The sequence below is a fragment of the Burkholderia plantarii genome (genome assembly GCF_001411805.1).
Classification (GTDB): Bacteria; Pseudomonadota; Gammaproteobacteria; order Burkholderiales; family Burkholderiaceae; genus Burkholderia; species Burkholderia plantarii.
Map to the genome: position 1 here is coordinate 3,601,140 of NZ_CP007213.1, position 115,343 is coordinate 3,716,482.

Here is a 115,343-nt window from a genome sequence, read left to right on the forward strand (position 1 = left end):
GCGGCATTCGCCGCTGCTTCGTCGAGCGCCGCCTGCGCGTGGCCGACTCGCTCGGCGCGCTTGGCACGCTCGGGGCGCGCCGAAAAAGCCGACAGCGGCACGATCCGGACCGCGCGCTGCCAGCGGCGCGCCTCGTTCAGATCGCGGCCGCCGCCGGTGCGCACGCGCACGCCGATCCAGGCCTCGTGCGACGGCAGGTCGACGCGCTTGACGCCGTCCGGCAGCGAGCCGTGAAAATCGGGGCCGACGAACGCAATCGTTTGCTCGCGAACCAGGCCATTGCGCGGATTCGCGTCGGCCCCGGTGGACCAGACGACATTGGTCCACATGTCCAGCACCCGCGCGTCGAGATAGCGGCCGTGCGTGTCCGGCAGCGTGACGAGCACCGGCTCGGCGGCCACGTCGAGCCAGCCGCCCGCGTCGAGCGTGTCGACGCCCGGCAGCGGCGGGTTCATCGCGCCGGCTGGCGGCAGCGCGGCGCCGCCGCTCAGCGTGTTGACGGGAACCGGCGCCACGCCGTCGCCGCTCGCGGCGGCTTCGCGCGCGACGTCCATCATCACGAGCGGATAGGCATACAGATAGGAATCGGCCACCTCGCTGCGCATCCAGCCCGTCTTGCGGGCAACGACGTCCGGCTGCTGCGGCGAGGCGCAACCGGCGAGCACGGTGACGAAAGCAACCGCCATCGCGGCGCACGGCCGGACGGCGGACAACGGGCGAAGAAGTGTCATTGCGATTGGCGCGCGGGGCAGCGTCGGCTGCGCTTGTTGATTGGCGGCCGGCGCTCGCGGTCTCGATCCTCGTAGCGGGTGCGCCGTCCGTTCGCATCCGGAACCCCGGAGCGCGAGAATCGTACCGCGACGGCCATGGCAAAAACAATGTCCGCGCGCGAAGAAGCTGTTGCCTGACGGCGATTTAATTCGGAATGCGCAATAGTCGCCGAGAGCGAGGGGGGATTATCGTGCTTCGGTATCGTATAGTGAGTGCTCACTCTCGCGGATATCCTCAAGAATGAATGCAGCTGGCGCGGCGGCTTGACGGTGGCGTGACATCACCACGACATTGGCGCGACATCGGGATGACGATGACGTGACGATTTCGGGGCGACGGCCGTCGCGCCACGACCGCGATCACCCCGGAGGCGTGCCGGGATGACCGTTAGTTGCCGGCTTGGTGCGGCGGTCGTGCCGGAACGAACGCTTCCGGGAAATGGCGGACAATGGACGTTTAATCGCCTCGACTTCCCCGATTGCCATCCATGAGCTTTCTCGATCCCGCCGGCATCACGAGCTGGCACGCGCACGTCTATTTCGATGCCGCCAGCCGCGACGCTGCCTGGGCGCTGCGCGAGGCCATCGAAACGCATCTCGGCACCCTGGTGCGGATCGGCCGCTTCCATGAGCGGCCGGTCGGCCCGCACCCGATGTGGTCGTATCAGCTCGAATTCGACCACGGACAACTCGCGGCGGTGGTCGGCTGGCTGGCGCTGAATCACGGCGCGCTCGACGTGTTCGTGCATCCGAATGCCGGCGACGCGCTGCGCGACCACCGCGATTCGGCGCTCTGGATCGGACAATCGCACGCGCTGAATCTCGATACGCTGCGCTGAGCGCGGCAGCGGGTAGCGCTTGACGCACCGGGGCCGGAAGCGACCGACAGGCCGGTCCGGTAAAAAAGCCGCTTGACCTTGCCATCGTTGGAAGGTTGATACTGGCTGCATCGTCGGCTTCGGCCACGCCTGACCGGTTTTCACGATGACTGATCTGTCCACTCCCGCGCCCTCCAAGACAACCGAACTGAGCATCGAAGGCATGACCTGCGGCGGCTGCGCGCGCCGCGTCGAACGCACGCTCGCGGCGATACCCGGCGTCGTGACGGCGCAGGTCGATCTCGGCGCCAAGACGGCAAGCGTCGCCAGCCTGCCGGACGTCGATGCCGCGACGCTCGCCGATGCGGTCACGGCCGCCGGTTATCCGGCGCGCGTCAGGCCTCGGCAGAATTCGGCCGGCTTGCAGGCCGCTGCTTTGCCTGATCTGCCGGTGGCACCCGGCGCCGGACCGGCGACGCATGTCGTGGTACTGCGCGTCAGCGGGATGACGTGCGGCGGCTGCGCGCGACGCGTCGAGAAGGCGCTGGCTGGGGTGGATGGCGTCGAACACGCGAGCATCGATCTCGGTGCCGCGACGGCCACGGTCGAAGCCGATCGTGAGGTCGGCGCGCCAGCGTTGATCGACGCTGTCGTTGCTGCGGGCTATCGCGCCGAGCATGTGGACGCCGTGAAACCCGCCGGGGCGACGCAGGCACCCGAGGCCGTTGCGACGGCTGTGCCGGTTGCCGTGACGTTCGTGCCGATGCCGAAGCCGCGCGCAAAGAAGGTCATGGACGCGACACCGACGGCTCCCGCCGCGCCGGCTGGAAGCGATGAGCTGGCGTCGCCGACGACGGCGATCGAACTCGACATCGGCGGCATGACCTGCGCGTCGTGCTCGACCCGCGTCGAAAAGGCGCTCGCGCAAGTCCCCGGTGTTTCAAGCGCCTCCGTCAATCTCGCCACCGAACGTGCGAGCGTGAGCGGCGATGCTTCCGTATCGGCCGCACAACTCGTCGACGCAGTTGAGAAAGCTGGCTATCGTGCAACGCCGATCGACGCTGCCGCCGCAATCGAAATCGAGCCGACGCTTTCATCCGCGGAGCCGATCGAACTCGATATCGGCGGCATGACCTGCGCGTCGTGCTCGACCCGCGTCGAAAAGGCGCTCGCGCAAGTCCCCGGTGTTTCAAGCGCCTCCGTCAATCTCGCCACCGAACGTGCGAGCGTGAGCGGCGATGCTTCCGTATCGGCCGCACGGCTCGTCGCCGCGGTCGAGAAGGCTGGCTATCGCGCCACCGCCGCTGCTTCGCCAGCCACAGCCTCGCCAACCACCACGCACCGCCCCCGCCCGAGCGCCGAATCACGCAAAGCCGCCGAAGCGCGCCGCGACCTGACGCTGCTGATCGGCTCGGCGATCCTGACCGTGCCACTCGTCGTGCCGATGTTCGCGGCGCCGTTCGGCGTCTCGCTGATGCTGCCGGCCTGGCTCGAACTCGCGCTCGCGGCAGTCGTGCAGTTCGGTTTCGGCGCGCGCTTCTATCGCGCCGCGTGGCACGCGCTGCGCGCGCGCGCCGGCAACATGGACCTGCTCGTCGCGCTCGGCACCTCGGCCGCGTTCGGCCTGAGCCTCTGGCAGCTGCTGCGCGCGCCGGGCCACACCGAGCATCTGTACTTCGAGGCCGCGGCCGTGATCGTCACGCTGGTGCGCTTCGGCAAATGGCTCGAAGCGCGCGCCAAACGCCAGACCACCGATGCGATCCGCGCGCTGAACGCGCTGCGCCCCGACCGCGCGCGCATCGTCGAGCATGGCGTCGAACGCGACGTGCCGCTCGCGCAGGTGCGCGTCGGCGCGATCGTGGCGGTGCGCCCTGGCGAGCGCTTCCCGGTGGACGGCACGATCGTCGCCGGCGAGTCGCACGTCGACGAATCGCTGATCACGGGCGAAAGCCTGCCCGTCGCGAAAGCGCCCGGCGACCGCGTGACGGCCGGCGCGATCAACGCGGAAGGCGCGCTGACGGTCGAGACGACCGCGATCGGCGCCGAGACCACGCTCGCGCGCATCATCCGGCTGGTCGAATCGGCGCAGGCCGGGAAGGCGCCGATCCAGCGCCTCGTCGACCGCGTCAGCGCGGTGTTCGTGCCGGCCATCCTCGCGATCGCGCTGGTCACGCTGGCGGGCTGGCTGCTGGCCGGTGCAGGTGTCGAGACGGCGATCCTCAACGCGGTGGCGGTGCTCGTCATCGCCTGCCCCTGCGCGCTCGGCCTCGCCACGCCGGCCGCGATCATGGCCGGCACCGGCGTGGCCGCGCGGCACGGCGTGCTGATCCAGGACGCGCTCGCGCTCGAACTCGCGCAGCGCACCGCCGTGGTCGCCTTCGACAAGACCGGCACGCTGACCGAAGGCAAACCGGCCGTGACGGCGTTCGACGCGCTCGGCCTCGCGCGTGGCGAGGCGCTCGCGATCGCTGCCGCCGTGCAGCGGCAAAGCGACCATCCGCTCGCACGCGCGCTCGTGGCCGCGTTCGAACACGAAGCGCCGGCCGGCGCGGTCGCGCTGCCGGTCGCCGAGGCGCGCGCGGTGGCGGGGCGCGGCGTCGAGGCCCGCGTCGGCGCGGCGGGCCACGCCACGCGTTATGCGATCGGCAGCGCCCGCTGGCTGGCGGAGCTTGCCATCGAGATGCCCGCCGGCGCCAAGGCCCGCGCGGCCGAGCACGAAGCAGCCGGCAACACGGTGTCGTGGCTGATGCGGCTCGACGCGCCGCGGGCCGCGCTCGCGCTGATCGCGTTCGGCGACACGGTGAAGCCCGGCGCGCGCGAAGCGATCGGGCAGCTGCACGCGCTCGGCATCCGCACCGCGCTCGTGACCGGCGACAACCGCGGCAGCGCGGCGGCGGTCGCCCGCACGCTCGGCATCGACGAAGTCCACGCGCAGGTGCTGCCCGACGACAAGGCGCGCGTGATCGGCGACCTGAAGGCCGCCAGCCGCGGCGTGGTCGCGATGGTCGGCGACGGCATCAACGACGCGCCGGCGCTGGCCGCCGCCGACATCGGCATGGCCATGGCGACCGGCACCGACGTGGCGATGCAGTCGGCCGGCATCACGCTGATGCGCGGCGACCCGGCGCTCGTCGCGGCCGCGATCGACATCTCGCGCCTCACCTACCGGAAGATCCGGCAGAACCTGTTCTGGGCGTTCGTCTACAACCTGGTCGGCGTGCCGCTCGCGGCGTTCGGGCTGCTCAATCCGATGATCGCCGGCGCGGCCATGGCGTTCTCGAGCGTCAGCGTCGTCACCAACGCACTGCTGCTGAAAACGTGGAAGGGCGGCACGCGATGATCGCGTCGCGCCGAGAGACCGGGCGCCATTCAGCACAAAGCCCGCGCATCGAAATCGGTGCGCGGGCTTTGTTTTTTCATCGGGACCATACGGCGTCGGCGATCGCGCCAACAGCGTCGACGGACCACGAAACGAAACGGAATACAGGAAGGAAGACCAACCAGGCAGATACCGCGCGCTCGGGCCGAAGCTCGACAGTGGACGCAGTGCGCGGAAATCGGGCGCGAAACCAACCCGGAGTGGCCGCTATCGCGCGCGGCACGGCGCGCTCGGCCTGAAACGACGCCCGGCCGCGCCGACGCGATGAAGACGCGGTGGCAATAGCCGGGGGAGATGGCGAAAACAGCGATAAAACGACGACGAAGGCGGCGGCTGCTGGGCGGCCGGCAGCCGATCAGCGACGGATCAGGCCGACATGCGAGATGTGCGCCTTGCGCTGACGCTCGGCTTCCGCATGGCGGGCGGCGTAGGAGTAGTCGCGATCGAGCGGCAGATGCGGCGAAACGAACAGATCGTCGATCTTTTGAAGCAGCGCGAAAATGAGGGTCATTTGCAGCTCCCGACAGGTGTGTTGATCAGGGTTATCCCTAAAACAAATATTAGGGGTTTTCCCTAGCCAACGCTAGTGCAGCGCAACATCCTGTGTCGCCGATGCGACGCGACAAGTCGACGCACAAGATGCTGTCCCGAATTTGCTCAGCGTCTGCGACGTTCGCGCCGGATCGTTGCAGGGGCGGGCTGCCGTGGTGCGGCAATCGCAACCCGGTTGGTCAGGCGCTGGACCTGCGCACCTAGTTCGTCATTGCGTTGCTGCACCGCAGCAAGATCGGCTTGCTGCGTCTCCTGCAGCGACACCAGGCGGTCAACATGTTGTCGCAGCGCGGCTGCATCGCCGCGCGCGTTCGACAGCGCCAGCGCCTGGACGACGAGCGCGGCGATGCCGGCCAGCACGACCACCGCGAGGGCGAGCAGCAGCCGGTTCACGCGGCGCATCTCGCTATTGGCGGCGCGGCGCAGGTCGACCGTTTCGATCTGCAGCGCGCGAATCCGGTCTGCCAGCGGACGCAGTTGCGCATCGGGATCGATGGCGAGCGGGGTCGGCGCGGACGGCGGATTATCGTCGCCGGTGGCATCGAGCGCGATGGCCTCTGCCGGCGCCGACATGGTCGGGGAGATCGGCTCGACCGGCGCGACAGCCGGCGAGCGGACTTCGTCGGCGGGCGCGGCCGCCTTGCGCCGCTTGGCCGGCGCGCCGGCCGGCTCCGCGTTGCGCCCGGCATTGCGCCGGCCGCCGCCGGTGCGCGCCGATCGTGCCAGGGCCGGGGCCGCCGCGTCGCGCTTCGCGGTCGCGAGGCCGGCGACGGTTTCCTGCACCGCCGCCGCCACTTCGATCACGTCGATCGACGGCATGGCCTGCGGCGCGCCGACGGCGGACGCCGACCCCGGCATCGCGTCGCCGGACGGGAGGCTCTCAACGAGCGCAGCAGCGTCGACGGGCACACCGGCAGCGGCATCGTCGGTATGCCGCGGCGCCTCATCGGCCACCGTGACCGATACCTCGGACGAAATGGCCGCTGTTCCTCCGGTCGCTGCCGGCACGTCTGTCAAACCACGCGCCGCATCGGCAGCGGCATCGGCATCGGCATCGGCATCGGCATCGGCAGCACGATCCGGCTCCGCCGCATCCTGCTCGCCGCCCGTTGCGACTACCGGCTCCGCCGCCGGTGTAATCGACACCGCTGGCCCGTCCGCCGCCGGGACCACCGCCTGCGCGTCCGCGTGCCCGCCATGACGCGCTTCCCCGGCAGGCTCGTCAGGCCAATCAAAACCGGCAAAGCTTCCCTGCCGCGTGTCGCGCGCCGCCTGCGGCTCCACGTTCGCGCCGGCCGCCGTGGCCGGCGCCGCCGCGCGCGCTGCCGCCGCACCCGCCGGCAGGCCGCCGAACAGATCGAGCGTGTGCTCGTCGCGCGGCTCGACGCCCGGGTCGGCCTCGTCGTGCGCCGCGCCCTCGCCGTCGGCCCGCGCGATGCTGCGGTCCGGCTGCCCGGCGTTGGCGGCGGCGCCGCGCCGGCGGGACGACGGCCGGCTGGAGCGGGGGGAACGGGTACGGGGAGACACGCGGGATTCGATCATGGAGCAATGACTGCCGCATCGCATCACGGGGGCTCGGCGCGCGGCGCGCGATGCCCTCGCCCTGGCAACGGACAGGGATGGTCCTCGGGGACGAAAAGGCGGCATTGTCTCATGCCGGGCGGCGCGGCCCGGTCGAACCGGGCCAACCGCACGCGCCGCCGGGCGGCGTCCGGGCCGCCATCGAGCAGGCAGGCCGATCTCGATCAAGCCCGGCCACCCGCGTGCCCGGGCCTCATTCGACGCCCGTCACGCCCTCCTGCTCCTTGAACATCTGCACCCCCGGCAGTTGCCGCAGCCGCGTGCAGATCCGCTCGTATTCGACCGATGACACCCGCGCCAGCGAGATCGTCACGTCGTCGCACTCGGGCTGCTCCTCGCTCTGCTGGACGACGAACTGCTTGACGCGCGCGGCGTCGGTGCCGAGCGCGGCGTGCAGCGAGCTGAACGTCATCGAGCCGCGATCGACCAGCAGCAGCATGTGCCGGCGCCGACGCACGGTGATGTAGCGCCGCTCCAGCGGCTTGATGCCGGCGAGGATCACCAGCACGATCACGGTGGCCGCGACCGCCGCCACGTAGAGCCCGCCGCCGACGGCAAGCCCGACCGCCGCGACCGACCACAGGCTCGCGGCCGTGGTCAGCCCGCGCACGATCTCGCCGCGCATCAGGATCGAGCCGGCGCCGAGAAAGCCGATGCCGGACACCACCTGCGCGGCGATCCGCGACGGATCCAGCACGACCTGCGGCTTGCCGAGCACGTCGGCGAAACCGAACGCGGAAACGATCATGATCAGCGCCGAGCCGACGCAGACGAGCATGTGCGTGCGCAGGCCGGCCGCCCATGACAGGCGCTCCCGTTCGAAGCCGATCACGCTGCCGAGGACGGCCGCGAGCAGCAGCCGCAAGATGAGTTCGACGTTGTTGAGCATGCGCGCTCTCCTTCCTGTTATTGTGTCGGCGCGTTGGCGCCGCCGGGCCGGACAGCCGCATCCGGTCGGCGGCACGCTGCCGCACTTTGATCGATCAACGAGTTTTGATGATGTCCGCTACCCGTCCCGCTTTCGTCCAGGCTGCCGAACTGCGTCGGCATTTCGCGGAAATCGTGCTGCCGCTGTGGCGCGGCCCCGGTTTCGACACGGCAATCGGGCTGCCGTTCGAAGCGGTGAGCGCCGATACCCATGCGCCGCTGCCCGTCACGCGCTATCGGGCCATGGCCTGCGCGCGGCAACTGTTCGTGTTTGCCGAGGCCGGCGATCTCGCGCATGCGCACGCGCTGTACGACGCATTGTGCCGCCATTTCCGCGATCCGCGGCACGGCGGCTGGTTCTACAGTGTCGACGCGCAAGGCGCGCCGCTCGATCGCACCAAGGACCTGTACACGCACGCGTTCGTCGTGTTCGCCTGCGCGGCGTACTTCGCCGCGTCCGGCAACGGCGACGCGCGCGGCGTGGCCGAGCACACCGCCACGCTGATCGAGGACCGCTTCGCGCCGGCCGCCGGCGACGCCTGCCTCGACGCGGCGCGCGCCGAGGATTTCGCGCGCCTCGACGGCGGCCCGCTGCAGAATCCGCTGATGCACCTGACCGAAGCGTGGCTCGCGGCCGGCGAGGCGTTCGGCGACGCCGCGTTCGACGCCGCGCTGCTGCGCACGGCGCGCGCCGTCGAGCAGCGCTTCGTCGAGCCGGCCACCGGCTGCGTCGTCGAGCTGCCGCTGGGCACGCCCGGCAACCGCATCGAGCCGGGCCACCAGTTCGAGTGGTTCTACCTCGTCAGCGCGGCGGGCCAGCGGCTCGCGGCGACCGGCCTCGCCGACGCGCTCGAACGCGCCTACCGGTTCGCCGAGCGGCACGGCATTGATCCGGCCACGGGCGGCGTGCGTGCGGCCATCGACGGGTCCGGCGCCTGCCTCGACGCGACGCAGCGGATCTGGGCGCAGACCGAGTATCTGCGTGCGCTCGCCACGCGCGGCGAACGCGCCGGCTCGCCCGCCCTCGCCACGCAGGTCGAGCGCTTCGCGACGCGCTTCCTGCACCCGCGCGGCTGGTTCGAATGCAAGACCGCGGCCGGCGAGGTCGCCCGCGCGGACATGCCGTCCACCACGCCGTATCACCTCGCGACCGCCTACGCGGCGCTGCCCGCCGGCGCGTGATCTCGCATCGCGCGGAGCGCGTTCGGCGGTGACGCCGCACGGCCCGCGCAAATCGCATGCCACCCGTGGAGCGGCCCGCGCACGTCTCGCCCGCGGCGCAACGCAAGCCCGCCCCGGGTTGCCCGTTCACGCCGACGCGATCGCCCGCCTTTACGCCAAAGAGCCGATTGGCAAGCTGCGACGCAACCGGCAGAGAAGCCCGTGGGCGCTCGCGCCCAAGGCCCATGCCAGATCGCGCGACGACGCCCGTGACGCCTCCGCCCACGCGGCTTCGTCACGCACTTTCCTCGAATCTCCTTGCGTATCGGTCGGTCGCTTCCTAGAGTGGAGCGCAGGCGGCCGGCCCCCGTCGGCCGCGCGGGGCGGCGCCCCATTCAACGAAGGAACGTCGATGACGGATATCGTGGATCACGCGCGCGGCGCGCTGCTCGCCCAGCCGTTCAGCACCTTGCTCGGCACCGAACTGATGACGATGGGCGGCGACGAAGTCGCGCTGTGCCTGCCGATTCGCGACGAACTGAGGCAGCAGCACGGCTTCGTGCATGGCGGCGTGATCAGCTATCTGGCCGACAACGCGCTGACCTTCGCGGGCGCGCTCGCGCTCGGCCCGCGCGTCGTCACCGGCGAATACAAGATCAACTACCTGCGCCCGGCGATGAACGGCCGCCTGATCGCGCGCGCGAAGCTGCTGTACGGCGGCAAGAACCAGGCGACCTGCCAGTGTCACGTGTTCGTGGCGGTCGGCAAGGACGAACGCCTCGTCGCGGTCGCGCAGGGCACCATCAACCGGCTCGGCGAGGCGCGCGCCGACGAAGTGCAGGAATCGGCGGCCTGAACGGCGCCGGCGCGCGTGGTCATCGCCGGGTCACGTGCGGGTCACCGGACCTTCACCGCCCCGACACGCGAGCCGCCCGGCGGCGGCATCCCGTCGTGCCGCCATCACCACGCCGGCACACCACCTCCGCGCCGCGCCTCATTCGTCGCTCCTGGCCACCGTGCCGTCGAGCCAGGTGAAGCGCGGCGCCACCTTCACGCGCATCGCCCCGTTCGGCGTCAGCGAATGCACGCCGCGCGCGCGGTTGTGCGGATGCCGCGCGGCGGCCTCGAAGTCGAGCACGGGCGCGACGCACGCGTCGCTATCCGCGAAGCGCTCGCACCAGGCCGCCGCCGGCTCGCTCGCGAAATGCGCGGCGAAGCGCGCCTTCAGCGCGGGCCAGGTCTCGCGCGCGTACTGTGCCTCCGGATCGACGCCGTCCAGCCCGAAGCCGGCCACGAAGCTGCGGTAGAACGCCGGCTCCAGCGCGGCCACGCTGACCCACGCGCCGTCCGCGCAGCGATAGACGGCATAGAACGGCGCGTCGTGGAACAAGCTCGCGCCGCCCGGCCCGTCGAGCTGCCCGCGTTCGCGCGCCCACAGCGCGAGCGCGCCGAGCATCGCGACCACGTCGACGATCGCGCCGTCCACCACGCGCCCGCGCCCGCTCGCGCGCGCGGCCAGCAGCGCGCTGACGATGCCGAACGCGAGGCCGAGCGCGCCGCCTGCGTCGCCGACCACGGTGGGCGGAATGACCGGCATCTCGCCCGGTTTCACGGCCAGCGCGAGCAGCCCCGTCAGCGCGACGTAGTTGAGATCGTGGCCGGCACGCTCGGCCAGCGGCCCGTGCTGGCCCCAGCCCGTCATGCGCGCGTAGACCAGCGACGGCCGCCGCGCCGCGCAGGCGTCCGGCCCGAGGCCGAGCCGCTCCATCACGCCGGGCCGATAGCCTTCGACCAGCACGTCGGCGCGCGCGACCCGCTCGAGCATCGCCTCGCGGGCGCCGGCCGCCTTCAGGTCGCACTCGATCACGGTCTTGCCCTCGCGCAGCAGGTCGTCGTCCCGCGCATGCAGGCCGGGCGGCCCGCCCGCGCGGCCGCCGGGACGCGCCACCAGCGTCACGCGCGCGCCCAGCGCCGCCAGCATCCAGCCGGCCAGCGGCGCGGGGCCGAGCCCTTCGAGTTCGAGCACTTCGACACCCGCCAGCGGCGTCGCCACGTTCATCCCGGCCTCCGGTCGGCGTGCCGCATCGCGGCCACGCCCGCTGTCACGTTCATGCCCGCGCGCGCGGGCCTCACGACCTCAAAACCTCAGAGCGCGTCGCCCGGCACGCGCACCTTGCCTTCCATCAGCACGCGCGCGCTGCGGCTCATGATCGCCTTCTTGACGGTCCACTCGCCGCTCGCGTTGCTGGCCTGCGCGCCGACCCGCAGCGTGCCGGACGGATGGCCGAAGCGCACCGCCTCGCGCTCGCCGCCGCCGGCCGCGAGGTTGACGAGCGTGCCGGGAATCGCGGCGGCGGTGCCGATCGCCACGGCGGCGGTGCCCATCATCGCGTGGTGCAGCTTGCCCATCGACATCGCGCGCACCAGCAGGTCCACGTCCTTCGCCGCCACGGTCTTGCCGCTCGACGCGACGTAGTCGGCCGGGCGCGCCACGAACGCGATCTTCGGCGTGTGCTGGCGCGTGGCGATCTCGTCGAGCGTCTGGATCAGGCCCATGCGCAGCGCGCCGTAGCCGCGGATCGCCTCGAAGCGCGCGAGCGCGGCGGGGTCGCCGTTGATCGCGTCCTGCAGCTCGGTGCCGGTGTAGCCGATCGCCTCGGCCTCGACGAAGATGGTCGGGATGCCGGCGTTGATCATGGTCGCCTTCAGCGTGCCGATGCCGGGCACCTCCAGATCATCGACGAGATTGCCGGTGGGGAACATCGCGCCGCCCGCGCCATCCTCGTCGGCGGCCGGGTCCATGAATTCGAGCTGGACCTCGGCGGCCGGGAACGTCACGCCGTCGAGTTCGAAGTCCCCCGTCTCCTGCACCTCGCCGCCCGTGATCGGCACGTGCGCGACGATGGTCTTGCCGATGTTGGCCTGCCAGATCCGCACGGTGGCGATGCCGTCGGCGGGCACGCGCGACGCGTCGACAAGGCCCGCCGCGATCGAGAACGGGCCGACCGCTGCCGACAGGTTCCCGCAGTTGCCGGTCCAGTCGATGAATGCCTTGTCGATCGAGACCTGGCCGAACAGGTAGTCGATGTCGTGATCGGGCCGCGTGCTCCTCGAAAGGATCACGGTCTTGCTGGTGCTCGAGGTCGCGCCGCCCATCCCGTCGATCTGCTTGCCATACGGGTCGGGGCTGCCGATCACGCGCAGCAGCAGCCGGTCGCGCGCCGCGCCCGGCACGCGCGCGGCCTCCGGCAGGTCGTCGAGCCGGAAGAACACGCCCTTGCTGGTGCCGCCGCGCATGTAGACGGCGGGAATCCGGATCTGGGGAACGTGGGCCATGGTTGGTGTTCCTGAAATGGCGAGGGCGGCCGCGCCGCCCGGGAGCGTCGCGCCGGTCACGGCGCCACGCGCTGATTGATGGGTTTCGCACGCCTCGCGCCGGCGGCTGGCCGGCGCGAGGCACGCATCATGCCGCCTGCGACGATTCGAGGAAATCCTGCGCGAAGCGTTGCAGCACGCCGCCCGCCTCGTAGATCGACACTTCCTCGGCGGTATCGAGCCGGCAGGTCACCGGCACCTCGACGCGCGTGCCGTTGCGGCGCGAGATCACCAGCGTGAGGTCGGCGCGCGGGCGACGCTCGCCGATCACGTCGAAGGTCTCGGTGCCGTCGATGCCGAGCGTGAGCCGGTTCGCGTCGGGCTTGAACTCGAGCGGCAGCACGCCCATCCCGATCAGGTTGGTGCGGTGGATCCGCTCGAAGCCCTCGGCCACGATCGCCTCCACGCCGGCGAGCCGCACGCCCTTGGCCGCCCAGTCGCGCGACGAGCCCTGGCCGTAGTCGGCGCCGGCGATCACGATCAGCGGCTGCTTGCGCGCCATGTACGTCTCGATCGCTTCCCACATGCGCACCACCTTGCCTTCTGGCTCGATGCGCGCGAGCGAGCCCTTCTTCACGGCGCCGTCCACCACCGCCATCTCGTTGACGAGCGTGGGGTTCGCGAAGGTCGCGCGCTGCGCGGTCAGGTGATCGCCGCGGTGCGTCGCGTAGGAGTTGAAGTCCTCCTCGGGCAGGCCCATCTTCGCGAGGTATTCGCCGGCCGCGCTGTCGCGCAGGATCGCGTTGGACGGCGAGAGGTGATCGGTGGTGATGTTGTCGCCGAGCACCGCCAGCGCGCGCATTCCCGCGAGCGTGCGCGCGCCGGCCAGCGCCCCTTCCCAGTACGGCGGGCGGCGGATGTAGGTGCTCTGCGCGCGCCAGTCGTAGAGCGGCGGCACGCTCGCCGCGCTCCCCTCGCTGCGCGCGAACATCGGCTCGTAGACGCGCCGGTACTGCTCGGGCTTCACGCTGGCGGCGACGATCGCGTCGATCTCGGCGTCGTCGGGCCAGATGTCGGCGAGCGTGACGGGCTGGCCGTCGGCGTCGGTGCCGAGCACGTCGTGCTCGATGTCGAAGCGGATCGTGCCGGCGATCGCGTAGGCCACCACCAGCGGCGGCGAGGCGAGGAACGCCTGCTTCGCGTAGGGGTGGATGCGGCCGTCGAAGTTGCGGTTGCCCGACAGCACGGCGGTGGCGTACAGGTCGCGGTCGATGATCTCCTGCTGGATGTCGGGGTCGAGCGCGCCCGACATGCCGTTGCAGGTGGTGCAGGCGAACGCCACCACGCCGAAGCCGAGCGCTTCCAGCTCGCCGAGCAGGCCGGCTTCCTTCAGGTACAGCTCGACCGTCTTCGAGCCCGGCGCGAGCGAACTCTTGACCCACGGCTTGCGCGTCAGGCCGCGCGCGTTCGCGTTGCGCGCGAGCAGGCCGGCGGCGATCACGTTGCGCGGGTTGCTGGTGTTGGTGCAGCTGGTGATCGCGGCGATGATCACGGCGCCGTCGGGCATCTGTCCGGCGATGTCCTCGTGCGGCGCGGCGATGCCGCGCGCGGCCAGCTCGCTGGTGGGCAGCCGCTTGTGCGGATTCGACGGGCCGGCCATGTTGCGCACCACGGTCGACAGATCGAACGCGAGCGTGCGCTCGTATTGCGCGCCGGCGAGGCTGTCGGCCCACAGGCCGGCCGTCTTCGCGTAGGTCTCGACCAGCGCGACCTGCTCGTCGCTGCGGCCGGTCAGGCGCAGGTAGTCGAGCGTGCGGCCGTCGATGAAGAACATCGCGGCGGTCGCGCCGTATTCCGGCGCCATGTTCGAGATCGTCGCGCGGTCGCCGAGCGTGAGGCTCGCCGCGCCCGGGCCGCGAAACTCCAGGTAGGCGCCCACCACCTTCTGCTTGCGCAGGAACTCGGTCAGCGCGAGCACGATGTCGGTGGCGGTGATGCCGGGCTGGCGCTCGCCGCTCAGCTCCACGCCGACGATGTCGGGCAGCCGCATCCACGAGGCGCGGCCCAGCATCACGTTCTCGGCCTCCAGGCCGCCCACGCCGATCGCGATCACGCCGAGCGCGTCCACGTGCGGCGTGTGGCTGTCGGTGCCCACGCAGGTGTCGGGATAGGCCACGCCCGCGTGCGTGCCGATCACGGGCGACATCTTCTCGAGATTGATCTGATGCATGATGCCGTTGCCGGGCGGGATCACGTCGACGTTCTCGAAGGCCGTCTTGGTCCATTCGATGAAGTGGAAGCGGTCCTCGTTGCGGCGGTCCTCGATCGCGCGGTTCTTCGCGAACGCGTCGGGATCGAAGCCGCCGCACTCCACGGCGAGCGAGTGATCGACGATCAGCTGCACCGGCACCACCGGGTTGACCTTGGCCGGATCGCCGCCGCCCTGGGCGATCGCGTCGCGCAGGCCGGCCAGGTCGACCAGCGCGGTCTGCCCGAGGATGTCGTGGCAGACCACGCGCGCCGGATACCACGGGAAATCGAGGTCGCGGCGGCGCTCGATCAGCTGGCGCAGCGCGGCGTCGAGCTGCGCCGGCTCGCAGCGGCGCACCAGGTTCTCGGCAAGCACGCGCGAGGTGTAGGGCAGCGCGTCGTAGGCGCCGGGCGCGAGCGCCTCCACGGCGGCACGCGCGTCGAAGTAGTCGAGCCCGGTGCCGGGCAGCGGTTTGCGATTGGCGGTATTCATGTTCGGGGGCATGCGGGGAAATTCAACGGCGGGCGCGGCCCGTCCGGCGGCGGCATTGCCGCGAGGCGGGCCGGCGGCGTCGGGTCGGTCCCGCCGCCGGCCGCGCCGGTTCGATCAGCGCTTCTCGATCGGCACGAACGCGAGATCTTCCGGTCCGGTGTAGTTCGCGCTCGGGCGGATGATCTTGTTGTCGATGCGCTGCTCGATGATGTGCGCGCTCCAGCCGGAAGTGCGCGCGATCACGAACAGCGGCGTGAACATCGCGGTCGGCACGCCCATCATCCGGTACGACACGGCGCTGAACCAGTCGAGGTTCGGGAACATCTTCTTCGCGTCCCACATCACCGCTTCCAGCCGCTCGGCGATCTCGAACAGTTGCGTATCGCCGGCCTCCTTCGAGAGCTTGCGCGCGACTTCCTTGATCACCTTGTTGCGCGGGTCGGAGATCGTGTAGACGGGATGGCCGAAGCCGATCACGACTTCCCTGTTCTCGACGCGGCGGCGGATGTCGGCCTCGGCTTCGTCGGCGTTGCGGTAGCGGCTCTGGATCTCGAACGCCACCTCGTTCGCGCCGCCGTGCTTCGGCCCGCGCAGCGCGCCGATCGCGCCGGTGATCGCCGAGTGGATGTCGGCGCCGGTGCCCGCGATCACGCGGCCGGTGAACGTCGAGGCGTTGAACTCGTGCTCGGCGTAGAGGATCAGCGAGGTATGCATCGCATCGACCCACGACTTCGACGGCGCCTTGCCGTGCAGCAGGTGCAGGAAGTGGCCGCCGATCGAATCGTCGTCGGTCTCCACCTCGATGCGGCGGCCGTTGTGCGACCAGTGATACCAGTACAGCAGCATCGAGCCGAGCGAGGCCATCAGGCGGTCGGCGATGTCGCGCGCGCCGGCCACGTTGTGGTCGTCCTTCTCGGGCAGCACGGTGCCGAGCACCGACACGCCGGTGCGCATCACGTCCATCGGATGCGCCGAGGCCGGGATCGCCTCGAGCGCCATCCTCACGGCGGCGGGCAGCCCGCGCAGCGCGCGCAGCTTGGTCTTGTAGGCGCTCAGTTCGGCCTGGGTGGGCAGCTTCTCGTGGACGAGCAGATAGGCGATCTCCTCGAATTCGCAGGTTTCGGCGAAATCGAGGATGTCGTAACCGCGGTAGTGCAGGTCGTTGCCGGTGCGGCCGACCGTACACAGCGCGGTGTTGCCGGCCGCGACGCCCGACAGCGCAACCGATTTCTTCGGCTTGAAGCCACCGGCCGCGGCCGGTGCCGCGTCTTTCGTCTCGCTCATCGTGATGTTCTCCTGGTCGTTCTTCGGGTTCGGCCGTCTTCGGGTCCGTTTCCGGTCGGCGCCGGCCGTGATTCGGGATTCTGAACCGATCCGCCGCTCAGCGCTTGCCGTGGCTGAACAGTTCGTCGAGCTTGTCCTCGTAAGCGTGATAGCCGAGGAACTCGTAAAGTTCCGCGCGCGTCTGCATGGTCGGCACGGCGGCCTTCTGCGTGCCGTCGCGGCGCACGGTTTCGTAGAAGTTCAGCGCCGCCTTGTTCATCGCACGATACGCGCCGCAGCAGTAGAGCGCGATGTCGACGTGTACGCTCTTCAGCTCGTCGGTGGTGAACATCGGCGTCGAGCCGAACTCGGTCAGGTTCGCGAGGATCGGCACCTTCACCGCCTCCTTCACGCGCCGGTAGTCGTCGAGCGTCTTCATCGCCTCGGGAAAGATCATGTCGGCGCCGGCCTCGACGTAGGCCACCGCGCGCTCGATCGCGGCGTCGAGCCCCTCGGCGGCCGCCACGTCGGTGCGCGCCATGATCACGAACTGGTCGTCGGTGCGCGCGTCCACGGCGGCCTTGATGCGGTCGACCATCTCCTCGGCCGGCACGCATTCCTTGCCCGGGCGGTGCCCGCAACGCTTCTGGCCGACCTGGTCCTCCAGGTGGACGGCGGCCACGCCGGCCTTGATGAACGAGCGGATGGTGCGCGCGATGTTGAACGCGCCGCCCCAGCCGGTATCGATGTCCACCAGCAGCGGCAGGCTGGTGGCGTTGGTGATGCGGTTCGCGTCGATCAGTACGTCTTCCATGGTGCTGATGCCCAGATCGGGCATGCCGAGCGAATTCGCGGCCACCCCGCCGCCCGACAGATAGACGGCCTTGAAGCCGGTGGCCTCGGCCATCTTGGCCGCGTAGGCGGTGATCGCGCCGACCACCTGCAGCGGCGCCTCGGCCGCGACCGCGGCACGGAACTTCGCGCCGGCGCTGGAAAGTTGGGAATGGCCCATCGAGAACTTGCCTCCTGACGAATGTCGTTGTCGTCACGGTAATCGCAAGGATCGGGCCAGCCGCGGCGCCCGTCGCCAAGTCGCTGATTCGCAATCGAAACGCGATTCGGCGCGAGCGGCGCCGGTTTCATTATGGAAATACTCGATTCCATATTTGAAATATCATTGCGATAATGCACGCCAATCCGATCGCGCTCCCCGCCCGCAACCTTCCATGACGCCGCCTCCCGCCCCGCCCCTTCGCCCGCGCATCTGGGCGGTCGGCATCAGCCGGCTGCGCGCGCTGTTCCGCGATCTCGCCGACGAATACGACGAGCGCGCCGACCTGCGCATCGTCACGCGCGGCTACGACGAGGCGATCGCCGCGCTCGCCAGCTCCGGCGCCGAGCGGCCCGACGCGATCGTGGCGGCCGGCTCGAACGGCATGTACCTGAAGACCCACGTCGAGGTGCCGGTGGTGCTGGTCAGCCCGACCGGCTACGACCTGCTGCACGCGCTGGCGCGCGCGCGGCGCGATGCGGCCTCGCCGGTCGCGCTCGTCAACTACGGCGACACGCCCGCCGAGCTGCGCCGCTTCGCGGCCGCGTTCGGGCTCGACATCGTGTTCGCGTCGTATCAGTCGCGCCAGGAGGCCGAGGCGCGCGTCTACGAGCTGCGCGATCGCGGCATCGACACGGTGGTCGGCCCCGGGCTCGTCACCGATCTGGCCGCGAGCGCCGGCATGAGCGCCGTGTTCCTCTACTCGCACGCCTCGGTGCGCGCGGCCGTGGACACCGCGCTCGAAGTCGCGCACGCCACGCACGCCGAGACGCTGCGCCGCCAGCGCCTCGACAACCTGCTCCAGCATCTGCGCGACGGCGTGGTGGCGCTCGACGCGCTGGGCCGCGTGGAGGCGATCAACGCGCGGCTCGCGCTCGCGCTCGGCGTCGATCCGCAGGCCGCCGTCGGCCGCGCGCTCGACGAGCTGACGCCCGAACTCGCGGCGCTGCGCGCGGCCGAAGGCGACACGCTCGCGACCGTGCGCGGGGTGCGCTACGTCGTGCATCGCGGGCCGCTCGCGGCGAGCGGCACGGCCACCGGCAGCGTGCTGACGTTCCAGGAATCGCGCGCGGTCGAACGGCTCGACCGCACGCTGCGTTCGCAGCCGCACGCGCAGCGCTTCTCGGCGCGCTACCGGCTCGACGACGTGCTCGGCGAGTCCGCGCCGATGCAGCGCGTGCGCGAGCTGGCGCGCCGCTACGCGAAGTCGGACGCGACCGTGCTGGTACTCGGCGAGAGCGGCACCGGCAAGGAGATGATCGCGCAGAGCCTGCACGCGCTGAGCGCGCGCAGCCCGTTCCCGTTCGTGGCGATGAACTGCGGCGCCTTCCCGGAGGCGCTGCTGGAAAGCGAGCTGTTCGGCTATGACGACGGCGCGTTCACCGGTGCGCGGCGCGGCGGCAAGGCGGGGCTGTTCGAGGCCGCGCATCGCGGCACGCTGTTCCTCGACGAGATCGGCGAGATGCCGCTGTCGCTGCAAAGCCGCCTCCTGCGCGTGCTGCAGGAGCGCGAGGTGGTGCGGCTCGGCTCGACCGAACCGATCCGCATCGACGTGCGGATCGTGGCGGCCACCCACCGCTCGCTGCTCGCCGCCGTGGAGGCGGGCAGCTTTCGCGCCGATCTCTACTATCGCCTGAACATCCTCAACATCGCGCTGCCGCCGCTGCGCGAGCGGCCCGCCGACATCGCCGCGCTGGCGGCCGAACTGCTCGCGCAGGCCGCGCGCCGCGAGCCGCGGCTGGCCGCCCGGCTGCGCGGCGCCGACGACGCGGCGCGCGCCGTCGCGCCGCTGGCCGCCGCGCTCGCGCGGCACCGCTGGCCCGGCAACGTGCGCGAGCTGCAGAACGTGATCGAGCGGCTGGCCGTGGAGCTGGCCGACGGCGAGCCCGATCTCGCGCCGACGCCCGACACGCTGCGCGCGATCGCGCCCGAGGTGTTCGCCGCGCACGGCGGCGAGGCAGCGACCGGCGCGACCGGCACGCCGGCGTCCGGCGGCGAGGCCGCGCGCGACCCGCCCCGAACCGACGCGGCCGCGCCGCCATCCGGCCAGGACCGGGAGGCCGCCGCCCCGACGCTCGGCGAGCGCCGCCGGCGCGTGGAGGCCGACGCGATCCGCGCCGTGCTCGACGCCTGCGGCGGTGACCGCGAACGCGCCTGCGCCGTGCTCGGCATCAGCAAGACGACGCTGTGGCGCAAGCTCGCCGCCGTCGAGGGCGGGCAACGCCGCGGCCGGGGCTGAGGCCCGCACGCGACGCAGTCGCGGCCACCGCGCCGCCCGCCCCCGCCCCCCTCCGCCATTTCATTGGCCCGACGAAAGCGCGAAATCCGCGCGCACGCATGCGTGCGCGCCTCGTCTTATCGCAGAAAACCATTCCGTCCTATTTTCTCATTCACCTCCCGGCCCGCTTCTCATTCGTCCATCATCGCGTCGGGCCCGGGTTCGCGGCCGAAAACCGCGAGCGTCGGGAGGTATCCGCCCCCATTCTGTTGTCGCCAATCGACATGAGAACTATTTTCGAGATGACAATGATTCGCATTTAATTTATAGTCCGGCCATCTTAAAAAAACGCCTTCCCGCTTCGTCCAGCGCACCGGATCGATCGACGGGACGGCCGGCCCGCCCGGATTCCGAACGACGCCCTGGGACGGAGTTTTCTTCAATCCGTTAGTGCGTCCTATGCGAATCAACGTCTTGCCTGCCACGCCTCGTTCACCGATTTCCCTCGGTTGCCTCGCCCTCGTCGCCCTGTGCGCCCTGCCTGCCGCCGCGCTGGCGCAAACCACCCCGTCCGCGACGCAACCCACGGCGGCCAGCGGCGCCACCGCGCTGCCGGCCATCGCCGTGCAGGGCAAGGCCGAGGAACTGCCCGGCGACCTCTCGCCCGCCTACGCCGGCGGCCAGGTCGCGCGCGGCGCCAACTACGGCATGCTCGGCAAGCAGCGCAACATCGACGTGCCGTTCAGCATGACGACCTACACCTCGAAGCTGATCGAGGACCAGCAGGCACGCACGCTCGCCGACGTGCTCGACAACGATCCGGGCGTGCGCACCGCCTACGGCTACGGCAACTTCTCGCAGGTGTTCGTGATCCGCGGCTTCGAGCTGAACGGCGACGACGTCTCGCTGAACGGCCTGTACGGCGTGACGCCGCGCCAGCTGGTGGCCACCGACGCGGTCGATCGCGTGGACGTGCTGAAGGGCGCCAACGCGTTCCTGAGCGGCGCCTCGCCGACCGGCTCCGCGGTGGGCGGCGGCATCAACCTGCAGTTGAAGCGCGCCGAGGACAAGCCGCTCACGCGCGTGACGGTGGACGGCGGCACCGGCGGCGAGATCGCCGAGCACATCGACGTGGGCCGCCGCTTCGGCAGCGAGGGGCAGTTCGGGATTCGCGCCAACCAGGCCACCAGCACCGGCGACACCGACGTGGACGGCGAATACCACCGCAGCAGCACGCAGGCGCTGGCGCTCGACTGGCGCGGCGACAAGCTGCGCCTGTACGCCGACTTCCTGCACCAGCGCCAGCGCGTCGACGACGGCCGCCCGGTAGTCTACGTGACCGGCAGCTCGGTCCCGGCGCCGCCGTCGGCCAGCTACAACTACTCGCAGAACTGGGCCTATTCGGATCTCGAGGACACGGTCGGCATGCTGCGCGCCGAATACGACTTCGCGCCGGGCTGGACCGCCTACGCGGCCGGCGGCGCACGCCACACCGACGAGTGGGGCGAATACTATTCGCCGACCTACGGCGCGGGCGGCGCCACCACCGGCTCGCGCCTGGGCGTGCCGCACAAGGAAGACGCGGAATCGGCCGAAGCCGGCGTGCGCGGCCGCTTCGCGACCGGCCCGGTCACTCACATGGTGTCGGTCGGCGCCGCCTACACGCGCCTGAACTCGCAGTCGGCCTACACGTTCTCGAGCTCGTTCCCGACCTCGCTCTACAACACCGTGCAGGTGCCGTATCCGGCCACGATCGGCTCGGGCGGCAATCTCCGCGATCCCGGCACGGTGGCGATGACCTGGACGCGCAGCGTCGCCGTGTCCGACACGCTCGGCTTCCTGAACGACCGCGTGCTGTTCACGATCGGCGCGCGCCGCCAGTCGATCGCGGTCACCAACTACGCCTACACCGGCGGCCCGACCACCGTCTACGACCAGTCGATCACGACGCCGGTGTTCGGCCTCGTCGTCAAGCCGACCGCGAATCTCGCGTTCTACGCGAACCGCACCGAGGCGCTGACGCAGGGCGACAGCGCGCCGACCACCGCGATCAACTTCGGCCAGGCGCTCGCGCCGTATCGCTCGAAGCAGTATGAAGTCGGCGCCAAGTACGACACCGACCGGTTCGGCGCCGCGTTCGCGCTGTTCCAGATCGAAAAGCCGATGGCCTACACCGATCCGAACACGCTGGTGTTCGCCGCCGACGGCACGCAGCGCCATCGCGGCATCGAGGCGTCGATCAACGGCGAACCGCTCAAGGGCCTGCGCCTGATCGCCGGCGCCAGCTACATCGACGCGACGCTGCAGGACACCTCGGGCGGCACCAACGACGGCAACCGCCCGATCGGCGTGCCGAAGTTCACGTTCACCGCGAACGCCGAGTACGACCTGCCGTTCCTGACCGGCGCCACGCTGACGGCGCGCTGGATCCACACCAGCCCGGAATACCTCAACGTGGCCAACACGCTGTCGATCCCGTCGTGGAACCGCTTCGACCTCGGCGCGCGCTACCAGACCGAGCTGTTCAAGAAGCAGACCACCTTCCGCGTGATGGTGCGCAACGTCGCCAACAAGTCGTACTGGGCGTCGGCGGTGGGCGGTTACCTGACGCAGGGCGCGCCGCGCTCGATCTGGCTGTCGATGACGACCGACTTCTGAGTCCCGTTCCGGTTGCGGCGCGCGCCGGCCATCGTTCGCGGGTTCTTCCCCTCGGCTCGCGACGGGCCGGCGCGGCGCGCCGCTTCCCGGGCCGGTGGGCCTTGACTGCCGTATTCATGCCGCCGCACTCCGGCGGCATTTTTCATGGACGCGCGGCCGGCATCGGCCGCTCACGCCTCGTTCCCAACCCCGTTCACGCATCGTCGCGCGACGCATTCGCCGACGCCGGCTCGGCCAGCGCGTGGCGGATCGCGTCGATCGGCACGAAATCGAGCCCCGAGTCGGCCGCGAGGATCTGCTCGGGCGGCACCGGCCGGCCCACCGCGTAGCCCTGCACGTAGTCCACGCCGATCGCGCGCAGCGCCTCGAAGGTCCGGGTGTCCTCGACCCACTCGGCGATGGTGCGCATGCCGAGGTTCTTGGCCAGATCGACGATCGATTCGACGATCGCGATGTCGGCCGGATGCTCGCACATGGTCCGCACGAACTCGCCGTCGATCTTCAGCGCGTCGGCCGACAACGCCTTCAGGTACTTGAACGACGTGTGGCCCGCGCCGAAATCGTCGAGCGCGATGCGGATCCCCATGTCGTGCGCGCGCGCCACGAAGTGCTGGCTCGTCTTCAGGTCGTGCAGCGCGACCGTCTCGGTGATCTCCAGGCACAGCAGGTGCGCGATCGAGGCGTGCGCCTCCAGGCGCCGGAACATCTCGGCCACGATGCGCTCGTCGTTCAGCGACGCGCCGCTCAGGTTCACGCAGATGAAGCGCGTCTTGGCGAGCCTCGCCTGATTGCGCTCGACCCAGTCGAGCACCGACGACAGCACCCACAGATCGATCGCGCCGATGGTGCCGAGCCGCTCGACCGCGTCGATGAAGTCGGCCGCGCTGAGGATCGTGCCGTCCTCGCGCTTCAGGCGCAGCAGCACCTCGAAATCGAGCGCCTCGCCCGCGTGCGTGACCGACACGATCGGCTGCATCGCGAGCACCAGCCCCTCGGGGATCGCATCCTCGCTGAGCGTGCCGATCAGCGCGATGTCGCGCATGCGGCGTTCGAAGTCGCGCGAATCGCTGCGGTAGACGATCATCCGGCCGGTGCCGTCGCGCTTCGATTCGCGGCAGGCCAGGTCGGCGTGCGCGATCATGTCGTGGACCGACATCGTCGGCAGGCACTCCACCACGCCGATCGAGGCGCGCACGCGCACGGTGCGGTTGCCGATCTGATAGGGCTGCGCGCTGATCGTCTCGGCGAGCTGCGCGCAGAGCGCGGCGGCCTCGTCCACGTCGATCTCGGCGAACACGCAGACGAACTCGTCGCCGCCGATCCGGCCGATCACGCCGCGCCGCGCGAGGCAGCCCGTCATGCGCGCGACCAGCTGGCAGAGCACCTCGTCGCCGGCCGCGTGGCCGAACATGTCGTTGATCACCTTGAACGGCTCGAGATCGACGTAGGCGACCGACCAGCGCGCGCGCGTGCCGGCCAGCGCCTCCAGCCGGCGCTCGATGCCGCGCCGGTTCAGCGCGCCCGTCAGCGAATCGTGGTCGGCCAGGAAATGCAGCCGCTCCAGCGCCTCGGCGCGCTCGGTCACCTCCTCGATCGAGCCTTCGTAGGCATCCTCGGAAAAGATCGCGCGCACCGAATAGCGGCGCTGCGCGGTGCCGACCGCGGCCGAGCCGTTGATCTCGATCGCGCCCGCGCCGTCCTGCCGCGCGAGTTCGCAGAGGCGCCCCCAGGCGCCGGCGTCGAAGAACTCGGTCCAGTAGCGCATGCGATAGGCGTCGTGCTCCAGCGACAGCATCGACAGCAGCGCCGGGTTGGCGCGCGTGAAGCGGCCGCCCGGATCGAGCGTGAACAGGCCGATCGGCGTGAGCGCGTAGGTGTTGCGCAGATCGGATTCGGACTTGCGGCGGCGCCGGCGGTCGGCGCGCAGCTGCTCGGCGATCGCGAACGCCGCGAGCATGCTCGAGGCGAGCGAGGTGGCCACCGGGTTCAGCCCGCCGAACAGCAGCCGCGTGCCGAGCGCGGCCGAGAACACTTCCGAGAGGATCGCGAACAGCACGACGCTCAGCGACGCGGCGTACCAGATCATGGTGCGCGTGCGCGCGCGCCACAGCATCTGCCCGAGCAACAGCAGCAGCACCAGCATGCCCGCGCCCGCCAGCGTCCAGAGCAGCGGGATGAACCAGCGGTACGGCAGCACGAACGCGAGCGGCAGCAGCACGCCGCCGCCGATCTGCACCGCCTTGAGCAGCCACTGCAGCGGCAGCTGCGCCAGCTCGCGCCGGAACAGCCGCACGAACAGCGAGACCGTGACCATGTAGTAGACCGCGAACGTCACCTGCCGGATCAGGTCGATCCAGGCCGGCGAGAGCAGGTGGTCGAGCCAGACGTCGTCGAAGCCGAGCGCGTTCGCGGCGAGCCGCTGGTTGCCCACCAGCCAGACCGCGAACACGATGTAGGTCCATTCGCGATTGATCAGCGCGATCACGAAGATGAAGACCGCCAGCGTGAGCAAGCCGCCGCTGATCAGCGAGGCGTTGCGCTCGAACTGCAGGCGCGTCTCCACCAGCGCGGCGCGCGACAGCCGGCTCGCCGTCACATAGGCCGGGCCGCCGTACAGGCCGCGGCACAGCACCGGCGCCGGTTCATCTGGTGCGCCGGGGGCGGCAAGCGCGTCGAGCCGCAGCGCGAAGCCGGTGCCGGCCGCGCGCAGCGCGCCGTGCGTCGCGATCCGTTCGGCGTTGCCGAGCGGCGCCAGCGTGCGGGCGTTCCAGCACGACAGCGAGCGGGCGTGCCGCGAGGGGAACGCCAGGTAGTCGTGCGGATCATGCGGGTCGTGCAAAGCGGGAGTGGTGCCGCTGGCGGATGCGGCCATCGAGGCCATCGGTTGGGCGCCGGGATCGAGCAGCATCCAGACCGGCTGCTCGGACAGGCGCGTGCCGAAGCGCGTCGTGACGGGCGCGTCGCGCGCGGCAGCCAGCGCGTCGGCCGGCGAGGCCTCGCCGCCGCGGTCGAGCCAGGCGCGAAAGCCGAGCGGCGTCGCATCGATGATGCCGTCGCTCGATGGCGAGATCGTCAGGAACAGCACGGTCGATATCACCAGCAGCGCGGGCACCAGATGGATCGAGAAAACGTCGAACCAGCGGTCGAAGCGACGTCCGCCAGCCAGCTGTCTGAACCCTGATGCCCATCCTGACAGCCGCATGTCTGTCATCTCCTGTCGCGCGCCGAAACCTTCCCGATTCTAATGGCCTTGCTCCTGATTCGCTGTTATTAATTCTCATCAGGAAGTAATGCAATTTGATCAACGCCTTTGGGTCGATGACCGGAAGCCCGCGACGGGCGCGGGGTGACGTCGATGTCCGGGTGCTGCGTCTCGAACATGCAGCCGTAGAGCGGATGCTGGACTTCGGCCCAGCGGCGCTGGGCCGAGGCCACGCGCTTGGCCATCAGGCGGTGCGCCTGGCCGTCGAGATGCGTCATCGGAAAGGTTTCGTGCGCGCCGTGGACGTCGTCGAACAGCATCGCCTCGAAATCGCGGTCGAGCGGCGCGCGCGTGGCGATCACGACCCAGTCGATCGCGGCCGCCCGGCAATAGGTCAGGAGCGCCTTGCAGAGCGCCACCTTGACCGCGCGGCCCATCAGGCCGTCGCGCACCGCGAGCTGGGTCGCCTCGGCGAGCCGGCAGCCCGCCATCTCCGGCGGCAGCGCCACTGACGCCTCGAGCGGCAGCGGCCCGTGCGCATTGCTCTGGATGCGCATCGTGCCGACCGGCTCGTGATCGAGCCGCGACTGCGCCAGCAGGACCACCGCGTCGCGGCCACGGTCGCCGGCCTCGGCACGGATCGTGAAAGGCAGCCGCTCGCTGCGCGACGGCAGTTCGGCGGGCGGGGTGAGCGGATTCGCGAGCAGCGATTCGTCTACGAGAAACGACGGATTGGCGCGATCCATGATGAACTCCGTGGCATGACTTGCGAGTAAAAAGGAACGTCGCGTGAAATATCCTCGATCAGGTCGATCGCGGCTGCCACCCGAATCCCACGGCCATGGTGAATCGGAATGCCACGAAAACCCCCAATAATCGGGATAAGGGATTTTTTAATGAGGAGCTCGATTCTTCACACTACAATGTGCCATACATCAAAGTAGGGATCGTTCGGCGCCGCAACGGCCTCATGCCGGCCTCCCGCGCCATGCATGGCGGGGGCTCGCGGCGCGGTCCGCAGACGATTCTACGCGGTTTCGCATGGTTTTCGCATGACCACGCCGCGCGCAAAAATCGATTTCCACTTGTTTCCAATATCCGGACAAAATCCCGCTCTTTTAGTGCTTTGTTGTCGATAAAACTGATATTTCCTACAGGATGCCTGTGTCATGCCGGGGAAATATGGCAATGTCGGCGAACGCGCCGGCGAAGTGCTGGAACCGGGATGACCGCGGCGCGGCGGCCGGTGCCGGGCGGGTCGTGCCATTGTTTCCTGGTCTCGTTATCCCGTCGTTCGGGGGAGTGAGGGAAATCGGGCGCACGCGGTCGGCGCGCGCCGCTGTCTGGCGGCGTCCCGGCCGCGATGACGGCCGGGCGAAGCGGTCACGCGCGGCGTGCGCCGCCGCGTGACGACGCCTCAGCCTGCCGCGCGCGTTCGCTGCCGCTGCTCGCCGAGGCCGGCGATGCCGAGTCGCACGGTCTGCCCCGGCCTGAGGTAGACGGGCGACGGCTTCACGCCCATGCCGACGCCGGGCGGCGTGCCGGTGCAGATCACGTCGCCGGGCTGCAGGCTCATGCAGCGCGACAGATAAGCGATCACCTTCGCCACGCTGAAGATCATCGTTCGCGTGTTGCCGTTCTGGTAGCGATGGCCGTCGACCTCGAGCCACGGATCGGGCTGCAGCGGATCCGCGATCTCGTCGCGGGCCGAACGTGTCGAACCCCTTGCCCTTGTCCCACTGGCCGCCGCGCTCGATCTGCCATTCGCGCTCGGACACGTCGTTGATGACGCAATAGCCGGCCACGTAGTCGAGCGCGCTCGCCTCGTCCACGTGCTTGCACTCGCGGCCGATCACGACGCCGAGTTCGACCTCCCAGTCGGCTTTCACCGAATCCCGCGGGATCTCGATGCCGTCGTCCGGCCCGCAGACGGCGCTGGTCCACTTCGCGAACACCACCGGCTCGGCCGGCACCGGCAGGCCCGATTCCGCCGCGTGATCGGCATAGTTGAGGCCGATGCAGACGAACTTGCCGATCCCGCCCACGCAGGCGCCGATCCTAGGCTCGCCCGGCACCAGCGGCAGCGAATCCGGATCGAGGCCGCGCATCGAGCAGGCCGGGCTTTTCCTGGCCCAGCGGGCCATAACGCAACAGTTTCATGACGAACTTCCCTCCGGTTGAATCGCATCGCGAAACCGGCGGCGCCCGATTGTGCCTGCGCCGGCCCGGGCGCCGCGGCACACGGCCCGGCTGCATCGAATGTTGCCAAACGACAACAATCGATTTCGCACTGGACATCGCGCGGGAGCCGGTCGCGAGCGCGTTTGCGATGGCGCACCATTTTTTTGGACGAGCGCAAGCTCAGATCGGCTCGCTATTTGATAAAAATGATGCTTGCGTCCCACTCCTTTACGATTATTTTCTTGAAATAAGCCAATCGACCGCTGCGCCAGTCGGTGCCAACCGACGTTGCCGCGGGGTTTCGCTTATCGATGAACGCATCGGGCCGATGCGCAACTTCCAGAGCCACAACCGGGTGCCGCATGCCGTGCGGGCGCCCGGCCATGCCAATACACTACGATGCAGAATCAATACGTCCCCTCCGCGCCATCCGAGGCCGCGCTGAACGACACCGAGGACGCCGGGCGCTATCGTGCGCCGGCGCTCGACAAAGGACTCGATATCCTCGAACTGCTCGCCGAGCAGAAAGAAGGTCTGACTCGCACCGAAATCACCAAACGGCTCGGCCGCAATGCCAGCGAGATCTACCGGATGCTCGAACGTCTGGTGGCGCGCCAGTATGTAACGCGGTCGTCCGGCGGCGACCGCTACACGCTGAGCCTCAAGCTGTTCGCGCTCGCGCACCGGCATCCGCCGACGAGCCGGCTGATCGCCGAGGCGCTGCCGCCGATGCAGCGCTTCGCCGAGGACGCCGGGCAGTCGTGCCACCTGTCCGTCTACGACCGCGGCGACCTGCTCGTGATCGCCCAGGTCGACGATCCCGGCGCGTGGGGCATTTCGGTGCGACTCGGCTCGCGCGTCGGCCTCGCCGACTCCGCGTCCGGACACCTGGTGCTGGCGTTCCAGACGCCCGGCCAGCGCAGGCTGATGCTCGACGAACACGCGAAACTCGACAGCGCCGCGAGCTTCGACAACGACATGTTCGAGGCGGCCGTCTCCGACGTGCGGCAGCAAGGCGGGATCCGCCGGGAATCGCGGCGTGCCGTTGGTATCACCGACATCGCCTTTCCCGTGCTGGGGCCGTCGGGACACGCGATCGCGGCGCTCACCTGCCCCTACGTGCAACGCATCGATGCGCACGACGCGCCCTCGCCGTGCGCCGTGGCGGCGCTGCTGCGGCGCACGGCCGAGGGGCTGTCGATGGGGGGATTGCGGGCGGCCTAGCCGGGCGGCTGTGGGCGCTGCGACGTTGCCTGACCGCAAGCCGGATGGATGGCGAACGACGGCGAGCGACGGTGATGCGGCCTGCTCGCGGGCCGGCTGCACGCATGCGCGGGCAGGCTCTCCGTTAGTAGCGTCGCTGGCCGTGGCTGCGTCAACGCGCAGAGCGGTACCGGCGCATGTGATCGGCATGTCCTGATCACACGTGCTGGATCGCATCCGCGCGCGACGCTAAAATGGCGGCCCTTTCGCAAACCGGCGCCGCCGTCCGGACGGTGCCCGCACGATGACCCTCATGGCCAAACTTCTGACCGATCTCGAATTCCAGCGTTTCTCCGAACTTCAGCAGAAGCAGGCAAGCTTCACGATCACGCCCGAGGAGGCGGACGAACTGCGCGACATCGTCGCCCGCGCGCAGAAGAAACGCGACGACCGCGCCGCCGCGATGCAGGCGATCGAAGCCTACATCTCGCAGTTCGACATTTCGCCGGACGAGCTGTTTTCCCCCGAGCAGATCGGCGACGCCGCGCGCACCTACGGCCTGATCTCGGCCAGCAAGAAGGAGCGCGTGCTGCCGCCGTCGATCACCTTCAACGGCAAGCCGTACCAGTGGACCAAGACGCTGCCCGACGACGTGCGCGCCGCCCTGTTCGAGGCGTTCACGACCGGCGAATCGGTCAAGCGCTTCATCGCGATGCCGAAGGACACCGCGCGTTGCGCACTGACGATCGCGCGGCTCGAACGCGAGACGGGCGCCGTCTATGCCGAGGCGCTGCTCGAGGAACTCGCGCTGTCGCGCGCGCAGATCGACGACGCGTCGAACAAGCTGGCTGTTTGAGCTGGCTGAACGGGCGGCTCGAGCCAGCCGCCTGAGCGGATTGCTCGAGCGGGCAGCCCGGGTGGCTTGCCTCGGCGCGGGTTGCCCAAGCCGCCGGAGCGTCGGGCGGTAGTTTGAGCAATCGTCCGACTGCGCCGGCCCGCTGCCCGCGCAGTCAGGAATCGCACCGGGCGGTCCCCACGACGTCGTCGCCCGGCATTACGGCCATTGACGCTATCCGCCCGAGCCGCTCATCCGCACCGGCTCACCTCGAACACTCGCCGCGCGCCATAGCCCGCATGGGCAGCATCGATACGGCTCCCCCCTGCCGTATCGCCTCGGAGCCCCGCGCATACCTCCCGCGCGGCTCCCGTAATCCCTCACCATCGATCCCGTATCGGCTCACCTTCGCGTCAATCGCCGCCGTGCGACCGCCGGCATCCGGAGCAAGGCACGCGGTATCCCCGCGGCTCAACGCGCCATCCACGCTCACGCTTGCAGCTTCAAACGGAAACCGACGACACCGGGCTCATCGGTCGACGCAACTTCAAACCCCGACGCGCGCGCGAGGCCGATCATGGCGCCGTTCTCGCGCAGCGCCTCGCCAACCAGCCACTGCGTGCCGCGCGAGCGCGCGTAGTCGATGATGCGCGCCATCAGCAGCCGCCCGAGGCCCTTGCCTTTTTGGTCCGCGCGAATCGCGATCGCGAACTCGGCCGTCTCGTTGTCGGGATCGGCCACGGCCCGCACGACACCGAGCGTCTGCCGGTTGCCTTCGTGATCGTCGACGGTCGCGATCAAGGCCATCTCGCGGTCGTAGTCGATCTGCGTCATCCGCGCGACCTGTGAATGATCGAAGCCGCGGATCGCGCCGAAGAAGCGCATGCGCAGATCATCGGGCGTCATCGCACCGAGCAGCGCCGTATGCGCGGCCTCGTCCTCGGGCCGGATCGGTCGCACCGTCATCGTGGTGTCGTGCCAGTCGACGCGCTGTTCGAGGCGCCGCGGGTACGGCATGATCGCGAGCCGGCTGCGGCCCGCCGCGAAGCGCAGGCGCGCATCGCGAAACACGACGCGGCGCGGCAACACGCGCAACACCAGCGACAGCGAAACAAGCTCCCGCACCTCGCATACCGCCTGCGACAGCGCCGTCAGCACGTCGAGCAGCGGCTCGGGCGCCGCGCGTCGCGCGTAGGGCGAACGCCTCACGACCGCGCGCGCGAGCACGGTGTTGAACGGCGGCAGCCCGTACACGACGAGCGGCGCCGAGATGCCGTCCGCCGCCGGCACCGCGTAGCGGAACACCGGGCCGAAGTTCGGATCGTCGAACATCTCGACCGTCATCTCCACGATCACGCCGCCGCCCGGGTCGACGGGCTCGGCACTGTCCGGCTCCCCGGGCGTGAACGGCTGCAATCCGAAATGCGCGAGCCAGTCCGCCGCGCGCGCTCCATCGAAGCCGGTCGGCCCGCGCGCGGCGGCCTCGCGCGCCTCCTCCTGCGCGCGCGCCACCGCGGCGGGCGGCTCGGGCGGCATGCCTTCCGGCGTCTGCATCAGCAGCTCGCGGCCGTGCCGATACTCGACGAGCCGCCCGTAGGCACGCGCGAGCCGCTGCGGCGTGGTATGCACGGGAATGCCCTGCGCATGCAGCGCATCGCGCGTGGCCGCGTCGACGCCGCCGAAGAAGCAGGCCACGACACCATGCGATGAAGTGCGCTTCGCCTCGATCAGTTCGCGCGCCACCGCCTCGACCGGTGCGTTGTGGGACGTTGCGTGGACAACGAACAGCGTACCGGTGCCGCCCAGCTTGCCGAGCGCGCGCACGACGGCGCCGAAACCTTCGGGCCGCACGTCGTCGCCGAGCAGCAGCGGATTGCCGGCCTCGATGCCGGGCGGCAGCGGCAGCACGGTGGCCAGCGCGGCGGTGGCTGCCGGCGGCCACGGCGCGAGCGTCATGTCGCCGACAGCGGCGAGCGCATCGACGGCGAGCCTCGCGACGCCCGCATCGCTGGTGACGACGGTGACCGCGTCGCTCGCCGTGATGCGCCCGACGCCGAGCGTTTCGATCTCGTCGAGCAGATCGTCGAGCGTGTCGACGCGCACCATGCCGGCCTGCTGGAACGCCGCCGTATACAACGCGTCGCCGGCATCGGCGCGGCCGGTGTGCAGCGCCAGCACCGGCTTGTTGCGCGCCGCCGCGCGCGCGGCCGACATGAACTTGCGCGCCGATCTGATGCTGTCGAGTTCGAGCAGGATCGCGCGCGTGGAGGGATCGCTCGCGAGGTAGTCGAGCACGTCGCCCGCATCGACGTCGGCCTCGTCGCCGAGCGCGACCGCATGCGAGAAACCGAGCCCGCGCGCCTGCGCCCAGCCGAGCGCGGCATTCGTCAGCGCGTTCGACTGCGAGACCCAGGCGACGCCGCCCGCGCTCACGCGACAGGCCGGCGCGCCGAAATGCGCGTTCAGGCGCGGCGTCACGACACCGAGGCTGCCCGGCCCGACGATGCGCAGCAGATACGGCTTCGCCGCTTCGAGCGCGCGCTCGACCGAGGCGCGCTCGCCGGCCGTGCGCGCCTCGCCGACGAGGATCGCGCAGCGCGCGCCCAATTCGCCGAGCTGGCGAATGATGCCGGGCCAGGTGGCGGGCGGCGTGCAGACGACCGCCACCGACGGCGGCTGCGGCAGCCGCGCCACGCGCGCGAACACCGGGTGTCCGTTCAGTTCGTCGTACTTGGGATTGACGGGCCAGGCGGGTCCGGTAAATCCGCCGTCCAGCACGCGTGCCCAGACGATCGCGCCAAGGCTGCCCGCGCGCCGGGACGCGCCGACCACGGCCACGGATTTCGGCTGAAACAACGCATCGAGATTACGGACGGTCACGGGGGGCTCCTTGGGCATGGCGCGTGGAACGCGACAATGAGCCGTAGGATAGGTGAACACCCAAAGCCTGCCTATAGGCCAAACGGCCGGGTGTTCAGCTACGTCAATTCGCGCGACGATGAAGGCGTGCTGCACGGTGCCGACCGCACGGCCTACGGTATTGATGGATGCCGCCGGTCCGCATCGCTGGCCTGCCGCACGCTCCGTCGCGTGCAAAGGTGAGCAGTTTCGGGAGTCGGGGTGAGGGATGACGGAGCAAAGGTGAGTTGATTCGGGAGGTGCGCAATGCACGTGCCACCGCCTCACCAAAACCGGTCGAAAACAATTCGGCGCGGCGTATCAGCCGGCGAATCGAAAGCGGCGCCTCTCTCCACTGAATCACGACGATATCGCGCGGACGTCCATGATATGTCGTTCATTCGCCCCGTATTTACCGCGAATTCAAGACGCTTCCGCAGTTTGACGCAATCGGGAAACAAATTAAGTCAATTGTTTCACAAGGAGAGAAACCGGCCGGGACACGGGAAAAACAAAACGGTGCGAACGACTCGGAGTCGATCGCACCGTTTCAGAAGTCGCCAAAGGTGAGTCTTTTCGGGATCAGTCCTTGATCAGGAAGCGGTTCCGGTTCTTGCCGAGCCAGGCCGGCGCGCGGCCTCGGCCGCTCCAGGTTTCGCCGGTCTTCGGATTCAGATATTTCGGGGGTAGCGGCTTCTTGGGCTTCGCGGCGGCGGCGGTGCTCCGGAAACCAAGCTCTTCGGGCGTGATGTCGTATTCCGCAATTTTTGCCTTGATATCGGCGATTGCGTCCGAGATGGCCTTTTCTCGCTCCTTGTCGATTTTTTGCTGCAGCTTTTCGAGCTGGACGGTCAGTTGCCTGTAGGTCGCCATATCGAATCCGACTCCGTGATTGGTTATTTGGACAGTATAGAAATCAATTTACACAGGGTTCGTGTTTTTTCGCATTGCGCGCCGGGCCGTCAACGCCGTCGCTCCTCAATGGGCAGCACCGACACGGCATGCGAAGAGCAGGGTGCGGGTGCCGTTCTCGACCGACTGGCGAATCGTGTCGAAATTGCCGTCGCAAATACCGCGGGCATTTTGCAGACAGGTATCCCACGGGCCGGCTTCGGGACATTGGACTTGCGCGGTCGAGCGGCCGTCGGGAGTAAACAGCGGGGCACCGCCGCCGCATCCCGCGAGACTCGCGAGCAAAGCGATCGACAATGCCAGTTGCACGGCGGGCTTGCGTGGCGAGGGCAGCTTCGCCAATCGATGTTTCATGGGCGGTTTCCAGTCAATCAGCTTTTGGGACGACGCGAGTATGCCATGCCGCAACGGTCGAAAGTCAATTCAAAGTGGCACGAACGCAATCATTCGCGCGATATGTCGCCAGTCGCAAAGATCGTTGCCGCGTTGCGATATGGATTGCGGCCCGCGCGAGCATTTTCGAGATTACAACGCAGCAAACGAATGTCATGCGAATCAATGACGAAGCTGCAAGCCAGCCATGCTTTCTTTCTTAACGATTTCACGCCGCGCCGGCTCACGCGTCGCGTGCGCGAGCGCACCGCAACTTCGCATCGGCGAACCTGTCGTCGGCCGTCGGGCGGCCCGCACCGCAACGGTGTCGGCCGGATTCGGCAGTTCACCGAACGGTTCGCCGCGCGCCGCGTTCCGGCGCCGGCGCCAGCAACGCGAGCACGGCGCACAAGCCAATATCGTTACCGGCATTCATCGGAATTTTTATTAATCGACAGACCGATCGGCATCGGGCCGATTTTCATTTCGGCACTCGCGCATTCCGATTCTCGATTGACGCCGCATTCGTCATGTCACGAGTCCGAGCGCCGCGATCTTTTTGTAAAACGTGGCGCGGCCGATGCCGATCCGCGCGGCGGCTTCCGTGACGCGCCCGTTGCAGGCCACGAGCGCGTCTCTCAAAAAGCCGCGCTCCCACTCGGCGAATGCGTCCGCATATGAAACCGTTGCATTAGCAACAAATTTGCCGCCCGCATCCGCCACCCTATCCGGCGCCGTGTGCGGACGCGGCGCGGCCGCATTCGCCAGCGCGGCGACCGTGCCGGCCACCACGCCCGCCGCAGTGCTCCCGTCGGCCGCCGCGGCAGCGGTGGACACGGCGGCAGGCGCAGCGGACAGCGCAACGAACGGCGCGAGCGCCGCCGCGTCGATCAAGGCGCTGTCCGACAGCATCAGCGCGCGCTCGAGCGTGTTGCGCAGCTCGCGCACGTTGCCCGGCCAGCGGTGCATGGCGAGCAACTGCAAGGCGTCCGGCGTCAGCGTGCATTGCGCCGCGCGGCCATGCTGCGCGGCCAGTTCCTCGAGCGTGGCATAGACCAGCGCCTCGAGGTCGGAACTGCGATCGCGCAGCGGCGGCAGGTTCAGCACCAGCACGTTCAGACGGTAGTAGAGATCGGCGCGGAAGCGCCCGGACGCGACCAGCGCCGGCAGGTCGGCCGAGGTCGCCGCGATGATCCGCACGTCCGCGCGCACGATGCGGTTCGAGCCCACCGGCTCGAATTCCTTGTCCTGCAGCACGCGCAGCAGCTTGCCCTGCAACGGCAGCGGCATGTCGCCGATCTCGTCGAGCAGCAGCGTGCCGCCGTCGGCCAGCTCGAACTTGCCGACGCGTCCCTTGCGATCCGCGCCGGTGTAGGCGCCGGGCGCCGCGCCGAAGAATTCGGTTTCGAGCAGCGCATCGGGGATCGCGGCCACGTTGACCGTCACGAGCGGCTTCGAGGCGCGCGCGGAAGCCGCGTGGATCGCATGCGCGAGCAGTTCCTTGCCGGTACCGGTTTCACCGAGCAGCAGCACCGGCGCGTCCACCAGCGCCGCGCGCCGCGCCTGCCGTTTCGTTTCGAGGCTGGCCGCGCTGGTGCCGACGAAACTCGCGAACGTGTATTTGGGCCGGCGCGCCTGCGCGAGCGAGCGCTGCGCGGCCAGCAGTTCCTGCTGAACCTGCAGGTAGCGCGCGAACAGCGGCGTGAGCGTCTTCAGTTCGTCGAACAGCGCGAAACCGATCGCGCCCACCGTCTCGCCGTGCTCGTCGACGAGCGGCAGGCGCGTGACGACGAGCGGCTCGCGCCCGGTCTCCATGATGTCGAGCAGGATCGGCCGCCCGCTGGCCACCACGTCGCGCATCAGGCTGTGCGGAATCACGGCTTCGCAGTCGAGTCCGATCGCCCGCTGCGGATCGGCGAACCCGAAACGCGCCGCATAGCGCCGGTTGATCCAGACCACGCGCGCGTCGCGGTCGACGATCAGCGTGCCGGCGCTCGAATGCTCGAAGGTGCGGAACAGCGACTCGGCCGCGCGGGCCAGGACGTCGCCGTAACCGGCCGGCAGGTTCGCCCAGTCGTTCATCATGATGTCGTTGTCTCCGGGTATCGTCGGGTTATTGGAACCGTCTCCCGATCGGGACGGATTATCTCATTCGCTGGACTTGCGCCGGAATGGCGTTATCGCGCGCCCGGCAAAGGATTCCGGCCGGCAACGCTACCCGGGCCTCGTTGTCGGGCACCGTCGAATGGCGTCGAACACCGTTTATCGTCTCAAAACCGGGACGCGCCCGGTAGAATCGATCGCGCCGGTACCCGCGGTGCGCACGGCGGCGGCCTCGCCGTCAGGCGGCTAGTACACTGGCACGGAACCTGCAACATCCGGGCGCGCCACGGCGCGGGCCGCTCGCATGACGCGGCGCCGGCCGTCGCGACAGAAATCAAACAATCAGGAGACTCACTTGTCATTCATCATCGTCCTCGCCGCGCTGGCGTTTCTGATGTTCGCCGCCTATCGCGGCTACAGCGTGATCCTGTTCGCGCCGGTCGCCGCGCTCGGCGCGGTGCTGCTGACCGATCCCGCCGCCGTGGCCCCCGTCTTCTCCGGCATCTTCATGGACAAGATGGTCGGCTTCGTCAAACTGTATTTCCCGGTGTTCCTGCTCGGCGCCGTGTTCGGCAAGGTGATCGAGCTGTCCGGCTTCTCGGAGGCGATCGTCGCCGCCGCGATCCGCTACATCGGCCGCTCGCGCGCGAACGCGGTGATCGTCGCGGTCTGCGCGCTGCTCACCTATGGCGGCGTGTCGCTGTTCGTGGTCGTGTTCGCGGTCTATCCGTTCGCGGCCGAACTCTATCGCCAGAGCAACATCCCGAAGCGGCTGATGCCGGGTGCGATCGCGCTCGGCGCGTTCTCGTTCACCATGGACTCGCTGCCGGGCACGCCGCAGATCCAGAACATCATCCCGACCACGTTCTTCAAGACGACGGCCTGGGCCGCGCCGGCGCTCGGCACGATCGGCTCGGTGTTCATCATCGTGGTGGGCCTGACCTACCTCGAATGGCGCCGCCGCGCGGCGATGGCGACCGGCGAAGGCTACGGCACCTCGCTCGTCAACGAACCGGAGCGCGTCGAGACGCAGACGCTGCCGAATCCGGTACTCGCGGTCGCGCCGCTGCTACTGGTGGGCGTGGCGAACTTCGTGATGACGAAATGGATTCCGCAGTGGTACGGCGGCGCCACCTACACGGTGCCGCCCGAGGTGCTGCCCGGCCTGCACGCGCCCGTCACCACGCCGATCAAGACGGTGGTGGCGATCTGGTCGGTGGAGGCCGCGCTGCTGCTCGGCATCCTGCTGGTGGTGATCACCGCGTTCCCGCGCGTGAGCGCGCGCTTCGCGAGCGGCACCAAGACCGCCGTCGGCGGCGCGCTGCTGGCGGCGATGAACACCGCGTCCGAGTACGGCTTCGGCGGCGTGATCGCGGCGCTGCCGGGCTTCCTGGTGGTGAGCGACGCGCTCAAGAGCATCCCGAACCCGCTCGTCAATGCCGCCGTGTCGGTCAGCGCGCTGGCCGGCATCACCGGCTCGGCCTCGGGCGGCATGAGCATCGCGCTGGCCGCGATGTCGGACGTGTTCATCAAGGGCGCCGAAGCCGCGCACATTCCGATGGAAGTGCTGCATCGCGTGGTCGCGATGGCCAGCGGCGGCATGGACACGCTGCCCCACAACGGCGCGGTGATCACGCTGCTCGCGGTCACGGGCCTCACGCACCGCCAGTCGTATCGTGACGTGTTCGCGGTCACGCTGATCAAGACGCTCGCGGTGTTCTTCGTGATCGCCGTTTATTACGTTACCGGACTGGTTTGAAACGCAACCGGGCGCGCCCGGTGCGCCGGCAGCCGCCCGCCGCTGCCAGCCGTCATGCCCGTTTCCGGCGGCGGACGCGGGCGGCCGGCGGCGGCGGCCGCGCGTGCTCGATCCGCCTCGATTTTCCGGGCCGCGCGGCGCCCCGCCGGCGCCGCCCCATTGCCCGATATGTCATACCAGCCGGGCGTCCCGCGCTGCCACGGAACTCGAAATTCTCGTTGCGATTGGCCGGTTCGCGTTACACTGCAACAGAGCAGTTCGCAGCACGACATCTTCCATTGACACGACACGAGGACTTGTTCGATGCGCACTACCGGTGCTTCCGGGGCGATGACCCTGCTGACCGAATTGGATACGGCCGACGGCCGCGAGCTACGCTCGCTGCGGCTCGAAGCCACCGATGACGGTAAAAGCGTGCTGCTGATCGAGGTCGACGAGCGCAAGCCCGGCATCCATCGCGAGGTGCGTTACGAGATCACGCCGGCGGAACTGATCGCCGCGATCCGCTCGCACGGCGCCGAGTTGCCCGGCGAATCGCACGGCGCGGCCACGTTCGCACGCACGCCGTCCTGAGTTGTCTCGCCCAACGGTGAGCGTTCGCCTCCCGCATCGCTCACCGCCCACGTTCCCGCTCCCCCCCTGCCGTTCAGCCGACCTTCCATTGACTTGAAAATGGTCGATAATCGGCCCATCTGATTCGCTCCCGCCGTTTTCGCCGCCGTTTTTGCGTATCGCCCATCGACCATGCTGCATGACCTCATCGCCCGCTACGGACCGTTGATCGTGTTCACCAACGTGCTGGCCGCCGCGCTCGGCTTGCCCGTGCCGGCAATGCCGACGCTCGTCCTGTTCGGCGCGATGGCCACCCTGCATCCCGACATGATCGGCATGCAGCTGGTGCCGGTGCTGCTGCTGTCGGTGGTGGCGGCGCTGATCGGCGACTCGGCCTGGTACGTGGCGGGGCGCCGTTTCGGCGGCAAGACGCTGAAAACGATCTGCCGGCTGTCGCTATCGCGCGACAGTTGCGTGAAAAAAACCGAGCAGTTCTTCGGTCGCTGGGGCGTGCGCGTGCTCGCGATCGCGCGCTTCGTGCCGGGGCTGTCGCTGGTGTCGGTGCCGATGGCCGGCGCGCTCGGCACGCGCTATCGCACCTTCATCGGCTACGACGCGCTCGGCGCGCTGCTGTGGGCCGCCGTCGGGCTGCTGATCGGGCTCGTGTTCGCCGAGCAGATCGACTGGCTGTTCGCGGGTGCGAGTCAGCTCGGCCACGTCGCGCTGGTCGCCATCGTGCTGCTGCTCATGCTTTACGCGAGCGTGCGCTGGATGCGCCGCCGCGCGCTGCTGCGCCAGCTGGCGCACGCGCGCATCGGCGTCGACGAACTCGACCAGTTGCTGCACGCCGACGCGGCGCGGCTGCCCGTCGTGATCGACGTGCGGACCGTCGAGCATCGGCGGCTCGATCCGTTCTCGATTCCCGGCGCGGTGTTCGCCGACGAGCGGCACGTGCGCGAGCTGGCCGCCCGCTATCCGCTGTCGCAGAAGTTCGTGATCTATTGCTCCTGTCCGAACGAGGTGTCGGCGGCGCTGATGGCGCGACGGCTGTCGGACGCCGGCTTCACCGACGCGCTCGCGCTGCGCGGCGGCCTCGACGCGTGGCGCGATACCGGCCGGCAGCTGACCGGCGTCGTGCTGGTCGAGCCGGTCCCGGCCGCGCCGGCGCCGAAGACGGCCTGAACATCAGAGCCCGGAGGCGACGGCCCGGGCATTCCGCTGCGGGCGTCACGGCCGCAATCTTCACAGCCGGTCCGGCACCGCGCCGCGTTCGGCCATTGGCGAACCACCGCGCATCGCTCCCGCCCTCACTCAGAACACCGTCACCGGCAGATTGACCACCAGCCGGTATTCCTGGTTCGTGCTGTCCGAGTAGTGCGCCGAGCCCACGTGCCACATCGCGATGAAGGTGATCTTGGTGTCCTTGAAACGCCCGTTCTGGATCGTGTACGAAGGGATGAAGCCGAACTCGTGGTGGCGCCCCTGCACCGGCAGGCCGTCCTTCCAGTAGATGCCCGCGTGCGTCGGGTCCTGCGCCGCGCCCACCGAGCCGTCGGCGCCCCACCCCGTCAGCGCCCAGACCATCGCCTTGAAGCCGGGCAGGCCGCCGTCCTTGCCGTAGAACGTGTAGCGCAGCTGCAGCGATTTTTCGTGCGGCGCGTTGTAGTCGACGTCCATCGAATCGACGAGGAAGATGCCGTTCGTTTCGGCGAGGTAATCGAAGAACTGGTTGCCGAGCACCTGCTGGTAGCCGAGCAGCAGTTCATGCGGCCCGTGCTGGGCGGCGAGCGACAGGCTGTAGGCGTTGTTGTCGATGCCGCCCTGCCGCGCGTCGCCGCTGTCGTGCGTCGAGTACACGTTGCCGAAGCCGCTCCACTTGATGCCGGCGGGCGCGCCGAAGCTCTGCCGCACCGACGCGTAATACTGGTTCCAGACGTTTTCGGCCTGGTTCGCGTAGAGCGCCACCGTGCCGCCCGGCAGGTAGTCCCAGGTGCCGCCGACGTAGGTCAGCCGGTCGATGCGCGTGCCGCCGTATTGCGAGGTCAGACCGATCAGCGTCGTGCGTCCGCGCGCGTCGGTCTTCGTGAAGCTGCCGCCCTCGAGCATCACGTTGCGGAACTCGTTGCTGACGATCGTCGCGCCGAGGAACGTCGGCGGCAGCGAGCGGTTGTCGTGCGGTTCCATGAACGGGTTGTCGACGATCTGCAGGCCGTACTTGATCACCGTGTTCGAGATCCGCGCCTTCACGTCGTAGAGGCCGGGATAAGCCCACGCGAGCTGGTTCGAGCCGCCGCCGTTGGCGACATGCACCATGTTGCCGCCGCCCGCGCCGCCGTCGAGCTTCAGCGCCGCGTACACCGACGCGTCCACGCCGAAGCCGATCAGCCCGGTCGTGTAGCCCGATTCGAAGTTGGCCATCAGCGCCTGGATCCACGAGTGGCGATGCGGGCCGCCCTTGGCGTCGAGCGCGTCCGCGTAGTTGCGGAACATCAATTCGAAGTGACTGTCGCGAATGAAGCCTCGCGACTTCGCCTGGCTCGACAGGTCCTGGTTCGGCGTGGGCGAGGGCGCCTGATTCGCCTCCGCGTCGATCACGGCGTTCGGGGTGGCGGCCGGCTGCGAGGCAGCGGCGGGAGCGTGGGGGGCGCCCGGCGGCTCGTCGGCGAGGGCCGGCGCGGCGGCCATGCCGGCCAGCATCGGCAGGCTATACGCGAAGCGCAGCGCAAGCGATGCGCGCGACAGGTTTCTGGTCTGGATCATCGACACGTTCTCTCTCTCTGATTGGCGTGCGCCATGCGGCGTGCGCGTCACGCGCCCCACCGCCGCGACGCGGCCACGGCCGCGCGCGAGCGATCCCCGCGTGGCCTCGGAGCACACGCGCGGGACAGGATGAAAACGGAAGGGGGAAGCGCGGCGCAGCTCACGGGATGGCTGCGTTGTTGTCGTTATGGCTGGGGGATCGGAGGCGGTCCGTTGGCGCTACCGTTCATGTTAGTTATCCTGAATTGTCTCCGTATGAACCACCCGTTGCATGCAACCGCGGGCAGCCCGATTTTCTAGAACAGGCGCGGCGTGCCGACCCAGACCACCACCGATTCACGCCTGGCGGTGTTGACCCAGCTATGCGGCGTGGTCGACAAATAATGCGCGCTGTCACCGGCCTGCACGACGAACGTCTTGCCTTCCAGCGTCAGCGATACTTCCCCTTCGATCACGTACACGAATTCCTCTCCCGCATGCGTGGTCACTTCCGAACGCTTCTGTCCCGGCGGCATGCGCACGAGGATCGCCTCGAGCTGCCGCCCGGCCGACACGTTGGTCAGCCGCGCGAACAGATTCGCCGAATCGGCGAAACTGAAGAATCGCAACTGCTCGCCCCGGCACACCGACCGCTCCTCGCTCGGCGTCTCGACGAAATACTGCACGTTCACGCCGAGTGCGTGGGCGATGCCGGCCAGCGAGGTGATCGACGGCGATGCCAGCCCGCGTTCGACTTGCGACAGGAACGGCTTGGAAATGCCCGCGGCACTCGCGGTTTCATCAAGCGTTCGCTTGAGCCGCTGCCTCAGCGCACGAATCTTGCCGCCCAGCTCAACCGCCGCGTTGCGGGGCTGCGTATTTTCAGTGGAAGCAACCATAACAGGCCGGGATCTTGTCGTCAAAAAAAGTTTGATGGAAAGTAACGAAGTTTGATTGATATGCCGTAATCTTCGTCTTCGTGGCCGGTAACTGCAACGCCGCCCGCGCTCCGGCGCACCGGCGAACCGCTTGTGGCAACACGTAATCTTGCCAGACTCGACACGGAAATTTGTGCTCGATTCGTGGCGCGTTACAACGCCCCCCATGGCAGCGGGTTCCGGCCACCGGTTGCGGGATTACCCGAAGCAACGGACGGGCGTCGCGACGCAATTCACGCGGCGGCCCGGCGGCGCGCGACGAACTCGCGCCCGGTCCGTCGTCATGCCCGGCGCGCGCGGCCCACCGGCTGCTGCCTGCTCCCCTCGTTCACGCGTCCCTATCCGGTCGCCCTTGCTGGTCGTATGACATGAAAGCTGCCGTTCCCCTGCCGCGCGCGCCGCGTGATCGCGCCGCCGCGGCCCACTCCGCAGACCGCGCCGCGTGCGCGCCGCGCCGCCGCCGCCGTCATCACGCAAGCACCGCCCCGCCTCCCGCTCCCCGCCTTTGCGCACGCTGACGCGCCATCCGCGACGGCGCACGATTCCAGACCGGCCGCCTCCGTCCCTCGCGCCGCGGCCCCTCACCCAACAATCGAGGAAAACAATGTCAGACTCAACTCCGGTATCCCAGACCCGCTCGTTCGCGACGGTGTCCCTGATCGAAATGTGGGAGCGCTTCGGCTACTACGGCATGGTCGCGCTGATGGTGCTGTTCATGGTCGAGAAGCTCGGCTTCGACGACAGCTACGCGAACCTGACCTGGGGCGCGTTCGTCGCGCTGATCTACGCATCGCCGGCGATCGGCGGCTGGATCGGCGACCACGTGCTCGGCACGCGGCGCACCATGATCGTCGGCGCGGTGGTGCTGGCCGCGGGCTATCTGATGCTAGCGCTGCCGAACGACAACCTGCAGTTCCTCTACGCCTCGCTCGGCGTGATGGTGGTGGGCAACGGCCTGTTCAAGGCCAACGCCGCGAACCTCGTGCGCCGCATCTACGAAGGCGACGACGCGCGCCTCGACAGCGCGTTCACGATCTACTACATGGCGGTCAACGTCGGCTCGACCGTGTCGATGCTGGTCACGCCGTGGATCAAGGACCGCTGGGGCTGGCACCCGGCGTTCGCGGTCTGCTGCGCGGGCATGGCGCTCGGCATCCTCAACTACCTGTTGATGCACCGCACGCTCGCCCGGGTCGGCTCGCGCCCCGACAATGCGCCGGTGCGCTGGGGCCGCGCCGCGGGCGTGCTGGCGGGCGGCATCGCGCTCGGCGTCGCCACCATGTTCCTGCTCGGCCACAAGGCGCTCGCGGTGGCGGCGGTCTGGACGGCCGGCGTGATCGCGCTCGCGATCTTCGTCTACATGATCGCGAAGGTGGACCGCGCCGAGCGCTCCGGGCTGATCGCGGCGCTGGTGCTGATCGCGCAGGTGATCCTGTTCTTCATCTTCTACCAGCAGATGTCGACCTCGCTCACGCTGTTCGCGTTCCGCAACGTCGATCCGGGCTTCACGCTGTTCGGCACCACGCTGTTCACCTGGAGCGCGGGCCAGTTCCAGGCGCTCAACCCGATCTGGATCATGCTGCTGAGCCCGCTGCTGGTGCTGGTCTACAACGGCCTCGCGAACCGCGGCATCAACGTGCCGGTGGCGGTCAAGTACGCGCTCGGCTTCGCCGTGGTGGCGGCCGGCTTCTTCGTGTTCGCCGTGAGCGGGCGCTTCGCGGTGGACGGGCGCGTCTCGTCGTGGTTCATGGTGGGCGGCTACGGCCTCTACTCGCTCGGCGAACTGCTGGTGAGCGGCCTCGGCCTCGCGATGATCGCGCGCTACGTGCCGGCGCGCATGAGCGGCTTCATGATGGGCGCCTACTTCGTCGCGACCGGGATTTCGCAATATCTGGGCAGCGTGGTGGCGAACCTCGCGCAGATGCCGTCGCACGACCTGCCCGCCACCGCCTCGCTGCCGCTTTACGTCCATCTGTTCACGATGCTCGGCTGGGTGGCCGTGGCCGGCACCATCGTGTCCTGCCTGCTGCTGCCGCTGATGAGCCGGCTCTCGCGCGCGCACCACGAGAGCGTGAACGCCGTGCGCGGCGACGCCAACGGCCTGCAGGCCAGCGCCGCGGCTCAGTGAAATCCCTCGGCGCGCGGCTCGCGCGCCACATTCGGCCGGCGAAGCGCGCCCGCGCGTCCTACACTGAAGGCAACCCGAGGTCGGGTCATGCCGGAGAGCGAGATGAACAAGAGGACGATGCGGCTGGTGCGCCAGCTGGCCGACATCCGCCGTGCGCAGCATTGCACCGCGCTGCGCGCGGCACGCCAGGCGGCCGAGGCCGATGCCGAACTCGCGCGCGCCGCCGACGAGCCGGATGCGGCCGACGACAGCCGCGACGAACACGACGACACGCCCGCCACCGGCTCCCGTATCCGCTCACCTTCGTAGCCCCCGCGCACGGGGGCGGGCTGCGCGACTTGCGCGGCCGTTGCGAAGTTCGGTAACGGCTGCGCGCGCCGCAAAGCAAACGGCGCGCCTCGCGCGCGCCGTTCATTCTCCGGCATGCCGCCGCGCCGCTAGGCCGGCGCGCGCCGCAGCCTCGCCCACCAGCCGCCCGAACTGGCCAGCATCAGCAGGCCGCCGACCGCGATCGCGTCGGCCGCGAGCCCGATCTCGATCGGCGAGAAGTGCGGGCTCATCGAGGCGCGATGCAGCAGCGAATCGAGCGTCAGCGAGATCGCCGTGCCCACCACGTAGCAGACCAGCCCGCGCTGCCCGACAGCCACCACCGGCTGCACCGCGCGCGCGATCCGGCCGACCCAGCCGTAGCGCATCAGGTCCGCCATCAGCCAGGCGATCGCGACGAAGCTGACGATGCGCGGCCATGCGAGGTCGCGCTTGAGCACGCCCTCGGGCAGCGGCAGCCCCGAGAACAGCTTGTAGTAAGCGCAGATCGCCACGATGCCGAGCGCGATGCCGGTCAGCACGGCGCCGTGCGGGCGCGACGCGACGCTGCGATAGATCGGCTGGCAGCGCGCCAGCGCGCCGAGCACGAACATCAGCTGCCACGCGAACGGATTGAAGCTCCACTTGAACGAGGGCGTGTCGAGCAGCTGCGCGCCGAGCCAGCCCGAGGCGAGCCAGGACGCGATGCCCGCCGCGAACAGCCACGCCGGATGCCGGCGCGCGAGCGGCACGATGGCCGGCGTCGCGAGCGCGAACAGCACGTACATCGGCAGCACCGAGGCGAGATAGGGCTGGCGCTGGAACGTCAGCACCTCGACCAGGCCCGTGAGCGGCGTGGCCAGCATCACGCTGACGTCGTCGAGCGCCATGTTCGGCGAATCGATGCCGTAGTGATCGAGCACGGCCGAGACCACCAGCATCAGCGTGGTGGTGGCGAGGAACGCGCGATAGATCTGCACCGCGCGGCGCATGAAGCGGCGCCGCGCGGCGTCGGCGCCATGCCGCTCGGACATCGCGACGAACGCGCTCGCCGCCGCGAAGCCGCCGAGGAACACGAACACCTCGGCCGCGTCGCAAAGCGCGAACGCATGCAGCGTGATCTTCGAGACGATGCTGCCGCCGATGTGATCGACCACGATCATCAGCAGCACGATCCCGCGAAAGAAGTCGATTTCGATCAGACGGCCGGAACGCGGCGGCGCCGATGCGCGCGCGTTCGTTACCGCCATGATGACGCTCCGTGATGGCGCCGCGACGGGTGTCGCGCTTCACGCCGGGCGCCACGCGCGAACGGCGCGACGAGCGAAAGGCAGGCGCGTGGGGAAGCGACGGGGGATACCGGAAACGCGAGCCGCGCGGCGATACACGTATGCCTGTATCGCGCGCGCCGAAGCGCTGAAGCGAGGACTGGACCGTTCATCTGGAAGCCGCATACGGAAGTTCGACGGTCCGGAAAGTCTAATCGCCGCTAAGGACATACCCTAAGTAACAAAGTGCAACCAATTCTTCCGATCGATGACTGACGGCCTTGTCAGGCAATGGTCAGCGCGATGTCGGCGGAGCGACCACGCATCGTCATGATGGATCGGATGCCGAAATGATTCGCGCGGCGTGCATGGAACTTGCGGGATTCATTTCAGAGCGTCCGGAATGCGCCGTGCCCACATTGCGGGACGCGGCGGAGGCGGCGATATTCAGGCGCGCACGCGGCGCATCAGCAGGTAGCTGTGCCATGCCGTCAGCGCGACGGCGATCCAGATCGGGCCGTAGGTGCCGAGCTGCTGCATGCTCAGCGATTCGCCGAGCAGCAGCACGGCGGCCGCCACGATCAGCACCGGCTCGACGTAGCCGAGGATGCCGAACAGCGCCATTGGCAGCATCCGGCTCGCCTTCAGGTAGCAGCCGAGCGCGAGCGTGCTGAGCACGCCGAGCCCCGGCAGCCACAGTGCCCAGAGCACCGGGTGGCCGGCCACCGGCGTGCCGATCGCGGCGAGCGTGACGAGCGCCACCGGCAGCAGCGCGACCATCTCGACCGCGAACAGCGTGAGCGGTTCGACGTCGATGCGACGGCGCAGCATGAAGTACGGCGGATAACCGAGCGCGACCACCAGCGTCGGCCACGCGAACGCGCGCGTGACCCACACCTCGTGCGCCACGCCGGCCGCCGCGCAGGCGATCGCGCACCACTGCAGCAGCGACAGCGACTCGCGATAGATGAAGCGGCCGACCAGCACCATCGTCAGCGGCAGCAGGAAATAGCCGAGCGACACCTCGAGCATGCGGCCGTGCAGCGGTGCCCACAGGAACAGCCACAGCTGCACGCCGAGCATGGCCGTGCCGGCGCCGACCGCGAGCGCGAGGCGGCGCGTGCCGCACACGCGCCGCACGAAGCCGACCAGCTCGCCGAAGCGGCCGCGCATCGCCACCAGCAGCAGCGCGCCCGGCAACGTCCAGACGATGCGCCACGCGAAGATGTCGAGGCCGGTGAGCGGCGCGAGCAGCTTCACGTAGACCGACAGCAGCGCGAACAGCATGGACGCGGCAACCGACAGCGTGACGCCGCGCTGCGCATCCGGGTGATCGTGAATCATCTCCCGCGTCGCCTCAATGTTGCTGGAAGCGCTCGAAGCGCTTGTTGGTCTGCCGCTCCTCGAATTCGACTTCGCTCACGCGCGCCGCCGGCGGCCCATGCCGCAGCCAGGCCAGCATGCGGTCGATCTGCGGCCCCGGGCCCTGGATCATCGCCTCGACGGAACCGTCCTCGAGATTGGCCACCCAGCCGCGCAGCTTCAGCGCATGCGCCTCGCGCACGGTCGCGTGCCGGAAGCCCACACCCTGCACGACGCCGCGCACGCGCACGTAGATCGTTTCGATCCGCTCGTCGAGATCCTTGCCGCTCATGTCCGTCCCCATCCGGTTGCCTCAGAGCCCCGCATTGTAGTCGGCCCGCCTGCCCCGCGCCGCGCGGCGCAACGCGCGCGGGAGGCGCGAGCGACGCCGGCTGCACGTACAATCGCGCATCACGCACAACCGCCGCGCGCCCGAGCTGCGCACGCGGCTCCGAGGAATGGCATGACAGACACACAACGCGATCTCGTACTTGTCACCGGCGCGTCCGGCTTCGTCGGCTCCGCCGTGGCACGCATCGCGCAGGCGCGGGGCCATGCGGTGCGCGTGTTGGTGCGCGCCACGAGCCCGCGCACCAACGTCGCCGGCCTCGACGCGGAAGTCGTCACCGGCGACATGCGCGACGAGGCGTCGATGCGCCAGGCGCTGCGCGGGGTGCGCTACCTGCTGCACGTGGCCGCCGACTACCGGCTCTGGGCACCCGATCCACGCGAAATCGAGCGCGCCAACCTGGAAGGCGCCGTCGCCACGATGCGCGCGGCGCTCGCCGAGGGCGTCGAGCGCATCGTCTATACCAGCAGCGTCGCCACGCTGAAGGTGACCAGCTCCGGCGACTCGACCGACGAAACCTCGCCGCTCGCCGCCGGGCAGGCGATCGGCGTCTACAAGCGCAGCAAGGTGCTGGCCGAGCGTGCCGTCGAGCGCATGATCGCCGAGGACGGCCTGCCCGCCGTGATCGTCAACCCGTCCACGCCGATCGGCCCGCGCGACGTGAAGCCGACGCCGACCGGGCGGATCATCGTCGAGGCCGCCACCGGCAAGATTCCCGCGTTCGTCGACACGGGCCTGAACCTGGTCCACGTCGACGACGTCGCGCACGGCCATTTCCTCGCGCTCGAGAAAGGCCGCATCGGCGAGCGCTACATCCTCGGCGGCGAGAACCTGCCGCTGCAGCAGATGCTGGCCGACATCGCGGCGATGACGGGCCGCAAGCCGCCGACCATCGCGCTGCCGCGCTGGCCGCTCTATCCGCTCGCGGTCGCGGCCGAGGCGGTGGCGAAATTCACGAAGCGCGAGCCGTTCGTGACCGTCGACGGGCTGAAGATGTCGAAGAACAAGATGTACTTCACGTCGGCGAAGGCCGAGCGCGAACTCGGCTACCGCGCGCGGCCTTACCGCGACGGCCTGCGCGACGCGCTCGACTGGTTCCGCGAGGCGGGTTATCTGACGCGCTGAACGGGCGGCGGGTGGCCGGCCCAGCCATGCCCGCGCGCGTACACGCCGGGTCGATGTGAGCGCCCGCTTCGGGTGTTTGCGGGCTTGCGGGCTTGCGGGCTTGCGGGCTTGCGGGCTTGCGGGCTTGCGGGCTTGCGGGCTTGCGGGCGACGACGCTACGCGGGGGCCGCGAATTTCGATACCGCCGCGTTCGCGCGTCATCCAGTTGTCGTACCGAAGGGCGACGTTTCGCACGATCTGACAGCGCATGGGCGCCGATTCCTGCGCCGGGCCAGCACTTTGTTACACGTCAGGCCCGAACCGCGCACGGCGCAACGGGTAGAATCGCGGGTCTTACGTAGAGAAAGCACGCATGAACCTGAACGATCAGATCGACGCGCTCGGTACGGGCATCGATCAGCTCATCCATACCGCACGCACGGTAGCGGGAGCCGCGAAGGCCGCGATCGACAACGCGGCCGCCGATCAGGCCGCCGCCAAGGCCGCCACCGACGAGGCGAACGCCGCACGCGCGGCCGCCGAACAGATTGCCGCCGAACGCGCGGCCACCGAAGCCCTTCACGAACAGATGCGCGCGGTGCAGGCCGCGGCCGAATCGGCCGCCGCCCAGGCCGTGACCGACAAGACCGCCGCTGAAGCGCTCGCGGCCAGCGCCACGGCCGAGCGCGCGGCAGTGCAAGCCGCGACCGCGCAGGCGGCAGCGGATCGCGAGGCGGCGCAAGCCGCGGCGAAGCAAGCTGCTGCCGATCTCGAAGCGGCGCAAGCCGCCATCAAGCAAGCCGCCGCCGACCGGGAAGCCGCCGAGGCCATCGTCAAGCAAGCCGTCGCCGATCGCGAAGCGGCGGAAGCCGCCATCAAGCAAGCCGTCGCCGACCGGGAAGCCGCCGAAGCTGCGTCGAAGCAAGCTGCCGCCGACCGCGAGGCTGCCGACGCGATCGTCAGGCAGGCGGCCGCCGAGCGCGAAGCGGCGGAAGCCGTCATCAAGCAAGCCGCTGCCGACCGCGAGGCCGCCGAGGCCATCGTCAAGCAAGCCGCGGCCGAGCGCGAAGCCCACGCCGCCCAACGCGGCGCCGAACACGACGCCACCGCGCAGCAGGTCGCCGCCGAACGCGCGACGGCCGAAACCGCCGCCCGGCACGCCGCGGCCGACCTCGACGCGGCCGAAGCCGCGCGCCGCGAGGCAAACGCCGCGCGCGAGGCCGCCATCGAAGCCGCCGAGCGCGCCGCTCGCGACCGCGAGGCGGCCGATTCGCTGGCCGCGCAAATCCGCGCCGACCGCGCCGCGCTGGCCGACGCGGCCGGGCAGTTCGAAGCCGAGCGCACGGCAGCCAAGACGGCGGCATCGCTTGCCGCCGCCGACAAGGCCGCGGCCGAGCTGCTCGCCGCCCAGGCCGCCTCCGACAAGGCCGCCGCCGAGGAAGCGCTGCGCGAGGCCATCGAGAGGGAAGCGGCGCTCGAACAGTCCGCCGCCAAGGCGAACTCCGTCACGAACGCCGAAGTCAAGCCCGACACGCAGCCCGAAGCGAACACCGCGCCCCGCCTGATCGTCTCCCGTCCCGCGCAGGACGCGCTGGTGCTGGCGATCGGCGAACGCGAGATCCCGCTGTCGCCGCAGCAGCTGAGCCAGCTGATCGAGGAACTCGCGCACGCGCGCGCCTCAATGACGCTCGAGCAGCCGCACGGCCTGCCGTCCGGCTGGCGCTTCGTCTCGACGCGCAATCCGATGATGGCGGTGCAGAAGCAGTCGAACGGCGACCGCCTGCTGGTCGCGCGTCATACCGGTTACGGCTGGGTGCCGTTCACGTTCTCGCCCGACACCGTGATCCAGATGTACATGCTGCTCACGCAATAACGCGCACCGCCCCGGAAGCCGGGCGCGGCCCGAACGGGAGCGACGGCGCCCCAAGCGAAAACGGCACACGGTGCGCAACCGTGTGCCGTTTTTTCATGCCGCCAGACCAGGCGACGGACGTCCGCCGGCGCTCAGCGCTCCACCGGCGCCTGCACGCGCGCCTTCCACTGGCCGCCCTTGCCGCGCCAGTAGCGCCACGCGGACGCGAACGTCGCGCCGTTATAGAACAGCGCGACGAGCGGCAGCGCGGGCGCCCACAGCAGCGAGCGCCGGTAGTAGGCCAGCATCGGCGCGTAGGACGCGCTCATCGCCGCCCATGCGAGCCAGGCCGGCCACGCGCGCGCGCCGCAGGCCAGCGCGGCCACCGGCGGCAGCAGGTAGATGATCGACATGCCGACCAGCGTGCCCGCCAGCAGCAGCGGCGAATAACGCAGCTGCGTGAACGCGGTGCGCGCGATCATGTTCCAGATGTCGCGCCAGCTGTCATACGGGCGCAGCGACACGCTGCGATCGGCAAGGTCAAGCCGGATCGGATGATGCTGGCCGCCGCGGAACTTGATCTTGGCGGCCAGGCTGCAATCGTCGATCAGCGCGCCGCGAATCGACTCGATCCCGCCTGCCTCTTCCAGCGCCGCGCGCCGCACCAGCATGCAGCCGCCGGCCGCGCCGGCGGTCTTGCTGCGCGTGTTGTTGATCCACGAGAACGGGTAGAGCTTCGCGAAGAAGAACACGAAGGCCGGGATCAGCGCCTTTTCCCAGAACGAGTCGCAGCGCAGCCGCACCATCAGCGATACCAGATCGCGGCCTTCCGCCTGGGCGCGCGTGACGAGCTGGGTCACCGCGTCGGCCGGATGGCCGATGTCCGCGTCGGTCAGCAGCAGGTAGTCGGCCGGCAGCCCATGCGTGCGCACCGCGGCGATGCCCTGCGACTGCGCCCAGACCTTGCCCGACCAGCCGGACGGCAGCGGCTGCGCGCTCAGCACGGTGAGCCGGTCGGCGTGCCGGGCGGCCAGCGCCGCCGCGCGCGCGGCATCGGCCGTGCCGTCGGTGCTGTGGTCGTCCACCACGATCACGTGCAGCGCGCCGGGGTAATCCTGCCGCACCAGCGAGGTGACGGCCTCGCCGATCACGTCCACCTCGTTGCGCGCCGGCACCACCACCGCCACCGCCGGCCAGCCGTCGGCGGCGGCCGCGCCGCGCGCCTCGGCCGGCAGCGGAGCGGCCGGGCGCGCACGCCAGAAGCCACCGCGCGCGAACAGCAGCACGCACCAGATAATCAGGGACACACACGACAGGACGAACACGATCGCGAGCGTCATGCGCGACCCTCCATGGCCGCGCCGGCCGGCCGGTTGGCCGCCCGTTCGGCCGCAAAATTCGGGGACACACCAATCAGTTCGACTTCCATCCAGTCCGCCTGTGAGCCGGCGCGAGCCCCATCGGCCGCCGGACGCGTTCAAAACCGCGTAGTGTAGCCGGGTTCCGCGGCAGCGGTCGCGGCGCCCCGGTACTGCGCACACAGCAACAGATTGGTACTGGGGAAAGCACGAAGGAGCCGATAGCGTTAAAATGCGCGATTAATTTTGGATGCCGGTAAATTCTGAACCGGCATTGATAAACATCAAGTTGGGGCGATCGAGCCGGCTGACCGGCTCTCTCGAACCCCGCGCTGTCGTCGGAGTTCGCCCTTTATGCGAGTCATTCTTGCCCAACCCCGGGGCTTCTGTGCGGGCGTGGTCCGTGCCATCGAGATCGTCGATCGGGCGCTGCAGCAGCATGGCGCGCCCGTCTACGTCCGGCACGAGATCGTCCACAACCGCCACGTGGTGGACAATCTGCGGAACAAGGGGGCGAAATTCGTCGAGGAACTGCACGAGGTGCCGCACGGCGCCGTGGCGATCTTCAGCGCGCACGGCGTGGCCCAGGCCGTCGAAAAGGACGCCGAGGCCCGCGGCCTCGACGTGCTCGACGCCACCTGCCCGCTCGTCACGAAGGTCCACGTGCAGGGCCGGCAGTACGTGTCGGCCGGGCGCCGCCTGATCCTGATCGGCCACGCCGGCCATCCGGAGGTGGAAGGCACGGTCGGGCAGATCCCGGGCGAAGTGATCCTGGTGCAGAGCGAGGCCGAGGTCGCGACGCTGGAACTGCCGGTGGATACGCCGGTCGCCTACGTGACGCAGACCACGCTGTCGGTGGACGACACGCGCGGCATCATCGAGGCGCTGACGCGCCGCTTCACCGACATCGTCGGCCCCGACACGCGCGACATCTGCTACGCCACCCAGAACCGCCAGGCCGCCGTGCGCGAGCTCAGCAGCCAGGTGGACGTGCTGGTCGTGGTCGGCGCGACGAACAGCTCCAACTCGAACCGCCTGCGCGAGATCGGCACCGAAAGCGGTGTGCCGAGCTACCTCGTCGCCGACGGCTCCGAGATCCGCGCCGAATGGTTCGCCGGCGCACACACGGTCGGCCTCACCGCGGGCGCCTCGGCGCCCGAGGAGATGGTCGAGGACGTGATCGGCGCGCTGCGCGCCCTGGGCCCCGTGGAGGTCGTCACGATGGCGGGCCGCGAGGAAAAAGTCGAATTCAAGCTGCCGGCGAAGCTCATGCAAGCTGTCGCCCGCGAAGTTTAAGGAGGACATCTCTTGTCTATTCCGCTGCTCCAGCAAGTCCGTGTGGGCGCATACATCGTGCGCAACCACCTGTCCGGCAACAAACGCTACCCGCTCGCGCTGATGCTCGAGCCGCTGTTCCGTTGCAACCTCGCCTGCAATGGCTGCGGGAAGATCGATTATCCGGACCCGATCCTGAACCAGCGCCTGTCGATCGAGGAATGCCTGCAGGCCGTCGACGAGTGCGGCGCGCCGGTGGTGTCGATCGCCGGCGGCGAGCCGCTGCTGCACCGTGACATGCCGGAAATCGTCAAGGGCATCATGAAGCGCAAGAAGTTCGTGTATCTCTGCACGAACGCGCTGCTGATGGAAAAGAAGATGGACGACTACCAGCCGAGCCCGTACTTCGTCTGGTCGGTCCACCTCGACGGCGACCAGCAGATGCACGACCACTCGGTCTCGCAGGACGGCGTCTACGAGAAGGCGGTGGCGGCCATCAAGGAAGCGAAGCGCCGCGGTTTCCGCGTCAACATCAACTGCACGCTGTTCAACGACGCGATCCCCGAGCGCGTGGCGAAGTTCTTCGACACGCTCAAGCCGATCGGCGTGGACGGCATCACGGTGTCGCCGGGCTATGCCTACGAGCGCGCGCCGGACCAGCAGCACTTCCTGAACCGCGACAAGACCAAGAACCTGTTCCGCGAGATCCTCAAGCGCGGCGAAGGCGGCAAGCGCTGGTCGTTCAGCCAGTCGTCGCTGTTCCTCGACTTCCTGGCCGGCAACCAGAGCTACAAATGCACGCCGTGGGGCAACCCGGCGCGCACGGTGTTCGGCTGGCAGAAGCCGTGCTATCTGGTCGGCGAAGGTTACGTGAAGACCTTCAAGGAGCTGATGGAAACCACCGAGTGGGACAACTACGGCGTGGGCAACTACGAGAAGTGCGCGGACTGCATGGTCCACTGCGGCTTCGAGGCCACCGCCGTGATGGACACCATCTCGAACCCGCTCAAGGCGCTGCGCGTGAGCCGCAAGGGCATCAACACGGAAGGCGCGTTCGCTCCGGACATCCCGATCGACAAGCAGCGTCCGGCCGAGTACGTGTTCTCGCGCCACGTCGAGATCAAGCTCGAAGAGATCAAGGTGGCCGGCAAGGGCAAGCTGCAGAAGCCGGCGAAGACCGCCAACGCGGTCTGAGCCACGGGCGGGGCGGGCGCGCGTCGCCTGCCTTGCCGGGGTTGACCGGTTTCACTGCCTGCGCGGGACACGACGAGGGCGCCCCGGACTCATGGTCCGGGGCGCCCTCGTGCTTTTTTGGCGCGGCGCGCCGCGCTCCTTCGGGATTCCTTCCGTGTTCCCTCAACGTTCGCCGCGTCCCGCCGTCAGCGCCGCCGCGCGCGCGCCGGGCGCGGCCTGCCGGCTCAGCACCAGCGTCAGCACGGCCGACAGCGCGAGGCTCGCCCCCACCACGTACAGCCCGGCCGCGTAGCCGCCCGTCACGCCCTTGAGCCAGCCGATCGCGAACGGTCCGACGAAGCCGCCGAGGTTGCCGATCGAGTTGATCATCGCGATCCCGGCCGCCGCGCCGGAGCCCGACAGGAACAGGCTCGGCATCGCCCAGAGCGGCGCCTTGGCGGCGCTGATGCCGACGTTGACGATCACCAGCGCCGCGATCACGCCCACGATGGTCGTCGAGCCGCCCGCGAACACGAAGCCGACGCAGGCCAGCGCGCACGGGATCACTACGTGCCAGGTGCGCTCGCCGGTGCGATCGGAGTGGCGCGCCCAGAGAATCATCGCCACCACCGCGAGCACGCTCGGGATCGCGTTCAGCAGGCCCGTCTGCAGCGAGCCGAAGCCGTACTGGCGGATGATCAGCGGCGCCCAAAGCCCGAGCGTGTAGAGCCCCGCCGAGGTGCCGAAATAGATCAGCGCCAGCGCCAGCACGCGCGCATCGCGCAGCGCCGCGATCGGTCCGATCGTGTGGCCGGCGCGCGCGTGGCGCGCGTCCGTTTCGGACTTCAGCTTCGCGATCAGCCAGGCGCGCTCGTCGTCGGCGAGCCAGTGCGCCTGGGCCGGCGTGTCGGTCAGCGCGCGCAGCACGACGAAGCCCAGCAGCACGGCCGGCACCGCCTCGATCACGTACAGCAGCTGCCAGTCGGCCAGCCCGAAGATCGGCGGCAGCTGCATGATCGCGCCCGACAGCGGCGAGCCGAGCGCGGTCGAGATCGGCGCGGCGGCCATGAACCACGCCGCCGCCACGGCGCGCTGGCGGGTGGGGAACCACTGCGCGAGGTAGTAGATGATGCCGGGGAAGAAGCCGGCCTCGGCCACGCCGAGCAGGAAGCGCACGCTGTAGAAACTGGCCGGCCCGGTCACCAGCGCCGAGGCCGCCGAGACGATGCCCCACGAGATCATCACGCGCGCGATCCAGATGCGCGCGCCGACCTTGCTGAGGATCAGGTTCGACGGCACCTCGAACAGGAAGTAGCCGATGAAGAACAGGCCGCCGCCGAGCCCGAACGCGGTGGGCGTGAGGCCGAGCGAGGCGTTCATGGTCAGCGCGGCGAAGCCGACGTTGACGCGGTCGAGGAAGCTGACGAAGTAGAGCAGCATCACGAACGGAATGATCCGCCACATGAGCTTGCGGGTGACGCGGCTCTCGATATCGGTGGTCATGCGTGTCTCCTGCGGCCGCGCGGCGTCGGCGCCGCCGGCCGGATGCGTGATCGACGGGCTCTTGACGGCCCTGATCGACGGTGCGCCGCCCGTGCGTTCGCGCCGCCGGCGGCGGCCGCGACCACTGGACGGCGCGACTGGGAACTGCGAACTGCCCGCGGCTGGATCCGGTGCTGTCGATGGCGGGTTACCGGCCTGGCCGGCCTCGCCGCGCGCGGTGGCAAGCCGGCGTTCGCGGCGAGCCGGCGGCGGCCCGGCGGCCGCGCCGCGAACCGCCCGGCCCGGCCGTCCCGCCCGGCTCAGGCCGCCACGGCCGCGCGCTGCGCGACATGCGCGCAGACCGCCTGCGTGACCTGCTCGGTGGTCGCCTGCCCGCCGAGGTCGCCCGTATGCAGCGCCGGGTCGGCGGTCGCCGCCTCCACGGCGCGCATCACGCGCGCGGCGGCCTCGTGCTCGCCGAGGTGCTCGAGCAGCATCACCACCGACCAGAACGTGCCGACCGGATTGGCGATGCCCTTGCCCATGATGTCGAACGCCGAGCCGTGGATCGGTTCGAACATCGACGGATAGCGGCGCTCGGGATCGATGTTGCCGGTCGGCGCGATGCCGAGACTGCCGGCCAGCGCAGCGGCCAGGTCGCTGAGGATGTCGGCGTGCAGGTTGGTGGCGACGATCGTGTCGAGCGAGGCCGGGCGGTTGATCATGCGCGCCGTCGAGGCGTCGACCAGCTCCTTGTCCCAGGTCACGTCCGGGAATTCCCTGGCGATCTGCACCGCGATCTCGTCCCACATCACCATCGCGTGGCGCTGCGCGTTGCTCTTGGTGATCACCGTCAGCAGCTTGCGCGGGCGCGACTGCGCGAGCCGGAACGCGAAGCGCATGATCCGCTCCACGCCGGCGCGCGTCATCATCGACACGTCGGTGGCCGCCTCGATCGGGTGGCCCTGATGGACACGGCCGCCCACGCCCGCGTATTCGCCTTCCGAGTTCTCGCGCACGATCACCCAGTCGAGATCGCCGGGGCCGCAGCGCTTGAGCGGCGCGTCGATGCCGGGCAGGATCCGCGTCGGCCGCACGTTCGCGTACTGGTCGAAGCCCTGGCAGATCTTCAGGCGCAGGCCCCACAGCGTGACGTGGTCGGGCACGTCCGGGTCGCCGGCCGAGCCGAACAGGATCGCGTCCTTGCCGCGCAGCGCGTCGAGCCCGTCGGCCGGCATCATCACGCCGTGGCGGCGGTAGTAGTCGGCGCCCCAGTCGAAATCCTCGAACTCGAACGCGAAGCCGGCGTCCGCGCCGGCCAGCGCCTCCAGCACGCGGCGGCCGGCGGGAATCACTTCCTTGCCGATGCCGTCGCCGGGAATGGTGGCGATGCGATAGGTCTTCATGCAGGTGTCTCCGGTATCCGTCTGTCGGTGGCATGACGGTAACGCGGCGTGTCGGCGGCGAACTGCTGCTAGACTCAAAGCATCTTTAACTTCCATTCACAAGTGAGCGCCGTGACCGATGCCGTGCAAGCCGCCGATCTCGCGTTCTTCTCGACCCTCGCGGCCTCGGGCAGCCTGAGCGCGGCGGCGCGCGAGCTGGGGCTCACGCCGGCCGCGGTCAGCAAACGGCTCGCGCAGATGGAGCAGCGCGCCGGCGTGGCGCTCGTGAACCGCACCACGCGGCGCATGGCGCTCACGCCCGAGGGCGACGTGTACCTGGAGCGTGCGCGCCGCATCCTCGACGAGATCCAGCAGTTGGGCGACCTGCTGACGAGCGCCAACGACCGGCCGCGCGGCCTGCTGCGCGTGAACGCCACGCTCGGCTTCGGGCGCGGCGCGGTGGGGCCGGCGATCTCGCGCTACGCGCGGCGCTATCCGGAGGTGGACGTGCAGTTGCAGCTGTCGGTCACGCCGCCGCCGCTCACCGACGACACGTTCGACGTCTGCATCCGCTTCGGCGAGCCGCCCGATGCGCGCGTGGTGGCGCGCCGGCTCGCGCCGAACCGGCGCCTGCTGTGCGCGTCGCCGGCCTATCTGGCCGCACACGGCATGCCGCGCAAGCCGGCCGATCTGGCGCGGCACAACTGCATCGGCATCCGCCAGGGCGACGAGGCCTACGGCGTCTGGCGCCTGACCCACGGCCGCGGCGCCGCGCGCACGACCGAGGCGGTGCGGATCGGCGGCAGCCTCACCACCAACGACGGCGAGATCGCGGTGAAATGGGCGCTCGACGGCCACGGCATCCTGATGCGCGCCGAATGGGATCTGCACGACTATCTGGCCGACGGCCGGCTGGTGCTGGTGCTGCCGGGCTGCGAGACGCCCGCCGCCGACATCTACGCCGTCTATCCGCACCGGCTGCAGATGTCGGCGCGCGTGCGCACCTTCGTCGATTTCATCGCCGCCGAATTCGCGCAGCCGCGCGAGGCGCGGCCCGAGGGCCGCAAGGCGCGCGGGGCGATCGCCACCGCGCGCAAGGCGCCGCGTCGTAACGTCCGCTAACACGCGCCCACGGGCCGTCGATTGCCGCCGCACCGGCCGCGATGCTATCGTCGGCCGACGCGCCCACGCCGGTACCGCGTGCCTCCGTCACTCCCTCCACGGACCCTGATGACCCCGACCTCCCCCGCCCCGCAGCGGCCGACCACGCTCGGCCTGTTCCTGATCTTCGCCCGCATCGGCCTGACCAGCTTCGGCGGCGGCCTGAGCGGCTGGTTCCTGCGCGAGTTCGTCAACGAGCGCCGCTGGCTGTCCGAGGCCGAATTCCTCGACGGCCTCGCGCTGTCGCAGGCGCTGCCCGGCGTGAACGTGAAGAACCTCGCGATCTGGATCGGCTACCGGCTGCTCGGCTGGCGCGGCGCGACGGCGGGCTTCTGCGGCATCATCTTCCCGCCCGCGGTCGGCATCGTGCTGCTCGGCGTGCTGTTCTCGTCGATCACGCGCTTTCCGATCGCCCACATCGCGCTGGCGGGCGCGGCGGCCGCGGCGATCGGGCTGTCGCTGTCGATGGCGATCACCGCGGCGCGGCGCCTGCCGCGCCGCGTGGTGCCCTACGCGGTGTTCGCGGCCACCTTCGTGGCCGTCGCCGTGTTCCGGGTGCCGGTGCTGTGGACCGTGCTGACGGCCGGCGTGCTCAACGTCGCCTACGAATACTGGCTGCTCGGGCGCGACCCGGCCCGCGCCGACGGCGCCGACCACTGAGGAGACCGGTCATGTCCCGCACCCTCGCCGCGCTCGCCGCCCTGTTCGCGCCGCTGTCGATCGCCACGGTCGGCGGCGGCCAGACCATCATCGCCGACATGCAGCGGCAGGTGGTGGACGTCCACCACTGGATGACGCACACGCAGTTCGTCAACGATTTCGCGATCGCGCGGCTCGCGCCCGGCCCCGGCTCGCTGCTCGCGACGCTGGTGGGCTTCCAGGTGGGGGGCGCGGCGGGCGCGCTGGTGGCCACGCTGGCGCTGTTCGGCCCCACCGCGTTCCTGATGATCGCGATCACGCACATGACCTCGCGGCACCGCGACGCGCCGTGGCAGCGCGCGCTGCAGGCGGGCCTGCGGCCGGTGGCGGCGGGGCTGATCCTGGCGGCCGTCTATACGCTGATCCACGGCCTCGACGGCGGCTGGATCGCGATCGCGACCGCGCTGGTCTCGACGGGGCTGGTGATGAAGACGCGCGTGAACGCGCTGCTGCTGATCGCGGCGGGCGCCGCGTGGTTCGCGCTGCTGCGGGCCTGCGGCGTGCTGTGAACGCGCCGTGAGCGCCGCGTCGAACGCCGACATGCCGCGACCGTTCCACCGGGAATAAGCGATCCGCGATGTTCACGGGCCGGCCGATCGGACAGAATGGCCGCAGTCGGTCGCTGACCCCGGGCCGACTGCAGAGTTGAGACGATTGTCAGGCCGCTCCCGCGAGCGGCCTTTTTTTTGTCGGCGCGCGACGCACGCATGCGCCGGCCGGACCTCCCGGCCTGATGCCGTCACGCATCACGCGGCGCCGGCCCGCGTCACGTTACACGCACGTAACATCCCTGCCACGCACGCCGGATTGCCTCCCGTTTCCCTTTGATTTCAAAGGGAATTTTCTTTGGCACCGTTCTTGCGTCATTCCCTGCAATCCCGCCATACCACGCACGTGGAGCATCTCATGGACATCGCAGGCGTCGCGCACCCCATGCTGCACTTCACCGCCATCGACGAAATCGACGGCGAGATGCTGATCACCGAATCGCGTGCCGCGGCGCCCGTGCGGACCTACGGCACGCTCGGCATCGACGAGCCGCCGCTAACGCTCTACGGTGCTTACCGGCAGGGTGTGGCCGACTATTTCGCGCGGCGCCCGAACCCGTATCGCAACGGCAGCCGGCTCGCGGAGATCTGGCAGGAAGGCCGCACCGAAGCCGCCTCGCGCAACGCCTGGAAGGCGCGCTGAATCACGCTGGATCCCGCCCGGCCGCGCCGACGCGGCCCTTCGGCTCGATCGCCCGGCTCAGGCCCGCGCCGACCAGTCGAACAGCGCCGCCTTCAGGCGCGCCATGTCGTCGTCGCCCATCGACTCGAACGCCAGATGATGCAGCCAGCCCGCCGCGTCGGGCTGCTCGCGCACCTGGCGCACGGCGCCCGCCACGTTCAGTTGCCGCACCTCGCGTATCTCGCCCGTGCCGCCCGCGCGCGGGCAGGGCAGCTCGACGTGCAGCGTCTCGCCGGTCGCGGCCAGCGCGCGGCCGACCATGATCGACAGCCCGCTCGGGCTGACGTCGTGTACCACGCCCAGGCCGCGTTCGCCGTCCACGGTCCGGTAGCGCGCCGCGAGCCGCACCGGCACGCGCGTGTCGCGGCGCTCGCGCACGCGCTTCAGGTTGGCCGGCGTGGAGAGGATCACGCACGTCGCCGGCTCCGACATCACGGCCTCGACGCCGGCGGTGAACCAGTAGACGGCCGCGCGCCCGACCGCCATCGCCTCGATCGCTTCGCCGGGCACGAGTTCGACCGTGCGCGCGAGCGGCCGCACGAACAGCGGGCCGTCCGGATGCTCGCCGATCAGCCGGAAGCGCAGCAACTGGCGGGTGGGCGCGGAGCGGCGGCGAATGCCGACGGTCGCGTCGCGCGGCAGCACGAGGCGCGGGGCAAGGCCGCGGCCGTCCGCCTGGGGGGCCGGCGGGGCGCCGTCCTCGCCGGCGACGGGATCGCGCACCGGCACGAAACGATCGAGCAGGAAAGCGACGTCGGCCTCGTCGAGCACGGCGCCGGCCGGCATCAGCGGCGCGCCGCCCGCGTCGAAAATCGGCCACGGCAGCGGAACGCCCACCGGCATATCGGTGGCGTCGAGCGACATGACGGCTCGGAAATCGGGCATCAGGGCAAACTCCAGACGTAATGAACTCGATCCGTGATGTCGGCGGAATGCGCGAAAACCTGAGGGCGAAATCGTTGCGGGCGCGGTGAGCGCCGCGGAGGTGGGGCCGGCGGGCACGCGCAGGGCAACCGGAATGAGGCGCGCGAGACACCGGAAAAGCCCGTCAAGTCATGCGGACTGGAAGCGTATCCCGGACGCGGCGGAGTCCGCAGCGGCTTGCACGCCGCCCTCGCCGCGCCACCCGCTTGCGCTTGCCCCTCGCCGTAAACGACAATCGCGCGGACCTTGCGGCCCGCGCGATCGGGTTGGCGAACATCCTCCTGGCAGCGGCGGCGGCAACAGCGGCCCGCCGCGCGTCATCTCAGCAGCATTTCCCCGCGCCGCTGCCGTAGCGCGCGGCCTGCCGCTCGCGAAAGAACGCCTCGTAGCTCATCGGCTCGCGATCGGGGTGGGTCTCCCGCATGTGCGCGACGTAGGTGTCGTAATCGGGAACGCCCACCATCAGCCGGAACGCCTGCCCGAGATAGCGGCCCGCCGTGCGCAGTTCGTCGCCGAGATCGGTAAACATCGCCGCCGCTCCGCTCAGCGCCCGCTGCCGAGCGCCTGGCCGCCCGGCATCGGCTCGTAGGGCGTCTCGCGCGCGCTCGGCTGCGCCGTGCGGCGTGCGCGCAGCACGGCCAGCACGCCGTACACGGCCGTGCTCAGCACCACGAACATGAACAGGCCCGCCAGCGCCGCATCGATGCGATCGTTGAAGATGATCCGCTGCATCTGCGCGAGCGACTTGGCCGGCGCGAGCACCTTGCCGCCGTCCACCGCCGCCTGCAGCTTCGCCGCGTGCGAGAGGAAGCCGATCTTCGGGTTCGCGTCGAAGATCTTCTGCCAGCCGGCGGTCAGCGTGCAGATCAGCAGCCAGGCGGTGGGCACGATCGTCACCCACGCGTAGCGCTCGCGTTTCATCTTGAACAGCACCACGGTGCCGAGCATCAACGCGATCGCCGCGAGCATCTGGTTCGAGATCCCGAACAGCGGCCAGAGCGTGTTGATGCCGCCGAGCGGATCGACCACGCCCTGATAGAGGAAGTAGCCCCAGGCGGCCACGCAGAGCGCGGTGGCGACGAGGTTGGCCGGCAGCGATTCGGTGCGCTTGAGCGCCGGGTGGAAGGTGCCGAGCAGGTCCTGCAGCATGAAGCGGCCCGCGCGCGTGCCGGCGTCCACGGCCGTCAGGATGAACAGCGCCTCGAACAGGATCGCGAAGTGATACCAGAACGCCATCATCGCCTGCCCGCCGATCACCTGGTGCAGGATCTGCGCCATCCCCACCGCGAGCGTGGGCGCGCCGCCGGCACGCGCGATGATGGTGGTCTCGCCCACCGCCTGCGCGGTCTGCGTGAGCATGTCGGGCGTCAGCATGAAGCCCCATTGCGTGACGGTCTGCGCAACCGCCTCGGGCGTCGAGCCAAGCACGGCCGCCGGCGCGTTCATCGCGAAGTAGATGCCCGGCTCGATCACGCAGGCGGCCACCAGCGCCATGATCGCGACGAACGATTCCATCAGCATCGCGCCATAGCCGATGAAGCGCGCGTTCTTTTCGTTGTCGAGCAGCTTGGGCGTGGTGCCCGACGAGATCAGCGCGTGGAAGCCCGACACGGCCCCGCACGCGATCGTGATGAACAGGAACGGGAACAGGTTGCCCGACCACACCGGGCCGCTGCCGTCGACGAACTTCGTCAGCGACGGCATCTTCAGTTCCGGCGCCACCACCAGGATGCCGATCGCGAGCCCGACGATGGTGCCGACCTTCAGGAACGTCGACAGGTAATCGCGCGGCGCGAGCAGCAGCCACACCGGCAGCACCGAGGCGACGAAGCCGTAGCCGATCAGGATCCAGGTCAGCTGCGTGCCGGTGAACGTGAACCAGGCGGCCAGCGCCGGCGAATCGTGGACATGCTGGCCGTAGGCGATCGACGCCATCAGCAGCACGAAGCCGATGATCGACACCTCGCCGATGCGGCCCGGACGGATGTAGCGCGTATAGACGCCCATCAGGATCGCGATCGGGATCGTCGCGGCCACCGTGAACGTGCCCCACGGCGAATTGGTCAGGGCCTTCACGACGATCAGCGCGAGCACCGCGAGGATGATCACCATGATCAGGAACGCGCCGAACAGCGCGATCACGCCCGGCACCGTGCCCAGTTCCATCTTCACCAGATCGCCGAGCGAGCGGCCGTCGCGGCGCGTCGAGATGAACAGCACGATGAAGTCCTGCACCGCGCCGGCGAACACCACGCCGGCCAGGATCCACAGCATGCCGGGCGTGAAGCCCATCTGGGCGGCGAGCACCGGCCCGACCAGCGGCCCCGCGCCGGCGATCGCGGCGAAGTGATGGCCGAACAGCACGAAGCGGTTGGTCGGCACGTAATCGAGGCCGTCGTTGTATTTGACCGCGGGCGTCATGCGCAGCCCGTCGAGCTGCACCACGCGGCTCGCGATGAAGCGGCTGTAGAAGCGGTAGGCGATCAGATAGACGCAGACCGCGGCGATCACGATCCATAGCGCGCTGACGCGCTCGCCGTGCGCGAGCGCAATCGTGCCGAACGCGAATGCGCCGAGCAGCGCGACCGCGATCCAGAGCAAGGTTCCGGAAGCCCGATTCATGGTGTCTCCTGGTTATTGTCGATATCGTCGCGGCGGGCGGCCGCACGAACAGGCCGGGCGTGAATGCACCGTTTACAGGGGCACAACGCTGCCGCGTATTGTTCGCTTTCGATACCGGCCTTACAAGCGGACAACTACGTATCCACGCTACGTAGCAATGCGTAGGGGTTAGCGAGGGCACGCGTGCCGGCAGCGATCACGTGGCATGCGCCCGCGTGTCGAACCTCATTCGCTGCCGCCATCGAGATGCCGCACGATTTCCCCATGTGGCTTGCGGACGATAGCCGATTCCACCAGAAGGTTGTATGCGCAACGATGCCGCATCGTTGTATGAAAAATCATGCCGGCAGGGGGCTTGCGATGCGTCATGCCGCACCGCGCTGCATGATGTTTCAATGGAGTCACGTATCGCGCGGCATGTGGAATCTTCTGCATACCTTACATTTTTATTCGCAACGTGCCCCACCCATCCGGGCGGGATCCGCCAGGATCGTCGGCACCGCTCGCGACAGCCGCCGATGCCAACCCCACGAGGGTGATGCCGATGCCCGTGTATGCGCCACAAGCGCGTACACGCGCTCACTTGCGCGCCCTTCGACACGATCGACGAGGAAACCACCATGCCCAGATCGCGCCGGACGCTGCTGTCCACGCTGATGCTCTGCGCCGCGACCGCCGGCGGCACGCTGCCGGCGGTCCGCTCGCTCGCCGCGCAGATGGCTCCGGCTGCGGCCGTGCCGGACTCCGGCGCGTTCGGTGCGCTGTCCCCGGCGGGACGGCGCGCGATGCTGGACGTGAGCGTGGCGCGCGGCGCGCTGTTCGACGGCAGGACCGACGAGGCGGCGCGACTGATCCATGACGCGCGGGTCCGCTTCGACCAGGCGCGCGGCGACGATACCGCGATCCTGAAGCCCGAGGCCGGACTCGTGCCGTCGCCGGACCTGCGGGCCAGCGCTTCGCTCGTCGCATTGGGGTCGTCCACGGCGCCGGCATCGCATCCCGTTCACGATTTCCACGACGCCCGCGTAATCGCCTGGCTGCCGTATGACGGCGAGGTGGTGCTGCGCGATGCGCCCGAGGCCGGCCTCATGCACGATCCGCACGATCCGCACGATTCATCCGACGCACGCCGGCGCAAGGCGGCCGCGCTGGCCGCCGCGAACGCGGCGCTGAGCGGCGGCCGGCGCGCCGAGGCGTTCCAGTTGCTCGCGCGCGCCGAGGTCGGCGTCGATTGCACGCTCGACATCGTGCCGCTCGAGGCCACGGTGCGGCGCATCGGACAAGCCGATTCGCTGATGCGGGCCGGCAGATACTACGAAGCGGGGCAGATGCTGCACCGGATCGAGCGCAGCACGCGCCGCGAGCACGTCGATCTCGGCGCCGCCGCGCAGGCGATCTCCACGCGGCACGCGGGTTGAGCGCCGTGACCACGCCACCGATTTCGCGATCCCGCATCCTGCGCGGGCAGCCGGTCCGGCCGATCGGCGCGGCGCAAGAGGCAGCGCATGGGGCAACCGGCAAGGCCGCCGGCCGACCGCGCCGGTGCCCCGCGCGCGCCGGCTCACGCGATGCGCGTCACCGCGATCGCGGCCACGTTGACGCGGCTCGGCAGGATCGCGTCGCGCGCCGCCCGGTCCGCGACCTGCTGCAGCGTGGCGATGTCGGCCGCCGTCACGGCGCGCTGCACCAGCGGCGCGCGGCCGGTGATGTCGGTGGCGGCCTCGGCCGGCAGCCGCGTGAGCGTGGCGTACACGCGCGCATATTCAGCCGGATTGGCGAGCGCCCAACGTCCGGCGCGTTCGAGGCGCGCGAGCACGTCGCCGAGCGCGGCGCGCTTCGCGCGGTCGGCGAGCGTCGTGTCGGGCGAGGTCAGGAACGCGAGGCCCGAGTTGATGCCGCTGCCGTCGCGCACCACGCGCGCCCCGCGTCGCACCACGTGCCCGTAGTACGGATCGAAGGTCGCCCAGATGTCGATGCGCTTCGACTCGAACGCCGCGAACGCATCGACGGGCAGCACGAATCGAACCTCGACGTCGCGCCACGACAGGCCATGCTCCTCGAGTGCGCCATACAGTTGGTACTGCGAAATGCTGCCACGCGCCGACGACACCACCACGGTCCTGCCCTTCAGGTCGGCCACCGTGCGTACCGCCGAATCGGGCTGCACGACGATGCCGAGCGAGGCCGGCGAGCCCGCGCGCGTCGCCACGATCCGCAGCGCCGGATCGCCGAGCGCGGCGGTCAGCACCGGCAGGTCGCCGGCTGGCGCGAGGTCGATCGCGCCGGCGCGCTGCGCTTCGAACAAGGGCGCGGCGCCCTGGAAATTCGCCCAGCGGAACCGGTAGCGCGTGCCGTCAAGCACGCGGGCCGCCTCGGCCAGCGCGCGCAGGCCGCCCGCCTGGTCGCCGAGCACCAGCGTGACGCCCGTCACGTCCACGGCTTCGGCGGCGCGGGCCGGTGCCGCGAGTCCGGCCGCGCCGGCCAGCGCGGCGCCGGACAGGCCGGCGAGATCCCGCAACGCACGCAGGGTGCGGCGGCGGGTGGCGAACGAAGGCGGACAAGCGCGGCGAAGCATCGGCGGCAACCTCGAAGATGCGCCGCGCCCCGATGGCGCGGCTGGCCGCCAAGGTTAAGGAATCGCCGCGCCGCGCCCAACCATCGGATTGCGAAATGCTTATCAGCGCCGCGCGGGTGCCGGACAGGCCGCGCGCGAGGTGGCACGACGCAACGCCGGCCACCCACACGATGAGCGCCGCCGCCCGGCTCCGGCCAGGCGACGTGCGCATGCCGGGCGGCGGCGCGGCACGCAACACCGGGCCGTGCCGCCGGGCCGTGCAAAGCAGCACGCGCGGCTTTCGATCCAAGCAGGTCTCAACAGGGAGAAAATGACATGAAACGTAGTGCCTTGACGATCATCTCGCTCGCGTCGCTCGCGATCACGGGCTCCGCGCACGCGCAATCGAGCGTGACGCTGTACGGCCTGATCGATACCTCGCTGACGTATCTGAGCCACGGCACGGGCGGGAACAACGCCTGGCTGGTCGGCAACAACAGCGCCGGCAATCTGGGCGGCTCGCGCTGGGGCATCAAGGGCAGCGAGGATCTCGGCGCCGGCCTGAAGGCGGTCTTCCAGTTGGAAAACGGCTTCGACCCGAGCAACGGCAAGCTCGGCCAGGGCAGCCGCGAATTCGGCCGGCAGGCCTTCGTCGGCCTCGCGCACGAGCGCCTCGGCACCGTCACGCTGGGCCGCCAGTACGATCCGCTGACCGATCTGGTCCAGCCGATCACGGAAGACAGCGTGTTTGGCGCCGCGTTCGCGACGGCCGGCGACGTCGACAACTACGACGACAGCTTCCGCGTCGACCGCTCGGTCAAGTACACCTCGCCCGTGCTCGACGGCGTGCGCTTCGCGGTGATGTATTCGTTCGGCGGCGTGGCGGGCTCGACCGGCGCCGGGCAGTCGTACTCGGCGGCGGTGGCCTACAGCGGCGGCCCGCTGAGCCTGGCCGGCGGCTACTACCACGCGACCAATTCCGCGAGCGACCTCGGCCCGCGCGACAGCTGGTCGAGCAGTTCCGACGGCACCTTCGACGGCCCGATCAACCTCGGCTATCGCACCGCGCACTCGCTCGGCATCGCGCGCGTGGCGGGCCAGTACGCGTTCGGCAAGTTCACGGTGGGCGCCGGCTACAGCAACGCGCAATACCGGCGCGACGGCGCCTCGCTGTTCGGCGAGAACGAGCACTACGACACCGCGCAGGGCTTCGTGAACTATCAGGCGAGCCCGTCGATCCTGATGGGCGTCGGCTACAGCTACACGAAGTCGGGCGGCGACAGCTCGGCCACCTATCATCAGGTGTCGCTGGGCGGGATCTACTCGCTGTCCAAGCGCACCGCGCTCTACGTGATCGCCGCGTACCAGCACGCGAGCGGCACCACCAGCGACGGCGCGGGCGGCAAGGCGGCGGCGCAGGCCTCGATCGGTTCGTATGGCTACGCCGGCACGAACTCGCAGACCATCGTCAACCTCGGCATCCGCCACACGTTCTGAGCCCGGCCGCGCCGGCCCAACGAGAAGGCTGCCCTCGGGCAGCCTTTTTCATGCGCGCCTGCCGCGTCGACATCGTATCGATGCCGCGTCGACATCACGACGGCCCCGCCTGCCTCAGGAACGGATCGAGCGGATGAAGCCGGCCGCGAGCACGCAGTAGAAGCCGCCGCAGAACAGGCCGAACGCCTTGCGCGTGCGGGCGAACAACGGGCCGGCCGCGCGCGCCGAGAACGCCAGCGCGTAGCCGCCGAACACGCCGGTGCCGAGCAGCGCGCAGCAGCCCACCAGCACGAAGCTCGTCCAGGCGGGCGCGTGCGGCGACAGCCCCAGCGACGTGACGGTCAGCCAGGTGAGGATCGCCTTCGGGTTGGTCAGGTGGATGCCGAGTCCCTGCAGATAGAACCGGCCGAGCCGCTCGCTGCGCGCCGGCCCGGCCGCCCCGAGCGGATCGCGCGACGCATAGGCGCCGCGCACGGCCTTGAAGGCGAGCCACAGCAGATAGAGCGCGCCGAGCACCTTGAGACCGATCAGCCATTGCCGGTAGGTGGCCAGCAGCGCCGACATGCCGGCCGCCGCCGTCACGCCCCAGACGAGCGAGCCGCTCATCACGCCGGCCGCCATCGCGAAGCCGGGCTTGCGGCCGTAGTGCATCGACGCGTTCGCGATCGACAGGTTCGCGGGGCCGGGCGACGCCGTGCCGACCAGATAGACGGCAAAGGCGACACCGAGATTCGACAGCGTGGCGACGGACATCGTGGCAATCCTCGAGGAGCGAGCGAAACGACGCACCGGCGACGGCCAGGCGGCGGGCAGGCATGACAGGCAGGCATGACGATTATTCGCGGCCGCCGCGGGCTGCGACAGGCACGCCTGCGCGAGCACGCGAGCGGACTGTCATGCCGTTTCGGGCTGACACTTCAGCGAACACCTTGGCGAGCACATTGAACCGGGGGCCGGCACGGAGAAGCAAAAAAACACGACACGCATCCTCATCAATTCCGATTAGAATTCGAAACAATGAATTGCGCAGATTGAAACACAGCAGACGAAAAAGGAGCGGCCGAAGCCGCTCAAGCGTGGACTCGTCTGTCTACCCACCAGAGTGAGGACGAGCGCGGGAACACTAGCATCAATCGGCCCCTTCTATTGATCCGATTTGGTTAAATCACCATTGCTTGAATGCAAGCAATCCCCGCGCCCACGCCCGTTGCTCAAGCTTTAAGCAGCATTGTTTCCAATTTTAAAAAGACAATCGACCACTCAGCGCCAACTCACCGCCATTTCAATCAAATACAACAATAATTCGACTCAGGCAACCAAGCTTTCGACGTAACCCGCTTGTATTGTTTTAGATACAAGACTGAATTTCATTTTTCCGAATTAAATCTGTCTGGTTAGTCTCCGTGTCACTCCAAAACCACCACACGCAACAGCACTGTTAAACAGGAGATGACAGACATGAAACGCACCGCATTGACGATCGTTTCCCTCGCGTCGCTCGCGGCAATGGGTTCCGCGCATGCACAATCGAGCGTGACGCTGTACGGCTTGATCGATACGTCGCTGACGTACGTCAACCACGCCGACGGCGCGAAGAACTCGTGGCTGCTCGGCAACAGCAGCGCCGGCAATCTGGCCGGTTCGCGCTGGGGCATCAAGGGTACCGAAGACCTCGGCAGCGGCCTGAAGGCGATCTTCCAGTTGGAAAACGGCTTCGATCCGAGCAACGGCAAGCTGGGCCAGGGCAGCCGTGAATTCGGCCGTCAGGCATTCGTCGGCCTGGCCAGCGACCGCCTCGGCACCGTCACGCTGGGCCGCCAGTACGATCCGCTGATCGACCTGATCCAGCCGATCACGGCCGACAACTACTTCGGCAGCGCGTTCGCGACGGCCGGTGACGTCGACAACTACGACAACAGCTTCCGCGTCAACAACGCGGTCAAGTACACCTCGCCGGTGTTCGGCGGCCTGCAGTTCGAAGCCATGTACTCGTTCGGCGGCACGGCAGGCACGACCAGCGCGGGTCAATCGTACTCGGCGGCGGTGGCGTACAACGGCGGCCCGCTGAGCCTGGCCGGCGGCTACTTCTACGCAGCCAACTCGGCAGCCAGCACCGCACCGGTGGCCGGCCGCACGGGCTGGAACAGCACCTCGGACGGCACGTTCGACGGCCCGATCAACCTCGGCTACCAGTCGGCGCACTCGCTCGGCATCGCGCGCGTGGCGGGCCAGTACACGTTCGGCGGCTTCACGTTCGGCGCGGGCTACAGCAACGCGCAATACCGTCGTGACGGCGCCTCGACGTTCGGCCAGAACGAGCGCTACAACACCGGCCAGGGCTTCCTGAACTACCAGGCAACGCCGGCACTGCTGGTGGGCGTCGGCTACAGCTACACGAAGTCGAACGGCGACACCTCGGCCACCTACCACCAGGCTTCGCTGGGCGCGGACTACACGCTGTCCAAGCGCACCGACATCTACATGACGGCCGCTTACCAGCACGCCAGCGGCACGACGGGTGACGGCGCCGGCGGCGCGGTCGCGGCACAGGCATCGATCGGTTCGTATGGCTATGCCGGCACGAACTCGCAGACGATGGTCAACCTGGGTCTGCGTCACCGCTTCTAAGCGCGTCGATACCGGCGAGCGCTTGCGCCTGGCCGGTTACGCGAAAGAAAAAGGCTGCCCTCGGGCAGCCTTTTTTTCATGGCGGCGCGCCACGCGCCGCCGCTCCGCTTCGTCAGATCCCGCCGTCCAGGATGCGCCGGTAGAACGCGTGCTCGGCATCGAGCGCATGCGCCTGGTTCGCGGCCTTGCGAAAGCCGTGCCGCTCGTCGGCGTAGTAATGGACCTCGTTCGGCACGCCGTTCGCCTCGAGCGCGGCGACCATCGTGCGCGTCTGGTCCGGCGTCACCACCGCGTCGAGTTCGCCCTGGAAGAAGATCACCGGCGCGCGGATCGCATCGGCATGCACGAGCGGCGTGCGTGCCAGATAGCGCTCGCGGTCGGCCACCGGATCGCCGATCAGCCAGCGCAGGTAGCGCGCCTCGAACTTGTGGGTGTGGACGTCGAGCTGCAGCGGATCGCTGACGCCGTAGAGGCTCGCGCCGCCGCGAAACACGTCGCGGAACGCCAGCGCGCAGAGCACCGTGTAGCCGCCCGCGCTGCCGCCGCGAATGAACGCGCGCCGCGCGTCGACGAGGCCCTGCCCGGCCAGGTGGGCGATCACGGCGCAGGCGTCGTCGACGTCGGCGATGCCCCAGGTCAGGTGCAGCGCCTGCCGGAACGCGCGGCCGTAGCCGGTGCTGCCGCGATAGTTGAGCAGCACGATCGCGAAGCCGCGCTGCACCCAGTACTCGTGGCGCGGGCTGAACACCGGATACAGCGCCGCGGTCGGCCCGCCGTGCGCGAACACGATCACGGGCGGCGGCTCGCCCGCGCCGGCTTCGTCCGCCTCGGCCGCCGCGTCGGGCAGGTACAGGTAGCCGTAAGCGTCGCCGTCGCCGCTCGGGAAGCGCAGCGCGCGCGGCTGCGTGATGCGCGCGGCCGGGATCGACGCGGCCACCTCACGCAGCACGCTCACGCGATGGTCGCGGCGGTCGATCGCGAGGATCGCGGCCGGGCAGGTCGGCGAGGCGGCCACGCAGTACAGGTGCGTGGGGTCGGCGGCGAGATGGTGGAACAGGTTGTAGCCGGGCGCGAGCGGCGTGAGCGTGCCGTCGGCCGCGTAGACGCCGAGCCGGCCCCAGCCCTCGTCGAACCAGCTGGCGAACACGGCGCCGTCGTCGAGCGGCAGCCAGCTGCAGGCGCCGAGCTGCCACGGCGCGGCCGCATGGTCGCCGGCCGCGGCCGGCAGCGCCACGAAGCGCTCGCCGTCGAGCCGCCACGGCTGCCAGAAATTGCCGCGATCGCCGAGGCAGACGAGCCGCCCGTCGTGATCGAAGCCCGGCTGCTGCAGCGCCTCGTCGTGCGCCGCGCCGGCCACCACGCGCGGCGCGCCGGGCCGCCCATCCGGCCCGGTCTCGCGCAGCACGAGCTGGGTGGCCGTCCACGGCTGGTGCGGATGCTGCCACTCGATCCAGGCGAGCCGCGCGCCGTCGGCGCTCTGCACCGGCGACGCGTAGAAATCGGCGCCCTCGGCCAGCAGCTCGCGCGTGCCGTCGTGCAGGCCGATCGACACGAGCCGGTGCGTCTCGCCATCCTGCTCGACGGCCAGAATCCGCCCGCGCGAGACGCGCAGGTCGCCGTAGCGCAAGCCCTCGGCGGTCAGCGGCTCGGGCGCGGCGATGCTGTCGGGCGAGAAGCGGTAGATGCGCTGGTCGCTCTCGTTGACGAACGCGACCAGATCGCCCGCCACGCAAAACGCGCCGCCGCCGTATTCGTAGACGCGACCGCGCGCGCTGAAGCCGTCCGGGCTCACGCGCTCGATCGAGCCGTGGCGCGCGCGCCAGATCCGGCACATCGCGTCGGCGGGGTCGTATTCGGTCCAGAACACGCCGGACGGGCCGGCGGTCAGTTCGACGAAGTCGCGCCCGGCGGCGACGGCGGCTTCGGCGCTGAGCGGCGCGCCGCGCTCATGAGCGCGCTCACGGGTTGAGTCGGCGGGATTCCCTGGCATTGCGAAAGATCAGCGGATGAGTGGTGGAAGGAGCGGGCCGGGCCTGCACGGCTTCGTCGCGCGCGCGCAGGATCACCGGGTGATAGGGCGACTTGCTGCACACCGGGTCGGCGTTCGCCGCGTCGCCGGTCAGCATGTAGGCCTGGCAGCGGCAGCCGCCGAAGTCCTTCGGCTTCTCGTCGCACGAGCGGCACGGCTCGGCCATCCAGCCGTCGCCGCGAAATCGGTTGAAGCCGAACGAGTCGTACCAGATATGGCGCAGGTCGTGCTCGCGCACGTTCGGAAACGCGATCGGCAGCTGCCGCGCGCCATGGCACGGCAGCGCGGTGCCGTCCGGCGTGACGGTCAGGAAAATGCTGCCCCAGCCGCTCATGCAGGCCTTCGGACGCTCCTCGTAGTAATCGGGCGTGACGAAGATCAGCTTGCACGGATGGTTCGCGGCGGCGAGCTTCTCGCGGTATTCGTTGGTGATGCGTTCGGCGCGCGCGAGCTGCTCGCGGGTGGGCAGCAGCGCCTCGCGGTTCAGGAACGCCCAGCCGTAGAACTGGCAGGTGGCCAGCTCGACGAAATCGGCCTCGAGCGCGATGCATAGCTCGATGATGCGGTCGATGTGGTCGATGTTGTGGCGATGCGTGACGAAGTTCAGCACCATCGGGTAGCCGCGCGCCTTGACCGCGCGCGCCATCGCGAGCTTCTGCGCGAACGCCTTGTCGGAGCCGGCCAGCATGTTGTTGACCTGCTCGTCGCTCGACTGGAAGCTGATCTGGATGTGATCGAGCCCGGCGCGCTCGAACGCATCGAGCTTCGCCTCGGTGAGCCCGATGCCCGAGGTGATCAGGTTCGTGTAGAAGCCGAGCCGGCGCGCCTCGGCCACGAGTTCGGGCAGGTCCTCGCGCACCAGCGGCTCGCCGCCCGAGAAGCCGATCTGCGCGGCGCCCAGCGCGCGCGCCTCGCCCATCACGCGCGCCCAGTCGGCCGTGCTCAGCTCCTGGCCCTGGCGGGCGAAATCGAGCGGATTCGAGCAGTAGGGGCACTGCAGCGGGCAGCGATACGTGAGTTCCGCGAGCAGCCAGAGCGGCAGCCCCACGGGCGCGGCCGGCGCCGGGGCCTCGCTCGCGCCCGCGCGGGCCTGGGTGGCGAGGACATCGTCGGCCATCGGCTCAGCCCAGCTCGATCCAGTGCTTCTGGTGCGCGACGAGCATGAACTGCTCGACGTCGTCGCCCAGCTCCGGCACGCCCGGGAACTGCACGTCGAGCTCGGCGATGATCGCCGCGACGCTGCGCTCGCCGTCGATCAGCGCGCCGATCAGCGCCGCGCTCTCGTTGAGCTTGATCATGCCCTCGGGATAGAGCAGCACGTGCGCGTCCTGGGCAGGTTCGAACTGGAAGCGGTAGCCGCGACGCCACGTCGGCGTCCGTTGTCGATCGAAGCTCATCACGCGATTCCCTTGATTCCCTTGTGCCAGACCCGCTCGGCGGTCACGGTGTGATACGGAGGACGATTCAGTTCGTAAGCCATCGACATCGCGTCGAGCATGCTCCAGAGGATGTCGAGCTTGAACTGCAGGATCTCCAGCATACGCTGCTGGGCCTCGAACGTCGTGTAGTGGGCGAGCGTGATCCGCAGGCCGTGCTCGACGTCGCGGCGCGCCTGGCCGAGCCGCGAGCGGAAGTATTCGTAGCCGCGCGGATCGATCCACGGGTAATGCCGCGGCCAGGTGTCGAGCCGCGACTGGTGGATCTGCGGCGCGAACAGCTCGGTCAGCGAGCTGCTGGCCGCCTCCTGCCAGCTCGCGCGGCGCGCGAAGTTCACGTAGGCGTCGACAGCAAAACGCACGCCCGGCAGCACCAGCTCCTGCGAGCGCAGCTGGTCCGGATCGAGCCCCACCGCCTCGCCGAGCCGCAGCCAGGCCTCGATGCCGCCGTCCTCGCCGGGCGCGCCGTCGTGGTCGATCAGGCGCTGGATCCATTCGCGGCGCACCTCGCGGTCGGGACAGTTGGCGAGGATCGCCGCGTCCTTCAGCGGGATGTTGACCTGATAGTAGAAGCGGTTCGCGACCCAGCCCTGGATCTGCTCGCGCGTCGCGCGCCCTTCGTACATCGCGACGTGGAACGGGTGATGGATGTGATAGAAGGCGCCCTTGGCGCGCAGCGCCTGCTCGAACTGCTCGGGGTCGAGGGCGGGTTGGGCGGTCTGGCTCATGTCGGTTTCGTTTCCAGTGAGTCGGTGGCGGCGGGCGACGGTTAGCCGGCAGCCGGCGCGGGCCGCGGATCAGAGTTCGATCCGCATGCCGTCGAACGCGACCTCCACCTGCCGGCGCGCGAGTTCGGCGCGTTCCGGCGAGCGTTCGTCGAGGATCGGGTTCGTGTTGTTGATGTGCGTGAGGATCTTGCGCTGCGCCGGGAAGCGTTCGAGCACCTCCAGCATGCCGCCGGGGCCGCTCTGCGCGAGGTGGCCCATTTCACGGCCGGTGCGCGTGCCCACGCCGCGGCGGCGCATCTCGTCGTCGTGCCAGAGCGTGCCGTCCACCAGCAGGCAGTCGGCCGCAGCCATGCGCGCGGCGAGTGCGTCGTCCACGGCGCCGAGCCCCGGCGCGTAGAACAGCTTGCCGCCACTGCGCAGGTCCTCCACCACCAGGCCGATGTTGTCGCCCGGATGCGGATCGTGCCGGTGCGGCGAGTACGGCGGCGCCGCGCTCTGCAGCACGAACGGCGTGAAGCGCAGCCCCGGGCACGCGGCGATCGTGAAGTCGCGCCCGGGCGCGATCGGGTTCCAGCGCAGGCCGCCGTTCCAGTGGCCGAGCATCGTGAACAGCGGAAAGCCGGTGCTGAGGTCCTCGTGGACCATGTCGGTACACCAGACGTCGAGCGGGCAGCCCTCGCGCAGGCTCAGCAGGCCGGTGGTGTGATCGATCTGGCTGTCCATCAGCACGATCGCGGCGATGCCGGTGTCGCGCAGCGCACGGCCCGGCTGCAGCGGCGCGAACTGCTGGAGCTGCGCGCGGATGTCGGGCGAGGCGTTGCAGAGCACCCACGAGACGCCGTCGTCGGAAATCGCGAGCGACGACTGGGTACGCGCGCGCGCCTCGATGGCGCCGCTGCGCAAGCCCGCGCAGTTCGCGCAGTTGCAGTTCCATTGCGGAAAGCCGCCGCCCGCCGCGGAGCCCAGGATCTGTATGTGCATGCGTGATGTCGTGAAGGGCCGCCGGGGCCGCGAGAGCGCGCCGCGAAGGCCGCGCGGCCGGCTCACAAGAAAAACAGCCCCGGCGAACCGAGGCTGGTCATACGGCCTTGCAGGAGGGGCGAATCAACGATTCGAGATGTACATCGTGATTTCGAAACCGAGACGCAGGTCGGTGTAGGCGGGCTTGATCCACTTGGACATGGCGATTCTCCATTGGGGCGATACGGGGGTGCGGGCCGTCCGGCACCGGGCCGGACACGAACGGAACCGGAAACAGATGACGCGGCCGCGGCGGCTGCCGTGCGATCGCGTTCGCTATCGAACAGGTCCGGTGCCAATCCTACCACTTTGTCCGGAATGGTGAATCGGGGCGCCCCGAGGCCCGCCGGACGGGCCCCGGCGGGTGGGCGGGCGGGCGCGCCATCCACCGCGAGCGCACTGCCGGCCCGCCTGCCGGCGCGGCACGCCTCCCCTCGCCGCCCCACTTCAGTCCATCGTCAGGATGATCTTGCCGACGTTGGCGGCCGACTCCATCCGGCGGTGCGCGTCGGCCGCGCGCGCCAGCGGGAACGTGCTGTCCACCACCGGCTCGAGGCTCGCGCCGCCCGAGAAGCGCGCGAGCCAGTGCTCGCGGAAGCGCCGCACCATCGCGTGCTTCTCGGCCTGCGGGCGCGACTTCATCACGGTGCCGAGGATCTGCAGATGCCGGTACAGGATCGTCTCCAGCGCGACGCCAACCTCCCCGCCGCCGCCGAGGATGCCGACCTGCACGAGCCGGCCGCCGTCGGCGAGCGCGGCGAGGTTGCGCGCGAAGTACGGCGCGCCGATGAAATCGATCACCACGTCCACGCCGCGCCCGCCCGTCTCGTGCGCGATCACCTCGGCGAAATCGTGCGCGCGGTAGTCGATCGCGAGGTCGGCGCCGAGCTGTTCGACGCGCTCGCGCTTGCCAGCGTCGGCGGTCGCGAACACCTTCGCGCCCGTCGCGTAGGCGAGCTGCACGGCCGCCGAGCCAACCCCGCCCGCCGCCGCGTGGATCAGCACGCTGTCGCCGCGCTGCAGGCGGCCCAGATGCAGCAGCGCTTCGTGCGCGGTGACGAACACCTCGGGGATCGCCGCCGCGTGGATGTAGTCGAGCGCGGCCGGCACCGGCATCGCCATCCGGTAATCGATGCGCGCGACCTCGGCATAGGCGCCGCCGCCCACCACGCCCATCACGCGGTCGCCCACCGCGAAGCCGGCCGTGTCGCGCCCCGTTTCGATCACCTCGCCGGCGATCTCGAGGCCCATCAGCGTCGAGTCGCCGAAATCGGGCCGGCCGTAGCCGCCGCGCCGGTGGGTGAGATCGGCGCGATTCACGCCGGCCGCGTGGACCCGCACCAGCAGGTCGGTGGGGCGCGTCTCGGGCGCGGGCAGCTCGGCGAGTTCGAGCACGCCGGCGTCGCCGAAGCTGGGGAAGACGATGGCTTTCATGATGGGGTTGCCTCGATGTGGATGAAATTCGCGGGCCGGCTTCATGCCTGGCTGATGAACTGATTGACCAGATACGGCGCGATGCCCTCGACGCCGCCCTCCGAGCCGTGGCCGCTTTCCTTGATGCCGCCGAACGGCAGCTCGGTCGCGACGATCCGGTACTGGTTGATGCCGACCATGCCGGCCTCGAGCCCGTCGCCGACCGCGAGCGCGGTGCGCGCGCTGCTCGTGAACGCGTAGGCGGCCAGCCCGTAGGGCAGCCGGTTCGCCTCGGCGAGGCCCGCCTCCAGCGTGTCGAACCGCATCAGCACGGCGATCGGACCGAACGGCTCCTCGTGCATCACGCGCGCGTCGGCCGGCACCTCGGCCAGCACGGTCGGCTCGAAGAAGAAGCCGTCGCCCGCGATGCGGCGCCCGCCCGCCAGCACGCGCGCGCCGCGCGCCACCGCATCGGCCACCAGCGCCTCGACCTTGGCCAGCTGCCGTGCGTTGGCAAGCGGCCCCACCTGGGTGTCGGGCCGCAGGCCGTCGCCCACCACCAGCGCGCGCGTGGCCGCCACGAACTGCTCGACGAACGCGTCGTAGGCGCGCCGCTGGATCAGGAAGCGCGTCGCCGAAATGCAGACCTGCCCGGTGCCGCGAAAGCGGTTCGCCGCGCCGCCGCTGGCCGCGTGCGCGAGATCGGCGTCGTCGAACACGAGCACCGGGCCGTGGCCGCCCAGTTCGAGCGTGACCGGCTTGACGCCCTCGGCCGCGCGCGCCGAGAGCAGGCGCCCGACCGGGGCCGAGCCGGTGAACGCCACCTTGCGGATCGCGGGCGAGGCGATCAGCCGGCGCGAGACCTCGTCGGGCACGCCGAACACCACTTGCAGCACGCCCTTGGGCAGGCCCGCGTCGTCGAGCGCGCGGGCCAGCGCGAGCGCCGTGGCCGGGCTTTCCTCGCCGGGCTTGAGGACCACGCTGCAGCCGGCGGCCAGCGCGGCCGAGAGCTTGCGCGCCGGCGTGATGGCCGGGAAGTTCCAGGGCGTGAACGCGGCCACCGGGCCGATCGGCAGGCGCTTGACGAGCTGCTGCACGCCGGGGCGGTTCGACGGCACCACGCGGCCGTCGATGCGGCGCGCCTCTTCCGCGAACCATTCGAAATAGTCGGCCGCGCGCAGCACCTCGTCGCGGCTCTCGGCGAGCGGCTTGCCTTCCTCCAGCGTCAGCAGCGTGGCGATCCGCCCGGCGCGCTCGCGGATCAGCGCCGCCGCGCCCTTCAGCACGCGGGCGCGCTCGGCCGGCACCGTGCGGCGCCAGACGGCGAAGGCCCGCGCCGTGGCGTCGAGCGCGCGGTCGAGGTCGGCCGCCGTGGCCAGCGGCACGCGGCCCAGCTCGCGGCCGCTGGCCGGATTGATCACGGGCGCCGTGGCGCGCGCGCCGGCCGGCAGCCATTCGCCGTCGATGAACAGGTGCAGCGCGTCGTAGGCGGCTTCGGTCGCGGCGTCGGGGCTGGAAACAGGATGTGTCATGCGCTTCTCCAATCAGTAATCCGAATTGATTCATGACGAAGCCGGCACGCGAGGCATCGGGCCGCCGGCGGCTTCGGTAAGGCTGGAGCCGCCCCGCCGGATCGGGCGGAGCCGGGCGTCGAACCATGCCGTGCAGTCTAGGGGCGACGGGCGCGCCGGGTTAGCCGCGCGGGAGGGAAACAATCTTGTCCGCCACAGCAGAATCGGAACGCCGAAACGGCTTGCCGGAACGGCGCGGCGAATTCATCATGCACGCTCGTCGACGGGCCGCGGCCGGCCCGGGCCAGCCGCAACCAGGGAGCGCATATGGACAAATTCCACAACATGTCGGTGTTCGCGAAGGTAGTCGAGATGGGCAGCTTCACGGCGGTCGCGAATCATCTCGACTCGACGGTCGGCAACATCTCGCGCGCCGTTTCCACGCTGGAAGAAACGCTGGACACGCGGCTGCTGCACCGATCGACGCGTCGCCTGACCGTCACCGACGCGGGCCGGCGCTTCTACGAGCGCTGCGCCGCGATCCTCGCCGATCTCGACCATGCCGAGGCCGAGGCGCGCGACGCGCTGCTCGAACCGCGCGGCCTGCTGCGCGTGCACAGCGTGCCGGGACTCGGGCGCGGGCTCGTCACGCGCGCCGTGCTCGCCTACCGCGCCGCGTTCCCGCAGGTCAGCGTCGACCTGCGCCTGTCGCAGCGCATGCCGAACCTGCTCGAGGACCAGCTCGACGTGTCGATCGTGATCGCCCGTGCGCTGCCCGATTCGGCCTACGTCGGCCAGCGCCTCGGCAGCAGCCATTGCGTGCTGGCGGCCTCGCCCGCCTATCTGGCCGCGCATCCGGCGCCGGCGCGGCCCGAGGATCTGGCCGATCACCGCTGCGTGCTGCTGGCCACGGTCGATTACGCGCCCGACGTCTGGCAGCTGCACGGCCCGCACGGCGAGGCGACGTTCCGGCCCGCCGGCCCGCATCTCGCCGTCAACGACATGGAGGCGATGGCCACCGCGCTGCGCGAGGGCGCCGGCATCGGCCTGATCGCCGGCTTCGCGGCGCTCGACGAACTGCGCGCGGGACGGCTCGTGCGCGTGCTGCCCGGGTTTCATACGCATCAGCGCAACGTTTACGCGGTCTACTCGTCGCGCCAGTTCGTCGATGCGCGTATCAAGCGCTTCGTCGAACTCGCGCGCACCGAGCTGGGCGAGGCGCTCGATGCCTGCGCGCGGGAGCTGGGTATCGCGGCGGACGAGGCCGTGGCGGGGCGTTGAGCCGGCCGCCGGCTCGGCGGGGCGTCGAATCGGCGGCCGAACCGGCTTGCATGCCAGACGCCCGAGCCGGCGGCGGCGCCGGACCGCACGGCGCCCACCAGACCACCTCGCCCAGCGTCCACCGGGCGCGGGATTCGCGGGCCGCGCGATGCGCTAAGATCCGCACTCTCCCCCTTCGCGCAAGGCAACCGGCATGGGCATCGAACTGACGAAACCGACACGCGACGAAGCCATCGCTTCGCTGCAACGCTACTTCGAAGAGCACATGGACGAGCCGATCGGCAACGTCACGGCCGGCGCGCTGCTCGCGTTCTTCCTCGAGGAAATCGGCCCGTCGATCTACAACCAGGCCGTGGCCGACGCGCAGGAACATTTGCAGCGGCGCGTGATGGAACTCGATTTCGAAGTCCACGAGGAAGAATTCCCTTACTGGCCGAAGCACGCGCCGAAGCCGAAGACACGCAAGTAGGGGCGCGACGGCGTGTTGCCTTTTCTGAAATCAGGGCGGACAAATCCGGACATTCGAGCCGGCATGGGTAGCGCGCGAGGCAAGGCCTCGTGCGGCGAAGGAATCCGGATTTGCCGCTGCTCCGGAACGCAGGACCATCACATGAAACATGATGTTGCGTGCCTTCGGGCGCGGGATGGTCGCAACCGGGATGGTCGCGACGAGTCGCCGAGCCGCGGCAATCCGATCGCGCCGATTGAAGACATCCCCATGGCCGCGTTCGATGCCGCCGCGCGGTGGCATACGGGCCGGTGCGCGAAGCCACGCGCTCGACAACTTGATCGCCGCGCACGCGATTGCACTCGACGTCATTCTGGTTACCAACGACGCGCGTGATTTTGCCGGTGATCCGGGCATCAAGCTCGAGAACAGGATCCATCCTTGGGAAACAGCCCGCCGAGGGATGGCGTGGGTGACATGGCATCGGGCGAGTCAAGGCGGCTTACCGGACGCGGACCTCGATCATCAGCGGCAACTTCCCGAAGCATCGCGCTACTCGGCGAGGCGGGCGCCGGGGCCGCGACGACTCAAGCTTGAAGGTTCCGGACCTTCACGCCCGGCCTCACGCACCCACCTGCCCCAGCAACCATTCGCGGAACGCCACCACCGGCGCCTCGTTCTCGCGCTCCTTGCGATAGACGAGGTAATAGGCCAGCTCGCAGGTCTGCGCGAGTTCGAACGGGCGCACGAGGCGCCCTTCGGCGAGGTCGCGTTCGACCAGCGTGGTGCGCCCGAGCGCGACGCCGTTGCCCGAGATCGCGGTCTGGTAGGCGGCGGCCGAATCGCTCAGTTGCAGGCCGCGATCGCAATCGACGTCCTTCAGGTGGCCGGCCTTGCCCAGCCACGAGCGCCAGGTCGGGAACACGCCGAAGTCGCTCATCGAGATGTCGTGCAGCAGCCGGTGATGCCGCAGCTCGGCCGGGCTCGTCAGCGGATGCTCGCCCCGCATCAGCGCGGGGCTGCAGACCGGAAAGAAATCGTCGCGCAACGGGTAGGTCGACACCATGTCGGGCCATGCGCCGCGGCCGTAGCGAATGCCGACGTCGATCCGCTTCGTGGTGAAGTCGACCAGTTCGCGGCTCGTGTCGATGCGCAGGTCGTAATACGGATGCTGCGCCTGGAACGACTCGACGCGCCAGAGCAGCCACTTGTCGGCGAACGCGGGCGGCACCGTGACCGTGAACACGATCCGCGACTTGCTCGCGCGCAGCCGCTCGACCGCCGTTGACAGCAGGTCGAAGCCCGCCTGCAGCTCGGGCAGCGCGACGCGCGCCGCGTCGGTCGGCGTCAGGCGCGACGGCCCCGAACCCGCGCGATGGAACAGCTCGACGTCGAGGTAGCTCTCGAGCCCGCGGATCAGCTGCCCGACGGCGGCCGGCGTGACGTTCAGCTCGGCCGCGGCGGCCGGATAGCTCAGGTGCCGCGCCACCGCCTCGAAGGCGCGAAGGGCGTTCAGGTTGTTCGGTGCGCGCATGATCGGGGCTCGACGAAAGGCTGAGGGAACGCTCGGGCGTCGAGCGGATTGTCCCAGCGGCCCCGCGGCCGGTCAATCGCGCGGCGGGCGGCCTGCGGAGCTGCCCGCCGCGCGTTTGGCCGCCGCTGGCGCCCGCATCGAGCGCGCGCCAGATACGCCCCGGCGGCGGCCAGGGTTCAACGACGCGGCACGTTGCGGTCGAGGAACTGGTGGATCACCGGCGCGATCTCGGCGACGTGCGTTTCGAGCGCGAAGTGGCCGGTGTCGAAGAAACGCACTTCCGCGTTCGGCACGTCGCGCTTGAACGCCTCCGCGCCCGGCGGCAGGAAGAACGGATCGTTCTTGCCCCACACCGCGAGGATCGGCGGATGGTACTTCCGGAAGTAGGCCTGGAATTCCGGATAACGCGCGACGTTGCTCGCGTAATCGCGGAACAGGTCGAGCTGGATCTCGTCGTTGCCGGGGCGCGCGACGAACGCGGCGTCGAGCGTGTAGGCCTCGGGGGCGATTGCATCCGGATCCTTCACGCCGTGCGTGTACTGCCACCTGATCGCCTCGGGCTTCAGGAACTCGCGCAGCGCGTCGCGGTTTTCCCCGGACGGATCCTTCCAGTACTTCTGGATCGGATTCCAGCCTTCGCTCAGGCCTTCCACGTAGGCATTGCCGTTCTGCGAAATGATCGCCGTCACGCGCTCCGGATGCGCGACCGCGAGGCGCCAGCCGACCGGCGCGCCGTAGTCGAACACCTGCAGCGCGTACTTGTCGAGGTGCAGCGTTTCGGTGAAGTGGTCGATGGTGCTGGCGAGGTGGTCGAACGTGTAGGCGTACCGGCTGCGGTCCGGGCTCTGCGTGAAGCCGAAGCCGGGCAGGTCCGGCGCGATCACGTGGTAGCGGTCGGCCAGGCGCGGAATCAGGTCGCGGTACATGAACGACGAGGTCGGGAAGCCATGCAGCAGCAGCACGGTGGGCGCCGACGGGCTGCCGGCCTCGCGGTAGAACACCTTGACGTCGTCCACCTGCACGTAGTGATGGCTGACCACCGGCACGGCGGCGGCCGGCGCGACGTGCGAGGCGGCCGCTTCGGCGTCGCCGCCCACGACGCCGACCGTCATCAGCGCGCCCATCAGCAGCTTGTTGATCTTCATGGCAAACCTCCAGTTATCGGTAATGAATCGACAGGGAAATGTCGTGGACAGGTGTCGCGGTTTTTGTGTAACCATCAACAACGTTTTTGAAGGTTACCGATGCGAGCAGTAACCTGTCAACAGAAATTTTATGAGTTACAATCCGTCCATCGACTTTTCCGGGAGGGCAGGATGAGCACCGAAACCTCGACGGGCGCGCCGCCGGTGCTGTTCGTCGGCGACAACCTCGCGCTCGATTTCATCAACACCGCCTATGGCGTCGGCGACGGGCGCTGCGACCACCTCACCAGCGACGCGAGCGTGATCGAGTGGCTGCGCCAGGCCGGCGCGCTGCCCGACGACCATCGCGATACCGCGCCGCCGGGCCTGCTGGGCGCCGCGCTCGAGCTGCGCACGGCCGCGCGCCAGCTCGTCGAGAAGCGCCAGGCCGGCAAATGGGGCGATCCGGCCGCGCTGAACCACGTACTCGGGTTCGGCAGCCGGCATCTGGAACTGCAATGGAAGAAGGGCGGGCAGCCCGAGATCGTGTCGCGGCAGACCGCCCTGCACCCGGCCGCCACGCTGCTGCCGGTGGCCGAGGCGCTCGCGCGGCTGCTCGCCGACGTCGATTTCACGCTGGTGCGCAAGTGCGAATGCGAGGACTGCACGCTGATGTTCCACGACCGCACGAAATCGCACCGGCGGCGCTGGTGCAGCATGGCGATGTGCGGCAACCGCATGAAGGTGGCCGCCTATCGCGCGCGGCAGAAAGCCTGAGACGGCCCCGCGCGCGACACGACGCGACTCACGACATGCAGCCGGCCCCGGTCCTGACGGAACCGGGGCCGGCTTCGTTGCGCCTTCGGATCTTCCAACCTCGAACCCATCAGGTGTCCGAATCATTGCGCGGGTTATCGCGCAAACCACACCCGCGTCGGATCAGATCTGCGAGAGGCCGCCGTCCACCACGAGTTCGGCGCCCGTCACGTATGACGCGTCGTCGCTGGCGAGGAACAGCGCCGCCTTCGCGACCTCCACCGCCGCGCCGATCCGCTTGAGCGGCACGGCCGCCGCGAGCGCCTCGCCCGACTTCTGCAGGTCCGCTTCGGGGATGCCCATCTTGCTCGCGAACGGCGTGGCGATCGGGCCGGGGCTGACCGCGTTCACGCGGATGCCGCGCGGCGCGAGTTCGGCGCCGAGCGAGCGCACCAGCGAACGCACGGCGGCCTTGGTCGCCGACAGGATCGACAGGCCCGGCGTGCCGACCTCGTTCAGGAACGAAGTGGTCACCACGATGCTGCCGCGGTCCACCAGATGCGGCGCCGCCTTCTGGATCGTGAAGAACAGGCCCGTCACGTTCAGCGCGAACTGCTCCTCGATCTGTGCGGCGGTCACGGCCGCGAGCGGCGCGGCCCTGCCGGCGCCCGCGTTGGCGAACACCACGTCGATCCGGCCATGCGTCTCGACCACCTCGGCGATCGCGCGATCGATCTGCGCCGCGTCGCGCAGGTCGGCCTGCAGCGCGGTGACCTGATCGCCCAGCTCGCGCTCGGCGTCCTTCAGGCGCGCCGCGTTGCTGCCCACCACCACCACCTTCGCGCCTTCGTCGCGAAACAGCTTCGCGGCTTCCAGGCCGATGCCCGAGGTACCGCCCGTGATCAGTGCCACCTTGTTTGCCAGCTTCATGATGTTGCTCCTTCAAGTGCGTCGAGAGGGGGTTTCGGCGGGTGCCGTGCGTGGCGTCCCGTTGGCTCGACTATCGTCGCCGGCCGCCGCGGCGTCGAACGAGAAGATCTGGCGAGGCCGGATAGAAAAACTATCCGGGGGTGAACACCGCCCGGCCGCGGGCGCGGCGGCGGCACGATGGCGCCGGGCGTGGTGACCGGCGGGCGCGCGGCCGAGCTGGTCGGCCGCGCTCACGGGCGCCGGGCATCGCTCCACGCGCGCGGGCATGGGGCGATGCCGGCGTGTCCTATTGGGCGCCGCCGCCGCCCGCGCCCGCGGACGGCGTATCAGGTGTCGGCGTCGGCGATTCGGACGGCGCCTCGGTCGGCAAACCATTGCCCGCGCCGCCATCGCTGCCGCCGGTTCCAGCGTTGCCGTTGCCGCCATGCCCGCCGTTCGCCGGCGCCGCCGGCAGCAGCGGCGGCGCCGACGCGCTGAAGGTATCGACGCCCGACGCCGACGGCGCCCGACGCGTGCCCGGCGTCCCCGTGGTACTCGTGGCCCCCGCCGCGCCGGACGCGCCGTTCAGGAACGCGCCGAGCGGGTCCGACGCCGCCTCGGCCGGCACGGCGGCGGCGCTCGCCGCACTGGCCGCGCTCGCGGCGCTGGCCGCCTGCTGCGCCGCGTCCGGCGCGGGCGCCGGGGCCGGTCCGCGCGAGGCAGCGGGCGCCGCCGGTTTCGGCGACCTGGCCGGGAACAGATAAGCGATCCAGTCGTCGAGCTTGCCGCGCAGCGTGTCGAAGAAGCCCGGCGGCGTCTCGGTGTCGAACTTCGCGTGCGCGTCGATCAATCTGGCCCGGAACGCGCGCTGGTAGAAATCGCCGACCATCGGCAGCGCGCTGCGCGCGCCCTGCCCCCAGGTGTCGCCGAGCGTCACGCGCCCGTCGTCGAAGCCCACCCATGCGCCCGCCACCAGCTGCGGCTGGATCAGGATGAACCAGCCGTCGGTGTTGCCCTGCGTGGTGCCGGTCTTGCCGGCCACGTCGGCGCGGATCCCGAAGCGCGAGCGGATCGCCGCGCCGGTGCCGCGATTGATCACGCCGCGCATGGTTTCCACCAGCGTGCGCGCCGCGTCGGGCGCGAGCGCGCGCTCGGGCGGCGCCGGCGCGAATTCGGCCAGCACCTGGCCGTCGCGGTCCTCGATGCGCGTGACCATGCGCGGTTCGACGTAGCCGCCGAGGTTCGCGATGGTCGCGTAGCCCGACACCATCTCCTTCAGCGTGACCGGGCTGGTGCCGAGCGCGAGCGACGGCACCGCCTCCAGCGTGCTGTCGCGCACGCCCATCGCGCGCGCGAGCCGCGCGACCTTGGCCGGCCCGACCTGCTGCATCAGCTGCGCGGTGATGCGGTTGCGCGAGTAGGCGAGCGCGTCGGCCAGCGTCATCGGCTTGCCGGTGGGCGGCTCGACGTCGTCGGGGCGCCAGATCTCGCCGCCCTTCAGCGGAATCTCGACCGGCTGGTCGATGAACGTGTCGGTGGGCTTCGCGCCGTCCGCGAACGCGGCGCCGTAGACGAACGGCTTGAAGGTCGAGCCCGGCTGGCGGCGCGCCTGCTGCACATGGTCGAACGGCTCGGTGGCGAAGTCGCGGCTGCCCACCCAGGCACGGATCGCGCCGTCGCGCGGATCGATCGCAACGAAGCCGGCCTGCAGGTCTGCCTTGGCCTTGCAGAGGTTGCGCAGGAACTCGCGATCGTGGCCGAGCGCCTTGAGCGCCGCGTCGTCGTCGGCGCCGCCGTCGCGCGCGGCCTTGTATTCGGGCGATTCGCGCATGAAGGTCTTGAACAGCGCGTTGCCCGGCGCGCAGCCGCTGCCGGCGTTCCAGGCGCCGTTGGCGATGCCCTGCAGCTGGTTGGCCTGCAGCTTCAGGGCCTGGGTGGCCATCGCCTGCAGCCGCGAGTCGATCGTGGTGCGCACGACGAGGCCGTCCGAATAGACGTTGTAGTCGTTGCGGTCGGCCCAGCCGATCAGCCATTTCTTCAGCTGCTGCGCGAAATGCGGCGCCGGGCCGGGCGGCTCCTTCTGGCGCTCGAAGTCGATGCGCAGCGGCTTCTTCTGCAGCACCGCGAACTGCGCGGGCGAGAGCTTGCCGTATTTCACCATCTGCCCGAGCACGGTGTTGCGCCGCTGCAGCGCGCGCTCGGGGTTGATCACCGGGTTGTAGTAGCTGTTGCCCTTGAGCATGCCCACCAGCGTCGCGCTGTCGAGCACGTCGAGCTGGTCGGCCGACTTGTCGAAATAGGTGCGCGCGGCCATCTCCACGCCGTAGGCGTTGTAGAGGAACGGCACCGTGTTCAGATAGGTCTCGAGGATCTGCTGCTTGTTGTAGACGGCCTCGATCTTCAGCGCCGTGATCGCTTCCTTGAGCTTGCGCGTGAGCGTGGGCGCGCGGCCGATCTGGTCGGGATAAAGGTTGCGCGCGAGCTGCTGGGTAATGGTGGAGCCGCCCTGCCGGTCGCCCGAGAACGTGTGCAGCGCGGCGCCGGCGGTGCGCCGCCAGTCGAGGCCGTGGTGCTGGTAGAAGCGGTGGTCCTCGGTGGCGATCAGCGCGTCCACCATGTGCGGCGAGATGTCGGCCAGCGCGACCCATTCGCGGTTCGACGGCTTGAACTCGGCGAGCAGCTTGCCGTCGGCCGACATCACCTGGGCCGGCGCGTCCACGCGCGCCTTGCGGATGTCGCCGATGCTCGGCGTGAACGGGATCAGGATCAGCACGTAGAGCACCAGCAGCGCCGGCGGCACGGCGCAGGCGATCAGCACGCCGCGGCGCGTCGGGCGCCGGATCTGCGCCCACAGCGCGGCGAGCGCCTGCGCCACGGGCGGCCGGGCGCGCGCGACGGCGGCGGCCACGACAGGCTGGACGGCGGCCCGCCACGCGGCGGCACGGGCAAGCAGACGGGACACGAAACGACGATTCACGCGAAACACCCGAGGAGGCGAAAGCGTGCATCGTATCAAAGCCGGTGGCGGCGGCCGGCACGCGACGGCGGTGAGCGGGCGGCGCCCGCCGGGCGCTCAGGCCGACGTCGCGCCGCCGCCGCGATCGACGTCGGCCGCCTCCGCCACCCCGCGCGCGCGGCCCAACCCGGCCACCAGCCGATAGGCGAGCGGCGCGAACGCAAGCCCGAACAGCGTGGCCGCCAGCACGCCGCCGAACGCGCCGGTGCCGATCGAGCGCCGGCTCTCGGCGCCGGCGCCGGTCGCGAGCACGAGCGGCACCACGCCGAGCAGGAACGCCATCGAGGTCATCACGATCGGCCGGAACCGCAGCGCGGCCGCGTCGAGCACCGCCTCGCGCAGCGCGGTGCCGCGCCGGTGCGCGTCGCGCGCGAACTGCACGATCAGGATCGCGTTCTTCGCCGCCAGCCCGATCACGGTGATCAGCCCGACCTTGAAATAGACGTCGTTCGGCAGGTCGCGCGCGAGCGCCGCGGCCAGCGCGCCGGCCGCGCCGAGCGGCAGGATGGTCAGCACCGCGAACGGCACGATCCAGCTCTCGTAGAGCGCGGCCAGCACCATGAACACGGCCAGCACCGACAGGCCGATCAGGAGCGGCGTCTGGCGCGCGGCCTCGCGCTGCTCGCGCGCCGCGTCCACCCAGTCGAAATCGATGCCGGCCGGCAGCGCCGCGGCAAGCCGCTCCATCTGCGCCATCGCCGCGCCCGAACTGACGCCCGGCGCGCTGCGGCCGCTCACGTCGAGCGACGGATAGCCGTTGAAGCGCGACAGCGCCACCGGCCCCACGCTCCAGCGCCGCGTGGCGATCGCCGAGAGCGGCACCATCTGGCCGCCGTGGTTCGGCACCATCAGCGCCATCAGCGCGTCGTCGGACATGCGCGCGCCGGCGTCGGCCTCGACGATCACGCGCCGCATCCGGCCGTTGGCCGGAAAGTCGTTGACGTAGTTCGAGCCGAAGGTGCCGCCGAGCAGGCTCGACAGCCGCTCGAACGGCACCCCGAGCGCGTAGGCCTTGGCGCGGTCGATCTCGAGCTCCACGCGCGGGCCGTCGGGCTGGTCCTCGGTGCGGATCGCGGCGAGCCGCGAGTCGGCGCGCGCCGCCGCCACCAGCTGCGCGCGCGCCGCCTTCAGCGCGTCGAGCCCCACCCCGCCGCGGTCCTCGAGGCGCAGCGTGAAGCCGTCGCCGTGGCCGAGGCCCGGCACCGGCGGCGGCAGCGACACGTCGACGTCGGCGTCGACGATCTTCGCGAACGCGCCGTTGAGCCGGTCGCGCAGCGCCAGCGCGCCGGTGCCGCGGCGCGCCCAGTCCTTCAGCTCGACGAACGCCATCGCCACGTTCTGGCCGCTGCTCGCGAAGCTCCAGCCGATCACGCTCGTCACGTTGGCCACCGCCGGCTCGCGCGCGAGGATCGACTCGACGCGCTCGACCACGGCCAGCGTGCGCGCCTGGGTGGCGCCGGCCGGCAGCTGCAGCATCACCTGCAGCTGCCCGGTGTCCTCCGCGGGCAGGAAGCCGCCCGGAATCATCCAGGCCAGCAGCGCGCAGAGCGCGACCAGCGCCGCGTAGACGAGCAGCACCGGCCGCGGCCGGTCGATCGTGAACGCCACCAGCCGGCGGTAGCGCGCGCCGAGCCGGTCGAAGCCGCGCGAGAACGCGTCGGCCGCGCTCGTGGCGAGCGCGGGTACGCGCCGCCGCGCGGCCGGGCCGCCCGCCGCGACCGGCTGGAGCAGGCTCGCGCACAGCGCCGGCGTGAGCGACAGCGCGACGAACGACGACACCGCCATCGACGCGATCATCGCGATCGAGAACTGCCGGTAGATGCCGCCCACCCCGCCGGGGAAGAACGCCATCGGCACGAACACGGCGGTCAGCACCGCCGTCACGCCCACGATCGCGCCGCCGATGCGCCGCATCGCGCGCCGCGTGGCCTCGCGCGGCGGCAGCCCCTCGTCCTCCATGATGCGGTGGACGCTCTCGACCACCACGATCGCGTCGTCCACCAGGATGCCGATCGCGAGCACCAGCCCGAACATCGTGAATACGTTGATCGACAGCCCGAATGCCCACATCGCCACGAACGCGCCCATCAGCGTGACTGGAATCACCACGGCCGGCACCAGCGTGTAGCGCAGCCCGCGCAGGAACACCCACATCACGAGGAACACGAGCACCACGGCTTCGACGAGCGTCAGCACCACCTCGTCGATCGCGAGCTTGACGAAATGCGCGCTGTCGAACGGCACGCGGATCTCGGCGCCGGGCGGCAGGCGCTTCTGCAACGCGGCGATCCGCGCGTGGATCGCGTTCGAGGTGTCGAGCGCGTTGCCGCGCGGACCGAGCTGGATACCGATCGCGGCGGCCGGCTTGCCGTTCAGGCGCGACCAGTACGAGTAGTCGTCGCGGCCGATCTCGATGCGCGCGACGTCGGCCAGGCGCACCGCCGAGCCGTCGGGCTGCGCCTTCAGCACGATCCGGCCGAACTCGGCCGGCGTGGCGAGCTGCCCCTTCACGATCACCGAGGCGGTCAGCTGCTGGCCGGGCTCGAACGGCGTGTCGCCGATCGCGCCGGCCGTGACGGTGGCGTTCTGCGCGCTCACCGCCGCGATCACGTCGTCGGCGCCGAGCCCAAATTCGCGCAGCTTCATCGGATCGAGCCAGATCCGCAGCGCGACGTCGGCGTCCCACAGCGTGGCGGCGCCCACGCCCGGCACGCGCTTGATCTCGCGCAGCAGGTTGCGGGTCAGAAAATCGCCGAGCGTGGTGGAATCCTGGCCGCCTTCGGTGGACGCCAGCGTGACGAGCATCAGGAACGTGTTGGCCGACTTGAAGACGTCGATGCCCTGCTGCACCACCTGCTGCGGCAGGCGCGCCTCCACCTGCTTGAGGCGGTTCTGCACCTCCACCACGGCGATGTCGGGGTCGGTGCCGGGCTCGAAGGTCACGTCGATCTCGAGGTTGCCGTGGCTGTCGCTGGTGGTTTCGTAGAACTGCAGGCGGTCGATGCCGTCGAGGCTCTCCTCGATGATGCTGGCCACGTCCTCGTCGACGGTCTCGGGCGCGGCGCCCGGGTAGGTCGCCGACACCACCACGCGCGGCGGCGCGAGGCGCGGATACTGCGCGACCGGCAGCTGCGGGATCGCGAGCAGGCCGGCCACCACGATCGCCAGCGCGACGATCCAGGCGAACACCGGGCGGTCGATGAAAAACGACGGCATCGATCAGCTCCGTTGCGTGACCGGCACGAGCGGCGGCGCGCCGGTCACGCGCGCCATCGACAGCACGTCGGCCAGCTCGCCGTCGCGAACCGCGAACGCGCGCTGGCGCGCCTCGACCACGAAGCCGAAGCGCGCGTAGAGGTCGATTGCGCGATGGTTGTCGTCGAACACGGTCAGCTCGATGCGTCGCAGGCCCAGCGCGCCATCGGCGGCGGCCAGCATCTCGCGCATCAGGCGCGCGCCGATCCCGCGTCCGGCATGCGCGTCGTGGACGGCGATGCCGAAGCTGGCCGCGTGGGCGCGCGGCGCCGGCTGCACGAACAGCGCGACGTGGCCGACCACCTCGCCGCCCGCCACGGCACAGAGCGCGAAGCCGCCGGTGGCGCCGCGTTCGAGCGGCTCGTGCCAGGCAGCGATCGTCTCGGGCGCGCGAAACGGCATCGCCAGCGTGTTGCGCAACGCGTGCGGCTGCTGGTGGATCGCGGAGATGGCCGCCGCGTCGGCGCCTTCGTAGGGGCGCACGATCACGGCCGCCGCGAGCGCGCGCTCGCTCATGCGCGACCCTCCCGCAGCGGATCGCGCGGATCGCGTGGATGGTCCGTGCCGCCATTCGAAGCGTTCACGTCGTTCGAGACCGGCGAAGCGTCCGGCGCGCGCGCCGCCGGATCGGCGGGTGCCGCCTCCGGCATCGGCGCGCGCAGCCGCGCGAGCATCCGCAGATCGACCAGCGCGCCATCGCGCAGCAGGCCGCCGCGCCGGAACCCCTCGGTCTCGAAGCCGAAGCCGGCGTAAAGCGCCAGCGCGGCCGTGTCGTCGGCGTGCAGGTCGAGTTCGAGCCGGCGCAGCCCGAGCCAGCGGTCGGCGAAGCGCAGCATCTCGCGCAGCAGCGCTGTGCCGACGCCGCGACGCCGCCAGCCGTCGTGGACGGCCAGTTCGAGCGTCGCCGCGTGCTGGCGGCGCAGCCGCAGCGGCGCGAGTTCGCCGAAGCCGGCCAGCGTGCCGTCGGCCCAGGCGCCGAAGCCGTGACGCTGCGCGAGCAGCTTGCCGAGCCAGTCACGCCGCCAGGCGAGCGAGCGATGCGGCGCCTCGATCCGCCACGCGGCCACGGCCGGCCGCGACAGCAGCGCATGCAGCGCCTCGGCGTCGTCGCCGCGCAGCGCGCGGATCACCACCGGCGCGTGCGCCTCGCGGCCGGCCGTGGGCGGGGCCGATGCCGGGGCGGCCGCGCGCTCGCTCACAGCGTCAGCGCGAAGTTGCGCGCGAGCAGGCCCGGCACGCTCGCGCCGACCGTCTCGCGCTCGTCGTAGGTGCCCTCGCCGAGCAGCAGGCGCGGCGTGGCGCCGAGCCGCTCCAGCTCGCCGCCGAACAGCGAATAGAAGCTGTCGTCGAAGCGCATCGCCTCGACCGGCGCGACGATCCGGCCGTCCTCGACCCAGAACGTCGCGAAGCGCGTCATGCCGGTCATCCGGCAGTGGATGCGGTCGGAGAAGTTCAGGTACCAGAGATTGCCGACGTAGAGACCGGTGCCGAGCGCGTCGAGCACGTCGGCATCGGCGAGATCGCCGCCCGCGATCGCGAGCGACTCGGGCACCTCGCGCGCGGCGGCGCCGTTCGGCGCCAGGCCGTGCTCGCGCGCGGTGCGCGCGCTGACCAGTTGCGCGGTGCCGCGCCCTTCGACCACGAGCGGCACGCTCTCGCGCCGGTAGCCGTCGGCGCTGAACGCGGGCGCCACGCCGAGCGAGAGATCCTCGCGGATCGACACGCGCGGATCGAGCGCCGTTTCGCCGTCGTAGAGCCGCTGCAGCGCGCCGCGCGCGCTGCGCTGGGCGCGCGCCGAGAAGCCCGACCAGCCGGCCAGGTCCACCATCTCGCGCACCGCGGCCGGCTCGAACCAGGTGCGGTAGCGGCCCGGCGCCAGCGCCTTCGGCGCGCGGCCGAGCACGGGCAGCCGCGCGGCGGCCTCGTCGAGCTTCGCGGCGAACGTGTCGTCCTGCCAGTCGTCGCCGGCGTAGACGGACTTGATGGCGCGCCCGCTCGGGTCGTACAGCGACCAGCTGAAGTTGAAGTTCTCGACCTCGTGCCAGCCGCGGCTGCCGGTGGACGACGCGAAGCCGCGCGCGACCGTGCCGCCGGCGTGGAAGCCGACGAAGTCGAGCCCGCGCGCGCATTCGGCAACGCGCGCGGCCAGCGCGTCGGCATCGGGCAGGCGCCCCTGGCGGCAGGTGGTGTGGACCCAGCTGCTGGTGTCGAACAGCAGGTGCGGATCGTCGGCGGCGTCGCGCACGGCCTCGCGCAATCCGGCCAGCGCCTCGGCCAGCTCGGCGTGGTCGGCCGCCCGGTCGCCGCTCAGCGTCTGCATCTGCGCGGCCTGCCGCGCGCCGGCCACGAGCCGCACCGTGAGCCGGCCCTGCAGCACGCGGCCGGTCTGGCGCACGCGCGCCGCGTTGAAGCGCACGAAGTCGGACTGCTCGCCGGCGAACCAGAGCAGGATCGTCTCGCCCGGCTGGCGCAGCGCGTCGGCCTGGTCGGCGAGCTGCATGAAGTGGGCATGCCAGTCGATCGAGCCGGCACGGTTCGCGGCGCGCACCGCGCTCATCAGCGAATCGTCCATCAGGCGCCTCCGAACACGTCGACGTCGGCGAACACGCAGGCCGGCGAGGCATGCCCGACGCGAATGATCTGCGCCGGCTCGCCCTTGCCGCAATAGGGCGTGCCGTGGACGCCGAAGGTGCTGGCGTCGCCCACGGCGCGCAGGCTGCGCCAGAAGCCGGCCGAGATGCCGCGATAGTTGGGCTTGCGCACCACCTGCGTGAGCCGGCCGTTCTCGATCAGCTGGCCGTATTCGCAGCCGAACTGGAATTTGTTGCGGTGATCGTCGATCGACCAGGAGGTGTTGGTGCGCATCAGGATGCCGCGTTCGGTGCCGGCGATCAGCGCGTCGAGCGATGCGTCGCCGGGTTCGATGTTGAGGTTCGCCATGCGGTCGATCGGCGGGCGGTTCCAGCTCGAGGCGCGCGTGTTGGCAACGCCGGGCAGCCCGGCGCGCCGCTGCGACAGCGCCCCGCCGAGCGGCCGTTCGAGGATGCCGTCGCGGATCAGGTAGGCGCGCTCGGCGCGCATGCCGTCGTCGTCATAGCCATACGACGCGGCCTCGCCGGCCACCTCGGGCGCGAACGTGACGTTGAGCAGCGGCGAGCCGTAGCGGTAGCTGCCGAACATGTCGGGCTTCACGAAGCTCGAGCCGGCGAAGTTGCGCTCGTCGCCGAGGATGCGGTCGAGTTCGAGCGGATGGCCGATCGACTCGTGGATCTGCAGCATCATCTGGTCGGGCATCAGCAGCAGGTCGCGCGGGCCGCTCGGGCAGTTCGGCGCGGCCAGCAGCTGCAGCGCCTCGGCCGCCACGCGCGCGCCGGCGCCGTCGAAGCCGGCGCGCGCCAGCAGCTCGGCGCCGCCCTGCGCGAGCAGACCGCCGCCGCCGAGCGAGCGCATCTCGGTGTCGCCGTCGGCATGCGCGACCACCTGCAGCTCGGGCGCGGCGAACGCGAAGCGCTGCACGATGCGCACGCCGTCGCTCGTCAGGTAGAACTGGTCGGTGTCGATCAGCAGCAGGCTGGCGGTGCGCTCGACGATGCGCGCGTCGAGCGCGGCGGCGGCGCATTCGTGCGCGAGCCGGTCGACCCATTCGGCGCGCGTGGGCCGCGCGGCGTCGACGCCGGGCGAGGCGAAGCTGCCGTCCTGCGCGGGGCGCGCGGCGCCGCGATGGTCGATCAGCGACCAGGCCGCGCTGGCCCGCGCGCGCGCGATCGCGACGTCGAGCGCGGCCTGCAGGCCGGCCGGCGACAGGTCGGGCGTGGCCGCGTAGCCGGCGCCCGCGCCGCACCAGGCGGTCAGCATCGCGCCGCGGTCGCGGCTGCGCTTGAGCGGCTCGGCCACGTCGTTGCGCACCGCGTGTTCGTCGGTCCGTTCGTCGACCACGCGCAGCGACCAGAAATCGGCGTCGCCGCGCAGGTTGCGGGCCGCCTCGGCCCAGCGTGTTTCACTCATTCGCGCTCTCCTCGGCCGCGCGCGGCGCCGCGAGCAGCGACGACGCGAGCAGCGCCCTGGTATAGGCGTGGGACGGCGCGTTCAGCACGTCGAGCGCGTCGCCCGACTCCACCACCCGGCCGCTCTTCATCACGATCACCCGGTGCGCCATCGCGCGCATCACCGCGAGATCGTGGGTGATGAACAGATAGCTGAGCCGGTATTTCTTCTGCAGATTGGTGAGCAGGTTCAGCACCTGCTTCTGGATCGACACGTCGAGTGCGCTGGTGGGCTCGTCGAGCACCAGCAGCTCGGGCTCGACGGCGAGCGCGCGCGCGATCGCGATGCGCTGCCGCTGGCCGCCCGAGAACTCGTGCGGGTAACGCAGCATCGCCTCGCCCGGCAGGCCGACTTCCTCCAGCAGCGCGGCGATTCTCGCACGCCGTGCCGGCACCGTCATCCCCGGCCGGTGCAGCGTGAGCCCCTCGCCGACGATCTGCTCGACGGTCATGCGCGGCGACAGCGAGCCGAACGGATCCTGGAACACCACCTGCATGCGCCCGTACAGCTCGCGCTTGCCGCGCGCGCCGCGCACCTCGGCGAGCGGCAGCCCGTCGATCTCGATCGCGCCGGCGGCCGGCCGCTGCAGGCCGAGCACCGCCGAGGCCAGCGTCGACTTGCCCGAGCCCGATTCACCGACGATCCCGACCGTCTCGCCGCGCCGCAGCGTGAGGCTCACCTCGTGGACGGCGCGAAAGGCGGTCTTGCCGAACAGCGAGGCAAGGCCCTTGCCGGCCGTGCGGTAGTCGACGGCCACCTCGCGCACGTCGAGGATCGGCCGCGCGTCGGGCGCCACCGGCTCGACCGCGCGCACCGGCTCGCTGTCGAGCAGGCGCCGCGTATACGGATGCTGCGGGTTCGCGAACAGCTCGGCGGTGGCGTTGGTCTCCACCAGCACGCCCTTCTCCATCACCGCGACGCGCTGCGCGAAGCGGCGCACCAGGTTCAGGTCGTGGGTGATCAGCAGCACCGCCATGCCGCGCGTGGCGGCCTCCTGCTCCTGCAGCTCGATCAGCAGGTCGACGATCTGCTGGCGCACCGTCACGTCGAGCGCGGTGGTCGGCTCGTCGGCGAGCAAGAGGCGCGGCCGGCAGGCCAGCGCCATCGCGATCATCGCGCGCTGGCGCTGGCCGCCCGACAGCTGGTGCGGGAAGCTGTCGATGCGCCGCTCCGGCTCGGGAATCCCGGTGCGGCGCAGCAACTCGATGCCGCGCGCGCGCGCCGCGCCGGGCCGCAGCCCCTCGTGCAGGCGCAGGCTCTCGGCGATCTGCTTGCCGACCGTGTAGAGCGGGTTGAGCGCCGTCATCGGCTCCTGGAACACCATCGCGACGTCGGCGCCGCGGATCCCGCGCATCTGCTGCTCGCTCTTCGCGAGCAGGTCGTCGCCGTCCAGCAGGATGCGCCCCGACAGCTCGGCCTCGCGCACCAGGCGCAGGATCGACAGCGCCGTCACGCTCTTGCCCGAGCCCGACTCGCCCACCAGCGCGACGCGCTCGCCGCGCGCCACGGACAGCGAAAGATCCTGCACGGCGGCGCGAGCGCCGAACTTCGCCGAGAAATGCTCGATCTGCAACAGCGGTGCCGTCATCACTTGCCCCCGCCGAAAGCCGAACCGCGCGTGCGCGTGTCGAGCGCGTTGCGCAGCGCGTCGCCCATGAAGGTCAGCAGCAGCAGCGTGATGACCAGCGCGGCGAACGCCGAGATCGAGATCCACCAGGCGTCGAGGTTGCTCTTGCCCTCCTGCAGCAGCTCGCCGAGGCTCGGGGTGGGCGGCGGCACGCCGAGCCCGAGGAAGTCGAGGCTGGTCAGCGACAGGATCGCCGCGCTCATGCGGAACGGCAGGAACGTGATGACGGGCGTGAGGCTGTTGGGCAGCACGTGGCGCCAGATGATCTGGCCGCTGGTCAGGCCCATCGTGCGCGCGGCCTTCACGTAGTCGAGCGCGCGGTTGCGCAGGAACTCGGCGCGCACGTAGTCGGACAGCACCAGCCAGCCGAACATCGACAGCAGCAGGAACAGCAGCCACAGCGACGGGTTGAAGATCGAGGCGAAGATGATCAGCAGGTAGAGGTCGGGCATCGCGCTCCAGATCTCGATCAGGCGCTGGCCGATCAGGTCGGTGCGCCCGCCGTAGAAGCCCTGCAGCGCGCCCGTGGCAACCCCGATCACCACGCCCGAGATCGTCAGCGCGAACGCCATCAGCACCGACAGCCGGAACCCGTAGAGCAGCCGCGCGAGCACGTCGCGGCCGAACTGGTCGGTGCCGAGCCAGTTGCTGGCCGAGGGCCGCGCCGGATACGGGTTCGCGGCGAAGTAGTCGATCGTGTCGTAGCGGTAGCGGCTCGGCGGATAGATCGCGAAGTTGCCGTGCGTCTCGATGCGCTCGCGGATGTACGGGTCGAGGTAGTTGGCCTTGGCCGGGAAATCGCCGCCGAACAGCGTCTCGGGGTAGTCCTTCACGATCGGGAAGTAATAATGCCCTTCGTAGCGCACCACCAGCGGACGGTCGTTCGAGAGCACCTCGGCGAACAGGCTCACCACGAACAGCGTGGTGAAGATCACGAAGCTCCAGTAGCCGAGCGGCTGGCCGCGAAACCGCCGCCAGGTGCGCCGCCACGGCGACGGCGAGGCCTGCAGGCCGGCCACCGGATCAGTGGTCCAGGCGGGAGAATTGGATGCGGGGGTCGACGAGGACATAGCAGACGTCAGCGATGAGTTTGGTGATGAGGCCGATCAGCGTGAACAGGAACAGCGAGCCGAGCACGACCGGGTAATCGCGGCGGATCACGGAGTCGTAGGAGAGCTGGCCCATCCCGTCGAGCGAGAACAGCGTCTCGATCAGCAGGTTGCCGTTCAGGAACGCGCCCACGAACGCGGCGGGCAGGCCGGTGACGAGCGGGATCGCGGCGTTGCGCAGCACGTGCTTCCAGAGCACGTCGCGCTCGGGCGCGCCCTTGGCGCGCGCGGTCAGCACGTATTGCCGGCCGATCTCCTCCAGGAACGTGTTCTTGGTCAGGATCGTGACGATCGCGAAGTTGCCGACCACGGCCGCCGTGACCGGCAGCACGATGTGCCAGAGGTAGTCGAGCACCTTGCCGGCCAGCGACAGGTCGGCGAAGTTGTCGGAGGTGATGCCGCGCATCGGGAACACCTGCCAGAACGTGCCGCCGCCGAACAGCATCAGCAGCAGCACGCCCAGCACGAAGCCGGGGATCGCGTAGCCGGTCAGCACCATCACGCTCGTCACGGTGTCGAAGCGCGAGCCGTTGCGCACCGCCTTGGCGATGCCGAGCGGCACCGCGATCAGGTAGGTGAGGAGCACCGTCCAGAGCCCGAGCGTGATCGACACCGGCAGCTTGGAGCGGATCACCGACCACACGCTGCGGTGCGCGTAGTACGACTGGCCCAGGTCGAAGCGCACGTAGCTGCGGAGCATCATCAGGTAGCGCGTGAGCGGCGGCTTGTCGAAGCCGAACTGCTTCTTGATCTGCTCGATCTGCTGCGGGTCCACGCCCTGGCTGCCGTGATAGCCGCCGCCGCTACCGCCGCCCTCGCCGCCGCGCGCGCCGCCGTGGCGCAGCTGCGTGAGCACCTGCTCGACCGGCCCGCCCGGCACGAACTGCGTGACCACGAAGGTGATCGTCACCACGCCGAGGATGGTCGGGATCATCAGCAGCAGGCGTCTGAGTATGTAGGCGAGCATCGTGTCACTCCTTGCCGGCGGCGCCCGAGGCGCCGGCCGCGTTCGCGGCGCCCGCGGCGGGGCGCTTGCGGTACCAGTAGTCGATCATCCAGTCCTCGTAGTTGTACGAAGCGGGGATCACCTGCGGATGGCCATAGGTGGTCTTGTAGCCGATCCGCGCGTTGGGCAGGTAGTAATGCGGCACCAGGATGTAGAGGTTGATCAGCACGCGGTCGAGCGCGTGGGTGGCCGTCTCCAGCTCGTCGAGCGTGTTGGCCGCGAGCGCGGCGCGGATCAGCGCGTCCACCGCCTTCGACTTCACGCCCGGATAGTTCTCCGAGCCGGGCTCGTCGGCGGCCGCGCTGCCGAAGCGGCGTGTCAGCTCCGCGCCGGGAATCGTCACCGGTGAGTAGATGTAGGTCGTCATGTCGTACTGGAAGTTGTCGAGGCGCTTCTGATACAGCGCGCTGTCGATCTCGTGCAGCCAGGCGTGGATGCCGAGCTCCGCGAGCGCCTGCGTGTACGGCAGGATCAGGCGGTCCATGCCGGGCTCGTCGTCCATGATCTCGATCGTCATCGGCGTGCCGCTGGCGTCGCGCAGCGCGCCGTCGCGATAGTGCCAGCCGGCCGCCTCCAGCAGCGCCCGCGCCTGCTTGAGGTTGTCGCGCAGCGAGTTCGGCGGCAGCGTGCTGGGCTGCTTCACCATCGGCCCGAACACCTCGGGCGGCAGCGTCTTGCGGAACGGTTCTAGCAGCGCCAGCTCCTTCTCGCTGGGCATGCCGGTGGCGCCGAACGGGCTCGCCTCCCAGAAGCTGTTGGTGCGCCGGTACTGGTGGTAGAACATCATCCGGTTCATCCAGTCGTAGTCGAACGCCAGCGCGAGCGCGTGGCGCACCCGCACGTCCTGGAACATCGGCTTGCGCATGTTGATCAGGAAGCCCTGCATCTGCGCCGGGCCGTCCGGGAACAGCCCCTGTTTCAACAGCCCGTTGTCGAAATTCTTGCCGACGTAACGGCGCGCCCACTGCGTCGAGCTGTATTCCATGCGCATGTCGATGTCGCCGGCCTTGAACGCCTCGAGCATGGTGTAGAGGTCGACGTAAAGCTTGAACGTAACGCGCCGGAAGCGGTACATGCCGCGCCGCGACGGCAGGTCGGCGGCCCAGTACTGCGGATTGCGCTCGTAGGCGATCTGCTTGTCGTTGCCGCGCTCGGCGATCCGGTAGGCGCCGCTCGCGATCGGCGGCTCGTCCACGATCTGGTCGAACGGCGGGCGAGTCCCGTCGGCGCGCTGCCCCCACTTCGGCGAGAACACCGGCAGGTCGCCCGCGATCAGCGGCGCCGAGCGCTCGGGCCGCTTGAAGTCGAAACGCACCGTGAGGCGGTCCACCACCGTGGCGCGGCGGATCACCTCGAACTGCGCGTTGAACAGCGGCGAGGCCTGCGGGCTCGTCAGCGTGTCGAACGAATACTTGACGTCGGCGGCCGTGATCGGGTCGCCGTTCGAGAAGCGCGCGGCGGGATTGATGTGGAAGGTGGCCGAGCTGCGGTCCGGCGCGACCTCGACGTCGTCGGCGATCAGCGGATATTCGGAGGCCAGCTCGTCCCAGCTACGCTGCATCAGCGTGTCGAACATCAGGTTCTGGATGTCCGGCGCCGGCGCGCCGCGCACCAGGAACGGATTCAGCGAGTCGTAGCTCTGCAGCTGGTTGTAGTTGTTGAACGTGAGCGTGCCGTCGGTGGGCGCGTCCGGGTCCGCGTAATCGAAATGCGTGAAGTTCGGCGGATATTTCGGCGCGTCGTACTGCGCGATCGCCGGCACGGCGAGCGCGGCGCCCGGCTGCGCGAGACAGGCCGCCGCCGCGACGCACGCGAAGGCGGCCGCGCGCGCAAGGCGGGCGGCCAGGGCACGGCCCGCGGCCCGCGGCCGGCGCATCGAGACAGAATTCATCGTCATCCTGCGGTGGACGGCGCGCCGCCGGGCGGCCGGCATGCCGTCATCAAGAGTTGAGGGAAACGGGCCGCCGCGCCTGCCCGCGCGGCAACGGGGGCGAGCGCGGCGGCCCGATGGCCGCCCGCACGGGGCGGGCGGACCTGCCACGAGATCAGAACTTGTAGGTCGCGCCGATCTGGGCGAAGCGGCCGATGTAGGTGTAGATCGACTGATCGTAACCGGTCTGGCTCAGCGTGCCGTTCGCGAAGATCGGGTCATACGGCGGCGTGCGGTTGAAGATGTTGTCGATGCCGCCGTAGATCGTCCAGTTCTTGAAGCCCGTGTAGGTCACCATCAGGTTGAACTGGCTGTACGAGCCGACCTTGTCCGGCGCCGGCGCCGCGAACAGGTTCTGCGCATACGGGCCGGTGAACTGCCAGGTGAGCGCGGCATCCCAGCGGTGGTAGCTCCAGTCCAGCGTGGTGTTGCCGCGCCAGCGCGGGAAGCTGCCGCCGAACGGCTGGGTCAGCGTGTAGTTGTTGCCCGCGCCGTCCACCGGGGCCGCACCCGGCGAGCCGATCTTGAAGTTCTTCACGTAGGCCCAGTCACCCGACAGCGTGAACGTGCCCAGGCCCTTGACCGGCACCGCCTGGCGGAACGTCGACTCGAAGCCGTTGGTGTCGAGGTAGCCGAGGTTCTGGTACGGGATCACCTTGTAGATCAGCGCGCCCGTGGTCGGATCGGTCACCACGCTCGACGGGCTGCCCTGGCCGATCACGTTGTCCACGCGGATCTTGTACCAGTCGAGGCTGAAGTCGGTGTAGCGGCTCGGCGAGAGCTGGAAGCCGATGTTCAGGTTGCGGGTGCGCTCCGGCGCGATGTTCGGGTTGCCCACCGTGATCGACGTGTAGTTCAGGCCGGTGGCCTGATCGATCTGGCTGCCGATGGTGCGCGAGGAGCTATCCTCGACGAAGGTCGGCGCACGGAAGCCGCGGCTGTACGACGTGTACAGCGTGAGCTGCTGGGCCGGCTGGTAGCGCAACGCGAAGCGCGGCGAGAACGCGCCGCCGACGTCCGAGTAGTGGTCGTAGCGACCCGACTGGCTGAACGTCAGGTTCTGCAGGATCGGCACGTTGACCTGGTAGTAGACCGCCGCGACGTTGCGCTGGCCGTTCACCGACTGCAGGTTCGGCGAGATCACGGCGCCGTCCACGTAGCCCGAGCCCGGCGCGAGGAATTCGCTCTGGTGCGTGAACTGCGCGCCCAGGCCGAGGCCGACGTCACCCGTGGGCAGATGGAACAGGTTCGGCGTGGACAGCGTCGCGTCCACCGTATCGAGCTTCGAGATGCCGAACGTGCTGGCATCCTGGTACAGGCCGTTGAACGCGCCCGGCGTGGACGACGGATTCGCGAAGTTCAGCGCGCCGTTCTGGTAGATGTTGGTCAGCTGGTTGACGTTGAGCTCGTTCGAGAACGAGTTGCTGACCGTGCTCTGCGAATGGCTCAGCGAGGTCGACCAGTCCCAGTCGCCGCCGTACCCGTGCGGCAACGTGAACGAGCCCTTGACGCCGGTGGACGCGCGCCAGAACGTCGAGTTGGTCTTCTCGGCGATCGCGGCCGGGAACGTGTAGGTCAGCGCCGAGGGTGCGCCCGTGGTGTTGAACGGGTTGCTGGTCGGCACCACCGTGTTGAACGGCGTGAGCTGCTGCGTGGCCGGGTTCCAGACCAGCGCCGGCCCCTGCGGGTTGCCCACGGTGTGGGTGCCCTGGTTCGAGGTCGACGAGATGCTGCTGATCATGAAGTCGGCGAACGCGGTGGTCTTGTCGTCCACCTTGAAGTCGCCGTGCAGCTTCGCGTTCAGGCGCTCCGTCATCGGCAGGATCGACATGCTCTGCGCGGTGTTGATGCCGCAGACGGTGCCCGGCAGGCCCTGCGTGAGCGAGTTGGTGGCGGCCGGATGCGGCGCGCAGCCGTTCAGCGCCTGGGTCGAGCCGTCCGGCAGGTTCCAGTACGACGGCCCGAGCAGCGACAGGCCGCCCGGCAGGCCGGTGTAGTCCATGCTGCGGGTGGAGTCGCGGTCGGCCAGCGTGAAGCCGTTGGACTTGTAGAAGCTGGCCGCGGCGGTGATGTTGAAGCGGTCGGCGTTCAGGTCGCCGAAGCCGCCGAGCACGCCGAACTTGGTGGTGCCGTCGCCGTTGCCGGCGTTGATCGCGCTGCCGAGGCTGCCGTCGAGCTGCAGGCCGCGGAAGTCGTGCTTGGTGATGATGTTGACCACCCCGCCGATCGCGTCCGAGCCGTATTGCGACACGGCGCCGGTCTTGACCACCTCGATGCGGTCGATCGCGTTGAGCGGGATCGTGTTCAGGTCGAAGAACGAGTCGTCGGCGTTCGAGAAGAACGCGAACGGCGCCACGCGCTGGCCGTCCACCAGCACCAGCGTGTACTTCTCGGGCAGGCCGCGCAGCGCGATGCCGGCCGCGCCGGCCGCGAAGTTGTTGCTCTGGCCTTCGCTCCAGCTGTTGGCCGAGTTGGCGGTGGTGTTGCGCAGGAAGTCGGACACGGTCACCGCGCCGCTGCTCGTGATGTCCTTCTGCGTGATCGTCTGGACCTGGTTGAAGCCGACCTTGTCCGAGCTGCGGATCAGCGACCCGGTCACCTCGAAGCGCTTGATCTGCGCCACCTTCTTGCCGCCCGGCGTCGTCGCCGCGGCACCCGAGGCCGCGGCGGGCGCCTCGGCCGTGCTCGTCGTGCCCACGCTCGACGGCGTGTCGGCCTGCGCCACCGTCACGGCCGGGCCGTTCGCCACCGCGTCGGCCACCGTCGCCGGACCGGCCGCCGGCTGGCTTTGCGCGAACGCCGGCACGGCCAGCGTGGCCGCCAATGCGATTTCCGCCCAGACGATCTGCCTGACGGCCATCGCCAATACTCTCTGTTTCATCTTGCCCCTCTCGCTGAACAAATAGACCCCCACCCGTCGCGCGCCCGGAATCTCGTGAAATCCGTTTACCGCCTGCGCGGCATCGCGTCCCGGCACCCGTTGCCAAACCCTTGTCTTGCCGATTGCGTACTGCCCTTGCTGCCTGCTGCCATCTCGTTCGCACCGGCCGCACGGTATCCGTCCGACCTTTCATTTTGTTAGTCATGCGAACGAGTCATTCCGGTCGCTCACCCTCGCCGCACCGAAATCTCGCTTCACCGCCTTACGCCCCGGCTACCCACCCCTGCCGGCCGCATCACCTGCCTTCATCAAAACAATCTCGGCGTGCCCACCCAGACCACCCACGCTTCCTCGTCCGCCGCGTTGCGCCACGCGTGCGTGAGCGCCGCCTCGTAGTGCGCCGTGTCGCCGGGCTGCAGCGTCAGCGTGCGGCCGTTCAGCGTCAGCGCGATCTCGCCGCGCACCACGTACAGGAACTGCTCGCCCGCGTCCGACGGCATCGCGGAGCCCGGCTCGCGGGCCGGCAGCTTCACCAGCACCGCGTCGAGCTGGCGGCTGCTGCCCGGGTTCGTCATGCGCGCGAACGAGTTCGCCGAATCCGCGAAGCTGAAGAACTGCAGCGTGTTCGCGCGCCTGACCGCCTTCGCCTCGCTCGGCGCCTCGACGAAGTACTGCATCGTCACGCCGAGCGCGCGGGCGATGCCGGCCAGCGAGGTCAGCGACGGCGTGGCCCGGCCGCGCTCGACCTGCGACAGGAACGGCTTCGAGATGCCCGCCGCCGCCGCGACTTCGTCGAGCGTGAGCTTCAGCCGCTGGCGCAGCGCCCGGATCCGCGCGCCGATCGCGGCCGCGGCCGACATCGTTTCATCGCTGAACGGGCCCATGGTCGTTCGCTATCCCGTTCGTGGTTCATTTCGCCGCGACGAGGGTCCACAGCCGTGCGACGTCGGCCGTCCCGTCGTTCCCGTTGACGGCGCGCCAGGCCTGCACCGCGCGAGGCTTGTCGCCCGCCACGTAGTACGCCTCGCCGAGGCGCAGCTGCGCGAGGTCCGGATGCGCGAGGCCGCCCTTGGCGATCGCCTGGCGGATCTGCGCGAGACCGTCGGCGGCCTTGCCGGCGAACACCTGGTTGAGCCCCGCGTCGACCGGATCGACCGGGTTGGCCGGATCGGGCGGCGCCACCGCGCGCCTGGCGGCCAGCGCCTGCAGGCGCTTCTCGCGGTCGGCCTGCGCGTCGCGGCCAAGCACGCCGGCGGCGAAACCCTGATCCACCACCTGCTTGCCCTCGGCCGTCGAGCCGGCCACGATCGCGAGCTGGGTCATCTCCATGTAGTCGTCGGCGCTCGCCAGGCCGCCGCTGGCGCGCCGCAGCCGGTACAGGTCGAGATCGAGCGACGACAGATAGCCGGGCCGCGTGCGGATCGCGTCGAACAGCTGGGTCTGATAAGCCGGATTCGGATGGTGCACCACCAGCGATTCGAGCGCGGCGCGGTAGGTCGCGCCGTCACCGGCGTGCTGCGCGCAGGTGGCCAGCATCTGCAGCGACGCCTCGTCGGGCACGCGGCCCGCGCGCGTGTCGGCGTCGAGCGCGGGCTTGAGCGTCGCCACCACCGCCTTGCAGTCGTTCGACAGGTAGTACGACTGCAGCAGCAGCGTGCGCATGTCGGGATCGCTGCCGCCCGCCTTCTGGTAGCGCTGCGCGGTGCGGATCGCGAGCGGATAGTTCTTCTGCTGGAAATAGAGGCCGGCGAGCGTGGCGGCGGTGCGCTGCTCGTCGGCGGCGCTCGCGTGGCCCGAGGCCAGCACGGCCTCGTAGGCCTGCTCGGCGGTGCCCGAATCGCCAGCCGCGATCGCCGCGGCGCCGCGCATCTCGTCCACCGTCACCGCCTCGTAGGGCGTCTTGTTCGGCACCGCCTGCGCCAGCGCGATCTTGCCGAGCGCGTCGCGATACTTGTGGGCGCGATAGAGATCCTGCGCGGCCGCGAGCGGCTTCGCCACCTCGGGCCGCAGCGTGTCGGCGGCGTGCGCGAGCGGCGCGGCGCAGGCAAAAAGCATCCCCAGCGCGGCCGCGAGCGCGGCGCGCGTCATCCGTTGGTCGATCATCGAAGTGCCCGGTTCGTTACTGCATGTACTGTTCGTTGCCGATCAGGCCGATCTTGGTGGCGCCCACGCGCTGCGCGGCGGCCAGCACGCCGGCCACGTCGCGGTACGGCACCAGCTTGTTCGGGCGCAGATGGATCTCGGGCTGCACCGGTTCGGCGGCGGCCTGCTGCAGCTTCGCCTCCAGCGCCGCGCGGTTCGGCACCGGCGCGCCGTTCCAGGTGGTGGTGCCGTCGAAGTCGATGTCGATCTGCACGATCTCCGGCGGCGTGGGCGGCGGCGGCGGATTGCCCACCGGCAGGTCCATCTTCACCGAGTGCATCTGGATCGGGATGGTGATGATCAGCATGATCAGCAGCACCAGCATCACGTCGATCAGCGGCGTGGTGTTGATGTCGACCATCACCTCCGGCTCGCCGCCGCTGCGCGAGGACACGTTCATACCCATAGTCGGCTCCCTGGCCTTAACCGCCGCGCGCCGGCGGCTCGGTGATGAAGGACACCTTGACGATGCCCGCCCGCTCGCAGTCGGTGATCAGGCGCCCGATGAACTCGTAGCGCGTGTCCTGGTCGCCGCGCACGTGGACGTCCGGCTGCGGCGTCATCTGCGAGACCGCCTTCAGCTTGGCGAGCAGCGTCGGCCCGTCCACCAGCTGCTCGCCCCAGAAGTACTGGCCCTCGCGGTTCACCGCGAGTTCGATGCTCTTGGGCGTGGTCTGCAGCGGTTGCACGGCTTCCTTCGGCAGTTGCAGCGGAATCGTGTGCGTGACGACCGGGATCGTGATCAGGAAGATGATCAGCAGCACCAGCATCACGTCGACGAGCGGCGTGGTGTTGATCGCGGAGATCACCTCGTCGTCGTCTTCCTGCCCGACACTCATGGCCATGGCGTGCCTCCGCTCAGCGGCCGAGCGTGGCGGCCGGCGCGCCGGCCACGCGGGCGCGCTTGCCGCCCGCCAGCACCACGGTGTGCAGTTGCGCGCCGAAGTTGCGCACGCGCTCCATCACGGTCTTGTTGCGGCGAACCAGGAAGTTGTAGCCGAGCACCGCCGGCACCGCCACGGCCAGGCCGATGGCCGTCATGATCAGCGCCTCGCCCACCGGGCCGGCCACCTTGTCGATCGAGGCCTGGCCCGCGATGCCGATCGCGGTCAGCGCGTGATAGATGCCCCAGACGGTGCCGAACAGGCCGACGAACGGCGCCGTGGAGCCGACCGTGCCGAGGAACGCGAGGCCGTCCTGCAGGCGGTTCGAGACGTTGGTGATGCCGCGCTCGACCGACGCGTCGATCCAGGTGTTGCGGTCCACCGCCTCCAGCAGCGCCTCCTGGTGATGCTCGCCCGCCTCGATCGCGGTTTCGGTCAGGAAGCGGAACGGCGAGGCCTCGTCGAGCAGCTTGACGCCCTCGCTCAGCGACGGCGCGGTCCACAGCTGCTGGTCGGCGTGCTTGGCCCGGCGGTTCGCGCGCATCTGCTCGAGGAACTTGGTGATCATGATGTACCAGCTGCCCATCGACATGATCACCAGCAGCACCAGCACGAAGCGCGCGACGAAGTCGCCGCCCTTCCAGAGCGCGCCGAGCCCGTAGGGGTTGGCCACCGCCTCGGTGGCGGCCGGCATCGGCGGCGGCACCGCGTCGGTGGCGGCGGGCGCGGCCTGCACGGCGGCGGGCGCCGAGCCGGCGGCCGCGTCGCTCGACTGCGCGAACGCGCTTTGCGGCGCGAGCAACGCCACGGGGGCCACCGATACGGCCACGCCGGTGGCGGAAATCATCATGCTTGCCGCGAGCGCGGCGATCGAACGCTTGGCCATACCCAACTCCTATTCTTTCGTTGTACTGACGAAGGCCTGTCATGCTTCGCCGCCTGGCGCCGGCACTGCCGGCGCCCGATCCAGATTGAGGGAATTCAGTTCAGATTGAAGGAGAACGGAACCTGTACGCGCACCGGTTGCCCCTGCGCCACGCACTTGAACTGCTTGACCGCATTGAACGCTGCACGGTCGAGATCCGAGTCGGCCGACTGCGCGACGCGCTCGTTGGTGATCTTGCCGTCCGCATCGACGGTGAATTCGATCAGCACGTCGCCCGTGATGTTGTTTTCCTGCGCTTCCTTCGGATAGCGGATCGAGCCGCGGATCTGATCCGAATTCGGGCACACCACGCCGACTTCATGGCTCACCGGCTTCGGGGCCGGCGCGGGCGGCGCGACCACCGGCGGCGCCGTGACGGGCGCGGACACCACCGGCGCGGCCTGATGCACGATCGGCGTCTGCGGCGGCGCCTGCACCGGCACCTCGGGCGGCGGCACGAACGGCGGCGGCGGCGGCGCGAACTTCGGCGGCGGCAGCTTGACGGTGGGCATCGGCGGCGGCGGCGGCGGCTTGACCGGCTCGATGATGCGGGTTTCGATGGGGTGCTGGATCACCTGCACGACCTTGGTCGCGAGGCCGTTGAGCAGCGCGTAGATCAGCACCACGTGCAGCAGCAGCACGACGGCGATGCCGGCGTAGCGGCGCACCGGCTGCTTGCGTGTTGCCTCGTACTGGCGGGGACGGCCGAGTTGCGCCAGACCGCTGTTCGACGTGGCGAGGCCCTCTTCAATCTTCATTGTCAAATCTATCCCCCCGGGCGGGATTCACCCGGTAACCGGCCGCCTCCGGATCGGAAGCCGCCGACGTCTCGTAACCGGGACGACCCGGTGCCGCGCCAACCCGACCCGGTTTCCGTTCGGATTCCGAATCGATAGCGCCGCTGCCCGCCGCCCGAATGACCAAATTGCCAGACCGCCATGTTTTTCGTCCGCCGCGCACCGGTCTCGACGTCATGACGGATCGTCGTCGCGGCGCGCGTTCCGGCGGTGATCGACCTGCCGGGACCTCGCCGCCGGTTTGCTGCGTGACTTGGGTGCAGAAGATATCAAGGAAAAAAAACACCCGTCAAACTTTATTTGATGCGCTCACACTAAATTTCGAGGGATTATTCCAATTTCAGGCCGACTCCCCGCTCGGCCTTTATTTACAAGGGGTTTACGAAGTTCTCCAACGCATCTGTAAACTACATTACAAGCCATTTTTTGGTGAAAAAGTTATGCACGATAATCGTGCGATGCACCAATTTGAGTTGCATTCCATCAGTGCAATGGGCTCCGGTCAATAAAGTGATTGGCTTGCCGTTCTGACTTGCATTGGAATTTGTTTATTCCTTCGGACGAGAATTCGACATGACGTTTCGGCATGAAGGCGTGCTGCGGCGGGCGGGCATTTCGGGCCGCCGGCTTCGCGCCTCGTTTCGTTCGTCATCCCTATCATTTCGATGGACCATCTTCGTCCGACACGCAAAACGAATAGGAAGAACTCCTGATCAAGTCCCATGACCCGAAGGTCGCCAGCATCGGCGCCGGCCCGCCGCGATGACGCCCGGCCGCGTCGCGGCGCGCGCCCGGGTCATCCGTGCGCCGCCGCCCGGTGGCATAATCGGCTGGCCCCGACTCCCCGCTGCATGTCGCGTGCCCAGGCGCGCCGGCATGCGCCGCCACGATGACCGATCCGATCACGCTCACCGCACCCGACAATCCGCTGCACGTGCTCGTCGTCGACGACATCGGCGCGAGCCGCGCGGAAACCGCCTCGCAGGTCCGCGCCGCCGGCCACCACGTGATCGAGGCCGACAGCGGCCGCGCCGCGCTCGCCGTGGTCGAGGCCACCGCCGTCGATCTCGTGCTGCTCGACCTGCTGATGCCCGACATGGACGGCTTCGAGGCCACGCGCCGCCTGCGCGCGAGCCACGAGCGCGCCTGGCTGCCGATCGTCGTGATGTCTTCGCTGCACGGCGCCGAGCATTTCGTGCGCGCGGTGGAGGAAGGCGCCGACGACTACCTCGTCAAGCCCGTGGACGGCGCGCTGCTGGCCGCGAAGATCCGCAACATCGGCCACGTGCTCGACCTGCAGTCGCGCGTGGCCAATCTCGCGGCGCACAATCGCGAACTGTTCGACCATGTCGGCGACGCGGTGCTGACGATCGAGGACGGCACGCGCATCTGCGACGCGAACGCGGCCGGCTACGCGCTGCTCGGGCTCGACGCGCTGCCCGACGACGGCGCGCCGCTCGACGCGCTGCTGCCCGCCGAGCTGGCCGAGCGGCTGCGCGCCGACACGCCGCCTGCCGCCTGCCAGGCGCTGGTGCGCGGCCCGTCGGGCGACACCTTCCCGGCCGACATCCGCATCAGCCGCTGGCGCACCAGCGCGCACCCGCGCGTGTCGCTGGTGATCCGCGATCTCACCGAGCAGCGCCGGCTCGACCGCCTCAAGGACGATTTCCTCAGCACCGTCAGCCACGAGCTGCGCACCCCGCTGACCTCGGTGAAGGGCGCCGTGGACCTGCTCGCGGGCGGCGCGGCCGGCGTGCTGCCGGCGCCCGCGCAGAAACTGGTCGACATCGCGCGGCGCAACGGCGAGCGCCTCGGCCGGCTGATCGACGACGTGCTCGACGTCGCCAAGCTCGAAGCCGACCGCATGACGCTGCAGCGCCGCGCCTGCGCGCTCGACGGGCTCGTCGACGAGGCGCTCGCGGCCAACCTCGACTACGCGCGACGCGTGGGCGTCCACCTCGCCCGCGTGGGCGCGCGCTTCGACTGCGAGGTGTGGGTCGATCCCGACCGCTTCCTGCAGGTGATGGCGAACCTGCTGTCGAACGCGATCAAGAACTCGCCGGCCGGCAGCACCGTGGAGATCCGCGGCACGCGCGACGGCGTGCGCGCGCGCATCGCCGTGCGCGATCACGGCGGCGGCATCCCCGAGGCGTTCCGCGCGCGCATCTTCGAGAAGTTCTCGCAGGCCGACGAGCGCGACCGCCGCGTCGGCACCGGCACCGGGCTCGGCCTGCACATCACGCAGGTGCTGGTCGAGCGCATGCACGGCATGGTCGGGGTGGTGTCCACGCCGGGCCACGGCGCCGAGTTCCGCGTCGACCTGCCGACCGGCGACGCCGCCGCGGTGCTGCCGCCCGCGCGGCCCACCGCGTTCGTGATCGATCCCGACGCGGCGGCGCGCGCGCGGATCACCGCCGCGCTCGCGCCCCGATTCGCGACGCTCGCCGCGGCCGACCCCGAGGCGCTCGCCGCCGCCGCGATCACCGCGCCGGCGCTGGTGGTGGCCGATCCGTCGCGCGGGCGCGACGCGCCCGAGGCGGTGGCGCGCCGGCTGCGAGAAATCGCCGGCCCCGCGCCGATCCTGCTCTACACTGACGACGTCTCGGCCGCCGCCACGGCGATCGCGGCCGACCGGCTGCCCAAGCGCGGCACCGACGACGATGCGTTGCTGCGTGCCGCGCGGCGCATCGCCCATCCCGACGGAGGACCCCATCGATGAGCACCACGCTGCACAGGGTGCTGTGCGCCGAGGATGACCCGGACATTCGGGCGATCCTCGAATTCAGCCTCGGCATCGTCGGCGGCTACGACGTCCGGCTCTGCCCGGACGGCACCGACGCGCTGGCCGAGGCCGACGCGTTCGCGCCGGACCTGATCCTGCTCGACGTGATGATGCCGACGCTGAGCGGCCCGGACACGATGCGCGCGCTGCGCGAGAAGCCGGCGCTGCGCGACACGCCGATCGTGCTGATGTCGGCGCGCGCGCTGCCCGACGAGATCGAGGCGCTGCTCGAGCACGGCGCCACCGGCGTGATCGTCAAGCCGTTCGATCCGATGACGCTGCCCGAACATCTGAAGATTTACTGGGACTACGCCCGTGATAAACGCGCCGGACTCTCCTCCTGACTTCGAACGCCAGCTCGCGGCGCTGCGCGCGCGTTTCACCGCCGGGCTCGCCGCGCGGCGCGACGAACTCGACGCCGCCTGGACCGAATGGAACGCGCTGGCGGGCACGCCCGATGCTGATCGGCCGCGCGCGGTGCTGGGCATCGCGCTGCACCGGCTGGCGGGCGCCGCGCTGTCCTACGGCTACGAGACGCTCGGCCAGGAATCGCGCGTGCTGGAGGCCCGCGTGACCGCGGACGGCGCGCAGCCGGGCGGCCTGGCCGTGCCGTTCGCCGCGATCGTCGGCGGCATCAACGAAGCGCTCGCCGCGGCCGCGGGCGCCCGGCCCGAGCCGCCGCCCGCGGCCCAGTAGCCGGCTCGCGCCGCTGACCGGGCGCGCCGCCGGCCCCGGGGCCCTCCCCTGGCCGCGCGCGTCCTTTGAGGACATCCCATGGAACTGCTGACCACCCCCGCGCCCGCCGGCCCGCTGCTCGTCCGCCCGACGGACGCCCACCTCGACGCCGGCAACGTGCAGGCGTTCAAGGACGCGATCGCGCCGCTGCTCGCCCAGGAAGCGCGCATCGTGTTCGACATGTCGTCGCTCACGTTCGTCGACAGCTCGGGGCTCGGCGCGCTGCTCGCCTGCCTGCGCGAGACGCACCGGCGCGGCGGCGACTTCAAGCTCTGCGCGATGACCAAGCCCGTCAACGCGCTGTTCGAGCTGATGCGCATGCACCGCGTGTTCAGCGTCCACCGCAGCCAGGAGGACGCCCTGGCCGCCTTCGCCTGAGTCCCGCCCGCGCGAGACGGGCCAGGTTCACGATCACGCCATGCTTTTCGCCCCGGCCCGTGCTGCAATCGAGCCGGCACGGCGCCGGCACCCGCCCGGGCCGGCACCGACGCCCGCCGCGCATGCCTCACGCAAGGAACGACACGATGGTTTGCTGGCCCGATCCGCGCAGGTTCACGCACCGGCTGGCCCGCCGGCGCCCGGCGTCCGCCCTCCCGTCGGGCGCGCCGGGGCCGGGCCTGGGGCCGCCGTTCGCGCGCTCGCGTGCGGTCGTGCTGCTCTGCCTGCTGCTGTCGGCCGGCTGCGGGGCGGCCCGCGCGGGGGCCGTGCTCGACCGCGTCCACGCCACCCGCACGCTGCGCGTGTGCCTGTCGCTCAATGACGGCGGCATCACCTATCGCGACCCGCGCACCGGCGAGGCGCGCGGCATCGACGTGGACCTGTCGGCGGCGTTCGCCGCCGATCTCGACGCGCAGATCGTCACCATCGACACCTCGTTCGCCACCTTCACCACCGACCTGCTCGCGGACCGCTGCGACATCGCCATGCTCGCGGTGGCCGCCACCCAGGCCCGCCGCGCGACGCTGCGCTTCAGCCGCCCGTACCTGATGAGCGGCATCGTCGGCGTCGCCTCGCGCGGCAGCGAGGTGGTGACGGCCTGGAACGACATCGACCGGCCCGGCGTGCGGGTCGGCGTGCAGCGCGGCTCGCAGATCGAGCCGCTGCTGCGCGATACGCTGAAGCACGCTACCGTGGTGGTGCTCGACTCGCGACAGAATCGCGAGGACGAGTTGCAGGCGGGGCGCCTGGACGTGCTGCTCGCGGGCCTTCCGTATGCGTATCGCCTGCTGGAGAATGCCGAATGGGCGCGCATCGTCGCGCCGCCGGAGCCGTTTCACCCGATGCCTTACGCATATGCGGTCCGTCCCGGCGACGATGCGTGGCTTGCCACCGTCGACGCGTTCGTCGCGCGCATCCAGCGCGACGGCCGGCTCGCCGCGGCGGCTCGCCGTCACCATCTGACCGAGGTCATGCTGCTCCAGTGAAACGAATCGAAGCGATCATCGGGCATCACACCGCGCAGCTTCCCGCCTGGCTGAACAGCCGCTCGGTGCTGATCGGCGGGGCTTTCGTCGGCGCGCTGCTGGTTGGCGCGGCCGGCGCCTTCGCGTGGTGGGAGCACCGCGGCGCGATCGACGACGAGCGCGCCAGCGCCACCATGCTGGCGCGCGCCATCGACGACGAAAGCGCGCGGGCGGCCAGCACCGCGAACTCGATCGCGCGCGCGATCGACAGCACGCTGCAGACCAGCGACCTGCGCCACGCCGACTACGCGAACGCGCTGCTCGCACGCTTCGTCGCCGGCGCGCCGGTGGTGCGCAGCCTGTCGCTGGTCGACAGCACCGGGCTGGTGTTCGCGAGCTCGAACGAGGCGAACGTCGGCGCCCGCCTCGACCTGGGCCAACTGCCCGGCCCGCGCGTGCCGTCCACCGACGGCGATCTCGCGATCGGCCACCCGCTCGCCGGGCGCGACCTGGCCGATTCGGCGCTCGCGCGCGGCACGCGCCCCAACGCCGCCCGCGCGCTGCCGCTGCGCTTCCTGCCGCTCGCGCGCGCGGTCGTGACGCCCGACGGCGACGTGATCCGGATCGTGGTCGCGCTCAATCCCGACTACCTGAAGACCACCTTCCAGATGCTGCTGGCCGACGCGCCGCGCTCGGCCGCGCTGGTGTCGCTCGACGGCACGCCGATCGCGGCCACCGGCGCGCCGCTCGCCGCGACCGACGCCTACGCCTCGCATCCGCTGTTTCGCACGCTGCTGCCGCGCGGCAATGCCGGCACCTTCGACGCGCTCGAGTTCGGCGGCACGGCGAGCGTGGGCGCCTGGCGCACCGCGCGCCGCTGGCCGTTCGTGACGATCGTGGCCACCCCCGAGGCCAACGCGCTCGCGGGCTGGGCCCTGATCGTGCGCTGGGTCGCGTTCGGCACCGGCGTGGTGCTGGTGCTGTGGGGCGTGTTCTGCACCGCGGCCGCGCGCAGCCTGCGCCAGAACGCGCTGACGATCGCCGCGCTCGGCCAGCTGATGCGCGAGATCGCGAGCAGCGAGGCGCGCAACACCGCGGTGCTGACGAGCGCGATGGACGGCATGGTCACGCTCGACGCGCTCGGCCACGTGGTGGAGTTCAACCGCGAGGCCGAACGGATCTTCGGCTACCGCGCCGAGAACCTGATCGGCCAGCCCGGCGAGGCGCTGCTGCCCGACGAGATCCACGAGCTGATGCGCGCCGGCCGCGCGCCCGGCGACGACGACCGGCTCGCCGCGCCGCGCCGCCGGCTCGAGCTGAACGCGCGCCGCGCCAACGGCCGCGTGTTCCCGGCCGAGATCTCGGTCGCGCCGGTGGACGTGGACGGCGAGCTCTACTACTTCTGCACCGTGCGCGACCTCTCCGAGGCCAAGCGCGCCGCGCACGAACGCGCGCAGCTGCTGGCGAAATACCGCGATTCGTCGTCGGACCTGCGCGGCCTGAAGAGCGCGCTCGACGAGCACGCGATCGTCAGCATCCTCGCGCCGGACGGCACGATCCTCTACGCCAACACCATGCTCGCCTCGGTCAGCGGCTACCAGAGCGACGAGCTGGTCGGCCAGTCGTACCGGATGCTGCGCCCCGACGACGCCTCGGGCGGGCTCGCCGTGGACGGCCTGCCCGCGCTGATCCGCGAGGGCGCGCCGTGGAGCGGCCAGCTGGTCCACCGGCGCCGCGACGGCTCGCTGTTCTGGACCGCCTCCACGCTGGTGCCGATCATGAACACGTCGCACGACACCAAGCACGCGTTCCTGATCCAGACCGACATCAGCCTGCAGGTGGCCGGCGAACGCGCGCTGAAGGACGCGCATCGGGCCGAGCTCGAACTCGGCGCCGGCATCCAGCGCGGCCTGCTGATCGGCGATCTGCCGCCGGCCGTCCACGACTGCCTGGTCGCCAGCTTCAACGTCGCCTCGCGCGGCATCAACGGCGACTTCTTCGACCTGTTCGAATTCGACGACGGCTGCTTCGACCTGCTGGTCGGCGACGCGATGGGCAAGGGCGTGCCCGCCGCGCTGCTCGGCGCGGCGTTGAAGATGCAGTTCTCGCGGTCGATCGCCGAGCTGGTCGC

92 protein-coding genes and 2 pseudogenes (2 of these 94 cut by a window edge) are annotated in these 115,343 nt (G+C 70.0%); 36 read left to right on the forward strand and 58 right to left on the reverse strand.

Annotation, left to right across the window (positions count from 1 at the left end; genetic code table 11):
- Positions 1-686, reverse strand: partial view of a DUF1254 domain-containing protein gene (locus bpln_RS32040; protein ID WP_055141071.1) — the 5' end (the start) only. It extends 730 nt beyond the left edge of the window; 686 of the gene's 1,416 nt are visible here — the first part of the coding sequence; the start codon lies at positions 684-686; the stop codon falls past the left edge of the window.
- Positions 687-1,258: 572 nt separating this feature from the next.
- On the opposite strand from bpln_RS32040, the gene bpln_RS32045 reads away from it, so the two are divergent.
- Both bpln_RS32045 and bpln_RS32050 read left to right on the forward strand, forming a co-directional pair.
- Positions 1,259-1,609 (forward strand): DOPA 4,5-dioxygenase family protein, encoded by a 351-nt coding sequence (locus bpln_RS32045; protein WP_042629097.1) that lies wholly within the window; start codon positions 1,259-1,261, stop codon positions 1,607-1,609.
- Between the two features lie 145 nt (positions 1,610-1,754).
- The gene (locus bpln_RS32050; protein WP_082465508.1) at positions 1,755-4,928 is read left to right on the forward strand and encodes a heavy metal translocating P-type ATPase; all 3,174 of its coding nucleotides are present in this window, start codon (positions 1,755-1,757) and stop codon (positions 4,926-4,928) included.
- A gap of 394 nt (positions 4,929-5,322) precedes the next feature.
- Here bpln_RS32050 and bpln_RS37255 read toward each other — a convergent pair whose 3' ends face one another.
- From bpln_RS37255 to bpln_RS32060, 3 genes are all read right to left on the reverse strand, one after another.
- Complete coding sequence (locus bpln_RS37255) at positions 5,323-5,478, reverse strand: hypothetical protein (protein WP_167352322.1); 156 nt, start codon at positions 5,476-5,478, stop codon at positions 5,323-5,325.
- Between the two features lie 146 nt (positions 5,479-5,624).
- The gene (locus tag bpln_RS32055) at positions 5,625-7,061 is read right to left on the reverse strand and encodes a hypothetical protein (RefSeq protein WP_055141072.1); all 1,437 of its coding nucleotides are present in this window, start codon (positions 7,059-7,061) and stop codon (positions 5,625-5,627) included.
- A gap of 232 nt (positions 7,062-7,293) precedes the next feature.
- Positions 7,294-7,989, reverse strand: a complete 696-nt coding sequence (locus bpln_RS32060; RefSeq protein WP_042629098.1) for an MgtC/SapB family protein — start codon at positions 7,987-7,989, stop codon at positions 7,294-7,296.
- 110 nt (positions 7,990-8,099) lie between these two features.
- On the opposite strand from bpln_RS32060, the gene bpln_RS32065 reads away from it, so the two are divergent.
- Together bpln_RS32065 and bpln_RS32070 are read left to right on the forward strand one after the other, a co-directional pair.
- A complete protein-coding gene (locus tag bpln_RS32065) occupies positions 8,100-9,209 on the forward strand; it encodes an AGE family epimerase/isomerase (RefSeq protein ID WP_055141302.1) in 1,110 nt (369 codons plus the stop codon).
- Between the two features lie 391 nt (positions 9,210-9,600).
- The gene (locus tag bpln_RS32070; protein ID WP_042629099.1) at positions 9,601-10,044 is read left to right on the forward strand and encodes a PaaI family thioesterase; all 444 of its coding nucleotides are present in this window, start codon (positions 9,601-9,603) and stop codon (positions 10,042-10,044) included.
- A 138-nt stretch (positions 10,045-10,182) separates the two neighbouring features.
- Here the strand turns inward: bpln_RS32070 and bpln_RS32075 are convergent, their stop codons facing one another.
- The 5 genes from bpln_RS32075 to prpB all read right to left on the reverse strand — a co-directional run bounded on the left by bpln_RS32075 (position 10,183) and on the right by prpB (position 17,521).
- Entirely contained in the window at positions 10,183-11,247 is a 1,065-nt protein-coding gene (locus bpln_RS32075) for a CaiB/BaiF CoA transferase family protein (protein ID WP_055141073.1), read from the reverse strand.
- An 86-nt stretch (positions 11,248-11,333) separates the two neighbouring features.
- Positions 11,334-12,524 (reverse strand): 2-methylaconitate cis-trans isomerase PrpF, encoded by a 1,191-nt coding sequence (gene prpF, locus bpln_RS32080; protein WP_042629101.1) that lies wholly within the window; start codon positions 12,522-12,524, stop codon positions 11,334-11,336.
- 127 nt (positions 12,525-12,651) lie between these two features.
- Entirely contained in the window at positions 12,652-15,246 is a 2,595-nt protein-coding gene (acnD, locus tag bpln_RS32085) for a Fe/S-dependent 2-methylisocitrate dehydratase AcnD (RefSeq protein ID WP_042629102.1), read from the reverse strand.
- Positions 15,247-15,360: 114 nt separating this feature from the next.
- Positions 15,361-16,530: a bifunctional 2-methylcitrate synthase/citrate synthase gene (gene prpC, locus bpln_RS32090; protein WP_042629103.1), complete on the reverse strand. Its 1,170-nt coding sequence runs from the start codon at positions 16,528-16,530 to the stop codon at positions 15,361-15,363.
- Between the two features lie 97 nt (positions 16,531-16,627).
- The gene (gene prpB, locus bpln_RS32095; RefSeq protein ID WP_055141074.1) at positions 16,628-17,521 is read right to left on the reverse strand and encodes a methylisocitrate lyase; all 894 of its coding nucleotides are present in this window, start codon (positions 17,519-17,521) and stop codon (positions 16,628-16,630) included.
- Between the two features lie 214 nt (positions 17,522-17,735).
- Here prpB and prpR point away from each other — a divergent pair, with 214 nt between their 5' ends.
- Together prpR and bpln_RS32110 are read left to right on the forward strand one after the other, a co-directional pair.
- Positions 17,736-19,799: a propionate catabolism operon regulatory protein PrpR gene (prpR, locus tag bpln_RS32100; protein WP_055141075.1), complete on the forward strand. Its 2,064-nt coding sequence runs from the start codon at positions 17,736-17,738 to the stop codon at positions 19,797-19,799.
- 438 nt (positions 19,800-20,237) lie between these two features.
- Positions 20,238-22,436, forward strand: coding sequence for a TonB-dependent receptor (locus bpln_RS32110; RefSeq protein ID WP_055141077.1), 2,199 nt, complete (start codon positions 20,238-20,240; stop codon positions 22,434-22,436).
- 193 nt (positions 22,437-22,629) lie between these two features.
- Here bpln_RS32110 and bpln_RS32115 read toward each other — a convergent pair whose 3' ends face one another.
- The 3 genes and pseudogenes from bpln_RS32115 to bpln_RS32125 form a co-directional block, all read right to left on the reverse strand.
- Positions 22,630-25,638 (reverse strand): putative bifunctional diguanylate cyclase/phosphodiesterase, encoded by a 3,009-nt coding sequence (locus bpln_RS32115; protein ID WP_148654251.1) that lies wholly within the window; start codon positions 25,636-25,638, stop codon positions 22,630-22,632.
- Between the two features lie 68 nt (positions 25,639-25,706).
- Positions 25,707-26,384 (reverse strand): N-acyl amino acid synthase FeeM domain-containing protein, encoded by a 678-nt coding sequence (locus tag bpln_RS32120; protein ID WP_244486981.1) that lies wholly within the window; start codon positions 26,382-26,384, stop codon positions 25,707-25,709.
- Between the two features lie 671 nt (positions 26,385-27,055).
- A pseudogene (locus bpln_RS32125) lies at positions 27,056-27,798 on the reverse strand (fumarylacetoacetate hydrolase family protein).
- Between bpln_RS32125 and bpln_RS36455 the strand changes: the two are divergent.
- The 3 genes from bpln_RS36455 (at position 27,797) to bpln_RS32135 (ending at position 29,878) form a co-directional block, all read left to right on the forward strand.
- Positions 27,797-28,264, forward strand: a complete 468-nt coding sequence (locus tag bpln_RS36455; protein WP_123863865.1) for a hypothetical protein — start codon at positions 27,797-27,799, stop codon at positions 28,262-28,264. The pseudogene bpln_RS32125 and the gene bpln_RS36455 sit on opposite strands and share 2 nt — an antisense overlap.
- Positions 28,219-29,043 carry an IclR family transcriptional regulator gene (locus bpln_RS32130; RefSeq protein ID WP_055141078.1) on the forward strand — a complete coding sequence of 275 codons (825 nt, stop codon included), beginning with the start codon at positions 28,219-28,221 and terminating at the stop codon, positions 29,041-29,043. Before bpln_RS36455 ends, bpln_RS32130 begins: the two co-directional genes overlap by 46 nt.
- A gap of 283 nt (positions 29,044-29,326) precedes the next feature.
- Positions 29,327-29,878 (forward strand): hypothetical protein, encoded by a 552-nt coding sequence (locus tag bpln_RS32135; RefSeq protein ID WP_042629110.1) that lies wholly within the window; start codon positions 29,327-29,329, stop codon positions 29,876-29,878.
- Between the two features lie 468 nt (positions 29,879-30,346).
- Here bpln_RS32135 and bpln_RS32140 read toward each other — a convergent pair whose 3' ends face one another.
- The 4 genes from bpln_RS32140 to bpln_RS32150 all read right to left on the reverse strand — a co-directional run bounded on the left by bpln_RS32140 (position 30,347) and on the right by bpln_RS32150 (position 36,124).
- Positions 30,347-32,737 (reverse strand): bifunctional acetate--CoA ligase family protein/GNAT family N-acetyltransferase, encoded by a 2,391-nt coding sequence (locus bpln_RS32140; RefSeq protein WP_055141079.1) that lies wholly within the window; start codon positions 32,735-32,737, stop codon positions 30,347-30,349.
- Positions 32,738-33,337: 600 nt separating this feature from the next.
- A complete protein-coding gene (locus tag bpln_RS32145) occupies positions 33,338-33,628 on the reverse strand; it encodes an H-NS histone family protein (RefSeq protein ID WP_042629111.1) in 291 nt (96 codons plus the stop codon).
- 105 nt (positions 33,629-33,733) lie between these two features.
- A complete protein-coding gene (locus tag bpln_RS38085; RefSeq protein WP_080937530.1) occupies positions 33,734-34,021 on the reverse strand; it encodes a hypothetical protein in 288 nt (95 codons plus the stop codon).
- A gap of 546 nt (positions 34,022-34,567) precedes the next feature.
- Positions 34,568-36,124, reverse strand: a complete 1,557-nt coding sequence (locus bpln_RS32150; RefSeq protein WP_055141080.1) for a sigma-54 interaction domain-containing protein — start codon at positions 36,122-36,124, stop codon at positions 34,568-34,570.
- A 373-nt stretch (positions 36,125-36,497) separates the two neighbouring features.
- Here bpln_RS32150 and bpln_RS32155 point away from each other — a divergent pair, with 373 nt between their 5' ends.
- The 3 genes from bpln_RS32155 (at position 36,498) to bpln_RS32165 (ending at position 39,635) form a co-directional block, all read left to right on the forward strand.
- Complete coding sequence (locus bpln_RS32155; RefSeq protein WP_055141081.1) at positions 36,498-37,901, forward strand: GntP family permease; 1,404 nt, start codon at positions 36,498-36,500, stop codon at positions 37,899-37,901.
- A gap of 303 nt (positions 37,902-38,204) precedes the next feature.
- Positions 38,205-38,474 carry a hypothetical protein gene (locus tag bpln_RS32160; protein ID WP_042629114.1) on the forward strand — a complete coding sequence of 90 codons (270 nt, stop codon included), beginning with the start codon at positions 38,205-38,207 and terminating at the stop codon, positions 38,472-38,474.
- Positions 38,475-38,645: 171 nt separating this feature from the next.
- Complete coding sequence (locus bpln_RS32165) at positions 38,646-39,635, forward strand: DedA family protein/thiosulfate sulfurtransferase GlpE (protein ID WP_042629115.1); 990 nt, start codon at positions 38,646-38,648, stop codon at positions 39,633-39,635.
- A 129-nt stretch (positions 39,636-39,764) separates the two neighbouring features.
- Here the strand turns inward: bpln_RS32165 and bpln_RS32170 are convergent, their stop codons facing one another.
- Together bpln_RS32170 and bpln_RS32175 are read right to left on the reverse strand one after the other, a co-directional pair.
- On the reverse strand, positions 39,765-41,213 hold the full coding sequence (locus tag bpln_RS32170; protein WP_055141082.1) for an OprD family outer membrane porin: 1,449 nt from the start codon (positions 41,211-41,213) through the stop codon (positions 39,765-39,767).
- 296 nt (positions 41,214-41,509) lie between these two features.
- The gene (locus tag bpln_RS32175) at positions 41,510-42,091 is read right to left on the reverse strand and encodes a cupin domain-containing protein (RefSeq protein WP_042629117.1); all 582 of its coding nucleotides are present in this window, start codon (positions 42,089-42,091) and stop codon (positions 41,510-41,512) included.
- A gap of 643 nt (positions 42,092-42,734) precedes the next feature.
- On the opposite strand from bpln_RS32175, the gene bpln_RS32180 reads away from it, so the two are divergent.
- Both bpln_RS32180 and bpln_RS32185 read left to right on the forward strand, forming a co-directional pair.
- Positions 42,735-44,258 carry a peptide MFS transporter gene (locus bpln_RS32180; RefSeq protein WP_042629118.1) on the forward strand — a complete coding sequence of 508 codons (1,524 nt, stop codon included), beginning with the start codon at positions 42,735-42,737 and terminating at the stop codon, positions 44,256-44,258.
- 102 nt (positions 44,259-44,360) lie between these two features.
- A complete protein-coding gene (locus bpln_RS32185) occupies positions 44,361-44,567 on the forward strand; it encodes a hypothetical protein (protein ID WP_042629671.1) in 207 nt (68 codons plus the stop codon).
- A gap of 128 nt (positions 44,568-44,695) precedes the next feature.
- Here the strand turns inward: bpln_RS32185 and bpln_RS32190 are convergent, their stop codons facing one another.
- From bpln_RS32190 to bpln_RS32200, 3 genes are all read right to left on the reverse strand, one after another.
- Entirely contained in the window at positions 44,696-45,814 is a 1,119-nt protein-coding gene (locus bpln_RS32190; protein WP_042629119.1) for an OpgC domain-containing protein, read from the reverse strand.
- A gap of 465 nt (positions 45,815-46,279) precedes the next feature.
- Complete coding sequence (rarD, locus tag bpln_RS32195; RefSeq protein ID WP_055141083.1) at positions 46,280-47,176, reverse strand: EamA family transporter RarD; 897 nt, start codon at positions 47,174-47,176, stop codon at positions 46,280-46,282.
- 13 nt (positions 47,177-47,189) lie between these two features.
- Positions 47,190-47,486, reverse strand: coding sequence for an acylphosphatase (locus tag bpln_RS32200; RefSeq protein WP_042629121.1), 297 nt, complete (start codon positions 47,484-47,486; stop codon positions 47,190-47,192).
- Positions 47,487-47,657: 171 nt separating this feature from the next.
- Here bpln_RS32200 and hpnA point away from each other — a divergent pair, with 171 nt between their 5' ends.
- Together hpnA and bpln_RS32210 are read left to right on the forward strand one after the other, a co-directional pair.
- The gene (gene hpnA, locus bpln_RS32205) at positions 47,658-48,668 is read left to right on the forward strand and encodes a hopanoid-associated sugar epimerase (RefSeq protein ID WP_042629122.1); all 1,011 of its coding nucleotides are present in this window, start codon (positions 47,658-47,660) and stop codon (positions 48,666-48,668) included.
- Between the two features lie 352 nt (positions 48,669-49,020).
- The gene (locus bpln_RS32210) at positions 49,021-50,520 is read left to right on the forward strand and encodes a hypothetical protein (protein WP_055141084.1); all 1,500 of its coding nucleotides are present in this window, start codon (positions 49,021-49,023) and stop codon (positions 50,518-50,520) included.
- Between the two features lie 131 nt (positions 50,521-50,651).
- Here bpln_RS32210 and bpln_RS32215 read toward each other — a convergent pair whose 3' ends face one another.
- Entirely contained in the window at positions 50,652-51,839 is a 1,188-nt protein-coding gene (locus tag bpln_RS32215; RefSeq protein ID WP_042629124.1) for a glycosyltransferase, read from the reverse strand.
- Between the two features lie 372 nt (positions 51,840-52,211).
- On the opposite strand from bpln_RS32215, the gene ispH reads away from it, so the two are divergent.
- Entirely contained in the window at positions 52,212-53,153 is a 942-nt protein-coding gene (ispH, locus tag bpln_RS32220) for a 4-hydroxy-3-methylbut-2-enyl diphosphate reductase (RefSeq protein ID WP_055141085.1), read from the forward strand.
- Positions 53,154-53,165: 12 nt separating this feature from the next.
- The gene (gene hpnH, locus bpln_RS32225; RefSeq protein WP_042629126.1) at positions 53,166-54,326 is read left to right on the forward strand and encodes an adenosyl-hopene transferase HpnH; all 1,161 of its coding nucleotides are present in this window, start codon (positions 53,166-53,168) and stop codon (positions 54,324-54,326) included.
- A 162-nt stretch (positions 54,327-54,488) separates the two neighbouring features.
- On the opposite strand, the gene bpln_RS32230 is transcribed toward hpnH, so the two are convergent.
- A complete protein-coding gene (locus bpln_RS32230; protein ID WP_055141086.1) occupies positions 54,489-55,808 on the reverse strand; it encodes an MFS transporter in 1,320 nt (439 codons plus the stop codon).
- A gap of 299 nt (positions 55,809-56,107) precedes the next feature.
- A complete protein-coding gene (locus bpln_RS32235) occupies positions 56,108-57,193 on the reverse strand; it encodes a tartrate dehydrogenase (protein WP_055141087.1) in 1,086 nt (361 codons plus the stop codon).
- Positions 57,194-57,304: 111 nt separating this feature from the next.
- Here bpln_RS32235 and bpln_RS32240 point away from each other — a divergent pair, with 111 nt between their 5' ends.
- The 4 genes from bpln_RS32240 to bpln_RS32255 all read left to right on the forward strand — a co-directional run bounded on the left by bpln_RS32240 (position 57,305) and on the right by bpln_RS32255 (position 60,223).
- Positions 57,305-58,294 carry a LysR substrate-binding domain-containing protein gene (locus bpln_RS32240; protein WP_080937591.1) on the forward strand — a complete coding sequence of 330 codons (990 nt, stop codon included), beginning with the start codon at positions 57,305-57,307 and terminating at the stop codon, positions 58,292-58,294.
- Positions 58,295-58,402: 108 nt separating this feature from the next.
- Positions 58,403-58,993 (forward strand): chromate transporter, encoded by a 591-nt coding sequence (locus bpln_RS32245; RefSeq protein ID WP_055141088.1) that lies wholly within the window; start codon positions 58,403-58,405, stop codon positions 58,991-58,993.
- 11 nt (positions 58,994-59,004) lie between these two features.
- Positions 59,005-59,541 (forward strand): chromate transporter, encoded by a 537-nt coding sequence (locus tag bpln_RS32250; protein WP_042629130.1) that lies wholly within the window; start codon positions 59,005-59,007, stop codon positions 59,539-59,541.
- 397 nt (positions 59,542-59,938) lie between these two features.
- Positions 59,939-60,223 (forward strand): hypothetical protein, encoded by a 285-nt coding sequence (locus bpln_RS32255; RefSeq protein ID WP_042629131.1) that lies wholly within the window; start codon positions 59,939-59,941, stop codon positions 60,221-60,223.
- Between the two features lie 57 nt (positions 60,224-60,280).
- Here the strand turns inward: bpln_RS32255 and bpln_RS32260 are convergent, their stop codons facing one another.
- From bpln_RS32260 to bpln_RS36460, 4 genes are all read right to left on the reverse strand, one after another.
- On the reverse strand, positions 60,281-61,147 hold the full coding sequence (locus tag bpln_RS32260) for a PilZ domain-containing protein (RefSeq protein ID WP_042629132.1): 867 nt from the start codon (positions 61,145-61,147) through the stop codon (positions 60,281-60,283).
- A 361-nt stretch (positions 61,148-61,508) separates the two neighbouring features.
- Positions 61,509-61,715, reverse strand: a complete 207-nt coding sequence (locus tag bpln_RS32265) for a YbdD/YjiX family protein (protein ID WP_042629133.1) — start codon at positions 61,713-61,715, stop codon at positions 61,509-61,511.
- A 14-nt stretch (positions 61,716-61,729) separates the two neighbouring features.
- A complete protein-coding gene (locus bpln_RS32270) occupies positions 61,730-63,808 on the reverse strand; it encodes a carbon starvation CstA family protein (RefSeq protein WP_055141089.1) in 2,079 nt (692 codons plus the stop codon).
- Positions 63,809-64,033: 225 nt separating this feature from the next.
- Positions 64,034-64,243: a hypothetical protein gene (locus tag bpln_RS36460; protein WP_123863866.1), complete on the reverse strand. Its 210-nt coding sequence runs from the start codon at positions 64,241-64,243 to the stop codon at positions 64,034-64,036.
- A 185-nt stretch (positions 64,244-64,428) separates the two neighbouring features.
- On the opposite strand from bpln_RS36460, the gene bpln_RS32275 reads away from it, so the two are divergent.
- Positions 64,429-65,226 (forward strand): YfdX family protein, encoded by a 798-nt coding sequence (locus tag bpln_RS32275; RefSeq protein ID WP_158512100.1) that lies wholly within the window; start codon positions 64,429-64,431, stop codon positions 65,224-65,226.
- A gap of 143 nt (positions 65,227-65,369) precedes the next feature.
- Here bpln_RS32275 and bpln_RS32280 read toward each other — a convergent pair whose 3' ends face one another.
- Positions 65,370-66,383 (reverse strand): ABC transporter substrate-binding protein, encoded by a 1,014-nt coding sequence (locus bpln_RS32280; RefSeq protein WP_055141091.1) that lies wholly within the window; start codon positions 66,381-66,383, stop codon positions 65,370-65,372.
- Positions 66,384-66,698: 315 nt separating this feature from the next.
- On the opposite strand from bpln_RS32280, the gene bpln_RS32285 reads away from it, so the two are divergent.
- The gene (locus bpln_RS32285) at positions 66,699-67,859 is read left to right on the forward strand and encodes a porin (RefSeq protein ID WP_055141092.1); all 1,161 of its coding nucleotides are present in this window, start codon (positions 66,699-66,701) and stop codon (positions 67,857-67,859) included.
- 114 nt (positions 67,860-67,973) lie between these two features.
- Here the strand turns inward: bpln_RS32285 and bpln_RS32290 are convergent, their stop codons facing one another.
- Complete coding sequence (locus bpln_RS32290) at positions 67,974-68,612, reverse strand: LysE family translocator (RefSeq protein ID WP_042629137.1); 639 nt, start codon at positions 68,610-68,612, stop codon at positions 67,974-67,976.
- Between the two features lie 705 nt (positions 68,613-69,317).
- Here bpln_RS32290 and bpln_RS32295 point away from each other — a divergent pair.
- The gene (locus bpln_RS32295) at positions 69,318-70,487 is read left to right on the forward strand and encodes a porin (RefSeq protein WP_042629138.1); all 1,170 of its coding nucleotides are present in this window, start codon (positions 69,318-69,320) and stop codon (positions 70,485-70,487) included.
- 112 nt (positions 70,488-70,599) lie between these two features.
- On the opposite strand, the gene bpln_RS32300 is transcribed toward bpln_RS32295, so the two are convergent.
- From bpln_RS32300 to bpln_RS32330, 8 genes are all read right to left on the reverse strand, one after another.
- Positions 70,600-72,477 carry an alpha/beta hydrolase family protein gene (locus bpln_RS32300; RefSeq protein ID WP_055141093.1) on the reverse strand — a complete coding sequence of 626 codons (1,878 nt, stop codon included), beginning with the start codon at positions 72,475-72,477 and terminating at the stop codon, positions 70,600-70,602.
- Complete coding sequence (pqqE, locus tag bpln_RS32305) at positions 72,446-73,633, reverse strand: pyrroloquinoline quinone biosynthesis protein PqqE (RefSeq protein WP_055141094.1); 1,188 nt, start codon at positions 73,631-73,633, stop codon at positions 72,446-72,448. Before pqqE ends, bpln_RS32300 begins: the two co-directional genes overlap by 32 nt.
- Positions 73,634-73,637: 4 nt before the next feature.
- A complete protein-coding gene (gene pqqD / locus bpln_RS32310; RefSeq protein ID WP_042629141.1) occupies positions 73,638-73,913 on the reverse strand; it encodes a pyrroloquinoline quinone biosynthesis peptide chaperone PqqD in 276 nt (91 codons plus the stop codon).
- Entirely contained in the window at positions 73,913-74,680 is a 768-nt protein-coding gene (gene pqqC, locus bpln_RS32315; RefSeq protein ID WP_042629142.1) for a pyrroloquinoline-quinone synthase PqqC, read from the reverse strand. The genes pqqD and pqqC overlap by 1 nt, the downstream gene beginning before the upstream one ends.
- A gap of 69 nt (positions 74,681-74,749) precedes the next feature.
- Positions 74,750-75,661 (reverse strand): pyrroloquinoline quinone biosynthesis protein PqqB, encoded by a 912-nt coding sequence (pqqB, locus tag bpln_RS32320; RefSeq protein ID WP_042629143.1) that lies wholly within the window; start codon positions 75,659-75,661, stop codon positions 74,750-74,752.
- A 123-nt stretch (positions 75,662-75,784) separates the two neighbouring features.
- Entirely contained in the window at positions 75,785-75,862 is a 78-nt protein-coding gene (gene pqqA, locus bpln_RS38355) for a pyrroloquinoline quinone precursor peptide PqqA (RefSeq protein WP_013691668.1), read from the reverse strand.
- Between the two features lie 285 nt (positions 75,863-76,147).
- A complete protein-coding gene (locus bpln_RS32325; protein WP_042629144.1) occupies positions 76,148-77,134 on the reverse strand; it encodes an NAD(P)H-quinone oxidoreductase in 987 nt (328 codons plus the stop codon).
- 41 nt (positions 77,135-77,175) lie between these two features.
- Positions 77,176-78,645, reverse strand: coding sequence for an NAD-dependent succinate-semialdehyde dehydrogenase (locus bpln_RS32330; RefSeq protein WP_055141303.1), 1,470 nt, complete (start codon positions 78,643-78,645; stop codon positions 77,176-77,178).
- Between the two features lie 306 nt (positions 78,646-78,951).
- Here bpln_RS32330 and bpln_RS32335 point away from each other — a divergent pair, with 306 nt between their 5' ends.
- The 3 genes and pseudogenes from bpln_RS32335 to bpln_RS38090 form a co-directional block, all read left to right on the forward strand.
- Positions 78,952-79,905, forward strand: a complete 954-nt coding sequence (locus bpln_RS32335) for a LysR family transcriptional regulator (protein ID WP_042629145.1) — start codon at positions 78,952-78,954, stop codon at positions 79,903-79,905.
- A gap of 193 nt (positions 79,906-80,098) precedes the next feature.
- Positions 80,099-80,374: a DUF2164 domain-containing protein gene (locus bpln_RS32340; RefSeq protein ID WP_042629146.1), complete on the forward strand. Its 276-nt coding sequence runs from the start codon at positions 80,099-80,101 to the stop codon at positions 80,372-80,374.
- A 213-nt stretch (positions 80,375-80,587) separates the two neighbouring features.
- Positions 80,588-80,783 (forward strand): annotated as a pseudogene (locus bpln_RS38090) (VapC toxin family PIN domain ribonuclease); the annotation flags it as partial.
- A gap of 192 nt (positions 80,784-80,975) precedes the next feature.
- Here the strand turns inward: bpln_RS38090 and bpln_RS32345 are convergent.
- Together bpln_RS32345 and bpln_RS32350 are read right to left on the reverse strand one after the other, a co-directional pair.
- Complete coding sequence (locus tag bpln_RS32345) at positions 80,976-81,887, reverse strand: LysR substrate-binding domain-containing protein (protein WP_055141095.1); 912 nt, start codon at positions 81,885-81,887, stop codon at positions 80,976-80,978.
- A 176-nt stretch (positions 81,888-82,063) separates the two neighbouring features.
- Positions 82,064-82,999: an alpha/beta fold hydrolase gene (locus tag bpln_RS32350; protein WP_226993830.1), complete on the reverse strand. Its 936-nt coding sequence runs from the start codon at positions 82,997-82,999 to the stop codon at positions 82,064-82,066.
- 204 nt (positions 83,000-83,203) lie between these two features.
- Between bpln_RS32350 and bpln_RS32355 the strand changes: the two genes are divergently transcribed.
- Positions 83,204-83,788 carry a CGNR zinc finger domain-containing protein gene (locus bpln_RS32355; RefSeq protein ID WP_055141096.1) on the forward strand — a complete coding sequence of 195 codons (585 nt, stop codon included), beginning with the start codon at positions 83,204-83,206 and terminating at the stop codon, positions 83,786-83,788.
- A 162-nt stretch (positions 83,789-83,950) separates the two neighbouring features.
- Here the strand turns inward: bpln_RS32355 and bpln_RS32360 are convergent, their stop codons facing one another.
- The 18 genes from bpln_RS32360 to bpln_RS32445 all read right to left on the reverse strand — a co-directional run bounded on the left by bpln_RS32360 (position 83,951) and on the right by bpln_RS32445 (position 108,253).
- Positions 83,951-84,697, reverse strand: a complete 747-nt coding sequence (locus bpln_RS32360) for an SDR family NAD(P)-dependent oxidoreductase (RefSeq protein WP_055141097.1) — start codon at positions 84,695-84,697, stop codon at positions 83,951-83,953.
- A gap of 286 nt (positions 84,698-84,983) precedes the next feature.
- Positions 84,984-87,551 (reverse strand): penicillin-binding protein 1A, encoded by a 2,568-nt coding sequence (locus bpln_RS32365; protein WP_420807391.1) that lies wholly within the window; start codon positions 87,549-87,551, stop codon positions 84,984-84,986.
- Positions 87,552-87,749: 198 nt separating this feature from the next.
- Positions 87,750-90,908, reverse strand: coding sequence for a multidrug efflux RND transporter permease subunit (locus tag bpln_RS32370; protein WP_055141098.1), 3,159 nt, complete (start codon positions 90,906-90,908; stop codon positions 87,750-87,752).
- A 3-nt stretch (positions 90,909-90,911) separates the two neighbouring features.
- Positions 90,912-91,463, reverse strand: a complete 552-nt coding sequence (locus tag bpln_RS32375) for a GNAT family N-acetyltransferase (protein WP_055141099.1) — start codon at positions 91,461-91,463, stop codon at positions 90,912-90,914.
- Positions 91,460-92,146, reverse strand: coding sequence for a GNAT family N-acetyltransferase (locus tag bpln_RS32380; protein ID WP_055141100.1), 687 nt, complete (start codon positions 92,144-92,146; stop codon positions 91,460-91,462). Before bpln_RS32380 ends, bpln_RS32375 begins: the two co-directional genes overlap by 4 nt.
- Positions 92,143-93,519, reverse strand: coding sequence for a metallopeptidase TldD-related protein (locus bpln_RS32385; protein WP_080937531.1), 1,377 nt, complete (start codon positions 93,517-93,519; stop codon positions 92,143-92,145). Before bpln_RS32385 ends, bpln_RS32380 begins: the two co-directional genes overlap by 4 nt.
- Positions 93,519-94,952 carry a TldD/PmbA family protein gene (locus bpln_RS32390; protein WP_055141101.1) on the reverse strand — a complete coding sequence of 478 codons (1,434 nt, stop codon included), beginning with the start codon at positions 94,950-94,952 and terminating at the stop codon, positions 93,519-93,521. Before bpln_RS32390 ends, bpln_RS32385 begins: the two co-directional genes overlap by 1 nt.
- Positions 94,945-96,579 carry an ABC transporter ATP-binding protein gene (locus tag bpln_RS32395; protein ID WP_055141102.1) on the reverse strand — a complete coding sequence of 545 codons (1,635 nt, stop codon included), beginning with the start codon at positions 96,577-96,579 and terminating at the stop codon, positions 94,945-94,947. Before bpln_RS32395 ends, bpln_RS32390 begins: the two co-directional genes overlap by 8 nt.
- Positions 96,579-97,688, reverse strand: a complete 1,110-nt coding sequence (locus bpln_RS32400) for an ABC transporter permease (RefSeq protein WP_042629155.1) — start codon at positions 97,686-97,688, stop codon at positions 96,579-96,581. The genes bpln_RS32395 and bpln_RS32400 overlap by 1 nt, the downstream gene beginning before the upstream one ends.
- The gene (locus bpln_RS32405) at positions 97,642-98,694 is read right to left on the reverse strand and encodes a microcin C ABC transporter permease YejB (protein WP_042629156.1); all 1,053 of its coding nucleotides are present in this window, start codon (positions 98,692-98,694) and stop codon (positions 97,642-97,644) included. The genes bpln_RS32400 and bpln_RS32405 overlap by 47 nt, the downstream gene beginning before the upstream one ends.
- A 4-nt stretch (positions 98,695-98,698) precedes the next feature.
- Positions 98,699-100,624 carry an extracellular solute-binding protein gene (locus tag bpln_RS32410; protein WP_042629678.1) on the reverse strand — a complete coding sequence of 642 codons (1,926 nt, stop codon included), beginning with the start codon at positions 100,622-100,624 and terminating at the stop codon, positions 98,699-98,701.
- A gap of 154 nt (positions 100,625-100,778) precedes the next feature.
- The gene (locus bpln_RS32415) at positions 100,779-103,544 is read right to left on the reverse strand and encodes a TonB-dependent receptor (protein WP_055141103.1); all 2,766 of its coding nucleotides are present in this window, start codon (positions 103,542-103,544) and stop codon (positions 100,779-100,781) included.
- Positions 103,545-103,852: 308 nt separating this feature from the next.
- Positions 103,853-104,428 carry a helix-turn-helix domain-containing protein gene (locus tag bpln_RS32420; RefSeq protein ID WP_042629158.1) on the reverse strand — a complete coding sequence of 192 codons (576 nt, stop codon included), beginning with the start codon at positions 104,426-104,428 and terminating at the stop codon, positions 103,853-103,855.
- Positions 104,429-104,453: 25 nt separating this feature from the next.
- Positions 104,454-105,647 (reverse strand): tetratricopeptide repeat protein, encoded by a 1,194-nt coding sequence (locus tag bpln_RS32425; protein ID WP_042629159.1) that lies wholly within the window; start codon positions 105,645-105,647, stop codon positions 104,454-104,456.
- A gap of 16 nt (positions 105,648-105,663) precedes the next feature.
- Positions 105,664-106,092: an ExbD/TolR family protein gene (locus bpln_RS32430; RefSeq protein WP_015878223.1), complete on the reverse strand. Its 429-nt coding sequence runs from the start codon at positions 106,090-106,092 to the stop codon at positions 105,664-105,666.
- Between the two features lie 16 nt (positions 106,093-106,108).
- Entirely contained in the window at positions 106,109-106,531 is a 423-nt protein-coding gene (locus bpln_RS32435) for an ExbD/TolR family protein (protein ID WP_042629160.1), read from the reverse strand.
- 13 nt (positions 106,532-106,544) lie between these two features.
- Complete coding sequence (locus bpln_RS32440; protein WP_042629161.1) at positions 106,545-107,456, reverse strand: MotA/TolQ/ExbB proton channel family protein; 912 nt, start codon at positions 107,454-107,456, stop codon at positions 106,545-106,547.
- A gap of 95 nt (positions 107,457-107,551) precedes the next feature.
- Positions 107,552-108,253 carry an energy transducer TonB gene (locus bpln_RS32445; protein ID WP_042629162.1) on the reverse strand — a complete coding sequence of 234 codons (702 nt, stop codon included), beginning with the start codon at positions 108,251-108,253 and terminating at the stop codon, positions 107,552-107,554.
- A gap of 158 nt (positions 108,254-108,411) precedes the next feature.
- Here bpln_RS32445 and bpln_RS36465 point away from each other — a divergent pair, with 158 nt between their 5' ends.
- The 7 genes from bpln_RS36465 to bpln_RS32475 form a co-directional block, all read left to right on the forward strand.
- A complete protein-coding gene (locus bpln_RS36465) occupies positions 108,412-108,801 on the forward strand; it encodes a hypothetical protein (protein WP_141755271.1) in 390 nt (129 codons plus the stop codon).
- A gap of 380 nt (positions 108,802-109,181) precedes the next feature.
- Positions 109,182-111,011, forward strand: coding sequence for an ATP-binding protein (locus bpln_RS32450; RefSeq protein WP_055141104.1), 1,830 nt, complete (start codon positions 109,182-109,184; stop codon positions 111,009-111,011).
- Entirely contained in the window at positions 111,008-111,418 is a 411-nt protein-coding gene (locus bpln_RS32455; RefSeq protein WP_042629164.1) for a response regulator, read from the forward strand. Before bpln_RS32450 ends, bpln_RS32455 begins: the two co-directional genes overlap by 4 nt.
- On the forward strand, positions 111,390-111,770 hold the full coding sequence (locus tag bpln_RS32460) for a hypothetical protein (RefSeq protein ID WP_055141105.1): 381 nt from the start codon (positions 111,390-111,392) through the stop codon (positions 111,768-111,770). Before bpln_RS32455 ends, bpln_RS32460 begins: the two co-directional genes overlap by 29 nt.
- 78 nt (positions 111,771-111,848) lie before the next feature.
- A complete protein-coding gene (locus tag bpln_RS32465) occupies positions 111,849-112,187 on the forward strand; it encodes an STAS domain-containing protein (protein WP_042629166.1) in 339 nt (112 codons plus the stop codon).
- A 146-nt stretch (positions 112,188-112,333) separates the two neighbouring features.
- Positions 112,334-113,233, forward strand: a complete 900-nt coding sequence (locus tag bpln_RS32470) for an ABC transporter substrate-binding protein (protein WP_042629167.1) — start codon at positions 112,334-112,336, stop codon at positions 113,231-113,233.
- Positions 113,230-115,343, forward strand: partial view of a SpoIIE family protein phosphatase gene (locus bpln_RS32475; protein ID WP_055141106.1) — the 5' portion only. 928 nt of this gene lie beyond the right edge of the window; the window shows 2,114 of its 3,042 coding nt (coding positions 1-2,114); it begins with the start codon at positions 113,230-113,232; the stop codon falls past the right edge of the window. The genes bpln_RS32470 and bpln_RS32475 overlap by 4 nt, the downstream gene beginning before the upstream one ends.

Coding starts and splice junctions, on each gene's coding strand:
- bpln_RS32370 (WP_055141098.1), bottom strand. CDS start 90,908: ATGCCGTCGTTTTTCATCGACCGCCCGGTGTTCGCCTGGATCGTCGCG.
- bpln_RS32265 (WP_042629133.1), bottom strand. CDS start 61,715: ATGTTTACCGATCTCGGCGACGAACTGCGCACGGCGGGCCGCTATCTC.
- bpln_RS32255 (WP_042629131.1), top strand. CDS start 59,939: ATGGACATCGCAGGCGTCGCGCACCCCATGCTGCACTTCACCGCCATC.
- bpln_RS32340 (WP_042629146.1), top strand. CDS start 80,099: ATGGGCATCGAACTGACGAAACCGACACGCGACGAAGCCATCGCTTCG.
- bpln_RS32455 (WP_042629164.1), top strand. CDS start 111,008: ATGAGCACCACGCTGCACAGGGTGCTGTGCGCCGAGGATGACCCGGAC.
- bpln_RS32185 (WP_042629671.1), top strand. CDS start 44,361: ATGAACAAGAGGACGATGCGGCTGGTGCGCCAGCTGGCCGACATCCGC.
- prpF (WP_042629101.1), bottom strand. CDS start 12,524: ATGGCCCACGTTCCCCAGATCCGGATTCCCGCCGTCTACATGCGCGGC.
- bpln_RS32120 (WP_244486981.1), bottom strand. CDS start 26,384: ATGGATCGCGCCAATCCGTCGTTTCTCGTAGACGAATCGCTGCTCGCG.
- acnD (WP_042629102.1), bottom strand. CDS start 15,246: ATGAATACCGCCAATCGCAAACCGCTGCCCGGCACCGGGCTCGACTAC.
- bpln_RS32350 (WP_226993830.1), bottom strand. CDS start 82,999: ATGACGGTCGGCGTCGTGGGCGGCGACGCCGAAGCGGCCGCCTCGCAC.
- bpln_RS32165 (WP_042629115.1), top strand. CDS start 38,646: ATGCTGCATGACCTCATCGCCCGCTACGGACCGTTGATCGTGTTCACC.
- bpln_RS32385 (WP_080937531.1), bottom strand. CDS start 93,519: ATGGACGATTCGCTGATGAGCGCGGTGCGCGCCGCGAACCGTGCCGGC.
- bpln_RS32160 (WP_042629114.1), top strand. CDS start 38,205: ATGCGCACTACCGGTGCTTCCGGGGCGATGACCCTGCTGACCGAATTG.
- bpln_RS32235 (WP_055141087.1), bottom strand. CDS start 57,193: ATGAAGACCTATCGCATCGCCACCATTCCCGGCGACGGCATCGGCAAG.
- bpln_RS32200 (WP_042629121.1), bottom strand. CDS start 47,486: ATGAGCGGCAAGGATCTCGACGAGCGGATCGAAACGATCTACGTGCGC.
- pqqE (WP_055141094.1), bottom strand. CDS start 73,633: ATGGCCGACGATGTCCTCGCCACCCAGGCCCGCGCGGGCGCGAGCGAG.
- bpln_RS32065 (WP_055141302.1), top strand. CDS start 8,100: ATGTCCGCTACCCGTCCCGCTTTCGTCCAGGCTGCCGAACTGCGTCGG.
- pqqA (WP_013691668.1), bottom strand. CDS start 75,862: ATGTCCAAGTGGATCAAGCCCGCCTACACCGACCTGCGTCTCGGTTTC.
- bpln_RS32325 (WP_042629144.1), bottom strand. CDS start 77,134: ATGAAAGCCATCGTCTTCCCCAGCTTCGGCGACGCCGGCGTGCTCGAA.
- bpln_RS32175 (WP_042629117.1), bottom strand. CDS start 42,091: ATGGTTGCTTCCACTGAAAATACGCAGCCCCGCAACGCGGCGGTTGAG.
- bpln_RS32060 (WP_042629098.1), bottom strand. CDS start 7,989: ATGCTCAACAACGTCGAACTCATCTTGCGGCTGCTGCTCGCGGCCGTC.
- bpln_RS36455 (WP_123863865.1), top strand. CDS start 27,797: ATGACGAACTTCCCTCCGGTTGAATCGCATCGCGAAACCGGCGGCGCC.
- bpln_RS32115 (WP_148654251.1), bottom strand. CDS start 25,638: ATGCGGCTGTCAGGATGGGCATCAGGGTTCAGACAGCTGGCTGGCGGA.
- bpln_RS32410 (WP_042629678.1), bottom strand. CDS start 100,624: ATGAATTCTGTCTCGATGCGCCGGCCGCGGGCCGCGGGCCGTGCCCTG.
- bpln_RS32345 (WP_055141095.1), bottom strand. CDS start 81,887: ATGCGCGCACCGAACAACCTGAACGCCCTTCGCGCCTTCGAGGCGGTG.
- bpln_RS32190 (WP_042629119.1), bottom strand. CDS start 45,814: ATGGCGGTAACGAACGCGCGCGCATCGGCGCCGCCGCGTTCCGGCCGT.
- bpln_RS32180 (WP_042629118.1), top strand. CDS start 42,735: ATGTCAGACTCAACTCCGGTATCCCAGACCCGCTCGTTCGCGACGGTG.
- bpln_RS32415 (WP_055141103.1), bottom strand. CDS start 103,544: ATGAAACAGAGAGTATTGGCGATGGCCGTCAGGCAGATCGTCTGGGCG.
- bpln_RS32275 (WP_158512100.1), top strand. CDS start 64,429: ATGCCCAGATCGCGCCGGACGCTGCTGTCCACGCTGATGCTCTGCGCC.
- pqqC (WP_042629142.1), bottom strand. CDS start 74,680: ATGAGCCAGACCGCCCAACCCGCCCTCGACCCCGAGCAGTTCGAGCAG.
- bpln_RS32290 (WP_042629137.1), bottom strand. CDS start 68,612: ATGTCCGTCGCCACGCTGTCGAATCTCGGTGTCGCCTTTGCCGTCTAT.
- hpnA (WP_042629122.1), top strand. CDS start 47,658: ATGACAGACACACAACGCGATCTCGTACTTGTCACCGGCGCGTCCGGC.
- bpln_RS36460 (WP_123863866.1), bottom strand. CDS start 64,243: ATGCAGAAGATTCCACATGCCGCGCGATACGTGACTCCATTGAAACAT.
- bpln_RS32330 (WP_055141303.1), bottom strand. CDS start 78,645: ATGACACATCCTGTTTCCAGCCCCGACGCCGCGACCGAAGCCGCCTAC.
- bpln_RS32270 (WP_055141089.1), bottom strand. CDS start 63,808: ATGAATCGGGCTTCCGGAACCTTGCTCTGGATCGCGGTCGCGCTGCTC.
- bpln_RS32400 (WP_042629155.1), bottom strand. CDS start 97,688: ATGTCCTCGTCGACCCCCGCATCCAATTCTCCCGCCTGGACCACTGAT.
- pqqD (WP_042629141.1), bottom strand. CDS start 73,913: ATGAGCTTCGATCGACAACGGACGCCGACGTGGCGTCGCGGCTACCGC.
- bpln_RS32355 (WP_055141096.1), top strand. CDS start 83,204: ATGAGCACCGAAACCTCGACGGGCGCGCCGCCGGTGCTGTTCGTCGGC.
- bpln_RS32440 (WP_042629161.1), bottom strand. CDS start 107,456: ATGGCCAAGCGTTCGATCGCCGCGCTCGCGGCAAGCATGATGATTTCC.
- bpln_RS32135 (WP_042629110.1), top strand. CDS start 29,327: ATGACCCTCATGGCCAAACTTCTGACCGATCTCGAATTCCAGCGTTTC.
- bpln_RS32450 (WP_055141104.1), top strand. CDS start 109,182: ATGACCGATCCGATCACGCTCACCGCACCCGACAATCCGCTGCACGTG.
- prpC (WP_042629103.1), bottom strand. CDS start 16,530: ATGAGCGAGACGAAAGACGCGGCACCGGCCGCGGCCGGTGGCTTCAAG.
- pqqB (WP_042629143.1), bottom strand. CDS start 75,661: ATGCACATACAGATCCTGGGCTCCGCGGCGGGCGGCGGCTTTCCGCAA.
- bpln_RS32130 (WP_055141078.1), top strand. CDS start 28,219: ATGCAGAATCAATACGTCCCCTCCGCGCCATCCGAGGCCGCGCTGAAC.
- bpln_RS32425 (WP_042629159.1), bottom strand. CDS start 105,647: ATGATCGACCAACGGATGACGCGCGCCGCGCTCGCGGCCGCGCTGGGG.
- bpln_RS32435 (WP_042629160.1), bottom strand. CDS start 106,531: ATGGCCATGAGTGTCGGGCAGGAAGACGACGACGAGGTGATCTCCGCG.
- bpln_RS32245 (WP_055141088.1), top strand. CDS start 58,403: ATGACCCCGACCTCCCCCGCCCCGCAGCGGCCGACCACGCTCGGCCTG.
- bpln_RS38085 (WP_080937530.1), bottom strand. CDS start 34,021: ATGAAACATCGATTGGCGAAGCTGCCCTCGCCACGCAAGCCCGCCGTG.
- bpln_RS32055 (WP_055141072.1), bottom strand. CDS start 7,061: ATGATCGAATCCCGCGTGTCTCCCCGTACCCGTTCCCCCCGCTCCAGC.
- bpln_RS32050 (WP_082465508.1), top strand. CDS start 1,755: ATGACTGATCTGTCCACTCCCGCGCCCTCCAAGACAACCGAACTGAGC.
- bpln_RS32145 (WP_042629111.1), bottom strand. CDS start 33,628: ATGGCGACCTACAGGCAACTGACCGTCCAGCTCGAAAAGCTGCAGCAA.
- bpln_RS32230 (WP_055141086.1), bottom strand. CDS start 55,808: ATGACCACCGATATCGAGAGCCGCGTCACCCGCAAGCTCATGTGGCGG.
- bpln_RS32295 (WP_042629138.1), top strand. CDS start 69,318: ATGAAACGCACCGCATTGACGATCGTTTCCCTCGCGTCGCTCGCGGCA.
- bpln_RS32150 (WP_055141080.1), bottom strand. CDS start 36,124: ATGATGAACGACTGGGCGAACCTGCCGGCCGGTTACGGCGACGTCCTG.
- bpln_RS32260 (WP_042629132.1), bottom strand. CDS start 61,147: ATGCCCGATTTCCGAGCCGTCATGTCGCTCGACGCCACCGATATGCCG.
- bpln_RS32390 (WP_055141101.1), bottom strand. CDS start 94,952: ATGAGTGAAACACGCTGGGCCGAGGCGGCCCGCAACCTGCGCGGCGAC.
- bpln_RS32405 (WP_042629156.1), bottom strand. CDS start 98,694: ATGCTCGCCTACATACTCAGACGCCTGCTGCTGATGATCCCGACCATC.
- bpln_RS32465 (WP_042629166.1), top strand. CDS start 111,849: ATGGAACTGCTGACCACCCCCGCGCCCGCCGGCCCGCTGCTCGTCCGC.
- bpln_RS32210 (WP_055141084.1), top strand. CDS start 49,021: ATGAACCTGAACGATCAGATCGACGCGCTCGGTACGGGCATCGATCAG.
- bpln_RS32285 (WP_055141092.1), top strand. CDS start 66,699: ATGAAACGTAGTGCCTTGACGATCATCTCGCTCGCGTCGCTCGCGATC.
- rarD (WP_055141083.1), bottom strand. CDS start 47,176: ATGATTCACGATCACCCGGATGCGCAGCGCGGCGTCACGCTGTCGGTT.
- prpR (WP_055141075.1), top strand. CDS start 17,736: ATGACGCCGCCTCCCGCCCCGCCCCTTCGCCCGCGCATCTGGGCGGTC.
- bpln_RS36465 (WP_141755271.1), top strand. CDS start 108,412: ATGACCAAATTGCCAGACCGCCATGTTTTTCGTCCGCCGCGCACCGGT.
- bpln_RS32395 (WP_055141102.1), bottom strand. CDS start 96,579: ATGACGGCACCGCTGTTGCAGATCGAGCATTTCTCGGCGAAGTTCGGC.
- bpln_RS32170 (WP_055141082.1), bottom strand. CDS start 41,213: ATGATCCAGACCAGAAACCTGTCGCGCGCATCGCTTGCGCTGCGCTTC.
- ispH (WP_055141085.1), top strand. CDS start 52,212: ATGCGAGTCATTCTTGCCCAACCCCGGGGCTTCTGTGCGGGCGTGGTC.
- bpln_RS32420 (WP_042629158.1), bottom strand. CDS start 104,428: ATGGGCCCGTTCAGCGATGAAACGATGTCGGCCGCGGCCGCGATCGGC.
- bpln_RS32360 (WP_055141097.1), bottom strand. CDS start 84,697: ATGAAGCTGGCAAACAAGGTGGCACTGATCACGGGCGGTACCTCGGGC.
- bpln_RS32045 (WP_042629097.1), top strand. CDS start 1,259: ATGAGCTTTCTCGATCCCGCCGGCATCACGAGCTGGCACGCGCACGTC.
- bpln_RS32300 (WP_055141093.1), bottom strand. CDS start 72,477: ATGCCAGGGAATCCCGCCGACTCAACCCGTGAGCGCGCTCATGAGCGC.
- bpln_RS32445 (WP_042629162.1), bottom strand. CDS start 108,253: ATGAAGATTGAAGAGGGCCTCGCCACGTCGAACAGCGGTCTGGCGCAA.
- bpln_RS37255 (WP_167352322.1), bottom strand. CDS start 5,478: ATGACCCTCATTTTCGCGCTGCTTCAAAAGATCGACGATCTGTTCGTT.
- bpln_RS32280 (WP_055141091.1), bottom strand. CDS start 66,383: ATGCTTCGCCGCGCTTGTCCGCCTTCGTTCGCCACCCGCCGCCGCACC.
- bpln_RS32250 (WP_042629130.1), top strand. CDS start 59,005: ATGTCCCGCACCCTCGCCGCGCTCGCCGCCCTGTTCGCGCCGCTGTCG.
- bpln_RS32335 (WP_042629145.1), top strand. CDS start 78,952: ATGGACAAATTCCACAACATGTCGGTGTTCGCGAAGGTAGTCGAGATG.
- bpln_RS32075 (WP_055141073.1), bottom strand. CDS start 11,247: ATGAACGTGGCGACGCCGCTGGCGGGTGTCGAAGTGCTCGAACTCGAA.
- bpln_RS32375 (WP_055141099.1), bottom strand. CDS start 91,463: ATGAGCGAGCGCGCGCTCGCGGCGGCCGTGATCGTGCGCCCCTACGAA.
- bpln_RS32110 (WP_055141077.1), top strand. CDS start 20,238: ATGCGAATCAACGTCTTGCCTGCCACGCCTCGTTCACCGATTTCCCTC.
- bpln_RS32070 (WP_042629099.1), top strand. CDS start 9,601: ATGACGGATATCGTGGATCACGCGCGCGGCGCGCTGCTCGCCCAGCCG.
- bpln_RS32470 (WP_042629167.1), top strand. CDS start 112,334: ATGGTTTGCTGGCCCGATCCGCGCAGGTTCACGCACCGGCTGGCCCGC.
- bpln_RS32430 (WP_015878223.1), bottom strand. CDS start 106,092: ATGGGTATGAACGTGTCCTCGCGCAGCGGCGGCGAGCCGGAGGTGATG.
- prpB (WP_055141074.1), bottom strand. CDS start 17,521: ATGGGCCATTCCCAACTTTCCAGCGCCGGCGCGAAGTTCCGTGCCGCG.
- bpln_RS32215 (WP_042629124.1), bottom strand. CDS start 51,839: ATGACGCTCGCGATCGTGTTCGTCCTGTCGTGTGTGTCCCTGATTATC.